This window comes from Actinoallomurus sp. NPDC052308 (assembly GCF_040679195.1).
Classification (GTDB): Bacteria; Actinomycetota; Actinomycetes; order Streptosporangiales; family Streptosporangiaceae; genus Actinoallomurus; species Actinoallomurus liliacearum.
The window spans coordinates 1-113,400 of record NZ_JBFAUM010000015.1; the positions used below are offsets into that span (position 1 = coordinate 1).

The window sequence follows — 113,400 nt, forward strand, 5'->3', positions numbered from 1 at the left end:
CTTACGGATCACATGCAACGCGGGCTGCGCCGACAACCCCCGCGCCTTCAAATCCGCGTACACGAGCTTTTGCAGCTTCTGCCGGGCGAACACGCCGCGTGCGAACGCGACCGCCGACACCTCATTCGCCGCGGTGTTGCACAGGGACAGGGTCGCCGCCAGCGCCGCCGCCTGCTCAGGCGTCGGCAGCAGTTTCACCTGCACCACCAGCTTCACGATCCGTTACCGTATCAATACGACTGGTTGATGTCACTGGGATGCGCCCTAGACCCGGGCGCTCGCCGGGTCCGGCGGGTACCAGAGCCCGTGCTCGGCGCAGGCCCTGCGCAGGTCGTCGTTGACGACACCGGGCTGTACGACCGCGATCCGCTCGTCCGGATCGATCCGGATGATCTCGTTCATCGCCTCGAACGACAGCACGACGCAGCCGTCGATCGCGTTGGCGCCGCCGGACAGACCCGTGCCGGCCCCGCGCGCGACCACCGGCACGCCGAGCCGCGCGCACCGGGCGACGACCTCCCGTACCTCCGCCGTCTCCCGTGGCCGTACGACCGCGACCGGCATGCCGTGCGGCGCCCACTCCGCCTCGTCGTGCGTGTAGGAGGCCAGCACGTCCGGGTCGCGGACCACCCTGCCGCCGGGGAGCGCCCGCTCCAGCTCGACCGCCAGGTCCGCCGAGATCGCCGTCATACGCCGCACCCTACGCCCGGCGTGATCTCCGCGAACGGCGACGGGCAGACTGGGCGGTGACCACAAACCCCGAAAAGGTGGTGCAATGCCCGCGGATCCCCTCACCGCGTACGAGCTGACCGACCTGCGCGAGCGGCACAGCGTCAAGTGGCGCGAGTACCCCTCCGATGTCCTGCCCATGTGGGTGGCGGAGATGGACACCCCGCTGGCCGAGCCCGTCGCCGAGGCGCTCACGAGGGCGATCGGCCGGGGGGACACCGGGTACGCGGCCGCGGGCCTGTTGCCGGAGGCGTTCGCGGACTTCGCCGCCGACCGCTACGGCTGGCGGACCGAGCCGGACGCGATGCGGCTGGTGCCCGACGTGATGTCCGGGATCAAGGAGGTCCTGGAGATCATCTCGGTGCCCGGCGACCAGGTGGTGGTCAACACCCCCGGCTATCCGCCGTTCTTCTACTGGCTGGAGCGGATCGGCCGCAAGGTCGTCCGCAACCCCCTGGCCTGCGGTCCGGACGGATACCGGATCGACCTGGACCTGCTCGAACGCGACTTCGCCGCGGGGGCGCGGGCCTACCTGCTGTGCAGCCCGCACAACCCCACCGGCAGGGTCTTCACCCGCGACGAGCTGCTGGCCGTCGCGGACCTCGCCGATCGGTACGACGTGCGGATCGTCGCCGACGAGATCCACGCGCCGCTGACCCATCCGGGCGCGCGGCACGTCCCGTTCGCCTCGCTGGACGCCCCGGCCGCCGCCCGCTCGATCGTGCTGGCCTCGGCGTCGAAGGCCTGGAACCTCGCCGGCCTCAAGGCCGCCCTGGCCGTCCCCGGGCCCGACGCCCGCGCCGACGTCGCGCTGATCCACGAGGAGGTGAGCGAGAGCGCGGGCCTGTTCGGGGTGATCGCCTCGGAGGCGGCCTTCACCCACGGCCGCCCGTGGCTCGCCGACCTGCTCGCCGGGCTCGACGCGAACCGCCGGCTCCTCGGCGACCTGCTCAAGGCGCACCTGCCCGGCGTCGGCCACCACCCGCCCCAGGCCACGTACCTGGCCTGGCTGGACTGCCGTGCGCTGGGGCTCGGGGACGACCCCGCCGAGACCTTCCTGCGACACGGCCGGGTGGCGCTCTCGCCCGGTCCGAATTTCGGCCCGGCCGGGCACGGTTTCGCCCGCCTGAACTTCGGCACGTCGCCGGACCGCGTCACCGAGGCCGTACGCCGCATGGCGGCCGCCCTGGAGGCGGCGGACCCGCGATGACGCGGCCGAGCGCCCCGGCCTGAGCCGGCGCGGCCGGAAGAACACCTTCACCGCTGGAACACGGACGATTACTCCACTACATTGGTCGGAAAACAATAGATCAAGGAGTTCCCGTGGGCCTCACTGAAGAAGGTGACTGTCGGCCGTCACGACGCACGATGCTCCGCATGTCGGCCGGCCTGGGCCTGGGCGCGGCGATGGCCGGTACGGCCGCCGGGGCGGCCCGCGCCGACGACGGCCCGATCGTCAAGCCGCTGCCGCCCGAGCTGTTCATCGTGTACGGCACGAACGCCGAGACCCGGTGGGAGGCGATGCGCGGGCAGGGGTACCTCACGCCGACCGACCGCTTCTTCGTCCGCAACCACACCCGCACTCCGCTGATCGACGTGCGCACCTGGCGACTCCGCCTGTTCGGCAGCGGCCTGCACGGCTCCCCCACCCTCGACCGGCCGGTCACGTTCTCCTACGAGGACCTGCTCGGGATGCCGGCCCGGACCATCGACGCGTTCATCGAGTGCACCGGGAACGGCCGGAACCTCTACACGACGCAGCAGCACCAGTCCGTCTCGGGCACGCCGTGGCTGCTGGGCGGGGTCGGCGTCGCCCACTGGCGCGGTGTCCCGCTGGCCCACGTCCTCGAACGCGCCGGACTGACCCACCGGGCCGTGGACGTCATGCCGCGCGGCCTCGACCCCGACTTCATCGACGGCGGACGGAACCTGGGGCGAGTGCGCCGGCCGCTGCCGGTCGCCAAGGCGCTCGACGACGTCCTGCTGGCCTATGAGATGAACGGCCGGCCGTTGCCCCCCGACCACGGATTCCCCGTACGCCTCGTGGTGCCCGGCTGGGTGGGGATCGCCTCGATCAAGTGGGTCGGCGACATCGAGGTCTCCGCCTCCCCGCTGTCCTCTCCCTGGAACACCACCTACTACCGGATGTTCGGCCCCGGCTACCCGCCGGAGGGCAGCGCTCCGCTCACGCGGCAGGTGACCAAGAGCGCGTTCGAGCTGCCGTGGAACGCGCGGCTCGAAGCCGGGCGGACCGTCTCGCTGCACGGCCGATCATGGTCCGGCGAAGGGGCCGTACGCCACGTCGAGGTCAGCACCGACGGCGGCCGGACCTGGCGGCGGGCCGCCACCCACGGACGTCGCGGCGCCCTCGGGTGGGTTCGCTGGGAGATCACCTGGCGCCCGCCGGGCCCGGGATCGTACGAGCTGCTGGCGCGCGCCACCGACGCCACCGGGACCGCGCAGCCGGACGTCGCGCCGTACAACACGCTCGGCTACCTGTTCGGGGCGGTGGTCCGCCACCCGGTCACAGTGGCCTGACGCCTCCGCGCGCCGTTCAAGACCGGCCCGCGCGCCGCCTGACGCCGGTCCGCGCGCCACCTGAGACCGGCCCGCGCGCCGGCCGGTCACGGCGGCCTGCGGGCCAGGGCCACACGGGCTCGTTACGAGGTCGTCCAGGCCGGGTTGGTGCGCATGCGGCTCGCGCTGCGGCGCGGCTTGCGGCGGGCGGCGCGTTTCTCGGCCGCCTCCGGCTCGGGAGCCCGGTGCGCCAGCGCGTCGCGGAGCTGCGCGCGGCCGCGGTGGATGCGGCTGCGGACCGTGCCCATCTTCACGCCGAGGGTCGCGGCGATCTCCTCGTAGGACAGACCCTCGATGTCGCACAGCACCACGGCGGCGCGGTACTCCGGCGGCAGCGCGTCCAGAGCCGTCTGAATGTCGTCGTCGAAGTGACGGTCCTCATACGCCTGGGCGGGGCTCGGCTCGCGGCCCTTCAGCCGCTCGGCCGCGTCGTCGGCGAGTCCCTCGAACCGGATGCGCTGCCGGCGGCGGACCATGTCGAGGAACAGGTTGGTGGTGATCCGGTGCAGCCACCCCTCGAACGTTCCCGGCGTGTAGTTCGACAGCGAACGGAACACGCGCACGAACACCTCTTGCGTGAGGTCCTCGGCGTCGTGCTGGTTCCCCGTCAGCCGGTAGGCGAGGCGGTAGACGCGCGCGGAGTGCTCACGCACGATCTCGTCCCAGCTGGGCGGCGTCCACGCCACCGTGTCACCCTTCACCCGTCACCCCCGATATCACTGTTCGCGGTCAAAGTCTGTCCCGTCGGGGGTAAGAGCGGTGTAAGGGAGACCCGTCATGGGACGACTCCTTCCCCTGCCGTTCGGCTGCCTTTCCTCCGACGTTGTCCAGCATGGCAGCCCGGCGCCCGGCCGACGTCGCCCGTCAGATGGGTGTACGCCCGCCCCGGCGTCGGTCGAGGGGCGGAGGCGGAGACGCCCGCCTCCTCCTCAAGGGGGAGGAACCGGCCCGGGAAAACCTTGATCATCCACACCGTAGTCGGCATCCTGGGCGCGGGGCGGCTACTCGCGCCGGACGCCCCCTGGAGCGGCGATGGAGATTCGCATCCTCGGCCCGTTCGAACTGCTCGACGGTGAACGACGGGTTCCGATCGACGCGCCCAAGCAGCGCGCCGTGCTCACCGCTTTAGTCCTGCGCGCGAACCGGGTGGTGCCGTCCGAAGAGCTCGCCGAACTCGTGTGGGGGGACGACCCGCCGTCGAGCGCGCGGCTCACCCTCCAGGGGTACGTCCTGCGGATCCGCCGTGCCCTGGCGGCCGTCCCCGACCTGACGATCCATACCGAACCCGCGGGATACCTGCTGCGCGTCGACCCCGACCGGATCGACGCGCACCGGTTCGCGCGCCTCATCGAGGACGCGGCACGGGCGGCCACGGGCGGCGACACCGCCGCCGAGGCTGACCTGCTGCGGGAGGCCCTCGCGCTGTGGCGGGGAGAGCCCCTCACGGACGTCGGCTCCGACACCCTCCGGCGTGAGGAGGCGGGCCGGCTGACCGAGATGCGGGCGAGCGCGATCGAGCGGCGCGTCGACGCGGACCTCCGCCTCGGACGGCACCTCGAACTGATCGGCGAGCTGACCGCGCTCGTGGCGGCCCACCCCTTCCGGGAGGAGTTCCGCGCCCAGCTGATGCTCGCCCTCTACCGCGCGGGACGCCGGGCGGACGCCCTCGAGGCGTACCGGGACGCGCGGGCCGTCCTCACGCGGGAGCTCGGGGTCGAGCCGGGCCCGCGGCTGCGGCGGCTGGAGCAGGCCGTGCTGACCGCCGACCCCGCGCTGGATCCGGCGCCCCGCGAGGAGCACAGCCCCTGCGTGCTGCCACCGGACGTGCCGCACTTCGTCGGCCGGCAGACCGAGCTGGCCCGGCTGCTCGCATCCCCGCGAACGGACGCCGGCCCGGCCGTGTGCGCCGTGGCGGGCATGGCCGGGGTGGGCAAGACGTCGCTCGTCGTGCACGCCGCCCACCGGCTGGCCGAGCGGTACCCCGACGGGCGGATCCACGTCGACCTCGGCGGCACCACCGGGCATCCGATGGATCCGGCGGTGGCCCTCGACCGGTTCCTGCGCCTGCTCGGCGTGTGGGGCGGCCGGATCAGAGGCGGCGTCGACGATCGCGCGGCGCTGCTGCGCGACCGGCTGGCGGGCCGCCGCGTGCTCCTCGTCCTCGACAACGCGGCCGACGAGGCGCAGGACCGCGCCCGCACCCTCGTCGCCCAGTGCGGCCACCTGCCGTTGGCCGTACGGATCGCGGCCGCGCGGCTGGCCGGGCGTCCCGAGTGGACCCTGGACCGGCTGGCCGGCCAGCTCGCGGACGAGCACCGGCGGCTCGACCGCCTGGCCGCCGGTGACCTGGAGGTACGGTCCAGCATCGCGCTGAGCCAGGACGCGCTGCCGGACGAGCACCGGCGGCCGTTCCACCTGATCGGGCTGCTCGACCTGCCCGAGATCACGCCCTGGATGGTGGCGGCGCTCCTCGACCGGCCGGTGGCCGAGGCCGAGGACGTCACCGACGCCCTCGTCGACGCGCGCCTGCTGGAACCCGGCCGCGCGGACGCCCGGGACGGCGCCCACTACCGCTGCCACGACCTGGTCACCAATCCCCGGCGGCAAGCGCCCCGGGCACGCTCGATGATGTCCATCACATCTGCCACCGCCAGGACGACGCCTACGCCTGACTCTTCATCAGGCGCCAGTGTGGAGACCCCGGCCGTCAGGCCGGGGAGGATAACGCCGTTCCCCCTCAGGTTGTCGGTGGTGGTGGTTAGGGTGCGGGCATGCGGTTCCGGCTTGCGCCCACGCCCGCTCAAGAGCAGGCACTGCTGGAGCACTGCGCACATGCCCGATATGTGTGGAATCTCGCGGTCGAGCAACACCAGCATTGGCAGCCGGGCCGCGCGAGCGCGCCGGGCTACGCCGAGCAGTCCCGCCAGCTGACCGAGGCAAGAAAGGCGTTCGCGTGGCTAGCAGTGGGTTCACAGACGGTGCAGCAGCAGGCGCTGCGTGACTTCGCCCAAGCCATGAGCAACTTCTTCGCCGGAACGCACGGGCGGCCGACCTGGCGTAAGGCGGGCGTGCATGAGGGATTCCGGATCGTCGGGCGTCGCGGCCTGCACTGGGACGCTCGGCGGCTGTCCCGCAAGGTCGGCGAGGTGTGGGTCGCGAAGGTCGGCTGGGTTCGTTTCCGCTGGTCCCGCCAAGTCCCCGATTCGGCCAGGTCCTTCCGGGTAAAGCGGGACCGGGCGGGCCGCTGGCACGTGTGCTTCGCCGTGATCCCGCCCCCGATCATCGGACCGGGAACGGGTGAGGTCGTCGGGGTTGATCGCGGTGTGGCCGTATCGGCCGCCCTGTCGACCGGTGAGCGATTGTCCGTGCCCGGCCTGCGCGGTACCGAAGCGAACCGGCTGCGGCGGTTGCAGCGCCAGTTGGCGCGCGCCAAGTTGGGGTCGAATCGCCGGGCGCGGGCCAAGATCGCGCTCGGCCGGTTGAGGGCGCGGGAGACCGATCGACGTAAGGATTGGGTGGAGAAGACCTCCACCGCCCTGGCCCGCCGCTACGACGTCATTCGCGTCGAGGATTTGAAGATCAAGAACATGGTGCGGTCCGCGCGCGGCACCCTCGACGCGCCGGGCACGAACGTGCGGGCCAAGGCCGGACTCAATCGATCCATCCACGCGGCTGGCTGGGGTCTGCTGGTGAAACGTTTGGAGCAGAAGGCGCCAGGCCGAGTGGAAAAGATCAACCCCGCGTACACCTCCCAAACCTGTCATGCCTGCGGGCACTGCGCCGCGGAGAGCCGTGAGAGCCAAGCGGTCTTTCGTTGTCGCGCCTGCGGGCATGCCGATCACGCGGATGTGAACGCGGCCAAGAACATCAGAGACATCGCGGCAGGACGTGCCGTGACAGCGCGAGGAGCCCTCCAGCCGCTGGGCGGGGCTATGAACCGCGAACCTCAACCCGTTCTCACCTCCGGGTAGAGCGAGTTGAAGCCCCTTGCTCTCAAGCAGGGGAGGACGTCAACCACTGCACCGCGCCGGCCGCCGGCACGAAGCAGCCCCACCTGCCCGGCCGAGGAGACGCTCGCCGGCGCCTTCGCGGTCACCGTACGGACGGGCGCCGCGTGCGCGGTCGCCGGGACGCCGGCGGCGACGAGGACCGCGGCGGGGACGAGTGCGGCTCCGGCACGCAGCCGGCGCCAGGAAGGACGACGCATCTGCCAACCTCCAGGGGTCGAGGGGGACATGCGCCGAGAAGCGTCGCAATCGCCGCTTGTACATCGCTTGTGCGATTGAGAACCGCCGGCCGCCGAAGACGCCCCTGGAGATGCGAATGGGCCGGGCTCACCGAGCCCGGCCCATTCGACTGGCTCCCCCGACTGGACTCGAACCAGTAACCTGCCGGTTAACAGCCGGACGCTCTGCCAATTGAGCTACGGGGGATCACACGAGAGGCCGCCCTGACCGCTGGCCGCCCCATCGCGCACAAGGTTAGCGCATTTCGCACGTGCTCGTTTCGCCGACTGGCCCGCCCTCTTCGGGGTATGTCCTACGGCGACTCAGCAGAGGAGTTGATCATGAAACACCGCGCTGTGTTCCTCGCCGGAGCGGCGACCGGGTACGTACTGGGAACGCGCGCCGGCAAGGAGCGCTACGAGCAGATCAAACGGATGTCCCGGCGTGTCGCCGAGCATCCCCGCGTGCAGGAGGCCGCCGGCGTGCTGCGCGCCCAGGCCGGCGAGATCGCCGAGTCGGCGCGGCACAGGTTCGGCGACAAGGTCCAGACGGTGAGCGGCATGGTCCAGGAGAAGGTCCCCGGCATGCGCCGGGCCGAGCCGTCCGCCCCCACGGACGCGACCGACCGGACCCGCCAGCCCGCCCATCCCGGCGACACACCCGCCGACGTCACCTGACCACGACCGCGAGCGGGCGCGCGCCATCCGCACCCGCGGGGCTTCGGGCGCCCGCTCGCGCACTCGTGCGGCTCCTGGGGCCTGCCTCGACGTCCCCGCCCGGACGGCGGGGCCTGGAGACAGGCCCTACCTACTACAGGCCCGTCTGGCGGCGGATCTCCTCCAGGGCCTGCTCGGCCTGGGCCAGCAGGCCCGGATCGGCGGGGTCGAGGCCGCGGTCGAAGACGAACGACCAGCGCACCTCGCCGTCCGCCCGTGGCGGCCGGCGGCCGACGATCCGTACGCCTCCCCCGGGCAGCTTGACGTGGGTGCTGACGACGACGGTGGCGGTGACGCGCTCCCGGACGGTCTCGGGCACCGAGCCCGGCTCCGTGAGCGGCACGGTGTGCCGACGGCCGCCGACCTCCCGTACGGCCAGGACACCGTCCTGCCAGGTGGCCTGCTCCACGCGCTCCCAGGGCAGCCGGGTGACCTCGTCCGTCCCGGGGAGGTAGAGGGCGGCATCGCTCGCGACCGTCTCACCACCGACCGCCAGGACCCGCTCGCCCCGCTGGAGGACCACGCCGTCCGGAACGTTCTTCCGCCACGTCAGTCGCATGACAGATCACGCTACAGCGCCCGGCCGGCGCTCCGGCGCGCGGCCAGCAGATCCAGCAGGAGCGCCGCCGACCAGCTGAAGTCGTGGCTGCCCTGTCCGCTGCCGTCGAACGGATCGTAGAACTCGCGGAAGCCGGACTGGCGCACCAGCCGGACGGTGGAACCGAACAGCAGGTCCGCGACCCCGCCCAGGTCGTGGGCGCAGGCGCCGGACCACAGGAGCCAGTTGGTGTTGACCCAGGTCGGCCCGCGCGAGTAGGTCCCGCGGTCGAACGCCGCCGACTGGACGTCACAGGTCGGGACCGGATAGCCGGCCGCGCCGGCGAAGCGCGCCGACAGCAGCAGGTCGGCCAGCGCGCGGACGATCTCCGCCGGCAGCTCCGGGTCGAGGAGGGGCGCGAAACCGGCCACGGTCGTCTCCGGGATCAGGCGCCCGGTCCGCAGGTCCCGTGGCCGGAAGCAGCCGGCCGATTCGTCCCACAGCCGGTCCAGGAGGGCGCCGTGGATGCGCTCCGCGGCCTCGCGGTGCGGCCGCGGATCGGCCCCGGTGAGGTCGGCCAGCTCGGCCAGCGCGTGCGTGGAGGCCAGGTAGACGGCGTTGAACAGCGGATCCTCGACGACGAAGGGATGATCGTCCCGGAGGTACTCCGCGCGGTATCCGGCGGCCCGCATCCCGGCCACGAGCGCGACGTACCGGTCCTGATCTCCTCCGTTGTAGGTCCGGCCCCGCGGGTCGACGGCGGCCAGCGGCGGGTCCCAGGCCGGGCTGTCGTCGATCCCCGACTCCCACGGGTGGCACAGGCTCACCAGCCCGCTGCCGCCGATGTCCCGCTCCCGCGCGAGGTAGGCGTGCTGGGCGACCAGGCACGGGTACAGCGGGACGAGGAACGCCCGGTCCGCGCCGTCGGACGCCTGCGTCATCCGCAGCGCCGTGAGGGCGTGCAGCGGTGGCTGGGCGAGCGCGGAGGTGAGCACACCGCGCGGCGCGGCGGGCTGCTCGACGCTGCGCCACAGCTCGGGCCCGGGGAAGTAGCCGTCCCGTGGTTCCGTGGAGCTGAAGACGATGTGCGGCAGCAGGCCCGTCGCCCACTGGCCACGGAACAACGACAGGAACTCGGTCCGGGCGCGGTCGGGCCGGTGGTGGGCCAGGCCCATGCCGACGAAGGCGGAGTCCCAGCTCCATTGATGCGGGTACAGGCCCGGCGACGGCACCGTGGCCGTGCCGGTCCAGTTCGCGTCCAGCACGCGGGCGGCGGCCACCCAGAGGGCCGTCTCGTCGCCGGTGAGCCGTGGCCCCATTGAGCCAGAGTACGGCTCCGCGGCGTTCCCGGCGATGCCCGGCCTCGGCCATCTCGAAACGCCGGAACCGGACCGGCCGCGACCCGGCCGGCTCCGAGCCGGCCGGCCGGGCGAGCTCCGACCGGTGACTCGAGGCGGCCGGCTCCGACCGGTGACTTCGAGGCGGCCGCCCCGACCGGCCGAGCCCTAGGAGAAGAGGGCGTCACCCCAGAAGCCGCCCTTGCGGACTCCGGGCGGGCAGGCCCAGATCCCCGACCCGACGTGCTGGATGTACTCGTTCATGTGGTCGGAGGCGGCGAGCTTGTTCTGCAGCACGACGAACTGCTTGCGCGGGTCCCGCTGGTAGGCGATGAAGAACAGGCCCGCGTCGAGGCGGCCGAGCCCGTCGGTGCCGTCCGTGAACGAGTAGCCGCGCCGCAGGATGCGAACGCCGCCGTTGCCGTCCGGGTGCGCGAGCCGGACGTGCGAGCCGGCGGGCAGCTTGTCGAGCGGCACCGGGTCGTGCTCGCGCTTGGCGCCGTACGCGTTGCCCTCCCCCTTCGTCCGGCCGAAGGTGTCCTGCTGTTCCTGGAGGGACGTACGGTCCCAGGTCTCGATGTGCATGCGGATGCGCCGCGCGACGAGGTAAGAGCCGCCGGCCATCCAGGGCGGCCCGTCGGCGCCGGCGGCCCAGACGTGCTGGTCCAGGGCCTTGGCGTCGGTGCCCGCGATGTTGCGGGTGCCGTCCTTGAAGCCGAACATGTTCCGCGGCGTCTGCCGGTCCGGCGTCGTCGAGGAGGTCTTGCCGAAACCGAGCTGGGACCAGCGCACGGAGACGACGCCGAAGCCGATGCGGGCGAGGTTGCGGATGGCGTGCACGGCGACCTGCGGGTCGTCGGCGCAGGCCTGGACGCAGATGTCGCCGCCGCTGCGGGCCGGGTCGAGGTTGTCGCCGGGGAAGTGCGGCAGGTCGATCAGGGCGGCCGGCCGTTTCGCCCGGAGACCGAACCGGTCCTTGCCGTCCTTCTCGAAGAGCGTCGGGCCGAACCCGATCGTCAGGGTCAGGCGCGCCGGTGGCAGGCCGAGCGCCTCGCCGGTGTCGTCGGGCGGCGCCTCCCCCAGGCCGCCGGCGGCGGAGCCGTACGGGTGGCCGCCGGTGAACGCCGCGGCGGCCGCGGTCCACTCCTTGAGCATCCGGATCAGGCGGGCGCGATCGTCGGTGACGACGTCGAACGCGGCGAAGTGCAGTCGGTCCTGGACGGGCGTGGCGATCCCGGCCTGGTGCGCGCCGTGGAACGGGACGGCCTCCTCGTCGGCGGACCGGTGGTCCTCACCGGCCTGGGCGACGCTGACCAGGCCCGCGCCGACGGCGGCGCCGGCCGCGAGCGTCGCGCCGGAGTAGCCGAACAGCCGGCGTCTGCTGAGGCCCGTCACTTGGCCACCACCGCCGCCAGCTTCGACAGCGGCTCGCCGAGCGCGTTCACCTCGTCGGACAGGTCCTTGCGGTCCTTCGCGCCCACCGTGTCGTAGGCGACGTAGCCGTCGCCCTTCTCGAACTTGGTGAGCAGCTTCTGCACCTTGGCGAACTCGTCGTCGAGCGTCGCCGCGAGGTCGGGGTTCCGCTCCTTGACGATCGCCTTGAGCAGCTCGTACACCTTCTGGGCGCCGTCGACGTTGCCCTTGAAATCGACCAGGTCGGTGTGGGAGAACGTCTCCTCCTCACCGGTGACCTTGCCGGTCGCCACCTCGTCGAGCAGTTCCTTGGCGCCGTTGGCCATCGAGGTGGGGGTGATGGACGCGGTGCCGACCTTCGCCTTGAGCGTCTGCAGGTCCTTGACGAGCTGGTCGGCGTAGGGGCCCTCGCCCTTGAGCGAGCCGGTCTTCCACAGCGCCTTCTCGATCTGGTGCCAGCCGGTCCACTTGTCACCCGGCTTGAGGTCCGCCTCGCGGAGGTCGACCTTCGGGTCGATGTCGCCGAAGGACTCGGCGACCGGCTCGATCCGCTCCCAGCCCACGCGGGACGGGGCGTACAGCGCCTTGGCCTGCCCGACGTCGCCCGCCTTCACCGCGGCGGCGAACTTCGTCGCCTTGGCCAGGGTGTCGTCGACCTGCTCGGCGACGTAGGTCCGGTACGCGGCGACGGCCTGGTCCAGGCGCGGGTCGACCACCTTGCCCTGGCCGGTGACGGTCAGCGGCTGGGAGGGGCCCTTGCCCGTCATGCCGGCACTGCACATGACCTTGTACGTGCCGGCGGAGAGCTGGACGGTGACCTCGGCACCGGTGCCGGGGCCAATGTTCTCGCGCTCCGTGACGATCTTGCCGTCCGGGGCGAGGATCTCCAGCTCGTTCACCTGCGAGCCCTTGTTGGTCACCTTGAACGTCACCGCTCCCGCCGACGCGGTCTTGGCGCCGAGGTCGCAGGAGGAGTCGGTGGCCGTCACCTCGATGGCGCCCGAGCCGCCCTTGGCGCCCGCGGCGTCGTCCTTCCCGCACGCCGACAGCGTGGACAGCGAGATGAGGGCGGCGCCCGCGGCGGCGAGCACGTGGACAGGACGCATGCGGTCTCCAACGGGGCGAAGGACGGTCAGGCGCCTGGACGAGGAGCGGGCACGCCTGTTTTAGGTCTACCTAACTTAGCTTTACCTAACCTGTCCTCGTCAAGCAGGAGCGGGGCCGGCGTGATGTGAACATCACCACGCCGGCCCCGCCCGGGACCGCTTGAACCGCCTTCTCAGGGGCGGCCGGGGAGCTAGTCGAGGTACTCCCGGAGCATCTGGGCACGCGTCGGATGCCGCAGCTTCGCCAGGGTCTTGGACTCGATCTGCCGGATGCGCTCCCGCGTCACGCCGAACTCCCGGCCGACCTCCTCGAGCGTCCGTGGATGGCCGTCCGTCAGGCCGAAGCGCAGCTGGATGATCCGCTGCTCCCGGTCCGACAGCGACCCCAGGATGCCGCCGAGCTGATCCTGCAGGAGGATGAACGCCGCCGCCTCCATGGGCACGACGGCGTCGGCGTCCTCGATGAAGTCGCCGAGGTCGGAGTCCTCCTCACCGATCGGCGACTGCAGGGACACCGGCTCCTGCGCGACCCGCTGGATCTCGACCACCCGGTCGGGCGGCAGCCCCATCTCCACCCCGATCTCCTCGGGAGTCGGCTCCCTGCCGAGATCCTGGTGGAGCTGGCGCTGCACGCGCACCAGCTTGTTGATGGTCTCCACCATGTGCACCGGGATCCGGATGGTCCGGGCCTGGTCGGCGATCGCCCGTGTGATCGCCTGGCGGATCCACCAGGTCGCATAGGTCGAGAACTTGTACCCCTTGGTGTAGTCGAATTTCTCGACCGCACGGATCAGCCCGAGATTTCCCTCCTGGATGAGATCGAGGAACAGCATTCCGCGGCCGACGTAACGCTTGGCGATGGACACCACCAGGCGCAGATTGGCCTCGATCAGTCGTTGCTTCGCCCGTACCCCGTCATGGGCGAGCAGTTCGAGGTCGGAGCGTTCGACGGGAGCGATGATGGCCGCCTTGGCCAGCTTCTCCTCGGCGAACAGTCCCGCCTCGATCGATTTGGCGAGTTCTACTTCTTCTTCTGCCGTGAGCAGCGGTACGCGTCCGATCTCGCGCAGGTAGATCCGGACCAGGTCGCTTGTCGGCGCCCGCCTTCCGAGGTCGTCCCCATCAGCTCGCGCTGAGTCCTCGTGTCCGCTCGGGGACTCGAGAACCTCCACCCCCTGCTCCGCGAGCATCCGGACGACCCGGTCGGCCGACTCCGCCGGCAGGTCGGAACGATCGATCGCGGCGGCGACGTCGTCCACCGTTATTCCACGTTCTCTGCCACGTGCGACGAGGTCCGCCACCTGGTCAACCGGCGGCGTCTCGCTAGGCAGCACCGAAGGGCCCACGGTGACAGTGTGCGGCAAGGGACCCTTATTCCGGGGGACCTATTTTTGCGTCCCAGGGGTCACAGAGAACTGATGGCTCGCTCACGCAACATCTTTCGCTGCAGCTCAAGGGCCATGAGGTCGCCGAAAAGGCGGTTGTGCTCTTCCCGGTGCTCGACCGGATTTAGCCGTCCGAGTTTGGACTGCAGTTTGGCGATCTCCCGCGTGACCTGGATCTCCTGCAATCTGGACAGCATTGCAGCGGCATATCGGTCATCCGGATCTCCGCTGGAGCGCAGCGGATCCACAGCGAGCGCGGTGACCAGCGCCCTGACCTCGTCGTTCGGCGCGGCGTCCCGCAGCCGGCCGGCCCATTCCGGTCCGCTCTGCGCCGTCACGACGCCGCCGAGCTCCGCGATCAGCGATCGCACCGCGGCGTGGCCCGGGACGAGCAGCGCGTCGGCGGGCATGGCGTCGAAGGCCGGACCGAGCAGCGCGGGCCGCTGCACCGCGAGCTTCAGCGTCTCGCGCTCGACCTGGACGACCGGGTCGTTCAGGTCATGCGCCGGGCGCTGCGGGGCCGGAGCCGGCTCGGGCCGCCGCCCGCGCGCGTCGCCGCGCCGGCCCTCACCCCGCCGGCCGTCGCCCGGACGGCCGGAGCCGTGCTCGCGCACCCGCCGGAGGACGAACTGCTCGTCGAGGAAGCCGGTCCACTTGTCCAGATCGATGGCGTAGCGCTCGCGCATGCCCCGGTCCCTGATGCCCGCGATGATCGGCGCGGCGGCGTCGATCGCGGCGAGCCGGCCCTCGGTGGTGTCGAGGTCGTACTTGGCGATCGTCGCCTGGATCGCGAACCGGAACAGCGGCACGCGGGAGGCGACCAGGTCGCGCACTGCCGCGTCACCGTGCTGGAGCCGCAGGTCGCACGGGTCGAGGCCGTCCGGCTGCACGGCGACGAACGTCTGGGCGGTGAACCGGTGCTCCGTCTCGAAGGCGCGCAGCGCGGCCTTCTGGCCGGCGGCGTCGCCGTCGAAGGTGAAGATCACCTCACCTCGAGCCTCGTCCTGATCCAGCAGCAGCCGGCGCAGGATCTTGATGTGCTCGTCGCCGAAGGAGGTGCCGCAGGTCGCGATCGCGGTGCCGACACCCGCCAGGTGGCAGGCCATGACGTCGGTGTAGCCCTCGACGATCACCGCCTGCCGCCGCTTGGCGATGTCCTTCTTCGCCAGGTCGGCGGCGTACAGCACCGAGCCCTTCTTGAACAGCGGCGTCTCGGGGGTGTTGAGGTACTTGGGACCGTCGTCCCGCTCCTCCAGCCGGCGCGCGCCGAACCCGATGACGTCGCCGGTGAGGTCGCGGATCGGCCAGATCAGCCGGCCGCGGAACCGGTCGATCGGCCCGCGCCGCCCCTGGCTGGCCAGCCCCCCGGTGACGAGCTCCTTGTCGGTGAAGCCCCGGCCGCGCAGGTGCCGGACGAGCGCCTCCCACTCGTTCGGCGCGTAGCCGACGCCGAACCGCTCCGCGTCCTCCCGGCCGAAACCCCGCTCGGCGAGGAAGCGGCGGCCGAGCTCGGCCGCCGGGGTGAGCAGCTGCTCGGTGAAGAACTCCGCGGCGGCCCGGTGCGCCTCGACCAGACGGGTGCGCTCGCCCTTCTGCCGATTGGGGACGTAGCCGCTGTCGGCGTAGCGGAGCTGCACGCCGGCCTTCGCCGCCAGCCGCTCGATCGCCTCGGCGAACGACAGGTGCTCCATCTTCTGGATGAAGCCGATCGCGTCGCCGCCCTCGCCGCAGCCGAAACAGAAGTACATTCCGTTCGAAACGTTGAAAGATGGCGATTTCTCGTCGTGGAAGGGGCAGAGACCCTTGAGCGCGCCGCCGCCCGCGTTACGGAGCTGGACGTACTCCCCCACGACCGCGTCGATCGGCGACCGCTCACGTACGAGGGCGATGTCTTCATCACGGATCCGGCCTGCCACGTCGGCAGTCTAGTCCTGACCTCGGACACCGCGGGCCGTACCGGACACCCTGGAGGGGGCCGCGTGACCTGATCAATCGGCGCGCCAACGGTCTGGACAAATCACGGAAAGGCGCGATGTACTTACTCAACTTCGGCGGCAATGGCGGATGCCGCCGTCACTCTGCATCGAGTGGTCCGGGGGCCGCGATGAACCCGCGCGAGCGACGGAGAGCCGCCATAGGTCGTCCCGGCGACGCAAGGTGGAACGATGACCGAAGTCGTCCTCGACGCGGTGAACAAGGTCTACCCGGACGGTTTCCACGCCGTGCGGAACGTGAGCCTGCGCGTGCCCGACGGCGAGCTGTTCGTGCTGCTCGGCCCGTCCGGCTGCGGGAAGTCGACGCTGCTGCGCATGGTCGCGGGCCTGGAGGAGATCACCTCCGGTGACCTGTGGCTCGGCGGCAGATACGCCAACGGCCTCCCGCCGCGCGACCGCGACCTGGCGATGGTGTTCCAGAGCGGCGCGCTCTACCCGCACCGCGACGTCCGGGGCAACATCGCGTTCCCGCTGGAGATCTCCAAGGACGTGTCGCCGGCCAACCAGGAACGCATCGTCGAGCTGTCGCGGGCGCTCGGCATCGAGGAGACCCTGAACCGCCTGCCCTCGACCCTGTCGGGCGGCCAGCGCCAGCGCGTCGCGATGGGGCGGGCGCTGATCCGCGAACCCGGCATCTTCCTGATGGACGAGCCCCTGTCCAACCTGGACGCGGGCCTGCGCACCGAGCTCCGCATGGAGATCAGCGCCCTGGTCCGCAGCCTCAAGGTCACCACGCTCTACGTGACCCACGACCAGACCGAGGCGCTCACGCTCGCGGACCGGGTGGGGATCATGCGGCAGGGCGTGCTGCAGGACGTCGGCACCCCTCAGCAGGTGTACGACGACCCCGCGACGATGTTCGTGGCGGCGTTCCTGAGCGCCCCGCCGATCAACCTCATCAGGACGGGCGTCTGGGCGGACCAGGAGGAGGGGATCATCCTCGGCCTCGGGAACCAGCGGCTGGTCCTGCCCTGGTCCGACCCCCGCGCGCCCACGCTGGTGTCGCACCACGGCAGGTACCTGACGGTCGGCTTCCGCGCCGACGCCCTGCGGCCCGCGGCGGACGGTCTGATCGCGGGCCGGGTACGGGCGCTGGAGTTCCACGGCTCCGAGTGGCTCGCCTACGCGGAGGCCGGCCTGCCGCACGTCGACCCGGAGGCCCCGTACGAGAACGACCCGCCCTGGGCGAGCCCGGAGCCGAGCTCAGGCGGGGGCGTGCTGCGCCGGATCCTGCGGTCCGCCGGGATCGTCGCCGAGGAGCCCATGCCCGAACCGGGCCGGCACGACGGCCATCACCGCCGGTCGGACGTGGTGTTCCGGCTCGAATCGCGGTCCGGCGTATCGGCGGGCGACGCCATCCGGCTGGCCATCGACACCGACCGCATGCTGCTGTTCGGCGAGGACGGCCGCCGCGTCGACCCCGTACGCCGCTGACCGCCGTGGACCCGGTGGCGCGCCGTCGCGCGGACGGCGCGCCGGTCTCGCGGGAACGCGTCAGTCCCGGTTCGGGGGCTGGGTGTGCATGGTCCCGGCGACGCGGTTCCACATGTTGATCTGCGCGACCTGGGCGACGAGAAACGCCGCCTCGTCCGGTTTGAACGCGTCGGTCACCGCGTTCCAGATCTCGTCGGAGACCTCCTCGGGTCCCCTGGTGGCGGCCTCGGTGTAGGCCAGCGCGGCCCGCTCCGCCTCGGTGTACAGCCGCGACTCCCGCCAGGCGGGCAGCTGAATGATCCGGTTCAGGTTCTCGCCGAGTTCGAGCGCCTCGTGCGTGTGCATGTCGATGCAGAAGAGGCAGCCGTTCAGCTGCGAGCCGCGGATCTTGACGAGCTCGCGGACGGTGGCGGTCAGCGGTCCCCTGCGGATCGCCTGCTCGGCCTGGAGGAACGCCTTGTAGACCTCGGGTGCCAGTTCGGCGACGTTCAAGCGCGACATCGCGTCAACCCTTCTCGGTGGTGGTTCTTCGCCAGGGAGACGAGACGGCACCGCCCGGTGTGACGGATTCCCGGCAGGAATTTCAGGATGCCACGCTGACGTGCGTCAGCTTCTCCGGATTGAGCACCCGCCGGATCGCCAGGATCCGGCCGTCGGCGGAGATGTCGAACGTGTCGATCACCGCGACCGCGCCGTCACGGAGGATCGCCAGGGCGGGCTCGCCGCCGATCTCACAGGGGACGGCATGGCCGAGCGCCCAGCGAGCGCGCATCCGCTGCAGCACCTCGGCCACCTTCCGGCCGCCGACGATGAGCTTGCGCGCCGCCGAGACCTTGCCGCCGCCGTCGGTGACGTAGACGACGTCGGGGTGCAGCAGCTTGACCAGACCCTCCAGGTCACCGGTCTGGTACGCCGCGCGAAAGGCCGTGAGCACGCGCTCCCGCTCGGGCCGGGCAACGCGCGGCCCCTCCTTGGCCGCGGCCACCCGGCGGCGCGCCCGGGAGGCGAGCTGCCGGCTGGCCGCGGGAGTGTTGCCCAGCACGCTCGCCACCTCGTCGAAGGGCACCTCGAAGACGTCGTGCAGGACGAACGCGACCCGCTCCGGCGGCGTCAGCTCCTCCATGACGAGGAGCATCGCGGTGCCGACCGACTCGTCGACCAGCACCGGCTCAGCGGCGTCCGGCCCGGTCAGCAGGGGTTCCGGCAGCCAGGGGCCGACGTAGGCCTCCCGGCGCACCCGCGCCGAGCGGAGGATGTCGTACGACCGGCGCGCCGAGACCGTCACCAGCCACGCGCGTACGTCCGCGACCTGGGACAGGTCGGCGGCCGCCGCGCGCAGCCATACGTCCTGCGCGACGTCCTCCGCGTCGGCGACGGTGCCGAGCAGCCGGTACGCCACCCCGAACACCGCCGGGCGGTGCTCCGCCCACTCCTCGTCGGTCACGGGCCGACGGTACCCGGCGCGCTCACATCGGCTCGGCGAGGGGTGCCGTCGGGCCCGCCGGGCGGAGCGCTCACACCAGGTCGGCGAGGGGTACCCCGGGGTCCGCCAGCCGCGCGGCGTCCACCGGACGGCCCGACCGGATCAGCGCCTGGATGTCCCCGGCGACGTCCCAGACGTTGACGTTCATCCCGCCGACGACCCTGCCGCCCGACAGCCAGAACGCGATGAACTCCAGCTCGTCGGTGTCGCCCGAGACGTACGCGGCCGGGTCGGTCCCGCGGTACACGACCTGGTCATAGCCGCCGACCCAGGCGCCGGACGCCTCCATGCCCAGTTCGTACTGGTCGGTGTAGAAGTAGGGGACGCGGTCGTACACGACCGGTCGTCCCAGCATCGCGCGCGCCGCCGCGGGGCCGCCGTTCAGGGCGTTCGCCCAGTGCTCGACCCGGATCCGCCGGCCCAGCAGCGGGTGGTCCGCCTTCGCGACGTCGCCGGCCGCGTAGACGTCCGGGTCGGAGGTGCGCAGCGACGCGTCGACCACGATGCCGTCGTCCACCTCCAGGCCCGCCTCCTCCGCGAGCGCGGTGTTGGGCACCGCGCCGACGCCGACGATCACGACGTCGGCGGGCGTCTCCGTGCCGTCGGTCGTGAGGACGGACGACTCGGTGATCTTCGCGACCTCACCCGTGACGAACTCCACGCCGTGCCTGCGGTGCAGGGCCGCGAAGACCTCCCCGAGCTCCGTGCCCAGGGAGCGGCGCAGCGGCGTGGACGGCGCGATGATCCGTACCTCGTTGCCGTACGCGCGGGCGGCGGCCGCCGCCTCCAGCCCGATCCAGCCGGCGCCGACGACCGCGACCCGCCGGTCCCCGGGCTCCAGCGCCGCGCGCAGCCGCTCCGAGTCGGACGCGTCCCGTACATAGTGGACGTGCTCGAGGTCGGCGCCGGGAACCGCCGGCCGCCGGGCGGACGCGCCGGTGGTGAGGAGCAGCTTGGTGTAGCCGACACGCTCTCCGTCCGCGAGCCGTACCTCGTGGGCGGCGCGGTCCAGCCCGCTCACCCGGACGCCGAGACGCAGCTCCACGTCGTTGTCGGCGTACCAGGAGTCCTCGTGGACGTACGCCTTGTCGAAGGGGTCCTTGCCGGCCAGGAATCCCTTCGTCAGCGGCGGCCGCTCGTACGGCCGCAGCGTCTCCTCGCCGATCAGGACGACGCGTCCGGTGAAACCCTCCTCCCGCAGCGTCTGCGCGGCCTTCGCGCCGGCCAGGCTCGCACCGACGATGACGTAGGTCTCAGGGACGGGCATGGGCTCCTCCACCTCTTGGATCAGAGTCAGCCCAGTATCCTCCGCGCGCCCCTCTCGGGAGGGCGCAGCGCGCGAAGCGTCAGCCGAGGAGTTCGCGATGCCAGGCGAGCGCCGACGTGTCGGTCAGCGAGGCGAGCTGGTCGACGACGACGCGCAGCCGCGCGCGGTCGTCGGCGGCCTCGGCGTAGAACCCGCGGAACACCGGGTCGAGGACCAGCGGCGCCTGCCGCGCGACCGCGTCGGCGAGTTCGGCGATGAGCTCCCGCTGCCGGGCCTGCAGCGCGCCGTGGTCCGCGCGCCCCATCACGTACCGCGCCGCGACGCCCTTGAGCACGGCGCACTCCAGCCGCCGCCCGCGCGGCACGACCAGGTCCGCCGCGTACCGCGTGAGCGGGCCGGTGCCGTACGCCTCGTGCGTGGCCCGCTCGGTGGCCCGGCAGAACCGGCCGATCAGCTCGCTCGTGAGGTTCTTCAGCGCGGCCGCGGCGCGCAGCGTGCCGTCGTAGGCGCGCGGCCAGTACGGCTCTGCGAGCAGCTCGGTGAACCGCTCCTCAAGTTCGGCGACCTCCGCCTCGCAGTAGAGCCGGGCGGTCAGCTCGCAGACGGCCCGGCGTTCGGCCGGGTCGGCCAGCCGCTCCAGCCGGATGTGCCCGGCGTGCAGCCCGTCCTCCAGATCGTGCACGGAGTAGGCGACGTCGTCGGCCCAGTCCATGACCTGCGCCTCGAAGCAGAGCCGCGCCCCGCCGGCGGGACTCGTATCGCTCGGCCGCTCACCCTCGGTGCCCACTCCGCTCGCCGCGTCGGGTTCGCTCCCTGGAGCGCCGTCCCGCAGCCAGGCGAAGACCCGCCGGTCGTCTTCGTAGACGCCGTACTTCGCGCCGTCACCGACCGGCGTCCTCCTCGGCCAGGGGTACTTCATCGCCGCGTCGAGCGCCGCCCGGGTGAGGTTCAGGCCGACGCTGCGCCCGTCCGGCGCGAACGACTTGGCCTCCAGCCGGGTCAGCAGGCGCAGGCTCTGCGCGTTGCCCTCGAACCCGCCGCACGCGGCCGCCACCTCGTCGAGCGCCGTCTCGCCGTTGTGGCCGAACGGCGGATGACCGAGGTCGTGCGACAGGCACGCGACCTCCACGAGGTCGGGGTCGCAGCCGAACGCCTTGCCGAGCTCCCGGCCGATCTGCGCGCACTCCAGAGAGTGGGTGAGGCGGGTCCGCGGGCTGTGCTGACCGCGCTGGTCGCCCGCCGCCGGCTCGACCACCTGGGTCTTGGCCGCCAGCCGGCGCAGCGCCGCGCTGTGCAGCACCCGCGCCCGGTCCCGTTCGAACGGCGTGCGCTCGCGCCGCTTCGGCGGCTCGGGCGCCCAGCGCGCCGTGTCCTGCTCTGTGTAACGGGTCATCGGAGTCCGAGCGTATCCATCTAGAGTGCGGGCATGCCCGATGGACCGTACCGACGCCGCAGCGCCCGCGTGCTCCTGATCGACGACGCCGATCGCGTCCTCCTGCTCCGCCTGCTCCATGACCACCGCCGCCGCGCGCGCGGTCACTACTGGCTGACGCCCGGAGGAGGCGTCGACGACGGCGAGGCGCTCCACGAGGCGGCGGCCCGGGAGCTGCGCGAGGAGATCGGCCTCATCGTCGCCCCGGAGGACCTCGGGACGCCGGTGGCGACGACCTCCGGGTACGCGGAGTTCAGCTGGGCGAAGGGAACGTTCCGCGACGACTTCTTCCTCCACCGGGTCACCGCGCACGAGGTCGACACCGGCGGCCTCCAGCCGTACGAGCTGAAGCACGTCAGCGGGCACCGGTGGTGGACCGTGGACGAGCTGGCCGCCACCACGGAGGCGGTCTACCCATTCGGGCTGGTCCCGCTGCTGCGCGATCTCCTCGCCGGCCGTCGCCCGGCCGAGCCCGTCCTGCTGCCCTGGCACCACTGAACCGGCCGTGCCAAACGTCACCGCGGCAGGTTAAGGTCCTCTTCACCTCCCTGTCCGCACGTCTCGAGGGCCGCCCATGCTCACCACGTTCCGCGCCGCGGTCGCCGTCGTACTGCTGGCCGGCTTCTACGTGCTCGTCGCCGCCATCACCACCGGAACGGTCTTCTTCGACTTCTACGCGGTGAAGTACGGCCACGCGGGCGGCTTCAAGGTCGCGGCGCTGGCCACCTTCGGCGTCCTGGCGATGCTGCGCGGCGTCTTCGTCGTCGGCCGCCGCAAGGACGAGGAGCAGCCCGGCGTCGCGGTGACGCCCCACGACGAGCCGGAGCTGTGGCGCACGGTCACCGAGCTCGCCCACCAGGTCCAGACCCGGGTGCCCGACGAGATCCGTCTCGTCCCCGACGTGAACGCCGCGGTCAGCGAGAACACCCGGCTCCTCGGCCTCATCCCTGGGCGACGGTACATGTACATCGGCATCCCGCTCATGCTCAGCCTCACCGCCGACGAGATGCGCGCGGTGCTCTGCCACGAACTCGGGCACTACAGCGGATCGCACACCCGCCTGGGCGGCATCACCTACCGGGGCCGTACGTCGCTGATCAGGACGATCGAGCGGCTCCGGGACCACGCCATCATCCGCACGGTCTTCCTGCTGTACGCCAAGCTGTACCTGCGGGTGTCGCAGGCGGTGTCCCGGCGGCAGGAGCTGGAGGCCGACGCCGCGGCGGTCGCCGTCTCCGGGCGGCGGCCGATGGGCGAAGCCCTCCGGAAGGTACGCGCGAGCGCGGCGGCCTGGAACTTCTATCTCGGTTCCTACTGTTCGCTGATCGGTCCCGCTCAGGGCCGTCCGGCGGACCTGTTCGCCGGGTTCTACACGCTGCTGCGCGAACCGAGTCGGCAGGAGGAGCTCGCCAAGGTCGTGAACGCGCCCGAGGAACGCTCGCCGTACGACTCCCACCCGAGCCTGGCCGAGCGCCTCGCCGCGATCGCGGCGCTGCCGGAACCGGCGGCGCGCCCCGACCCGCGGCCGGCCCTGGCGCTGCTCGCCGACCCTCAGCGCGCCGCGCTGGCGACGCAGGCCTCGATGCTGACCGACGAGGCCCTGCGCCTGCCGGTCCTGGAGTGGCCGCAGATCGTCGAACGCGGCCTCTACGCCGGAGCGAACGCCGAGGCGATGAAGGACGTGTTCACCGCCGCCGGCCAGGCGACGAACACCCCGCAGCCGACGGTCGACACGGTCCTGCGGATCCTCGCCGGCGGCGGCGCCGGCGACCTCGGCAACCGCCTCCGGATGGCCGGCTGGCAGGGTGATGACACCCGCGCGCTGGTGGCCCGCGTCGTCGCCCGCGCCTTCGAGGGCCTGCTCATCCAGGCGGGCCGCGTCCGCTACACCTTCTCCTGGTCCGACGTCGCCCGCCTGGTCGACGGCGGCGGCGCCGAGGTCGACCTGACCGACCTCGTCCGCAGGGCGGTCGATGACCCCGGTCAGGTCAACTCCCTGTACGAGCACCTGCTCCGCCTGGGCGTCACCCCGGCGTCCGCCCCCGCCGCCGCGCCCGCCCAAGGTGGTGCGGTCCCGGCTCCGGGCGGGTCGTACCCGGGTCCCGGCGGTGCGGTGGGTGCGGTCCCGCCGCCGGGTGGAATGGTGCCGAACCAGGGGGGCATGGGCCCGAATCCGGGTGGTGGCGCCTCGGGACACGGCCCGGTTCCGGGTCCGGGCGGTGCGGTCCCCGGTCAAGGCCCGGGTCCGGGCGGCGGGGCGTTCCCTCCCGGGCCGGGCTCCGGTCGGCCTCGCTGAGATCGCCGCGGATGTCCGCGGCGATCGTCGGCCGGGCGTCCGCGTGACCGGCGGCGAAGCTCGCGGGGTTCGACGGGACGATCTCGCTCAGACGGCGAACATCAGGGCGGCGCTGATGAGCATCGCCACGGCGGTGGCGAAGTGGATGCCGAACGCGACCGCCTTGGTGCCGCCGTGGCGCAGGACGATGAGGGTGTCACCGAGCGGCATGATCGCGACGACCGGCATGTACCAGCCGACGGTGTGCTGACCAGGTTCCTGCTGGTGCCGGGGCCGCACCGAATGCTCGGTGACCGCGCCTGCGGAGCCGGACAAAGGCCCTGAACCGTCGGCCTCGTCACGGCGTTCACCGAGCACCGCGATGAACCGCCGACGGCCGTTCCCGTCCGGGTGGCGGACGGGAACGGCCCGCGGCTCCCCCTCCAGGGGCCTGTCGGGGCGTCAGCCCGTGAAGCCCTTGAAGATGTTGGTGAACTCGTACGTGCTCTGGCTGATGCCGCTGCAGGTCGGCGAGACGGAGCCGTTCGGGCAGCCGCCGTTGTCGCGGCCGACCGACCAGAAGCCGATGTACCCGACGTGGTTGGTCTGGGCGTAGCTCAGCACCTGACCGGCGACGGCCTGTGTGGTGGTCGGGCCGGTGTCGTTCTTACCGATCATCGGGGTGAGGCCGAGCATGCCCTTGAGCTCGGCGTCGCTCTTGCCGGGCCAGACCTGCTTCATCTGCCCGAGCGTGGAGTTCGCCGCGGCGATCAGGGCGTCGCCCCAGGAGCCCGAGTACCCGAAGTCCATCAGCATCGGGTTGACGGTGACGTTCAGGCCGCGGGAGGCGGCGTCCTGCAGGATCTGCACCGAGAACGGGTCGACGCCGTAGTCCGAGGACTGCACCCGCAGCGTGTAGGTGACCGTGGTGCCGCGCGCGGCCTGCAACTGCTTCAGGGCGGTGTTGACCTGCGCGACCGGGATGGACGCCTCGACGTCGACGTCGAGGCGGTTGCTGCCGACCGCGTCGAGCGCCTTCTCGTAGGCGGCGAGCAGCGCGGACGAGCTGCCGCAGGTGTTCTCCAGGTACGGCCCGGTCGCGCCGCCGGTCGCCACCGTGACGTCGCCGCCGACGCTCTTCAGGTCATTGACCTCGCCGATGACGCGCGAGTCGTTCAGCGGGATGGTGCCGCCCCACGACGGGTTGCACCCGGTGCTGTCCGCGAGCGCGAAGGCCAGGGTGAAGTGCTTCTGGCCCGTCGCCGTGGCCACGTCCTTCAGCGTCGGGCTGGCCATCGTGATGTCGATGTAGGGCGAGAACCGGCCGCCGCCGGTGCCGCCGCCTCCACCGCCGCCGCTGTCGGTGGTGGCGCTGACCGTGGCGCTGAAGGCCGAGGCGTTCCCGGCGGCGTCCTTGGCCCGCACCTTGAAGGAGTACGAGGTCGACGCGGCCAGCCCCGACACCGTCGCGCTCGTCCCCGAGACCGTCGTGGCCAGGGACGATCCCTGGTACACCTCGTACCCCGTCACCCCGACGTTGTCCGTCGAGGCCGTCCAGGACAACGACACACTCGACGAGGTGTGCCCGGTCACCGTCAGCCCGGTGGGCGTGCTCGGCGGCTGCGTGTCCGAACCACCCCCACCGCCTCCGCCGCCGTCACAGGCGGCGCCGTTCAGCGTGCAACCGGTCGGCGTGCCGCTCCCCGACGCCACGAACCCGAACGACACTGACGCACCCGCGGCGATCGAGGCGTTGTAGTCCCGGTTCTTGAACGTGTAGTGCGAGCCCGACTGCGTCAGCAACGCGTCCCAGTACGTGCCCACCGACGACCCCGACGGCAGATCGAACGCCACCGTCCAGCCACTGATCGCCGACGAGCCGTTGTTCGTGACCGTGAACTGTGCCTGGTAACCGCTCCCCCAGTCCGACGTCTTGGCGAACGTCGCCGTGTTCGCCGCCGCGTACGCCGACACCGCGGTCAGCACGACGGCCAGGGGCAGTAGCAGCATCCCGACGAGCAGGGACGCGATCCTGGATCTCTTCAAGGCGGGGACCTCTCTCGTGGGGCGGGCTCTCGATGGGACCGGCTCCCGGCCGCGCCGGCGGGTGGAACGACCGGGAGCCGGGGCTCAACCGGTGAACTGACCGATGATCGTCGCGAAGTCGTACGGCTGCTGGGTGACGCCGCTGCACTTGCCGTCCGCCCAGCCGGTGGTTCCGGTGCACTGCCGGTCCCGGTTCAGCGACCAGAACGACAGCCGGCCGAGATGGTGCTGCTGCGCGTAGCCGAGCAGCGTGCGGAAGGTGTCCTGGGTGAACAGCTCGCTCGGCTGGTCGGTGTGGCCGTTCATCAGGATCAGGCCCGTACGGGCGTAGAGGTTCGCGTCGGACAGGTCGGGGCGCAGCGCGGTGAGCTGGGTGTGCGCGGCCTCCATCACCTTCTGGACGTCGGCGGCCATGGACGCCGCCGGGCCTCCGTAGTCGAAGGCCATGACCGCGTACAGGTCGATGTCGGCCCCGTTGTCCTTGGCCCGCTGGATCTCGGCCTTGTCCAGGTCGCTGAGGCCGACGGTCGTCACCGGCATGGTGAGGGAGACCTGGAGAGTGCGCCCGGCGGCGGCCGCGTTCTGTTTGAGGATCTTGATGGCCTGGAAGCGCCGCGTCTCCCCGGCGGCGTCGCCGAGGTCGTCGCCCTCGATGTCGAAGTCGACATGGGTGAGGGCGTACTTGTCGATCACCTGCTGGTACGCCTGGGCGAGGGACGCGGCGTCGGAGCAGGCGGCGCCGAGCTCCAGACCGTTGTAGCCGCCGAAGGAGACCGCGACGTCGCCGCCCGCCGCGCGTACCGCGTCGACCTGTGCCTTGACGGCGGTGTCCGAGGAGACCGGGTGCGCGGTGTCGCCGTCCCAGGTCGGGGTGCAGCCTCCGCCGTTCGGCGCGAGGACGAAGGCGAGGACCAGCGACTTCACGCCGCTGCCGGAGACGATCCCGGAGATCGGCTGCGGGTCGTTGTCGAGGGGCATGAAGTACGGCGCCGCGCGCAGGTCCCCGGACGGCGGCGGGGTCCCGCCGCCGCTGTCGGTGGTGGCGCTGACCGTGGCGCTGAAGGCCGAGGCGTTCCCGGCGGCGTCCTTGGCCCGCACCTTGAAGGAGTACGAGGTCGACGCGGCCAGCCCCGACACCGTCGCGCTCGTCCCCGAGACCGTCGTGGCCAGGGACGATCCCTGGTACACCTCGTACCCCGTCACCCCGACGTTGTCCGTCGAGGCGTTCCAGGACAGGGAAAGGCTCGAGGAGGTGTGCCCGGTGACGGCGAGTCCGGTGGGTGTGCTCGGCGGCTGGGTGTCCGAGCCACCACCCCCGCCGCCGTCACAAGCCGCGCCGTTCAGCGTGCAACCGGTCGGCGTCCCGCTCCCCGACACCACGAACCCGAACGACACCGAACCACCCGCCGGGACCGACGCGTTGTAGTCCCGGTTCTTGAACGTGTAATGCGAGCCCGACTGGGTCAACAGCGCGTCCCAGTACGTGCCCACCGACGACCCCGACGGCAGATCGAACGCCACCGTCCAGCCACTGACCGCCGAGGAGCCGCCGTTCTTGACGGTGAACTGGCCCTGGTAACCGCTCCCCCAGTCCGACGTCTTCGCGAACGTGGCGGTGAGCGGGCCGGCGGCGTGGGCGCGCCCGGCGGTCAGGACGCCGAGCGCGAGAAGGCAGGCGGTCAGGATGGTCAGGGCACGCGGGCGAACACGCACGGGTCCTCCTTGCGGGCACCCGCGCACAGGCGCGGGCGGGGTCGCGTCCGGCGGTCAGAACCCTGTCGCTGTCGTCGGGCGAGCCCCCGGAGGCTTCCGCCTGCGCCTTACCTGAAGCGGCAGTCGATCCGAGTAAGCCCGATGTGAACCGGAGCCGTCAATATTCTTAAGAAGCTTTCTTGTTAATTAGATCGCGACTCCGGCGGACCGCTCGTCAGTGCGTAGACCACACGTTGCCCGATTTGGCCGGAAAACCGGTTCGAGCGGTCCGAAATCCGCGTCCTCAGCCGACGTTCCGGGTGTTCAGCTCCGGGTGGTCCGGATCGATGTGCCAGCTGTTGACGCGCCGGGGGTGGATGCGGATCACCTCGTTGCTGAAGAAGCCCGGCGCCAACGGCGGCTTCTCGACGGCGAGGGTCTCGGCGCGGCCCCGGATCTCGACGCCGCGGCCCCAGCCGGGCCGGACCGCCCCCGGTTCGTCGGGGGTCATGTCGTCGACGACGAACGCCACCACGGGGTTGGCCTGGGCGTTGCGGTACTTCTGGCTGGCGCTCAGGTTCGGCCCGCCGATGTCGATCGTGTCGTCCTCGTTGAGGCGGAAGCCGACCGGCCGCACCTGGACCGCCCCGTCGGCGGCGACGGTCGCCAGGCGGCCGAGGTTCTGTCCGGCCAGATACGCGCGTTCCCTGTCAGTGAAGATCATGACTCCCGAGGCTACGACCTCGACCTAGGTTGAGGTCAATCAGGAGTCACCGCGCCAGCGGCCGATGAACACGTACCAGAGGTAGCCGCCCGTCTCGCGGACGATGTAGTGGAACTGCGTGTCCCGGGTGCCGACGGTGGGCCCGCTGCGGGTCGGCGAGGTGACCGCCTTGATCCCGTTGTCGTCGGCCATCGTGCGGGAGCGCAGCGCGTGCCAGGGGTCGGTCACGATGACGGCGGTATGCCACCCCTGCCGCTTGTACTCCCTGCCCACGTCGATCATGCTCTGCAGGGTGTCGCTGCCGCTGCGCACCGCCACGATCCGGCTGTTCGGCACGCCGTGCTCGTTCAGCCACGCCTTGCCGGTACCGGCCTCGGTGTAGTTGTCCCCGGGCCGGTTGCCGCCGACCGTGACGATGTGCGGGGCCACGCCCTCGCGGTACAGCTTCAGGGCGTGCGTCAGCCGCCACTCGAGCACGGCCGAGGGCTTGCCGTTGTACTGCGCCGCGCCGAGCACGATGATCGCGTCGGAGTGCCGGTGGTCGTCCTGCCGGGCGACGTACCAGACGCGGAACCCGGCGAACAGCGGCGTACCGATGATCAGGACGAGCAGCAGGTAGACCACCCGCCGCACCCACCGCCATCCAGAACGCCGGCGCGGCCGGGGTTCGGTCGCGCCGGCGTGCTCGTCCGCGTCCGGGCCACCGCCGTCGAAGTCGTCCGGGCCGCCGCCGTCCACGTCGTCTGCGGCGCGCCGGTCCGCGTACTCCCGTGGCGGCTCGAGCACGCTCGTCCGGTCGTCCTGGGGGTCCTCTTCGTCGCGTCCGCGACGGGGCAGGTCCTGCCGCGTGGGGTCGGGCCGCCACTGCGGCAGGTCGCTGCGGGTACGCGCCGGTTCGGCCGGGACACCCGAGGTGTCCCGGCCGAGCTCGACCGTGGGCTCGCCACGGTCAGGTCGTTCGGTGATCGCTCCTCCGTCTCGCACGACCCATTAGACGCGGTCGGCCGGGTCGGTGGTTCAGCGGCTGTCACTCTCTGATGACTGTATAGCCGCCCGGCCCGCCTCCAGGCGCGCGACCGGGACCCGGAACGGCGAGCAGGACACGTAGTCCAGGCCGACCTCGTGGAAGAAGTGCACCGAGTCCGGGTCGCCGCCGTGCTCGCCGCAGATGCCCAGTTTGAGGTCCGGGCGGGTCTTGCGGCCCTCCTCGGCGGCCACCCGGACGAGCCGTCCGACGCCGTCGACGTCGAGGGTCTCGAACGGGGACACGCCGAAGATGCCCAGCTCCAGGTAGCGGCTGAAGAACGCCGCCTCCACGTCGTCGCGGGAGAATCCCCACGTCGTCTGGGTCAGGTCGTTGGTGCCGAAGGAGAAGAACTCCGCCGCCTCGGCGATCTGCCCGGCCGTGAGCGCGGCGCGCGGCAACTCGATCATGGTGCCGATCGGCGCCTCGACACCGACCTCGCGCAGCACCTCCTCGGCCTGGTCACGGATGAGCTCGAGCTCCTGCACGGCGACGACCAGCGGAATCATGATCTCCGGGTGCGGGTCGCGGCCGGCGGCCTTCTGCTCCGCGGCCGCCTCGGCGATCGCGCTGACCTGCATGGCGAACAGGCCCGGGATGACGACGCCGAGCCGTACGCCCCGCAGGCCGAGCATCGGGTTCTCCTCGTGCAGCCGGCGTACGGCGTCCAGGAGGCGGCGCTCGTCGTCGGAGGCCTCGCCGGTGGCCACCTTGACCGACAGCTCGGTCAGGTCGGGCAGGAACTCGTGCAGCGGGGGGTCGATCAGCCGGATCGTCACCGGGCTGCCGTCCATCGCCTCGAAGATCTCGGCGAAGTCCTGCTTCTGCAGCGGCTTGAGCGCGTCGAGGGCGGCCTGCCGGTCCTTCTCCGTCTCGGCGAGGATGAGGTCCTCCACGAGCTGCCGCCGGTCGCCGAGGAACATGTGCTCGGTGCGGCACAACCCGATCCCCTTCGCGCCGAACCGCCGGGCCCGCGAGGCGTCGGCGGCCGTGTCGGCGTTGGCGCGTACGTCGAGGCGGCGGCGCGTGTCCGCGTGGGTCATGATCCGGTGCACGGACCCCACCAGCTCGTCGCCATCCTCCACGGACAGCGTCCCCTCGAAGTACTGGACGACCGGGGAGTCGACGACGGGGACCTCGCCGAGGTAGACCGCGCCGGAGGACCCGTCGATCGAGAGGACGTCGCCCTCGGAGATCGTCACGCCGCCGGGCCCGGTGACCTTCCCCGCCCGTACGTCGACCTCGAGCTCCTCGGCGCCGCAGACGCAGGTCTTGCCCATGCCGCGGGCGACGACGGCGGCGTGCGAGGTCTTGCCGCCGCGGGAGGTGAGGATGCCGCGCGCGGCGATCATGCCGTCGAGGTCGTCGGGGTTGGTCTCGCGGCGGATGAGGATGACGTCCTCGCCCTGCTCGGCGAGCTCGACGGCGCGGGCGGAGGTGAAGACGGCCTTGCCGACCGCCGCGCCGGGCGAGGCGTTCATGCCCTGGGCGATCTTCTCGGCCGTCGCGTCGTCGGCGAAGCGCGGGAACATCAGCTGGACGAGCTGGTCGCCGGTCACCCGGCTGACCGCCTCGTCCTCGTCGATGAGCCCCTGCTCGACGAGCTGGCAGGCGATGCGGAACGCCGCGGCGGCGGTCCGCTTGCCGACGCGGGTCTGCAGCATCCACAGCTTGCCGCGCTCGATGGTGAACTCGATGTCGCACAGGTCGCGGTAGTGGTTCTCCAGCGTCTCCATGATCTGCAGGAGCTCGTCGTAGGAGCGCTTGTCGATCTGCTCCAGCTCCGCCAGCGGCACGGTGTTGCGGATGCCGGCGACGACGTCCTCGCCCTGGGCGTTCTGCAGGTAGTCGCCGTAGATGCCCTGGTGGCCGCTCGCGGGGTCGCGGGTGAAGGCGACGCCGGTGCCGGAGTCCATGCCCAGGTTGCCGAAGACCATCGCGACGATGTTGACCGCGGTGCCCAGGTCGGCGGGGATGCGCTCCTGGCGGCGGTAGAGGATGGCGCGCGGGGCGTTCCAGGACTCGAACACCGCCTTGACCGCCAGGTCCATCTGCTCGCGCGGATCGGTGGGGAAGTCGCGGCCGGCCTGCTCGCGGACAATCCCCTTGAACGTCTTTACGAGGTCCTTGAAGTCGGCGGCGTCCAGGTCGAGGTCGTTGCCGACGCCTTTCGCGCGCTTGGCGTTCTCGAGTGCGTCCTCGAAGTGCTCGCCGTCGATTCCCAGGACCGTCTTGCCGAACATCTGGATGAGCCGCCGGTAGGAGTCCCAGGCGAACCGCTCGTCGCCGGCGTGCCCGGCGAGCCCGTGCACGGACTCGTCGTTCAGGCCCACGTTGAGGACGGTCTCCATCATGCCCGGCATCGAGAACTTGGCGCCGGAACGCACGCTGACCAGCAGCGGGTCGTCGGCCTGCCCCAGTCGCTTGCCCATCTGCCGTTCGAGCGCGTCGAGGTAACGGTCGATCTCCGCGTCGAGGCCGTCCGGAACGGCTCCGTGCTCGAGGTAGTGCCGGCAGGCCTCGGTCGTGATGGTGAATCCCGGCGGAACGGGGAGGCCGAGATTGGTCATCTCGGCCAGGTTCGCGCCTTTGCCCCCCAGCAGATCTTTCAGGTCCTTGTTGCCCTCGGTGAAGTCGTACACGTACTTCGGCATGGGAGACTCTTTTCCCTCCGGTCCACGCTGAATGCGGCGACTCTACCCAGCTCTCGGTGAAACGATCGTCACTGTCAGCGCTCATCGATCTTTGCGCAGGTCAGCACCGGTGTAGTGGTCTATTCCAATACCGACATTCCCCCCATTTCGCCCCAATAGCCCTCGACGCGGAGCGCGCAGGTGCAGACGCTGCCACGGCTGCGGGATGATGTGCGGATGAGGCCTGTGACCAATCCCGGGGCTGGTGAGGCGTTCGCGCCGATCGCCGATTACGGGTTCCTGTCCGACACCGAGACCACCGCGCTGGTGGCCCCGAGCGGCAATATCGAGTGGATGTGCCTGCCGCGCATGGACTCCCCGAGCGTGTTCGGCTCGCTACTCGACCGCGACGCCGGATACTTCCGCGTCGGGCCCGCGGGCATCGAGGTGCCCGCCGCCCGTCGCTATATCCCCGGCACGATGGTGCTGGAGACCACGTGGTGGACGCCGGGCGGCTGGCTCGTCGTCCTCGACGCCCTGCTCATGGGCCCGTGGCATCACGAGGACCAGCGGTCCCACACCCATCGCCGCACCCCGACCGACTATGACGCCGACCATGTGCTGCTGCGCGTCATCCGCTGTGAGAACGGCCAGGCGCAGGTGCGCCTGGACTGCATGCCGATCTTCGACTACGGCCGGAAGAGCGCCAAGTGGGAGCACACCGGCGTCGGCTACCACGAGGCCGTGGCCAAGGGGAACGGCATCGATCTGCGGCTCACCAGCGACCTGAACATCGGGTTCGAGGGCTCCCTCGCCACCGCCCGTACGCTCCTGAAAGAGGGCGAGAGCCGGTTCGTGGCGCTGTCGTGGAGCGAGCACCGGCCGCCGCAGTCGTGCGACGAGGCCCAGGAGCGGCTCACCTGGACCGTCCACCACTGGCAGCACTGGCTCGACCGGGGCCGCTTCCCCGACCACCCCTGGCGGGCGCACCTGCAGCGCAGCGCGCTCACGCTCAAGGGCCTGACGTACGCGCCAACGGGCGCGGTCGCGGCGGCGGCGACCACCTCCCTGCCGGAGGCGCCGGGCGGCGACCGCAACTGGGACTACCGCTACACCTGGATCCGCGACTCGACGATGGCCCTGTGGGCCTTCTACACGCTGGGCTTCGACTGGGAGGCCAACGACTTCTTCCACTTCATCACCGACGTCGCCGAGGCCGCGGGCGGCCACCTGCAGATCATGTACGGCATCGACGGCCGGGCCGAGCTGGAGGAGTCCACGCTCGACCACCTCCACGGGTACGACGGCGCGCGTCCCGTGCGCATCGGCAACGGCGCGTACGTCCAGCAGCAGCACGACGTCTGGGGCGCGATCATCGGCTCCATCTACCTGTACGTCCGCAAGCGCGACCGGCTCGACGACCGGCTCTGGACGATAATCGTGAAGCAGGTCGAGGCCGCGCTCGAGCACTGGCGCTTCCCCGACCGCGGCATGTGGGAGGTACGCGGCGAGCCGCAGCACTTCACCTCGTCCAAGCTCTTCTGCTGGCTCGCCGCCCACCGCGGCTCCCAGCTCGCCCAGATCCGCGGCGACCACGAGCGGGCGGAGCGCTGGCAGCGGGCCGCCGACGAGATCCACGCCGACATCCTCGAGAACGCCGTCGACGAGCGCGGCGTCTTCGTCCAGTACTACGGCACGAAGTCGCTCGACGCGTCGGTGCTGCTCATCCCCATGCTCGGCTTCCTGCCCCCGGACGACAAACGGGTCCGCGAGACGGTCTTCGCGATCGCCGACGAGCTGACCCAGGACGACCTCGTGCTGCGCTACCGGGCCACGGAGACGGACGACGGGTTCGACTCCGAGGAGGGCACGTTCACGATCTGCTCGTTCTGGCTGGTGTCCTCGCTGGTGCTGATCGGCGAGTTGGAGCGTGCCAAGGCCATGTGCGAGAAGCTGCTGTCCTACGCCAGCCCGCTTCAGCTGTACGCCGAGGAGATCGACGCGCACAGCGGCCGGCACCTGGGCAACTTCCCTCAGGCGTTCACCCACCTGGCGCTGATCAACGCGGTGATGCACGTCATCCGCGCGGAGGAGGAGCTGCGCGAGGTGCCGCGCATCTGACCGCCCAGAAAAGCCGAATCACCGAACATAACAGACACAGCAAATAACGAGAAAGGCCTGAGTTGCGGCCATAAGCGGGCATTGACCCGTGCGACGGTGAACCCTACCGTTCAGTAACGGCCCCGCCAGGCCCCAGCGGAACCCGGTGCCGGTTCCCCCCTCCCGGCACCGGGTGACGCCAAAGTCAGTCCGCCCTCTCCATGACGAGCGCGACCGGCGTCGCCGTGAACACGCTCGACCAGGTCCCGACGAGGATCCCGGCCAGCAGCGCCACCGCGAAGTCCGTCAGCGAGTCGCCCCCGAACAGGGCGAGCGCCGCCAGGATGAAGATCGCGCCCATGCCGGTGTTGACCGTACGCGGCACGGTCTGCAGCGCGGCGCGGTTCGCGACCCGGGCGAACGGGGCCTCCGGCTCCGCCGTCCGCAGCCCCCGGATCCGGTCGAAGACCACGACCGAGTCGTTCACCGAGTAGCCGATGATCGTGAGCAGCGCCGCGAGGAAGATCCCGTCGATGGGCCTGCCCGTCCAGGCGAACAGCCCGGTGACGATGACGACGTCGTGCAGCATCGCCAGCACCGCACCAGCCCCGAACGTCCACCGGAACCGGATCGCCAGGTAGACCAGTTGCCCGCCGAGCGCGGCGCCCAGCGCGATCACCGCCTTGTTCCGCAGCTCACTGCCCATGCTCGGCCCGACCTTCTCGTCGCGCTGCTTGGTCACGGTCCCGCCGTCGCGCCGGAGCGCCGCCTCGATCCGCCGTTCCTGCTGGTCGCTGAGGTTCTGCGTACGGATGGACACGCCGTCTTTGCCGGACGCCTGGACGACGGCGTGCGGGAACCCCGCGTCCGACACGACCCGGCGCGCGGCGTCCGCGCCGACCGGCCGGCTCGTGGAGTACTCGACCAGCCGGCCCCCGGTGAACTCCACCCCGAGGTTCAGTCCGCGTACGGTGATCCCGGTGACCGCCAGCAGCACCGCGACCGCCGAGACCGACAGCCAGAGACGGCGACGCCGCATCAGGTCCGGGTTCCGCCGCTCGATCCACCGCCGAACCCGCCCGGCGCCGGCCAGCCCCGTCAGCGACGGGCGCGCGGCGACGGCCCGCCGGCCGGTCACCCACTCGGCGAGCACCCGCGTGACCAGCAGCGCCGACACGAACGAGGCCAGCACGCCGATCGACAGCGTGACGCCGAACCCGCGGACCGACCCCGAGGCAAGGTAGAACAGCAGGCCGGCGGCGAGCAGGGTCGTCATGTTCGAATCCGCGATGGCCGACCAGGCGTTGCGGAACCCCCGGGTCAGCGCGGACCGCACTCCCCTGCGCGGCAGCGCGGCGTACTCCTCCCGGGCCCGCTCGAAGACCAGCACGTTCGCGTCGACCGCCATGCCGATGGCCAGCACGAACCCGGCCAGCCCCGGCAGCGTGAGGGTGGCGCCCATCGCGCTGAGCACGGCGTACGAGATCAGCGCGTACGAGGCGAGCGCCACCGTGGCGACCACGCCCGTCAGGCGGTACATCCAGATCACGAACAGCGCCGTGAGCAGGACCCCGATCACCGCGGCGCGGGCGCTCGCGTCGATCGCCTCCGCCCCGAGGGTCGGCCCGACCGTACGCTGCTCGACGACGCCGACCGGCACCGGCAGCGCCCCGCCCTGGATCAGCGCCGCGAGGTCCTTGGCCTCCTTCTCCCCGAACCGCCCGGTGATCTGCGTCGATCCACCGGTGATGCCGGTCCCGCAGCGTACGCCCGGGTCGACCTGCGGCGACGAGATGACCTTTTCGTCGAGGAGGATGGCGACCCGGCGCGCCGGATCACCCGGCGCGGCGCAGGCCGCCTTCGCGGTCAGCCGCTGCCACGCCGCGTCATGGCGAAAGCCGACCGAGACGAACCAACCGCGCAGGTCCTGTGGATCGAACCCGGCCTGCGCCCTGCCGACCTCCTCCCCGGTCAGCGCGACGGACCCGACCCGCAGCGGCCGCCCCATCTCGTCGGTCATGGCCTGGCCGCCGCTGGACACCACCGGCCGGAAGGACAACTGCGCGGTACGCCCGATGACCCCGATGGCCTGCCGGGCGTCCTGCACGCCGGGCAGTTCGACGATGATGCGCTGGTCGCCGGAGCGGGTCAGCGTCGGCTCCGACAGCCCAAGGGCGTCGATCCGCTTGCGCAGCACCTCCACGGCGCGGTCGGTGGACCCTCGATCGGCCTTCGCGTACGGGGAGTCGTGGGTCTGCAACACGATCTGCGTGCCTCCGCGCAGGTCCAGTCCGAGACGCGGAGACGTGGTGAGGGCGATGAGAACTGAGGCGGCGATGATGGCGAACGCCCAGAGCGCTCGCACCGCCGTGGCACGAGAAATGGAATGCCTCCATACGGGCCGGCCCGGATGACCGGGCCACGGGGGAACCCGCCACGCCCGTCGGGCGCGGCGGGATGAGGATCAGGAACCCGTGATGGAGGGCGGCCCGCGCCCGCGTGGAGTGAGCGGCGCCGTCCCGCCGGGCGCCCGCACCGCATCGACGACCGTCCCGACCAAGCGCCGGTCGGCCCCGGCCGCCACCCGCCCGGCGAGAACCACCGGACCGGCCGACGCGGTATGTGCCGGCGACGAGACACTCGTCGCGGCCCGAGCCCGGGGCGTACCGTTCTTGTCGGCGAGTACGACGCCGGTGGAAACGGTCGCCGCCGTGGCATACGCCGACCCGGACACGGCCGCGACCGTGACGGAGCCGGAGACACCGGCTCCGGAGACACCGGCCGGCCGCACATCGGCCACCGGCCGAGGAGAGGCCGCCCGTCGCGCATCGGCCGTTGCGGTGAAGATGCTGGAATCGGCCGCCGAGACTGAGACGGTCGCCGCCGGGATGGCCGCGGACGCGTGCGCGGCGATCGCGGGGTCGACGGCGAACCCCAGAATGCCGAAGAGAAGGAGCAGCATTCGGAGGCCGCGGGTCATGCGTTCGTTCACACCCGCCCCTCCGCTGCCGGTGATCTTCCCGCGCCCACCGTAACCGATGCAGCCCGTCTGCCTCAGTCGACCTCGTACAAGGTATCGAGGCCGATCAACGCGATGCTGTCCGAATTGTCCTGCAACCGTTCGTCGAAGCCGATCCCGCTGTAGCAGGCGAGGACGGTGTCGCGAACGTCGTACCCTCGGCCGCCCAGCAGGTCCCGGGCCCGGCGCAGACGGTCGACGTGCCGGACGCCCATCGCCTCACCCCACTTGCACTCGCCGAGGGACAGGACCCGGCGCGGCTCACCGGGGATCGCGGGTCCCAAGACGACGACGTCCACCTCGATTTGTTCACGTCCCCCGCTCACCACCCCGGCACCCACATCGCCGGGGAGATCGCCGAAGAAGCGGCTCGGCGCGAGCATTGCGAACTCGCGGCACATCTGCTCGAAATGCGGCCCTACGACCTGGGAAGAGAAGCGCGGCGCGGCGTCCGCCCAGATCGGCCCGGCTCGACCGCTCTCCAGCAGACCCCACCGTGGACGCATCACGACCTCATAGAACACGATCAGCGGTTCGGCGATGCGGTAGCGCGATCGTCCGCTCCGGAACAAATCCGCGTCCCGGCGAATCAGGCAACTGTCCTCCAGAACGTTGAGGTGGTGCCCGATGTCGGCGGCCTTTCGGCCGATGTAACCCGCGATCCCGCCCCTGGTGTTGTTACCGCTCGCGACGGCGGCAAGGATCGAGTGATAAAGGGCGGTGTCGCGGACGTCGGCCTCCTCCTCCAGGAGGTAGCGCGCTTCCCGGAACAGCGGCGTCCCGGGGTCCAGCACGGTTTCGAGGACCCAATCATCGAAATCATCGAGGCCGTCCGGACTCCGGTCATTGACGAATCTGCGATAGGCCGGGGTACCTCCCACGATCGCGTGCAGCAGCACCGCGAGCCGCGACCCGGCAACCCTCCAGAAGCGGGCTGCCAACGGGTACTCGAAGGGCCGTAGGACGAGTTCGAGATTTGCTCGGCCGCGCAGCGGTGCGCTTCCCCCGAGCAGCCCGCCCATCACCGACATCGCGGAGCCACAGAGCAGTATCGAGATCGGGGTCTGCCGCGACACACCACGATCCAGCTCTCGCTGCAGAATCGACGGCAGGGCGGGTGACGCCTTGCAGAGGTACGGGAATTCGTCGATGACCACCGGTCCGCGGAGGGAAGCGGCGATGGAGAAGAGATAGGTGACCGCTTCGTCCCACCCGGTGAACCGCAGGGGTACGGGCGCATCGAGATATTCGGACAGTGCGTTCGCGAAGAGCGCCAGCGATTCGGTCTCGGTCGCCTCTGTGGCGCCGAAGTAGAAGCCGTCGCACTCTCGTGTGAGGGCCTCCAGCAGGTAAGTCTTCCCCTGCCGCCGTCGACCGCTCACCACTCCGAGCTGCGGCCGATCCGGCTCCCGGGTGACGAAGGCCGCCAGGTGACGCCACTCGGAATCCCGATCGAACAGGTGGTCAGGCTTCGCGATCATTCTGCTCCAGAAGGGAGGTGTATGGTTCGTCGAAGTATACTTCGACGAACCATACTCCTCCCTCTCTACGGTCGGCGAGCCGGGAAGGATTCGTCACGTCCTGACGCCAGGCGGTGACGTCACCGCGTCGGCGGATGCGTCGCGGTCGCCGACGACGGCCCACACCGTCCTGCCGCCGTCGTCATGCAGCCGCCAGCCCCAGCCGTCCGAGCGGGTCTTGACGAGTGGAAGACTCCGGCCGTCCGTCCGCGCGGCCTGGCGATCTGGTGACGTCTCGCTGGTGTCCCACACCTCGATCAGCACGGCGCCGTCCTGACGTGACAGGGTGATGTCGACGGCCTCACTGGCCTCCATCGCGTTAGTGACGAGTTCGACGGCGATCAGCCGTACGTCGTCGCCCCTTACCGGTGCCTTCCAGGCATCGAGCGCCATCTCCACCAGCGGAGGCACCTGGTCGAGCGCCACCGGATGCGGCGGAAGCGGCAACCAGTACGCACGGTGCTCCGGCTGCTCGGCCGCGATCGGGTCCTGCCGGAGGGGAAGCCGACATGCGCCGTCCTCCGACGGCCGCAGCATCTCGTTGCCATCCTCTTCGATGCCCGATGTCGCCGACATTCCGCCGCCCTCCTCGCTCCGACCGTTCCGGAAAGTGACACGGCTTCCCGGGATTCCGCGACCAGACTCACATGCTCGGTTACGCTTTGCGACGAACCGCGGCACACCGCGGCACAACCTGACCACTCGACAGCCGGAACCTGGACACGGTCGACCCCCGGAGGCCCGCCATGGTGGCACGACGCGACCCGTACGAATCCCCAGCGATCCGCGCATTCGCTGCGGAGCTGGAAGCCTGGCGCCGCGGCGCCGGACTGTCCAAGGTCGAGCTCGCCGAGACGCTCGGCTACACGCCCCAACTGATCGGCCAGCTCGAAGCGGGCAAGAACATCCCCTCGAAGAAGTTCGCCGAGGACACCGACACGTACTTCAAAACCAACGGGCTGTACGTCCGCCTCTGGAAATTGATCAACGACACCCGCCACCTCGCCGCCCTACCACCGGGCTTCTCCGACTACGTCGCCCGCGAGGCCGAAGCGTCGAACATGTACGTCTTCGAGCAGAGCGTGGTTAAGGGGATCTTCCAGACGCCGGAGTACGCCGCCGAGGTGCTGAAGGCCGGCCGCACCGGAGACGAGACCGAGCTACTCGTCGCCAAGCGCATCACCCGTCAGGAGATTCTGACTCGCCCGCACCCGCCACGCATAGTCGCGGTGTTCGACGAGGGAGTCATCCGCCGCATGATCGGCGGCAGGCAGGTCATGCGGGGCCAGCTCGGCCGCCTCATCGAGGTCGCGGAGCAGCCGCACATCACCCTGCAGATCGTTCCGAGCAGCACGGGCACGTACGCCGGACTGATGGGAGCGTTCACGATCCTGGGGTTCGACGACGGCCCCGACCTCGTCTACACGGAAGGCCACCTGGGCGGTCAATTGACCGCCGACGGCCCCACGGTCCGGGAGTACGCTCGGATCTACGACCTGATCAGGGGCGCGGCGATGTCGGCCGACGAGTCCCTGAAACTGCTGCACGAGGTATTGGAGAGCCTATGAGCACACCAAACCCGTCGACCGCCCAATGGCGCAAGAGCAGCCACAGCACCGATACGGCAGGCGACTGCGTTGAGATCGCCCCCTGGCGGAAGAGTAGCCGTAGTGGCCCCACTGGCGGCGACTGCGTCGAGATCGCCCTACTGTCCGCTTCCGCCGCCCGCACGGCCGGGTGACCCCGAACTGATCTTCAGCCGTATGTGAAGAGCCTCTGCCCGTGATCACGGGCAGAGGCTCTTCACATACGATGCGGGCACCCGAGGCGCGTACCCGAACCGGCCGCGCCCAGAGCCTCCGCGGGTCAGCAGCCGAGCAGGCGGGTGGCGAGGAACGCCTCGACCTGGTCGAGGCCGATGCGCTCCTGGGCCATCGAGTCCCGCTCCCGGATGGTCACCGCGTTGTCCTCGAGGGTGTCGAAGTCGACGGTCACGCAGTACGGGGTGCCGATCTCGTCCTGGCGGCGGTAGCGACGGCCGATCGCGCCGGCGTCGTCGAACTCGACGTTCCAGTTGCGGCGCAGCTGCGCGGCGAGGTCCTTCGCCTTGGGCGACAGGTCGGCGTTGCGCGACAGCGGCAGCACCGCGACCTTGACCGGCGCGAGCCGGTGGTCCAGGCGCATGACCGTGCGCTTCTCCATCTTGCCCTTGGCGTTCGGCGCCTCGTCCTCGTTGTAGGCGTCCATCATGAACGTCAGCACGCACCGGTCGACACCGGCCGCCGGCTCGATGACGAACGGGACGTAGCGCTGCTCCTTGTCCTGGTCGTAGTACGACAGGTCCTGACCGGAGTGCTTGGCGTGCGTGGACAGGTCGTAGTTGGTGCGGTTCGCGATGCCCTCCAGCTCACCCCACTCGCTGCCCTGGAAGTTGAAGCGGTACTCCACGTCCACGGTCCGCTTCGAGTAGTGGGACAGCTTGTCCTTCGGGTGCTCGAAGAGCCGGAGGTTCTCCTTGGAGATGCCGAGGTCGACGTACCACTGGAGCCGGGTGTCGATCCAGTACTGGTGCCACTCCTCATCCGTGCCCGGCTCGACGAAGAACTCCATCTCCATCTGCTCGAACTCGCGCGTACGGAAGATGAAGTTGCCCGGCGTGATCTCATTCCGGAACGACTTGCCGATCTGGCCGATGCCGAACGGCGGCTTGCGCCGGGCCGCCTGCTGCACGGCGGCATAGTTGATGAAGATGCCCTGCGCGGTCTCCGGCCGCAGGTACGCCAGGCCGGACTCGTCCTCGACCGGGCCGAGGTAGGTCTTGAGCAGGCCGTTGAACATCCGCGGCTCGGTGAACGCGCCGCGCGTGCCGCAGTTGGGGCAGACGAGGCCGGCCAGGCCGTTCTCCGGCGCCTTGCCGTGCTTCTCCTCGTACGCCTCGATCAGGTGGTCGGCGCGGTACCGCTTGTGGCAGGACTGACATTCGGTCAGCGGGTCGACGAACTCCTTGATGTGGCCGCTGGCCTCCCACACCTCACGGGCGAGGATCACCGAGGAGTCGAGGCCGACGACGTCGTCGCGGCCCTGCACCATGGACTTCCACCACTGGCGCTTGACGTTGTTCTTCAGCTCGACGCCGAGCGGGCCGTAGTCCCAGGACGCGCGAAGTCCGCCGTAGATCTCGCTCGACGGAAAGACCAGGCCTCGGCGCTTGCTGAGGTTGACGATGGTCTCCATCAATTCGGAACGACGGGCCATGAGTGATCTCCATCCGGCTGGCGGTCGGCGGGTTCTCCGCGTATATGAGGTACGGCGCCTGCGGTCGACCTGCGAGTCTGACCACGGCGCCCGGGTATCAGCTTAGCGACAGGACGCCGAGCCCCGCGCTCCAATACGCCGCCACGCCCCGCCGCACCGTCTCCGAGCACCCGATACGGACCTCGCCGGGAGCGGGCGGCCCGCCGGTGTCCGGAATCACGCGTCCTCTGTCGTCACAGGTGATGCATCAGGTTCTCGGCGAGCAGCCGCGCGATCTCCGGACTGTTGACGTGCCGCCGCGCCGCCGGCCGGTTCCCCGAGTAGGAGATCCGCGCCACCACCTCGTACCGACGGACGAAGACCTCCATCCCCTGCGAGTCCTCCCGCCAGCACGCCAGCCCGTCGACGTTCTTGATCGGGGTGAACCTCGCATTTCCGGCCGCCGGCCGGGCCATCCCGTCGTACGTACGCCGTGCTGTACGAACGTCCTGGCGGTAATGCCGTGACTTGAAGACACGCAGATCAAGGGAGAGCGCGACTTGCTGGTCGGCATTCCACCGGCATCCCCAGGATCCGCCGCCTCCTGCGCCGCCCGTCCCCCCGCTCTCACCAGTCAGTTGCCTGACGAGTGACCGGTCGAGCAACTTACAGGGATCCGACACGGTCGTCCGCTCGTACTTGTCCCCACAGCCACCGAGAACGACGCCGATCGCCACGACCCCGAGGCCGAGCCCGGCAACGAACCTCCGTTCGGCCACAACACCACCCCGCGATCATCCCCTACCCCCGATACCACCGGATGATCTTGCATGGCAACCCAACCGTCAAGCGAATGACCGCCGCCGACGGCCATCGCCCGAATTAGGAGTGACGATCTTCAACCAACTGCCCTGCTATCCAGTTCAACGGAAGTGCACGGCTGCAAAGCAGCCCGAGCCCCATCAACCGCCGTACGTGCCGCTTGTACCCAGATCCCCTTCTTCTCAACGGCGTGGACCACAGCGGCGACGATGTTCCAAAGCGGTAACACCGCTCACCGAAGCAAAAGAGTCCGTAGAATGTCGATACAGAAAGGCGTTTCGGCGGGTAACCCGTACGGCCGCTAGGTCTGCGACTTCAGGGAAGGGATCGTCATGATGCGCCGGCGGGTCCGTATCATGTTGAGCGCCACACTTCTGATCGCGACCGGTGGGTGCGCGACCAGTTCCCACGGGGACACATCGCCGAGCGTCAGCTCAACCGCATCGGCTGGCTCCGCATCGTCGCCGTTTCCAGTCTTTCGGCCGGGCGAGATTCGGTCGGTCCCGGATCCTCGGACGCTGTTCAGCCCGGCCCTGCGCAAAGAGTTGCGGTTCGATGCCTACCACGGTTCGGAATGCAAGAAGGACAAGGCCAACGAGTACATTGACGGGTGGGCCTGCTACCTGTTCACCCCGCGTAAGCGCCTACAAGACACTGAGCTGCTGGCCGTGTACGTGGAAGTGCACCACCCGACTCCGACCCAGGACGCGACGGAGTTCACCACCAGGGATTTCACCTCGTACAGGCAGGTCTTGGGCAGTGAGTGGGCTCCTGCTCAACTGGGCGATGAAGCACTGCGAGCGGAAACCGCCGGTGCCAGCTGGATCCGACTGCGGATCCGCAACGTCATGATGGCAGTCAGCGCGGACATCCCCGACCCGGATCCGCGTTCCGTCTCGGAGGAAGACCGCCGAGCCTGGCGGGCCGCCACGGAATTGACTCGCTCGATCACCGGACTCGCACAGTAGGAGCCGCTCCGACATTCTGCCGCGCCCCTCGCGGAGAGAGCCATACATTTTCTCTGGATGGAACACTTGTATACTGCCGTGCACGATGATGAGAGTGTTGGGTCGTGAGTAACTACTCGAAGATTGTCTTCCAGCGCCCTAGATGGCGCTTTCGCGACGTTTTTCGGTCATACGTCATCGATGTGGACGGACGCCCGCAGGGCAAGTTGCGGCCAGGCGAAGAGTTTTCTCTTGATGTCCTGCCAGGCAGGCATGTGATACGGGCGCGCGTCGACTGGAGCGGTAGCCCTTCACAAGAAATAAACGTAGTCCGCGACTCGCTACTTTTTGTAAGCGTTGAGCCGTCCGGTAATGCTCTCCAAATGTGGAAAGTCTTCATGCCTACGGGCGCATTGAGACTGACCGTTGAAGAGCGTCACCTGACGCCCCTCAAAGGTTTTTCACCGCCCTAGGCGCGCAAGCACCCGCTTCCCGCAATCAGCTTCTGCCTCGCGTCCCACGCCTTCCAGTTAGAATGACGTATGACGGGAACGGTCGGAGCCTAATAACCCAGATCGACGATGCACTGCAGACCAGGGCAGCGCCTCTGACAACGTCCGACGAGAATTCCCCACGGTCACACCGATCAGATATCCGGCCTATGAGTCAGTCCTCTTGATTCTTTAGCAGCCTCGGCGTTCTTAACTTCCGTCCCGGCATACTTATCCGCAACCCGATATATCGCTTCCCTGAAGGAGATTAGACCATTCGTAGCGTCGTTCAACCTCGCCATGGCCTCTCTGCGATTGGCCTCATACCCCACTCGCGCCGATTCCCCTGCGATCCCTAGAGCATTCATAGGAAACCACGCATTGTCCAACTGCGATACCGCCTCACTCCACATGTTCACGACATCATTAATACGATCTCCACACCCCCTCAGAGAAGAAACTTGGAATTTCACCGTCTTGTCACTCATCGGACTCCTAAATGTTCAACTACCAGGCCCGGTAAATTAACTCAGCTTGGCAAGAATCTCCGCGGCAGCCCGACTTGCAACCATCGAAAGATTCTTGCTGGCCAGAGATGGCGAATCAGACGCGTCACAGGTGAGCCAAATAGTGCTGTAGTTCTTCTGCAGCACAACTCCAAGAGAGACGCCCGACTCCACATACCAGCATGTCTCAGACGCTTCTACAGGTATTGCATTACACTTTTTGCCGGCCGTGTAGCTTCGATAATGAATCTTGGCCCCTGAGTACGGATCCCCACCAACAACACGCATGAGATCTACGTGGGCGCTGAGATTGATAGTTCCTTGCTTTCTGTGCTCACCCTTCAGGCCACCATTATCCCATCGACACTCCACATCAGTTGACGCATCATTAGGTTCGGGAGTGTTCGTCTGACGGCCAACTTTTAGGCCGATTAGCTCCTCAGAAAGCGCCGGGCTGATCAGGCCGCAAGGATCAGGAATCTTCGCGTCAGTCCGAATAAAGTTCTTTGGAAGTTTAGAAGGATGATCTCCGCTATCGCCATGACCGGAACAGCCAGAAATCAGCAGACAAACACTCATCCCGGCCAGCAGGCACTTCTTTAGATGTGACATTATCTCTTCAGACTCCTGTCAGCGGGGACTGAATTTCCACTTCCGCTTATCAGTAACACCGGAAGGGACATCATCGGGGGCCTGTATTCGCAAGATCTGGCCGTGGAGTTGAACTATTTTACCCTGCTTAACAGAAAGATCGTTCTCTAGATTCTGTTTTCGCGTCTTCATATCGGCAATGAACGTTGTTAGTGTACGCAACACTTCCTCGTCCTGCTTGTCCGGGTCGAGTGGAGCCACTTTCTGAAGTGCCTCGCCGATTGCGAGCACCGCATCGTTGTAGCTTTGTGCTGCAGTGTTGTATAGATCGACGACGTTGTTTCCGATGTCGAATAGGACGTCGCTATTATGGGAAGCGACGTCCGTCACATCTCCCATCAAACTTGAAAAAGCGTCGAACGCATCACCATCCCAGTAGATATCCAGGCCTTTGTAAGCGCTGTTGAGCACCCTAGAGGATCCTCCGATGCGTTCAGAGGCCGCATACCACTTTTGCGCTACACCCAAGATTGCAGAACCGTTAGGCTTGAGCTTCCGGGCAAGTTCGGTTGCCTGCTTGACCTCGGTTGCTTGGGCAACCATTGCTCCGATATTTATAAGATCGCTCGCCGCACCCGCAGGAAAAGACTTTATTCCCTTCGCCGCAGCAGCCTTTGCCCCCGCACCCTTCGAGCCGCCCGACTTAGCTGACATCTACGGATTCCCCTTACCCGTACAGATGGTTGGACTCTGCAACTTCTGCGAATTTCTGCTCACGAACGCGTGAGATGCGAGATTGCGCAGCTCTTATCGCATCTAGGATGCGCTGACCCACAAGCGTGGGATCGGCGGCCTTCAAGGTGGCAGGATCCAATTGTATCTTCATTAGATCGCCATTGCCGTTCATTACGACGTAACCTAGATTTGGATTGATGCTCTGCTTGATCCCCAGCCGCCCAAAAGAATCCTTGAGCGACCGAAGCTGCTGAGCATACTGCTCGACGGCATCGACGGTCACTTGAGTCCGGCGCTCAGCCTCTTCTACCTCCGCCAAGCGCGCCTGCGCACCAGCGCTGAGAGGGACGTTCTCGTTACTGGGACTCGTCACCGAACTGCCCGCCTTCTGTTACTCCGGTTGATAAAAGCATATACCGCCATCGCCACCATGACCGCCACAATCCCAACGCTCACAAAGATCGTCGGCTTGGCGCTTCGCTTAGCGCTGTGAGCAGATTGCGGTGAACGTCCACTCTGCGACGTCGATACCGCAGGTGCTGTTGGCGTCGCGGTCGCTTTCGCTTTTTCCCAAGCACCGAACACTGGATTCGGCGCATCAGCTGGGACATTATCGACCAGAGCGTGATACGGGCGCACCAACCCATATCCTGTAGCGTCATCTCGACCGGATGGGCCGACGTCGCGAGCGCTTGCGATGATTCGTTGCACGAGCTCTCGCACGGGCATTCGAGGGAACTTTGCCCTTACCAACGCAACGACTCCCGATGTCAGTGCGGCCGCCTGGCTAGTCCCATTCCACTTTGGGACGAACCGACCCTCTCTATTGATCGATCCTGTTTGTACGCCTGGGGCCGCTACCGCGACATATGACTGTCGTTGTGTCTTGAACCATGGCTTGAAAAGGTAATCGACGGCACCTACAGCAAGGACACCCGGACACAGCGCCGGGTATTCCGGACTATTGAACTCGTGGCCATCATTACCAGCCGAAGCAACGACAACAACGTTTCGATCGAGAGCGTAGGTGACAGCTTTTTCGGTGATTACGTCACAACCGAGCCACTCGGGACTCGGGACCCCCTGAGAGATGTTGATTACCTTCGCACCATGATTGACTGCGTATTTGATGCCTTCTACGATTTCTGCGTTACCGCCCTGGGCCCGGATTGGAAGAATCTTCGCTTCAGGAGCTATCCCTACCATCCCCGTACCCGTTCCCCGGCCGGCGATCAGAGCTGCCATCGCAGTTCCGTGGCCGTTCTCCTCATCGTCGGAGTCGGTACGTGCGTCGCCCTTGCCAGCATCAATATCAGCACCCGGCAATACAGCATCGCGCAGATCGGGCAGCTTCGCACTGACCCCGCTGTCGAGCAGCGCCACCGTGACTCCTCGACCGGTACTGATCGGCCAGACCTTGTCCTGGATGTCCCAGGTACCGAACCACCACTCCTCCGCGCGTGGTCTAGGCGCGCTGTATGCCGAGGGTGCCGTCATCAGGACCGATGAGATCACCATCAAGATGGATGAAATCCTGCTCGCCCATATACGAGTTGAGATCGCCGACGGAATGAACCGTCGATGGCTGGCTGAACTCTCCACCGGTCTCCTTCGCCGGCTCGTCGACGAGATCGAATAGTTCCTGCAACTCGTCTACGGTCAACAACTCGTTCTCACTCTGTGCGCTCTGCCGCAGAAGGTTCGGTGCTTCACCGATTACACCAGGCACAGCATCGGCGCCGACGGTCCAGAGATCGCGGTCTTCGGCGAGCCAGGTCGTTCGCTCGCGTTCCTTCTCATCCGACCGTCCACCTCCAGATGGCGTGGGAGTGCCGATCTCATCGCCCCGGCCCACGCCGGTACTGGGTCGACCGCTTGCGCTCCGGCTGGAACCGAGCGCCTCTGCTTCACCGGGGGTGCCCAGTTTCCCCATACCTGGCCTGAATTTGCCAGATCCGAAAGTTCCGCTGACTCCGCCGAGTCCGATGTCACCGGCCCCCGACGGTCCTGGGCCCGAAGCCGGGCCACCAGGGATTCCGGAAGATAGTGAGTTACTGCCGGGGCCGAGTCCGCTGCCGAGGGAACCGGATGGCGGAGGCGCCCCTCCCGCGAGGTCTGCACCACCGGCCTCCGGAAGCGTTGAAGGGCCTCCGGGAGGCTTCGACGATCCATAGTGAGTTTTACCCGTGTGGGGCAGCGACACGTGTCCGTGCGGTACTCGGACGCTTCCCGCGTCTCCGTGTCCGCCTCCGCCCCCACCACCAGGATTCCCGGATGGAGTGTCGCCGCTCGGTTGATCTCCTCGCTCCGATAGCTGCGGGAGGTTCTTCTCGATCTGAGGAGGCATGCCGTCCCAGGTCTGAGCGATGCGCTCGTTGAGGTTCCGCATCACCTGGTCCGCTGCGGCGATCGCGGCCGGGGAGTCGATGTTCTTCTTCGGCCAGTTGATGCTTCTGTACATCGGAAGGATCGAGCCGCCGTACCACTGAAGAGTCTTGGCAGTCTCGTTGCTACGGACGACAAGCTCTCCTGCTGTCCCGTACAAACGACGCAGCACCAACTGGGCGGCATCGGCCGCCGGGCCGCTCCAGTAGTCGGCAAGGACCTTGGCTGCGTCCCAAAGTGCGTTCTGCGCTTCGATGATTGCGTTGCCTATGGCATCGTATGCCTGGGCCGCATCAGTGATGCTGCCCGGATGAGTACCGGCGATCAGTTCTTTGATGTCGTCCGGACTCCCATAGGAGCCGGCGCCTTGCGGCCGTCCGCCGCTCTTGATGACGTAGGTGTGGTGGTCAACTCCCATGATGAGTCCCGCGTTAGTCGGCAGAGGGCACGTTAGGCCAGGTCGGATTGTCTGTGGGTATCTGCTGCCGCCCCTGAGCACCGATCTGTCGAGCATGGTTGGTCAGGCCTTGTTCAGTGCCTGTGTAGTGGGCGGCCATCTTGCGCAACATCTGAGCGGCTGCGGTGTATTCAGTGATGAACCGCTCAGCGACATAAGTGATGTTGTCGTACGCCTTCTGAGCTGTACCGGCCAGGGCTCGTCCCGCGTCCCAGTCTCCGAGATCGGCTGCAGTGACGGGCCCCTGAGTCTGGAGCTTGTCGAGGGCGCCGGTGCTCGCTAGCGTCCGCAGCGCCTCCTCGAGGATCGAGGCGGCGTGATTGATCTTCGACGGCTTCCACTCGATGTCGGGGGAACCACCCCCGACCCAGACCTTGGGGTACTGCGACCCCGGCTGTGCGCCCCCTTCGTTCAGCGGCGGCATGCGGCCGTCCCCCTTCTTGACTTGTGCACCCCCGTGCCCTGCTCAAGGCTTGTCAAGCTACAGAATCACTGGCTGTCATGTCGAGGGCCGAATAACCGAAAGATTCCGTCGTGTCGGATATGCCATCACAGGTTCGCAGGTGGGTCTCGCATCACCAGGTCTGGCCAGGTTTCGGTCGGTCAGGTTGACTGTTTCGGTCAGCGTACGTAGCCGTCGACGGCGTCGTTGTCGATGTTCAGCGTGTAGCCCCCGTGGGTCTCTCGGTGGTCGCCGCGGTACTGCTTGATGCGGCGGTGGCCGGGCCACCAACCGCGTGGCACGTACCGGTCCTCCCACGGGTCGGGTTTCTTGTCCCAATGGGCGAACCAGACGGCGGTGGGCTTCGTGATCCCCCTGGCATCGGCCACGTCGCGGATGCCCGAGGTGACGCTGCTGTAGTAGCCCGGGACGTACCCGAGCGCACGGACCCGCCTGGTCCACGCGTCGACGAAGTCGAGGACCGCGTGGCGGCAGACGGGGTCGTGCCGGTGGTACGCCTCCATGTCGTAGTAGATCGGCGTGTGCCGGCGCAGTCCGAGGAGGCGGGCGCGGCCGACGGCGTCCTTGGCCGCGGCCCGCGCGTCGTCGAGGGCACTGTCGGGAGTGAAGTTGACGCGGTGCGGGCCGCAGGGCGCCTGCGGGCCGACGTAGGTCGGGATCAGGCGCCAGCCCATGGCCCGTACGGCGGCGATCCAGTCGTGCGACAGCCTGCCGTCGGGACAGGCGCGGGAGACACCGCCGATGTAGACGTTCGCGGCGACGAAATGCCTGCGCCAGGCCTGCATGGCGTCGAGGGACGGCGCGTGGCAGGTGTCGAAGCCGTCGCCTCTCACCCAGCTGCGGCGGTGGGCGACACCGCTGTGGCGTTCGGCGGAGCCTTCGGCCGGGGGCGGATCGACGGTGATGTGGGTCAGGACGCGTTCGAGGTCCTGGGCGCTCGGGCCGTACGAGCCGGTGATGAACGCGCCGGCCTGCGGCACCGCGATCCGGATCTCGTGGGCGGCCGGGTCGCGTACCCAGAGGCCCGGCGGGTGTCCGGTCTCGGCTCGCCCCGCGAGGAGGCCGGTGACGAGGGCGTTGGTCTGTGGGGTGAGGGGTTCGACGTGGATCGCCGTGGTGCGGCCGACGGCGTGGGCGGGGCAGAGCTGGTGTTCCCCGGCAGGGCCCAGGTAGAGGGCGTGCCGGTCGAAGCGGAGGCACTCCGTGGAGCGGGGGCCGAGGCGGTGGACCTCCCATCCGGCGGGCACCGGGATGCGGAGTCCCTGGTAGTGGACGTCGGTGTCCGCCTGGGCGGGGCTCGGGAACAACGTTCCGAGGATTCCGGCGAGCAGCATGGCACGGCGCATGGCGCCTCCCCCCGATCGTCGTCCGTACGACGATGATCCGGGGGGCGGGCGGGACGGTCGTGGGGCGCGCGCGGGGGCTGAGGAGGTCTTCGACGCCAGGAAGGCCGCTCTTTACTCAGGGATCGACGATCTCGTACGCGCCCGGCTCGTCGATGGCGAGCGTCGAGAGCGGGATCAGGGCCAGCCGGACGTCGTACGCGCCGAGCGCGCGGCGGTAGAAGCCGGCGCCGTCCCAGTAGGTCACCATCGCCCACAGATCGGGCTCGTCTACGGAGCGGGCGAGGCCGCCGGAGCGGTGGCCGGGGCTGCCGGCGAGGGAGCGGAGCACCTCGTGCGCCGTCTTGACGAACGTCTCGGTCTCGGTCTCGGGGACCCGGTATCGGGTGATGGCCAGCACCCGTCCATCATGCCGGTACGCGAGGCGATCTCCCCGCGCGGGACGCCGATGCGCGACGATGGGAGCGTGGCTTCCAAACTCCAGCGGCGCAGCGCCGTGTTCTTCGTCTATCTCCATCAGCTTCCCCGCTGGGTTCCGCTGGTGGTCCTGCCCGCGCTGCTGATCGCGGGGCTGGCGGTGCCGGGGGTGGCCGGCGGCGTGCTGCTGGTGGTGCTGGCCGTGCTTCTGTGGTTCGCGTTCCTGGCCGCGCCGGTGCGCAGCGCCTCCCATCGCCTGGTCAGGTTCGTGGTGCCGGTGGTCATCCTCGTGGCGGCGGTCGGGAAGCTGGTGGGCTGACCAGCTATCGGACATGTACGGTTTTGACAATCATTTTCATATTCATCCATACTTGGACCGTGCGATACCGACGACTTCTGCCCTTCGTGCTCGGCGCCGCGCTGCTGGTGACCGCCTGCGGGGCGCGGACCGGCGGCCACGGTGACCCGAAGATCGTCGCGGCCTTCTATCCGCTGGCGTGGCTCGCCGAGCAGGTCGCCGGTCCCGACGGCTCCGTGCAGAACCTCACCAAGCCCGGCGCCGAACCCCACGACCTGGAACTGACGCCACGCCAGGTGATCGACGTGGGCGAGTCGAAGCTGGCCTTCTACATCAAGGGCGTGCAGCCGGCCGTCGACAAGGCCGTGCGCGAACACGCCAAGCATCACTCCCTCGACGCGTCCTCGCTGGTGAAGACGCTACCCGCCCCGCAGGACGAGGCCGACCACGGCGCCGAGGACCCGCACCTGTGGCTGGACCCGAGCAGGTTCGCGACCGTCGCGACGGCCCTCGGGGAACGTCTCGCCGCGATCGACCCCGGGCACGCGGCGGGGTACCGATCGCGCGCCGCGCAGGTCGTCACAAAGCTGACCGCCCTGGACGGGGAGTTCCGTACGGGCCTGCGCGACTGTGCCCGCAAGGAGATCGTCACGGGCCACTCGGCGTTCGGCTACCTGGCCGAGCGGTACGGCCTGACCCAGGTCGGCGTGACCGGCCTGGACCCCGAGGCCGAGCCGTCACCCGGCCGCCTGGCGAGTCTGACCCAGCTCGTCCGGCGTACGCGGGCCACCACTGTCTTCACCGAGACACTCGCCAGCCCGAAGACCGCCGCCACGCTCGCGAACGAGGCGGGCGTGCGCACCGAGGTCCTGGACCCCGTCGAAGGTGTGAAGCGGGGGACCTCCGACGACTACTTCTCGATCATGCGCCGTGATCTCGCGACGCTGCGACCAGCCCTAGGATGCCGATGACCGTTCCGTTCCGCATGACAGGCGGCGAGGTGCGGCTGGACCGCCGCCCGGTGCTGCGCGGCGTCGACCTGACCGTCGAGCCGGGCGAGGTGCTCGCCGTGATGGGGCCGAACGGCTCCGGCAAGTCCACGTTGATCCGCTCGCTGCTGGGCCTGATCCCGCTGTCGGCCGGGCGGGTGGAGCTGTACGGCGTGCCGCCGGCCCGGTTCAAGGACTGGAAGCGCGTCGGGTACGTCCCGCAGCGGCTGTCGGTCGGCGGCGGCGTGCCCGCCACCGTGCGCGAGGTCGTGTCGTCGGGCCGGATCGCCCGGCAGTCGCGGTTCCGGCCGTTCTCGGCCGCCGACCGGCACGCGGTGGACCGGGCCCTGGAGGCCGTCGGCATGGCCGACCGCGCCCGGGACTCCGCGCAGGAGCTGTCCGGCGGCCAGCAGCAGCGCGTACTGATCGCCCGCGCCCTCGCCGGTGAGCCGGACGTCTTCGTCATGGACGAGCCGACGGCGGGCGTCGACGCCGCGAGCCAGGAGACCCTCGCCCGTACGCTCCGCGGCCAGGTCGCGGAGGGCCGTACGGTCGTGCTGGTCGCCCACGAGCTCGGGCCGATGGAGCCGTTGATCACCCGTTCCGTGGTCCTGGAGAACGGCCTGATCACGCACGAGGGCACTCCCCCGAAGCCCCAGGGCGAATGCGCCCGGCCCGGCCACGCCCACGTCCACCCGCACGTCCCGGCCGAGGAGCCACACCTGCTGTCATGATCGAACTCCTGTCCTACGACTTCCTGCGCCGCGCGCTGATCGCCGCCGTTCTCGTGGGCGTCGCGGCCCCGGCGGTCGGCACGTTCATCGTCCAGCGGCGGCTGGCCCTGCTCGGCGACGGCATCGGCCACATCGCCCTGACCGGTGTGGGTCTCGGCCTGCTGACCAGCACCTCCCCCACCATCCTCGCGCTCGTGGTGTCCGCGCTGGGCGCGGTCGCGATCGAGCTGCTGCGGGTGCGGACGCGCACCGGCGGCGACGTCGCCCTCGCCCTGCTGTTCTACGGCGGGCTCGCCGGCGGCGTGCTGTTCGCGAACCTGTCCGGCGGCAGCGCGAACCTCTCCAGTTACCTGTTCGGCTCGATCAGCAGTGTCGGCACCGGCGACCTGTACATCGTCGCCGGCCTCGCCGTCGCGGTCATCGTCATCCTGGCGTTGTTCGGGCGGGAGCTGTTCGTCCTGTGCCAGGACGAGGAGGTCGCCCGCGCCAGCGGCCTGCCGGTCCGGTTCCTGTCGCTGCTGATCGCCATCGTCGCGGCGCTGACCGTGGTGGTGGCGATGCGCGCGGTGGGCCTGCTGCTGGTCAGCGCGCTGATGGTGGTGCCGGTCGCGGCGGCGCAGCAGCTCACTCGCGGGTTCAAGGCGACGATCGGGCTCGCCGTCGTGGTGGGGGTCGTGGCCTCCGTCGGCGGTCTGTGGGTCTCGGTGGACGCCGACTTCGCCCCCGGCCCGACGATCGTTCTTCTGGCGATGGCCGTCTTCCTGGCCGCGGTCGGAACGGGGAGACTGGTGCGTATGCGCCGAACGGACGTGACGTGAGCGGGCGACGGGAGGACGTGCGCCGGGCACTCTCGGGCTGTGAGAGTTTCCGCAGCGCCCAGGACATCTACGCCGACCTGCGGGCCGCCGGCTCGCGGATCGGCCTGACCACCGTGTACCGCGCCCTGCAGTCGCTGAGCGAGGCCGGCGAGGTCGACGTGCTGCGCACCGACGAGGGCGAGGCCATCTACCGAGCGTGCCGGACCGACGAGCACCACCATCACCTGGTCTGCCGCGTGTGCGGCCGTACGGTCGAGGTCGAGGGCCCGGCGGTGGAGAGGTGGGCCGCGGCGGTCGGCGCGGAGCACGGCTTCCGGGACGTCACCCACACGGTCGAGGTCTTCGGCACCTGCGCCGAGCACTGACCTCACCCACACGTCGCCCGCGCCGAGCGGTTCGGGTCAGGGCCGGTCGACGACGTCGGCGACCGTCTCGCGGATGACGCGGCGCAGCCACGCGTGCGCCGCGTCCGCGTCGTACCGGCGGTGCCAGGCCAGGTCGATGCGCGGGGACGGCACCTCCACGGGCAGGTCGAAGGCGACCAGCCCGAACCGTTCGATCGTCGACGCGTGCAGCCGCCGGGCCGCCCGGCCGACGAGGTCGGTGACGGTCAGCATGACCAGGGCCGAGGAGAACGTGGGCGCCGAGGCCACCACCCGGCGGCGCAGGCCCCGCTCGGCGAGCCGCGCGTCGATCGGCCCTTCGAACCTGCCCCGCCGGGACACCGTCAGGTGCTCGGCCGCGGCGAACCGCTCGGCGGTCGGCTCGCCGTCGAGGAGTGGATGCCCGGCCCGGACCACGCCGACCGGCTGGTCCCGGATGAGCGGCTCGACCCGGATCTCGGGCGGCGCACCGTCGATGACGCCGATCTCCAGATCGATCCGCCCGTCGCGCAGGCCGCGGGTCTCCTCTGGGCCCTCGGCGAGGAACCGCAGCGCCACTCCCGGCGCCTCCCGGCGGAGCCGGTCGAGCAGCGGGGCCCCCATCACCGTGACGATCGAGTCGTCGGCCTGCAGCGTGAACGTCCGCTCGAGGGTCCGCAGGTCGAGCTCGCTCGGCGCGAACAGGGTGGCCGTGCGTTCGACCAGCTCGTGGACTTCGGCACGGATGGCCAGCGCCCGTGGGGTGGGGATCATCGCCTGCCCCGAACGGACCAGCACGGGATCGCCGAGGGCCTTGCGGATGCGCGCGAGCGTGCGGCTCATCGCGGGCGCCGACAGGTGCAGGCGCAGGGCCGCGCCGCCGACGCTCTCCTCTTCGAGGAGGGCGTCCAGGGCGACGAGAAGGTTCAGGTCGAGCGTCGATTGCGTCGGATGCACTTATTACCTGCAGAAGTTGCATTTGAGGGCAAGTAGTCCGGCAGCTTAGCGTGTTCCTCGTTCGAGGCCTCGAACCTCCCGTCCTTCACCGACTCGAGGTTCGTCTTATGACCGTTCAGACCCCCGTGTCCGCGCCGCCGGACCAGGGCCACCCGCGCCGTACCCTCATCCTGGCCCTGATGGCCGCCTGCGCCACGATGACCGTCGCGCTGGTGGCCGCCATCAACCTGGCCATCCCGAAACTGTCCGCGAGTTCCCTGCGTCCTTCGTCCGCGCAGCTGCTCTGGATCGTCGACGCGTACGTGATCGTGTTCGCCTGCCTGCTGATCCCGGCCGGCGCGTTCGGCGACCGGTACGGCCGCCGGGGTGCGCTGCTCGGCGGCCTCGCCGTCTTCGCGGCCGGCTGCGTCGCGTCCGCACTCGCCCCGAACGTCGGCGCGCTGATCGCCGGACGGGCCGTCACCGGACTCGGCGCCGCCCTCATCATGCCCGCGACGCTGTCGCTGACCGTCCAGGCCTTCCCGCCCCGACTCAAGGCGCAGGCGATCGCCACGTGGACGGCCGCGACCGGCATCGCCGGGATCGTCGGGAACGTCGGCGGCGGCCTCATCCTGCAGTACCTCCCCTGGCAGGGGCTGTTCTGGGCGGTCGCGCCGGTCATGCTCGTCCTGCTGGCGCTGTCCGCGCGGATCGCACCCCGGTCCGAGCGGCATCCCGCCGACCTCGACCTCATCGGCTGTGCCCTGCTGATCCTGGCGTTCGTCGCCCTGCTGTACGGCATCATCGAAGGCCCGGAACGCGGCTGGTCCTCCGGGCCGGTGCTCGGCGCGTTCGCCGCCTCGGCGCTGGTGTTCGGCCTCTTCACCGCGTACGCGCTGCGCGCCCCGCACCCGCTCGTGGATCCCCGGATCTTCCGAGTCGCGCGGCTGCGCTCCGGGGTCGTCGGCATCACGGTCACGTTCTTCGGACTGTTCGCGCTCTTTTTCGTCAACGCCCAGTACCTGCAGTACGTGAAGGGCTTCTCGCCGTTGCTGACCGGCGTGGCCATCGGCCCGCTCGCCCTCGGCATGATGGTCGTCTCGCGGCGCAGCGTCGCGCTGGCGGCCCGGTTCGGCGGCCGGCGCGTCGTGCTGACCGGGATGCTGGCCATCGCCGGCGGTCTGGGCCTGCTGTCGACCGCCGGTCCCCACACTCCGTACGCGCTGTACGCCGCCTACCTCGTGCTGATGTCGGTCGGCATGGGGCTGAGCACTCCGGCGCTGTCCACCTCCGTGATTGGCGCCCTCCCACCGTCGCGCGCCGGTCTCGGGTCCGGCCTGAACGGGGCCGCGCGCGAGGTGGGCAGCGCCCTCGGGGTGGCCGTGCTGGGCACGATCCTCAGCACCCGGTTCGCCGCGGGACTCCCGGCGGGCGGGCACGCGCGCACGATCGGGCAGGCGCTCGCCGGCACCGGCCCGGACGCGCACGCGCGGGTGATGTCGGCCTTCACCGACGCCATGGCCGCCGGATACCGGGTGATCGCGCTCGTCGTGCTGGTCGCCTCGTTCGTGGTGGCGTTCTGGCACCGCCCGGCCGAGACGTGACCTACGCGCCACGACGTACTCACCGGACCGTTCTGGGCTCAGGGCAGGAAAGGTCCGGAATAACGAGACACCGACCGACGACCTGACGCCGTGGTTGCCCGGTCAGCCGTGTACCGCACAGTCCTCACCAACTCGGTCATGGGACCGAGCCGTCCGCGCAGAGGGGCCGCTTTTCTGTCGATCCGGCAAGAACTGCCTGCCGGAGTAACCGATTAGTCGCCGAATGTGTGAAGTCGCGGTTGCCGAACGCCGCCGGTTCCCAACAGTACGTGTCAACTCGGTCAAGAGAGCCGAGCCGTCCCGCTGACGCGGGGCACAGCACAGCCCAGAGAAGGTTCTCATGAAGAATCAGACCAAGGAGAACGCGAAGCAGGCCACGGGGGCTGCGGCCAACGCGGCCACCACGATCAGCGTGTACCGGAGCACCGGTGACGCGGGCGCCGCGGTGGTGCTCGGCGCCGCCGCGGGCATCACGACGAAGAAGGTCATCGAGCGCGTCGACACGGCCGTGCAGGAGCGCAGGAACAACCGGTAAGGCAGACGCCTCACCGGAACGGAGCGGCCCTGACGCCTCACCGCAACGGAGCGGCCCCTCGCGGAGGGGCCGCTTCTCGGTGGATGTGTGGTGTGCCGGGTCTCTCGCCGAGGGTGACCGGACGGCTTCGCCGCGGGGAGCGAGGAGGCGCCGCCGGAATGCTCAGCGGATGGAGGCGGGTTCCTCGTCGTCGGCGCCGATCTCGGCCTCTGTGACCTCGTTCGGGATCGCGCCGCCGAAGCGGCGGTCGCGGCGGGCGTACTGTTCGCAGGCCTGCCAGAAGTGGCGGCGGTCGAAGTCCGGCCACAGCACGTCCTGGTAGACGAACTCGGCGTACGCCGCCTGCCACACCAGGAAGTTGGAGCTGCGCTGCTCGCCCGACGGGCGCAGGAAGAGGTCGACGTCCGGGATCTCCGGCCGGTACAGGTACCGCGCGAAGACCTTCTCGTTGATCTTCTCGGGGCGCAGCCTGCCGGCCTGGACGTCACGGGCGATGGCCGCGGCGGCGTCCGCGATCTCGGCACGGCCGCCGTAGTTCACGCAGAACTGCAGGGTGAGGACGCTGTTCCGCTCGGTCATCCGCTCGGCGTCCTCAAGCTCCTTGATGACGCTGCGCCACAGCTTCGGGCGACGGCCGGCCCAGCGTACGCGGACGCCCATGGCGTTCAACTGGTCGCGGCGGCGGCGGATGACGTCACGGTTGAAGCCCATGAGGAAGCGCACCTCCTCCGGCGACCGCCGCCAGTTCTCCGTCGAGAACGCGTACGCCGACAGGTACGGCACGCCGAGCTCGATCGCCCCCATGATCACGTCGAAGAGGGAGTACTCCCCCATCTTGTGGCCCTCGGTGCGCGGCAGGCCGCGTTCCTTCGCCCACCGCCCGTTGCCGTCCATGACGACGGCGACGTGCCGGGGAATGAGATCCTTGGGGATCGCGGGCGGCCGTGCGCCGCTCTTGTGCGGGTCCGGCGGCTGTACGCCCCTCATGGTCCGGTGTTCTCCTCACTCATTGGTCGTGTTCGGCATCGTGCCGTGGAACAACGCCGCCCGCTCGTCCGGCACCTCGCGCTCGTGCGCGATGGTCGCACCCGGCCTCTCACGCTCCACGTGCTTGAGGGAGCGGATCCCGTGCTCCAGATGCCACTGGAGGTAGGCCGCGACGAGGCCGCTGCACTCCACCCGATGCCTCGGCTCGCTGCCGTCCGCGCGCTCCCAGTCGCCGCGCAGCAGAGCGATCATCAGGCCGACCGTCGCCTCGGCGGGACTGGCGGACCCGGGCGGACGGCAGGATCCGCACACCATACCGCCGGCCGCGATCGCGAACGCCCGGCCGGTGCGCTCGCCGCAGCGCGCGCACTCCTCCAGCGCCGGCGCGTAGCCCGCGATGGCCAGCGAGCGCAGGAAATAGGCGTCGAGGACGAGACGGGGATCGTGGCCGCCCTCCACGAGGGTCCGCAGCCCGCCGATGACGAGCAGGAACTGCCGTAGTGCCGGTTCCTTCTCGATCGGGGTCAGCTTCTCGGCGGTCTCCAGCATCGCCGTGCCGGCCGTGTAGCGCGGGTAGTCGAAGACGAGGCGCTCGCCGTACGGGCGCAGCGTCTCGGCCTGCGTGATGAGATCGAGGGAGCGGCGCTCGTACAACTGCAGGTCCACGTGCGTGAACGGCTCCAGGCGGGCGCCGAACCGCGACTTGGTCTTGCGGATGCCCTTGGCGGCGGCGCGTACCCGTCCGCTCCGACGGGTAAGGATCGTCACGATGCGGTCCGCCTCGCCCAGTTTCTGGGTGCGGAGGACGACGCCTTCGTCACGATAGAGACTCACCCGTCCATTGTCCCGCAGGCGCCGGGTGGAACCGGCAGGAACCCGCTACCGTCCAAGGTCGTTGACCTGACGATCCGATCATCACCCTCGTACTAGCCGACGTCTCAGGAGAAAACGTTGACCTGTTTCTTCGACGCCTCACACGGCATGGCCACCCAGGAGATCACCTGGACGCCGCAGTGGGGGGCGCCGCGCCCCGTACGCTGCTGTGCGGCGTGCGCGCAGCGCTGGATCGAGTTCCTTCAGGCGCAGAGCGGCTATCCGCAACCGGGATACCAGCACGGGTACCCGCAGCAGGGTTACCAGCAGCCGGGTTACTACCCGGACTACCAGCACGAGCACCACCATGGGCGGCAGTTCGGTATCGGCAGTGTCGCCGCCGCGGGCGCGGCCGGGTTCGTCGGCGGCATGGTCGTCAACGAGTTGCTCGACGATGACGAGCACGAGCACGTCGAGGTCATCGAGCACGTCGTCCACGAGGACGTCGTCGACTACGACGGTGACTACGGGGGCGATTGGTGAGGAAGCGCCGATAGTTCCACTGCGGAATCGGCCTTTGACGGTCCGTGACCGGATGCGGCCCGGGTAATGCGTGGTGGGGAGGGCAGTCGCGTGGGAGCGTGGCTCCATGAGATGCGCAATCGTCCCCCCACACGTCCTGGACCACATCGCCGAGAACCACCGTGACGAGCGGCTGCGCGAGTCCGCGCAGCGGACGCTCGTCATCGACAGCGGGGAGCGTGACGCGCGCGCGGCCGCGCAGCTGATCGCCTCCGCCGAGCCGACGACCGGACCCGCGGTCGCGAAGCGGACGATCCACGACGCCGGGCACCACGACCGGCTGCCCGGCAGGACGGTCCGCTCCGAGGGCGCCCCGGCGACCGGCGACCGATCCGCCGACGAGATCTACGACTGGCTCGGCGTCACCTTCGACTTCTACCGCAGCGCGTACGGCCGCGACTCGATCGACGGCGCCGGGCTGCCGCTCGTCGCGAGCGTGCACTACGCCGTCGACTACGACAACGCCTTCTGGGACGGCTCCCAGATGGTCTACGGCGACGGCGACCGGCGGATCTTCACAACCTTCACCGGACCGCTCGACGTCACCGGGCACGAGCTCACCCACGGCGTCACGCAGTACTCCGGCGGCCTGGACTACACGGGGCAGAGCGGCGCCCTGAACGAGTCGCTGTCGGACGTCTTCGGCTCGCTCGTGAAGCAGTACCACCTCGGCCAGACCACCGACCAGGCCGACTGGCTGATCGGCCAGGGCATGTTCGCCGCCGGGGTGCACGGCGTCGCGCTGCGCTCGATGAAGGCCCCCGGCACCGCGTACGACGACCCGAACCTCGGCAAGGACCCGCAGCCCGCCGATATGGCGCACTTCGTGCAGACGACCCGCGACAACGGCGGCGTGCACATCAACTCCGGGATCCCCAACCGCGCGTTCTACCTCGCCGCGGCCGCGATCGGCGGTCACGCCTGGGAGAAGGCCGGGCGGATCTGGTACGAGACGCTCACCGGTGGTCACCTGCCGAAGGACGCGGATTTCGCGACGTTCGCCCGCATGACGGCCGAATGCGCGGGCAGGCTCTTCGGCGTGAAGGGCGCGGAGAGCGACGCCGTACGTCAGGCGTGGACGACCGTGGGCGTGGAGATCGCGTGAAGGTGGCCGTCACCCGCAGCGGAGGATTCGCCGGAATGGTCCGCCGTGCCGAGATCGACTCGGCGGACCATCCGACGGTGGCCAGGCTGGTCGACGAGATCGACCTCGATGACGTGCCGGAGCCCACCCCGGCCGCCGACCGGTTCGTGTACGAGGTCGAGGTGGACGACCACTGCGTACCGATCGCGGAGACGGACCTGTGCGGACCGCTCCGGGAACTCGTCGACTACGTCCTGGCCCACGGCCGTTGATCGCCCTTTGTGAGGGCGCGACTCGGCCGGGCCGCTCGGCCCCCAGGGTTCGAGGGGCCGAACGGCACGTCTTTCTACAGAGAGGTCAGCGACCCGCGCGGTTGACGGCGGACAGCACCGCCTTGAGCGAGGCGGTCACCGTGTTGCCGTCGATCCCGACGCCCCACAGCACCTCGTCGCCGACCTGGCACTCGACGTACGCCGCCGCCTTCGCGTCGCTGCCGGCCGACAGGGCGTGCTCGGTGTAGTCAAGCACCCGCGCCTGGACGCCGACCGCGGCGAGCGCGTCGATGAACGCGGAGATCGGGCCGTTGCCGATGCCCTCGATCTCGCGGATCTCACCGTTGATGCGCAGGTCGACGTTGAGGACGTCCTTCTCGTCGACGCGGGAACTGGCACGGTGGGCCAGCAGGCCGACCCGCGGGCCGTTCGTCAGGAACTCCCCCTCGAAGATCTCCCACATCTGCTCGGGCGTCACCTCGCCGCCCTCGCCGTCGGTGTGCTCCTGGACGACACGGGAGAAGTCGATCTGCAGCTTGCGCGGCAGGTCGAGGGAGTGCTCGGTCTTCATGATGTAGGCCACGCCGCCCTTGCCGGACTGGCTGTTGACCCTGATGACCGCTTCGTACGACCGGCCGACGTCCTTCGGGTCGATCGGGAGGTACGGCAGCGCCCAGCGGAACTCGTCCACCGGAACACCGGCGGCCGCCGCGTCGCGCTGTAGGGCGTCGAAGCCCTTCTTGATCGCGTCCTGGTGGGAGCCGGAGAAGGAGGTGTAGACGAGGTCGCCGGCGTACGGGTGACGCTCGTGTACGGGGATCTGGTTGCAGTACTCGACGGTACGGCGGATCTCGTCGATGTCGGAGAAGTCGATCTGCGGGTCGACGCCCTGGGAGAAGAGGTTCATGCCCAGCGTCACCAGGCAGACGTTGCCCGTACGCTCGCCGTTGCCGAACAGGCAGCCCTCGACGCGGTCGGCACCGGCCAGCATCGCCAGCTCGGCGGAGGCCACGCCGGTGCCGCGGTCGTTGTGCGGGTGCACCGACAGCGCGATGTGCTCGCGGCGGGACAGGTTGCGGCTCATCCACTCGATCTGGTCGGCGTAGACGTTCGGCGTGGACCGCTCGATCGTGGACGGCAGGTTCAGGATGATCTCGCGGTCGGGCCCCGGCTCCCAGACGTCCATGACCGCTTCGCAGACCTCGAGCGCGAACTCCAGCTCGGTGTCGATGAAGATCTCCGGGCTGTACTCGTAGCCGAAGTCGCAGTCGCCGAGGTACTTCTCGGCGTACTTCATCACGTGCTGGGTGCCCTGTACGGCCAGCGCCTTGCAGTCGTCCCGGTCGATGCCGAAGACCACGCGCCGGAACAGCGGCGCGGTCGCGTTGTACAGGTGGATCGTCGCGCGGGGCGAACCGGCCAGCGCCTGGGCCGTACGCTCGATCAGCTCCTCGCGCGCCTGGGTGAGGACGGAGATCTGCACGTCGGCGGGGATCCGGTCCTCTTCGATCAGCTGGCGGACGAAGTCGAAGTCCGTCTGGCTGGCCGACGGGAAGCCGACCTCGATCTCCTTGTAGCCCATACGGACCAGCAGCTCGAACATGGCCAGCTTGCGCGCGGGGCTCATCGGGTCGATGAGCGCCTGGTTCCCGTCACGCAGGTCGGTGGACAGCCACCGTGGGGCCTTCGTGATCGTCTTGCTCGGCCAGGTGCGGTCCGGCAGATCGACCGGTTCGAATGGGGCGTACCGGCCGAAGGGCATGGGACTGGGCTGTTGCTTGATACGAGGATTCATGGAAAGGGATGCTCCCGAGACAGGTGCCTGCGGCCGACGGTCACGTCGAAGCCCCGCGGCGAGGGAGCCGACCTGTTACAGGCCCCCGCCGCGGCCGCTAAGGAGGAGCAGCTCGCACAGCACGTCGAACAAGGTAACAGATCGCATCCGCATCGTCCCAATCGGTCCCATTCAGTGAGACGACCGAGGTGTTTCCCCGTCGACACGTCGGTCCACGGCCGTGGACCCGCGGCCGGGCGGCGGAAGTCCGCCGCGGTGGTCGCCTCCGGTCAGGGGACGAGGACGGACAGGCAGGTGACGCAGCCCTCCATCTTCTCGAACTCGCTGATGTCCACGACGGAGACCTCGTACCCCTCGTCCCGTAGCTGGTCCGCCGTACGCGGCGCGGACGCGGCGATGAGGACCCGCTTCTCCCCCAGGACGACCACGTGCGCGCCTGAGGGCTCCGGCGCCACGCGAAGGCCGGGCAGGACCGAGGTGTCCACCCACTCGGGGTTCCCGATGAGCGTGCCGTCCGGCAGGGCCGTCATCGCCGTCTTCAGGTGCAGACAGCCCTCCACCTGGACCGGGACGACATGCCGGCCACGGGCGCCGAGGATCCGGGCCGCCAGGCAGATGGCGTCCTCGTTGGTACGGCCCGAGCGGCCCACGTAGACGGTCGTCCCGACCTGCAGCACGTCACCGCCGTCCAGCGTGGCCTCGCCGTCGATCCGGGCGACCTCGAGCCCCAGCTCCGTGACCACCCGCTCCACGGAGGCCACCTCCGCGCGGCGCTCCGCCGCTCCGGGCCGGGCGAGCAGGGCGAGGCCGTCGCAGACGACGACGGCGTCCTCGACGAACACGGCGTCCGGGAGGTCGTCGGCCGCCGGAAGCTCGCGCACCTGCCAGCCCGCCGCCCGCAGGGCCTCGACGTACGCCTCGTGCTGCCGCGCCGCCAACCCGGCGTCCACCGGGGTCCGGTCGATGTGGGTCACGAGCCCGTCGGCCAGGCGCGGGCTCGGCCGCCGAACCAGGGCGGTGCGCTTCTCGGGTTCCACGGACGGCTCCTGCCATGTCACGGCGATCCCCGTGTCGGAGACGCCTTTCCGGTCACTGCGCTGTCGCGGCCGCGCCGACGCGCGCGGTCCCTCGGTCGGACAGACCGCGCTCACGCGCACACGGCCCCACGATCCTGCCGGTCGGGCCGCGCTCACTCGCGCGCGGCCCCCTCCGTGGTGGCGATCACGCCGAACGCGTGCGCCGGCGTGAGACCCAACCGGCCGGCGACCAGGCGGAGCGCCTGGCGCTCGATGTCGCTGAGCGCCCCGTCGGCCAGGGCGATGCGGACCGCCTGCGCCAGGAACCACTCCCGGGCCTCGGCGGTGAGCTGCGCCCCGGCGGTGGCGATCACCTCTTCCGCGTCGCTCGGCGGCTCGTCGATGGCGGCCTGGAGCGCGTCGTCGTCGAAGTCGGCCGCGCCGTATCCGCGGACCGCCTCGACCGCGCGGCTCCGCGCGTCCGTGTCGTAACGGTCGCCGGCGGACAGGACCAGCACCGCGGCGGCGCGCATGGCCAGGGGCAGGACCGCCTCCATCTGCTGAGCCGTCGGCAGGCGGAGGGCGCCGAGGCCGAAGCGGCCCCGGCAGGCGGTGCACTCGACGACCTCACCGGCCTTGGTCAGCGGGATCACCGGCAGGAAGAACAGCGTGAACCACCGACGGGCCACCCGGCGCCGGTAGCGCCGATCGCCTCCACAGCGCGGGCAGTGAAAGTCACCATGACCCACCGTCCGGAAGAAAACGGCGAACCCGAAGATCAGCAACACGGGCGGCCTCCTCCTGTATCAACCTGATATCGGAGAATATCCAGCCCGTCGTCCCCTCCGGCAGAGCGGCCGGGGCTGACTTCCCTCCCCACGGACGGCGAAGTTGCCCGAATTCCCGGCCCGCCCGGCCTCCGGACGTTAGGCTGCCGCGGCATGACGACCCCGCCTGGTGACGATCCCCTGCCCGACGGCGGCGCCGTCCCGCCGCCGCGATCCGAGGCCGAAAGGGTGCGTGCCGCCGCCCCGGACCCCACCTCGGCTCCCGACGGCACGACCCTCCCGAGACCGCCCCAGGCCTGGTTCACACCGCCTCAGGTCCCGCCCACGCCCGAGTCTCCGGAAGCCGCGCCCCACAGGAGCCTCGGCGAGTACCTCGGCGCGCTGGTGATCGGGGCGGCCGCGCTGCTGCTCCTGTCGGTCTTCCTGCCGTGGACGACCTGGCGCACTCCCGACCTCGGACGGGCCATCTTCGTGGGGGTGTCGGAATCCCAGGGACACACCACGTACGGACTGGCGGCACCGTACGGGGACATCATCGTGCTGGCCGGCACGGTCGCGCTCGGCCTGGCCCTCGCCGGCCGCGCCGTGCACGAGCGGTTCGTCCCCTACGCGGCGATCCCGGGGGCGCTGAGCCTGCTGGCGTTGTTCCATCGCGGGATGACCCTCGGGGACGGATCCGTGACGGAGTCGATCACCTGGGGATTCTGGGTCGCCGTCCTCGCCTCGGTGGCGGTGCTGGCCCTCGGCCTGGCCGCGCTCGCACGCGGCACTCAGCCGGCCCGCTCGTAACGGCCGGCCGCCCCGTCGCGCGCAGGCGGGGGTCTCAGCGGCTGCCTCGTCGCCCGGAGACCGGTCGTAGCGGCCGCGGTGCCGCGCTGAGGCCGGTTCCGACGGCCGCACTCTCGTACGGAGCCCGGTCGTCGCGGCCGAGACGGCGCGCCGCGATCAGTCGTAGAAGCCGAGACGGCGGAGCTGTTTCGGATCACGCTGCCAGTCCTTCGCCACCTTGATCCGCAGGTCGAGGTAGACCCGCGTGCCGAGGAGCGCCTCGATCTGCTTGCGGGCGCGGGTGCCGACCTCCTTGAGGCGAGCGCCCTTCGGCCCGATGACGATGCCCTTCTGGCTGGGGCGTTCGACGTAGAGCCAGGCCTGCACGTCGATCAGGTCGTCGCGGTCCTCGCGCGGTCGGATCTCCTCGACGACCACGGCGATCGAGTGCGGGAGCTCCTCGCGTACGCCCTCCAGCGCCGCCTCCCGGATGAGCTCCGCGACGAGGATCTGCTCCGGCTCGTCGGTCAACTCGCCTTCGGGATACAGCGGCGGCCCCTCGGGCAGCCGGGCGGCGAGAAGGTCGCTGACCACGTCGAGCTGGTAGCCCGACTCGGCCGAACACGGCACGACGTCGGCCCACTCGCCCAGGCGGGAGACCTTCAGCAGTTGCTCGGCGACCTGGCTCCGGTCGGCGAGGTCGGTCTTGGTCACGATCGCGACGACCGGGGTCCGCTTCACCTGGGCGAGCTCCGCCGCGATGAACCGGTCGCCCGGCCCGACCGGTTCGTTCGCCGGGATGCAGAAGCCGATGACGTCGACCTCGCTCAACGTGGAGCGGACCAGGCTGTCCAGCCGCTCGCCGAGCAGCGTACGGGGCTTGTGCAACCCAGGCGTGTCGACGATGACGAGCTGGGCGTCGGGCCGGTGCACGATGCCGCGGATCGCCCGGCGCGTCGTCTGCGGCTTGTTGCTGGTGATCGCCACTTTCGTTCCCACGAGGGCGTTCATCAGCGTTGACTTGCCCACGTTGGGACGCCCGATGAAGCAGGCGAACCCTGATTTAAAGCGCGTGCCGGTCGGCGTCTGGGGCGAGGTCACACCGTCGATTGTCCCGTATCCCGCGACGCGCTCCGACAGCACGTACGGCGATCAGTCCGTCAGGACCGCTCGTACGGCGCCGTCCAGGCCCGCGACGAGCACCGGCGCCTTGGCGGCGAGGTCACGGACGGCCGTGACGTCGGGGGTGCCATCCTCGGTGACGACCGCGGCCGCCTCCAGGCTCTCCGCCCCGCTGGACACGGCCATCGCCACGGCCACCTGCAGGGCCGTCAGCTTCAGCGAGGGCAGTTCCACCGTCGCGGCGGCGTACGTACGGCCGGTCTCGTCCCGGACGGCGGCGCCCTCCGCCGAGCCCGCACGGGCCCGCGTGGACCGGGCCAAAGTGATGATCTTCGCGTCTTCCGGATCGAGCTCGCTCACGCGCCCCAGCGTACTTGCCGCCGCCCGCCCGCCGAGGCTCGGGCGTGTCCGGTGGATCACGTGCTGGTCGATCTGTGACGGCGAGGGATGCGTGCGGCACCGGCCGGGGTGACGAACCCGCCGCTATCGGGCAGTGATCAGCCTGGTTCCCGTACTGCCGCAAGGTCCACCGGACAGGCTCTAGGCCTCGGCGTTCTCGCGCTCCTCCTCGGCGGCGGGATCCTTGGTCGGGATCCGCTCCACCAGGACCGTGCCGATGCGGTTGCGCCGGCCCGCCAGGCTCTCGGCGGTCAGCCGCAGCCCCGCCACCGTCGCCTGCGACCCGGCGATCGGCACCCGGCCGAGCGCGTGCGCCAGCAGACCGCCGACGGTCTCGACCTCGTCGACCTCGATCTCCACGTCGAACAGGTCCGCGAGGTCCTCCACCGGAAGCCGCGCGGTCACCCGCGCGGAGCCGTCCGGCAGCTCCTCGACCCGGGGCAGCTCCTGGTCGTACTCGTCGGTTATCTCCCCGACGATCTCCTCGAGGATGTCCTCGATCGTGACCAGCCCGGCCGTCCCGCCGTACTCGTCGATGACGATGGCGCAGTGGATCTGCCGGGCCTGCATCTCGCGGAGCAGCTCGTCGATCGGCTTGCTGTCCGGGACGTACGTCGCCGGCCGCATGATCGACTCGACCTTCTCCACCGACTCGCCCTCGCGGAACTCGTGGCTGCGGCGGACGATGTCCTTCAGATAGGCGATGCCGACCACGTCGTCCTCGTTCTCGCCGACCACCGGGATCCGGGAGAACCCGCTGCGCAGTGCGAGCGACAGCGCCTGCCGCAGCGTCTTGTCGTGCTCGATGAAGACGATGTCGGTCCGCGGCACCATCACCTCGCGCACGAGCGTGTCACCCAGCTCGAACACCGAGTGGATCATCTGCCGCTCGTCCGGCTCGATGAGCTGCCGCTGCTCGGCGAGGTCGACCAGATCCCGCAGCTCGGCCTCGGACGCGAACGGCCCCTCGCGGAAGCCGCGCCCGGGAGTCAGCGCGTTGCCCAGCAGGATCAGCAGCCGCGGCAGCGGCCCCAGCACGCGCGCCAGCGGATGGATCACCGCCGCGCCGACCAGCGCGACCTGGTCGACGTGCTGACGGCCGAGCGTCCGCGGCGTGACGCCGATCGCGATGTAGCTGACGACGATCATCACGGCCGCGGCGGTGAGATACGCGCGCCAGTTCGCCTCCAGCCAGGTGATGCACAGGTCCGCGACGAGGACCGTCGCGGCCAGCTCACAGCTCACCCGCAGCAACAGCAGGAGATTGAGGTAGCGCGGCGGGTCGGCGACGACCTCGGCGAGCTGCCGGCTGCCCCGCCGCTCCTCGCGTCCCAGCTCTTCCACCCGGATCCGGGAGATCCGGGCGAGCGCCGTCTCGGCGCCCGCGAACAGACCGGCCACCGCCACCAGCACGACGGCACCGACGATCAGCCAACCCTGAACGGCGGTCATGATGAGGGCCGGGCACGCGCCGCACGCCATGAGGCGAGCAGCTCGGCCTGCAGGCCGAACATCTCCTTGTGCTCTTCGGGCTCGGCGTGGTCGTAGCCGAGCAGGTGCAGAATGCCGTGGGTGCACAGCAGGTGCAGTTCGTCCTCGGCGCTGTGACCGGCCTTCTTGGCCTGTCGTACCGCCACGGTCGGGCACAGCACGACGTCGCCGAGCAGGGCGGGGTCCGGCGGCGCGTCCTCCGTGCCCCCGGACACGTGGCCCGGCCGCAGCTCGTCCATCGGGAAGGACAGCACGTCGGTCGGGCCCGGTTCGCCCATCCACTTCTTGTGCAGCTCGCTCATCGCGTCCTCGTCGACGAGGACGATCGACAGCTCGGCGAGCGGATGGACCCGCAGTTTCTCCAGCACGTGCGCGGCCAGTGCCGACAGCGCCGTCTCGTCGGCCTCCGAGCCGGACTCGTTCAGAACCTCGATGCTCACCGGTCTAGCGCCCCCGTTGCTTGCGCGGGCCGCGACCGGACGCGCCCTGCTTGATCTGGTCAGGCTGTGCGTCGTACCGGCTGTACGCGTCGACGATGGCGCTCACCAGCTTGTGCCGTACGACGTCCTTGCTGGTCAACGTGCAGAAGCTGATGTCGTCGAGCCCCTCGAGGATGTCCTGGACGACCCGCAGTCCGCTCTGCTGCCCGGAGGGCAGGTCGACCTGGGTGACGTCGCCGGTGACGACGACCTTCGACCCGAACCCGAGCCGGGTCAGGAACATCTTCATCTGCTCCGGCGAGGTGTTCTGCGCCTCGTCGAGGATGATGAAAGAGTCATTAAGGGTTCTTCCGCGCATATAGGCCAAAGGGGCGACCTCGATGGTGCCGGCGGCCATGAGGCGGGGGATGGAGTCGGGATCGACCATGTCGTGCAGCGCGTCGTACAGCGGGCGCAGGTACGGGTCGATCTTCTCGTAGAGGGTGCCCGGCAGGAAGCCCAGCCGCTCGCCGGCCTCGACGGCCGGGCGGGTCAGGATGATGCGGTTGACCTGCTTGGCCTGGAGTGCCTTCACGGCCTTGGCCATGGCCAGGTAGGTCTTGCCGGTGCCCGCCGGCCCGATGCCGAACACGATCGTGTGCTTGTCGATCGCGTCGACGTAGTGCTTCTGGTTCAGCGTCTTGGGCCGGATGGTGCGACCCCGCGACGACAGGATGTCGAGGGTGAGGACCTCGGCCGGTCGCTCGGACGTCTCGGCGCGCAGCATGGCGATGCTGCGTTCGATCGCGTCGGGCGTGATGGGGGTACCGGTCCGGAGCAGGTCGAGCAGTTCCTCGAAGAGCTTGGCGGCGAGGTCGGTCTCTTCCGGCCGACCGGTGATCGTGATCTCGTTGCCGCGGACGTGGACGTCGCTGTCGAAGGCTCGCTCCACGACCTCCAGGAGTTCGTCGCGGGAGCCGAGGAGGGCGACCATCGAGTGATCGTCGGGGATCACGATCTTGATCTGCGTGGGTGCGCCGTCGGGCGCAGCCCCGGTATGAGTTGATTCGGCCATAGCGCGGCCTTGCGGCCTTTTCGCCCCTACCTTCCGGTCACGTCGGGTCTTCGGCTGCGTATCACCCATGGTACCGGCCCAGGCCACTCAATTTCCGACCGCGCGGGGACGCCCGCTCATCCCGGCGGCCAGCCCAGACCACGGCCGCCGAGCACGTGCGCATGCACGTGGAACACGGTCTGTCCCGCCCCGGGGCCGGTGTTGAACACCACGCGGTACCCGGTCTCCTCGATGCCTTCGGCGACCGCGACCTCGTGCGCCGCGCGGACGACCTCCGCGAGAAGGTCCCCGTCCTCGGCGGCGAGCGCCGCCGCGGTCGGATGGTGGTCGCGCGGGATGACGAGCACATGCGTCGGCGCCTGCGGATTGATGTCCCGGAACGCGATCGTCCGATCCGTCTCCCGAACGACGTCCGCGGGCACCTCCCCGGACACGATCTTGCAGAACAAACAGTCCTGTTCCGTCAATGCACTCTCCTTCGCCAAGGATCAGCGCATGTTATCGCGCCACGGGGCGTCACGGCCGTCCGCGAATCGTTACGACCTCCGGCGTGTAACTATGGCCAAGGCACTCCCTTGTCTGGTTATCGTTACCTTCACGCGAACCCCCAGCGCCGGATCCTTCGGTAAATCCGAGGCCGGGTGACGTTCGCACGAACCTGCCGAGTCAAGGCGTTCGTCCAATCGAGACGACAGCCGACGACGGCACTGACGGGCGGATAAGGCGAGACGAGGAATGCCCTTTCGTAAACCTCCCGGCGAGGGCACGCGTCCTACTGATGTGACCGAGACCCTCGTGGCCAGAGGAACGACGGGCGCTGTGACCGTCGCGTGGGACGCCGACCAGGCGGTTACCGCGCTTTACAGCGCTCATTACCGTTCCCTCGTACGCCTCAGCGCACTCCTCGTGCGCGACCTGGCGACGGCGGAGGAAGTGGTGCAGGACGCGTTCGTCGCCATGCACGGGGCCTGGCGGCGGCTGCGCGATCCGGAGAAAGCCCTCTCCTACCTCCGGCAGTCGGTGGTCAACCGGTCACGATCCGTACTGCGGCACCGGGCGGTCGTCGAGAAGTATGCTCCCAAGGGCCTGCCGGACGCGCCGAGCGCTGAGAACGGCGCGATCGTCGAGCTCGAGCGTTCGGCCGTGGTCAAGGCCCTGGGGGGGCTGCCGACCCGGCAACGCGAGGCCCTGGTGCTGCGCTACTACGGTGATCTGTCAGAGGCGGAGATCGCCAACACCATGGGGATCAGCCGGGGAGCCGTCAAGAGCCACACCGCGCGCGGGATGGCCGCGCTACGCAGCGTTCTGGAGCAGCTTTAATGACCGAACCCTTCGACGAGTACGGCGAGCGTCTGCGCCGTGTCTTGCACGCGGAAGCGGAAGCGGTCACGCCCTCTCCAGAGGGGCTTGAGCAGATCCGCGGCAAGATAGCGAAGAAGCAGGAGCGACGCTTCGGCGCGTGGTTCACGATCCCGTGGCTGCGGCCGCTGGCGGCCGTGGCCGCCGCGGTCGTGATCACCGGGGTCGCCGTGTCGACGACGCCGGCGCTGAAGACGTTCGTGCAGACGGGACACTTCAGCCCCGCGGACCGGCGCGACGACGGCACGTCGGCGGCCGGGGGGCAGAAGGTGGTGACCGCCTGGCCGCCGGTGAATCCGTCCCGTCCGGACGTGGGCGCGCTGCCGCACCCGTCGCCGTCCAGGACCGGCCCGTCCGGCGCTCACGTCATCCCGGGGCACAAGTGCCCGCCGGGCGAGGACCCGATCAGGCCGCCGGCCGGTTCGGCCGACGACCAGACGGCGAGCCCGGCTCCTTCCCCGCATGTCACATGCGGCCCGGACACGGCCACGTCCGCGCCGCCGACCCAGGCGGCGTCTCCGCCGCCTCCGGCGACGCCGACGCAGGTGCCGACGACCGACACGCCGACCAACGGCGCGCAGCAGCCGTCGGCCCAGTCGTCCCCGTGAGCTGAGGATTACCAGCGGCCGCCGCGGCTGAGGAGCACGGCGGCCGCGGCCACCCCCGCGGTGGAGGTGCGCAGGACGGTGGGGCCGAGGAGCGTCGTGACGCCGCCCGCGGCCTCGAACGCGGCGACCTCATCGTCGGCGAGGCCGCCCTCCGGGCCCACGACGACGACGATGTCGCCGGTGGCCGGGACGTCGACGCGACTGAGCGGCCGGTCGGCCTCCTCGTGCAGGATGACGGCGAGCGCGGCGCCGCGGACGCGCTCGGCGGCCGTCGCCGTGTCGGCCGGTTCGGTCACCTCGGGCAGCCAGGCGCGCCGGCTCTGCTTGGCCGCCTCGCGCGCGGCGCCGCGCCACCGGGCGAGCGCCTTGGCGCGACGTTCGCCGCGCCACTGGGTGACACAGCGGGCGGCCGTCCAGGGCACGATGACGTCGACGCCCACCTCGGTCATCGTCTCGACCGCCAGCTCGCCCCGGTCGCCCTTGGGCAGGGCCTGCACCACCACGATCCGGGGATCCGGGCGGGGGACGCGCCGGCGTGCGCGGGCCTCGAGGTGCAGGCTGTCCCGCTCGGCGGAGGTGACGACGCACTCGACGAGACCGCCCACGCCGTCGGCGAGGTCGACCCGCTCCCCCGGCCGCAGCCGGCGTACGGCCGCCGCGTGGCGTCCCTCGGGCCCGTCGAGGAGGATCCGGTCGGACTCGAGGCGTGCGGGGTCGCTGAGGAAGAGGGGCGGGCTCATGCCTCCGATCGTAGGCGTGCGGCGGGGCCGAGCGATCCCGCGGCCTTGATGGTGTGGAGGATCGGGGCGGTCTCGAGCATGTGGATCCCGTCGAGGGCGCCGAGTCGCCGCGTGAGGTAGTGGTGCAGCTCGGCGGGGTCCGCGCAGAGCGCCTGCGCGAGCAGGTTGGTGGGGCCGGTCGTGGCGGCGACCACGGCGAGTTCCCGGTGGCCGGCGAGGATCGTCGCGACGTGGTCCAGGCGCGCCGGCGCGACGGCCATCCACAGCAGGGCCTGGGTCGTCGCGCCCAGGAGCACGGGATCGATTTCGACGTCGAAGAAGATCACCCCCCGGGAGCGGAGGTCGGTGAGGCGGCGCGCCACGGTGGCCTGGGACCAGCCTGTCGCCCCGGCCAGGTCGCCGTACGAGGCGCGGCCGTCGTGCCGCAGCGCGTCCAGGAGGGCCTGGTCGGCGCGTGCCCATGAGCGGCGCCCGGCCGAGACGGCCGGCGAGCGGCGTGGAGCGGGAAGGGGCTCCCCGGCCTGCGCGGAGGGCGAGGCGGTGTCGGGCGCTCCAGTCGGGCGGGCGGCGCCGGGGACGGCGGCGTCCGGGTGGAGCAGGGCCTGCTGCCGGTCGCTGAGCGCCTGGGTGGTGCCGCGCCATGCGGTGGGGCCGCCCAGGTAGCTGTGCAGCAGGCAGTGCGCGGAGACGGCGGTGATGCCGGCCCGCCGGGGGATGTCGCGCAGCAGCAGCGCGCGGGAGACCTCCACGCCGTGCGGCGCGTGCACGATCGTGAAGATCTCCGTCCCGCCCGAGACGAGCTTGACCCACGAGGTGTCCGGCCGCCGGGCGAGGGAACGCGCGAGGGCCTGGGTGGTGGACGGCGTGGTGGTGAGCCGGACCATCCACTGGGTCTGCCCGGCCTGGCCCGGCTCCGCCAGGCCGACGACCCGCAGTCCCGCCTCCGCGCGCAGCCGCCGGTAGCGGCGCGCGACGGTCTGGGTGGACACGCCGAGGACGTCGGCGATCCGGCTGAACGGCGCCCGCCCGTCGATGTGCAGGGCGTGGATGACACTGCGGTCGAGGTCGTCGAGCATGGTCGAATCCTGCACCCAGGCGCACGTTGATGGAAATTAGTCGCCGATTTCAGACCGTGGATGGAACGACTCACGTCCTTCGCCGCACGCTGGCCCGCGGCATCGGGTCGACTGAAGGGAAAGAAGCGATGGAGTCACGTGACGGGGTGGCCGCGGGGCCGGCGTACCGGTGGCGATGGGCCGCACTGGTCGCCCTGCTCACCGCCGAGGCGATGAATCTGCTGGACGCCACGATCGTGCAGGTCGCCGCGCCGGTCATCCACGCCGACCTGGGCGGTGCCGATTCCGACATCCAGTGGTTCAGCGCCGCGTACACGCTGCCGTTCGCGGTGCTGCTGATCACGGGCGGCCGGCTGGGTGACATGGCCGGGCGCAGACGCGTGTTCGCGGTCGGGGTGGCGGCTTTCACGCTGGCGTCCCTGTGCTGCGCGCTGGTGCCCGGCGCCGCCGCGCTGATCGCCGCGCGGGCGGTCCAGGGGGCGGCCGCGGCGTTGATCATCCCGCAGACGATCGGACTGATCCGCGCCATGTTCGACGGCGCCGAACTGGCCAGGGCGATGGGGAGCATCGGGCCGGTCATGGGGCTGGCGGCGATCTGCGGGCCGGTGCTGGGCGCGGTGCTCACGCACGCCGACCTGTTCGGCTCCTCGTGGCGCGCGGTGTTCCTCGTGAACGTCCCGCTCGCGGTGGCGGTGCTCGCGATGGTTCCTCTGCTGCGTGCGGACAGGGCGGCGGCGTCACCGCGTCTCGACCTGCCCGGCACCGTGCTGGCGATCGCCGGCGCCGGGCTGATCGTCTACCCGCTGATCCAGGGCGGCACCGGGGGTCTGCCGGCCGGCGGCCGGCTCGCCCTGGCGGCCGGCGTCGTGGTCCTGGTGCTGTTCGGGTTCCAGCAGTGGTACGGCGCTCGGCGCGGCCGCCGGCCGCTGGTCGAGCCGAGCCTCTTTCGCGACCGGGGCTTTCCCGCGGCGCTCGTGACGTCGACGTTGTTCTTCGCGGTGATGAACGGGCTGATGCTGATCGTCGTAGTCCAGGTGCAGGTCGGCCTGGGCGAGGACGTCCTCACCGCCGGGCTCACGCTGCTGCCGTGGTCCTGCGGCATGGCGGTCTCCTCCTGGGTGTCGGGGACGCGCCTGGTGCCCCGGTTCGGGGCGCGCATGATGTTCGTCGGGCTGGCCGTCATGCTCGCCGGGCTCGTGTCGGCCATCGGCGCCTACGCCGCCGCGCGGTCCGGGGCGTACCCGACGTTCCTGCCGGGGGCGCTCGCGCTCTGCGGCGTCGGGAACGGGCTGTTCACGGTCCCGTTCTTCACCGCCGCCCTCACGCGGGTACGCCCGCACGAGATCGGGTCGGCCGCCGGTCTGCTCAACGCCGTGCAGCAGTTCGGCGGCACCCTCGGTATCGCGCTCCTCGGCACCGTCTTCTTCCGCTCCCTGGCGACCGGCGCCCGAGCGGGCGGTGCGTCCGGCGCCGCGTCGCTGCACGCCGCGTCGCTGCACGCCGCGGGGCTCGCGTTCGGGCTCGCGGCCGGGCTGGTCGTCGCGGCGGGCGGTGGCGCGGCGCTCATGCGCGCCCCGGCGGAGCGGGCCGAGCCGACGGAGCAGGCCGAGCCAGCAGAACAGGCGGAGCCCTCGGAGCAGGTAGAGCCCGTGGAGCAGATGGAGCTCGCAGAACAGGTGGAGCCCGTGGAGCAGGTGACGCCTGCGGTACGGGTCGAGCCGGCGGACAGGTGAGCGAAGGCCCCCGCTCTCGGTATCGGGAGCGGGGGCCTCGGAGAAGGGTCAGCGGCCGTTGAAGGCGTCGCGGAGACGGGAGAAGAAGCCCTGCTGGCCCGGGGCGAACTTGCCCGGCGGACGCTCCTCGCCGCGCAGGCTCGCCAGCTTGCGCAGCAGCTCCTCCTGCTCTTCGTCGAGCTTGGTGGGCGTCTCGATGTTCACGTGGATCATCAGGTCGCCGCGACCGCTCTCGTTGAGGTGCTTGACGCCCCGGCCGTACATCGGGATGACCTGGCCGGACTGGGTGCCGGGCCGGATGTCGATCTCCTCGGGGCCGTCCAGGGTCTCGACGGTCAGCGACGTGCCGAGCGCGGCCGCCGTCATCGGCACCTGGACGGTGCAGTGCAGGTCGTCGCCCTCCCGCTCGAAGATCGGGTGCGGGAGCTCCACGATCTCGAGGAACAGGTCGCCGGCCGGGCCGCCGCCGGGGCCGACCTCGCCCTCGCCGGCGAGCTGGATGTGGGTGCCGTTCTCGACGCCGGCGGGAATGCGGACCTTGATCGTGCGGCGGGTGCGGACCCGTCCGTCACCGGAGCACTCCGTGCAGGGCGTACGGATCGTGGTGCCGTAGCCGCCGCACTGCGGGCAGGCGCGGGAGGTCATCACCTGGCCGAGGAACGACCGGGTGACCTGCTGGACCTCGCCGCGGCCGTGGCACATGTCGCACGTCTCGGGGTGCGTGCCGGGGGCCGTGCCGGAGCCCGAGCAGGTGTCGCAGACCACCGCGGTGTCGACCGTCAGCTCGCGTGTGGTGCCGAACGCCGTCTCGGACAGGTCGAGCTCCACCCGGACGGTGCCGTTGCGGCCCCGCCGGGCCCGGCTGCGCGGCCCGCGCTGGGTCGCGGTGCCGAAGAAGGCGTCCATGATGTCGCTGAACGGGAACCCGGCGCCGAAGCCGCCCGCTCCCGCCCCGGCGCCGCTGGCGAACGGATCGGCGCCCAGGTCGTACATCTCGCGCTTCTTCGGGTCGGAGAGCACCTCGTACGCCTGGGTGATCTCCTTGAACCGCTCCTGGGTGGCAGGGTCGGGGTTGACGTCCGGATGCAGCTCACGGGCGAGTCTGCGGTACGCCTTCTTGATCTCGTCCGCGCTGGCGTCACGGCGCACCCCGAGGGTCGCGTAGTAGTCGTTCGCCACTTACGACCCCGCCAGAATCTGACCGACGTAACGTGCCACTGCGCGTACTGCTCCCATCGTCCCGGGGTAGTCCATCCGCGTCGGACCGAGCACGCCGAGCCGGGCCACGGCCTGGTCGCCGGCGCCGTACCCGGTGGCCACCACCGAGGTCGTGCGCAGGCTCTCGTGCGGGTTCTCGGTGCCGATCCGCACGGTGAGGCTGGAGGGATCCCCCACCTCGCCGAGCAGCCGCATCAGGACGACCTGTTCTTCCAGCGCCTCCAGCACGTCACGGAGGCTCTGGGACAAGTCGGCGCGCGCGAGGTTCGCCGCGCCGCCGATGATTATCTTCTCTTCGTGCTTCTCCACGAGGCTCTCGAGGAGGACCGACAGCACCGTCGTCGCCAGCGCCCGCTCGCCGGCCGACACCTGCTCGGGCAGGTCGGCGAGGGTGTCGGGGACGTCGGTCAGCCAGCACCCGTCCAAGCGCGCGTTGAGCAGCGCCCGCAGGTGCGCGATGGCCTCGTCGGACACGGGCTCATGCGTCTCGATCGCCCGCTGCTCGACCCGGCCGGTGTTCGTGATCACGACGAGCAGCAGCCGCTCGGAGGCGATCGGCACCAGCTCGACGTGCCGCACCGACGACCGCGTGAGCGAGGGGTACTGCACGACCGCGACCTGCCGCGTCAACTGCGCCAGCAACCGCACGGTGCGGCCGACGACGTCGTCGAGGTCGTAGGCGTTCGCGAGGAACGTCTCGATCGCGCGTCGCTCGGCCGCGGACAGCGGCTTGATCGTGGACAGCCGGTCGACGAACAGCCGGTATCCCTTGTCGGTCGGCACGCGCCCCGCGCTGGTGTGGGGCTGGGCGATGTATCCCTGCTCCTCCAGCACGGCCATGTCGTTGCGGATCGTGGCCGGCGAGACGCCGAGGTTGTGCCGATCGACCAGCGTCTTCGAGCCCACCGGTTCGTGGGTGGACACGTAATCTTCGACGATGGCCCGCAGCACAGCGAGCTTCCGGTCGTCGAGCACGCACTCACCTCCCGTGTCCACAGCCCTTCAATCTGGCACTCTTCTCCTCTGAGTGCCAAGTGTACGGCTCGGGGGCACGCAGGAGGAGACGCCGGTGGATCACGTTCTCGCGTCGAGCGTGGCAGAGTCACTCCTGTGACCTGGCACGAAATTGCGGAACGCTGTTTCCAGCGCCGTTATTCCGACTTCGACGTGACCGTGGGGGTCATCGTCGGGTCCGCGGACGCCGTCGTCGTCGACACCCGCGCGAGTGTGGCACAGGGCGTACGGCTGCGCGACGACCTTCGGGAGCTCGGCGTGCAGAACCCCATCGTCGTCAACACCCACGGCCACTTCGACCACTGCTTCGGCAACGCGGCCTTCACCGGCGGGGCGCGCTGGGGGCACGCGTCGCTGCCCGCCTACCTGGCCGAGACCGCGCGGCCCATGCTGGCGCGCGAGTTCCCCGGCTGGGCGGAGAAGGTCGAGACCGATCTCCTGCTCGCACCGGACCGGCTCGTCACCGACCGCGCCGAGCTCGACCTCGGCGACCGCGTCGTCGAGCTGCGGCACTTCGGCCCGGGGCACACCGACGGCGACGTGGTCGTCTGGGCGCCCGACGCGCGGTGCGCGTTCACCGGTGACCTGATCGAACAGTCCGGTCCGCCGGCGTACGGCGCCGACTCCTTCCCGCTGGAGTGGCCGGCCACCCTCGCCGCCCTGCTGCGGACCGTCGACGGCGTGCTCGTGCCGGGTCACGGCGCGCCGGTGGATCAGGAGTTCGCGGTCCGGCAGCGGGAGGAGATCGACATGGTGGCCCGCCGGGTGCGGGAGACGCACGCCGCCGGGCTGGGCGTCGAGGAGGCCCTCACCGCGGGCGGCTGGCCCTACCCCGTCGAGACGCTCCGGGAAGCCGTCCGGCGTGGCCACGACCACCTGGGCCGCCGATCCGGGTCCGGATAGCCGCCGCCCTGCCTCCGCGCCCCCGGCGCCGCACCCGAGCCGCCGCCCGTACGCGTGGCCGTCTCGACGCGGGGTGAACCGGCCGCCCCGGCCGGTACGCGTCCGCACGGGCGCGCCGGGGCGGCTGCCCCGCCCGCCGCCGGACCGGTACGGTGCGACGCGTGCGGAGCAAAGACTATGGACGCGACGTTCTGTCCGGCGACTGGCGCCGGCCGCGGAAGGGTCAGATCCCCGAGGTCGCCGCCGAGCCGGGCCTGGTCGCCGAGGATCCGGCGAGCGGGTTCTGCGGTGCGGTCGTCGCCTGCGAGAAGGACGCCGTGACCCTCGAGGACCGGTTCGGCAAGCGCCGGGTCTTCCCGCTGGCGAAGGCCGGGTTCCTCATCGACGGCAAGCCCGTGACGCTCGTCCGTCCCGTACGGGCGTCGGGTCCGGCCCGGTCGGCGTCCGGTTCGATCGCCGTGCCGAACCTGCGGGCGCGGGTGGCGCGGGAGAGCCGGATCTACGTCGAGGGCCGCCACGACGCGGAGCTCGTCGAGAAGATCTGGGGGCACGACCTGCGAGTCGAGGGCGTCGTCGTGGAGTACCTCGAGGGCGTCGACCACCTCCCCGACATCGTCGCGGAGTTCGGCCCGGGGCCGGAAAGCCGGCTGGGCGTGCTCGTCGACCATCTCGTGGCCGGATCCAAGGAGAGCCGGATCGCCGACCAGGTCTCCTCCCCGTACGTCCTGGTCACCGGCCACCCCTTCATCGACATCTGGGAGGCCGTCAAGCCCTCGGTCCTGGGCATCCCCGCGTGGCCGCGGGTTCCGCGCGGGATCCCCTGGAAGGAAGGCGTGATCGCCGCGCTCGGGTGGAAGGGCGAGCCGGGCGAGGTGTGGCAGGCGATCCTCGGCCGGGTCCGCGCGTACACCGATCTCGAGCCCGCGCTGCTCGGGCGGGTCGAGGAGCTCATCGACTTCGTCACCGTGCCGCAATCGGGCTGAGGTCCGCGAAACCATCCGGCGTCGGCGCGCGTCTCATAAACTGCGCGTTCGCCGCGAAATTCGCACGTTCCGCCGGAAGGGGCAGCACGCACATGACCTATGGGCAACCGGGCCACAGGCGTCCCGGCTCCGGACCTGGCCATCACGCCGGTCCCGGGGCCCAGGCGTACGGTCCCGGGCACGGAGGCCATGGGCACGCGCCGTACCCGCAGCCGGGGTACCCACAGGCCGGCTACGGCCAAGGAGGGTACGGTCAGGGCGGTTACCAGGGCGGTTACTCTCCACAGCCGCACGGCGCGCCGCAGCGGCATCCGGGGCATGGCGCCGGCCACGCCCCGCCGAAGCCGGCGAAGCGGCGCCGCGAGCCGATGACCCCCGGCGGGCCGGTCACCGACGAGGACGAGAGGTGGGCCGTTCCCGCCTATGTCGGGATGTTCGTCGTCGGCTTCGTCGCCCCGGTCATCGTCTACCTGGCCAGGGGCCGATCCTCGCGGTTCGCGCGGTTCCACGCCGTCCAAGCGCTGAACCTGTCGATCGCGATGGTCGTCTGCAACCTCCTCGCGTTCTCGACGCTGTACCTCATCGGCATGACCGGGCTGCTGATCATGCTGGCGGTCCTGGCCGTCGAGTTCTTCTGCGTCGTCAAGGCCGCGATCGGCGCCAACCGCTGTGAGTGGTACCGCCTGCCGTCGATCGCCGCCTGGCCGATCTTTCGCTAGGGACCCCCGTGACCGAGCCGCAGGACCCGCGACTGCCCGCGCCCCGAGACTCCGAACCGTCCGAACAGTCTGAACCTCAGGACCCGCGCCCGCCCGAGCCGCAGGACTCCCGGCCGTCCTTCGAGCCGCCGGATCCGCTCATGAGCGGACCGGCGTATCCGGACGGCCCGCCATCCGGTGGACCCTGGTTCGGACCGCCGCAGCCGGGTCCCGGTTCCGGGCCACAGCCGGGTCCGTACGGGCCGCAGCCGGGTCCCCACCCCGGCCCGTACAGCGGACCGATCGGGCCGCAGCCGGGTCCCGGCTCCAGCCCGTACGACGCGACCGGGCCGCAATCGGAACCGCACACCGGCCCGTACGGCCCGCCGGCCGGGCCGCAGCCGGGCCCCGACGCGCAGCCGTACGGCGGACCGCCCGGACCGTCGCCCTACGGCGCGCCGCCGCATCGGCCCGGGCCCCCGTACCCCGGGCCGCCGGTCCCGTACGGCTACGGGCCGCCGCGCCAGGGCTTCGCGGCGGTCGACGAGAACACGTGGGCGCTGCTCGCCTACATCGGGCAGTTCGCGGTCGGCTTCGTCGCGCCGCTCGTCGTTTATCTGGCGCGGAAGGACGGCTCGCCCTACCTGCGCTTTCACGGCGCGCAGGCGCTGAACCTCGCCGTGACCAGCTTCCTCGTGATCCTCGCGGGCTTCGTCGTCTCCCTGGCGACGCTCGGGATCGGCGCGATCGTCGCCATCCCGGCGATGCTGGCGTACGGCGTCGCGCACGTGGTCTTCCTCGTCATCGCCGCGCTGCGGGCGAACAAGGGCGAGCCGTACGTCATCCCGAAGTGGCTCTGCTGGCCCATCGTCCGGTGACGGTCCGCCTCACGGGGTCAGGTCGCGGACGACCGCGTCGGCCAGCAGCCGTCCGCGCAGCGTGAGCACCGCGCGGCCCGCGTCGTACGCCTCGGGGACGAGGAGTTCGTCGGCGACCGCGCGGCGGACGGCGGTGTCGTCGAGCAGGTCGAGCGGGCATCCCTCGGCCAGCCGCAGCTCCAGCATGACGCGCTCGAACCGCCGGTCGGCGGTCTCCAGGACCTCGCGGGCGTGCGCGGGGGTGACGCCGGACGCGAGACGGTCGGCGTACGCGGCGGGATGCTTGACGTTCCACCAGCGGGTGCCGCCGACGTGGCTGTGCGCGCCCGGACCGATCCCCCACCAGTCGCCGCCGGTCCAGTACAGGAGGTTGTGGCGGCACCGGGCGTCCTCGTCCGCCGCCCAGTTGGAGATCTCGTACCAGTGCAGGCCGTGGGCGCTCAGGCTCCGTTCGGTGGCGAGGTAGCGGTCGGCCATGGCGTCGTCGTCCGGCGCGGCCACCTGTCCCCGGCGGACCTGCGCGGCCAGCCGGGTGCCCTCCTCGACGATCAGCGCGTAGGCCGAGACGTGGTCGGGACCGGCCTCCAGGGCGGCGTCCAGGCTGGCCTGCCAGTCCGCGTCGCTCTCCCCTGGCGCGCCGTAGATGAGGTCGAGGTTGACGTGCTCGAAGCCGGCCTCCCGGGCCCACCGGACGCACTGCTGGGGCCTGCCGGGCGTGTGCGTACGGTCGAGGACGGCCAGCACGTGCTCACGCGCGCTCTGCATCCCGAACGACATCCGCGTGAAGCCGGTTTGGCGGAGGCGTGCGAGGTAGCCGGGATCGACCGTCTCCGGATTGGCCTCGGTCGTCACCTCGGCGGCCGCCGCCAGGCCGAACTCCTTGTCGATCGCGTCGAGGATCCGGCCGAGGTCGTCGGCGGGCAGCAGGGTGGGCGTGCCGCCTCCCACGAACACCGTCTGTACGGGAAGCTCGACGTCGCCGAGCACGCGGCGGGCCAGCCGGATCTCCGCGATGGCCGTGTCGGCGTACGCCTCCCGGGAGGCGCCGCGCAGTTCGGTCGCGGTGTAGGTGTTGAAATCGCAGTAGCCGCAGCGGGTCACGCAGAACGGCACGTGCACGTAGAAGCCGAACGGGCGGTCACCGAGGCCGGCGAGGGCACTGGCGGGCAACGCGCCGTCGTTCGGGACCGGGTCTCCGTCGGGCAGGGTTGAGGGCACGTCTCAAGTCTGCCGTCAGCGCGGGGGTGCCACTGACGGCGCCCCGGCCTCGACCGGCGCCGAGCGGGCCGGGGATCCTCGTTGCCTCACGAACTCCGTCGGAGGCGGTCCGTCAGTACGAGAACTCCGCCCAGACCGTCGTACGGTCGGCGCTCCGCGTCACGCCCCACCGGTCCGCGACCGTGTCGATGAGGATCAGCCCCCGGCCGTGCTCGGCGTCCACCGCCGGCCGGTTCTCGAGCCGTGGCTCCGAGCCGGTGGCCCCGTCGTTGGTCACCTCGGCGCGGACGGCATTGCCGGCGGCGGCGAGGCTGATGGTGATCTGGCCGCCCGTACCGCTCGCGGTGTGCTTGACCGCGTTGGTGGCGAGTTCGCTGACACTGAGCTTCACCGCGTCGGCCGCGGGATGCCGTCCACCGAGCGCCTCCCGGACGAACCGGCGCCCGTCGGCGACCGAACGCTCCGTACCCGGAAGGGTGATCGCCCCGATGATGGTCATTTCGGCCGGTCCGCCGCGGTCGGGCCCCAGCGGGTCGCCGTCGCACGTCTCCGGCCCTGCTATGGCCGCGTCCACTGATCCTCCCTAGGTCATCGCGGACACGACCCATTCCCCTTATCGGATGACGCAACCCGAACATCCACAATCCTGAGATTCCGGACAGCGGCTTCGGACGGCCCGGAACCCGCCGCGACCACGGGCTCAGCGCAGGTCGAGCGCGGTGGCGAGCTCGCGCCACTGCGCCCGGGGCAGCCCGCTTCGATCGTCGGTCAGGACCTGGAGGGCGGCGTGGTCCGCGCCCGCGTCCCGGTGGGCGTCGACGCGCCGCCGTACCGCCTCGACGTCGCCCCACGCGACGACCGCGTCGACGAGCCGGTCACTGCCGCCGTCGGCGAAGTCGTCCTCGGTGAAGCCGAGCCGCAGCAGGTTGTTGGTGTAGTTGGGCAGCTTTATGTAGAAGCCCAGGTGCTGCCGGGCCGTGGCGCGTGCCCGTTCGGGATCGGTGTCGAGCACCACCTTGACCTCCGGGGCGAGGAGGCGATCCGGACTGAGGACCTGACGTGCCCGCGCCGTGTGCTCCGCTGTCACGAGGTAGGGGTGGGCGCCCGCCGTACGGTCGCGGGCCAGCTCCAGCATGCGCGGGCCGAGCGCGGCCAGGACCCGCTCCGCGGACGGCGCGCCGGCGGCGTCGAGGCCGTCGAGGTACCGCGTCATCGCGGAGTACGGCTTGTCGTAGGCCTTGACCAGACCGGGATGGCTCGCGCCCAGGCCGAGCAGGAATCGGCCCGGGTACGCGGCGGACACGGCCTTCTGCCGGTCCGCGACGTCGGCCGCGTCGTACTCCCAGATGTTGAGGATCCCGGTCGCCACCACGATCCGGGAGGTCGCCTCCAGAAGCGGCACGGCGTGGTGCACGCCGGGGCTGCCGCCCAGCCAGATCGCGCCGTACCCGAGCTCCTCCAGCTCGGCCGCCGCGTCGCGGATCTCGTTCGCGGCGCTCGGATCGTCGTTCCGGAACCCGATGCTCCAGATCCCCACCCGGCCGACGTCCATCATCGTCTCCTCCAAGATTCTCGGCTGACTCAGAACCAGCCTGCCCCGGAGGAGACGATCCGAGACGTGGTTACTTCTTCTTCTCCGCGGCGGCCGTGCCGGTCGACAACGCGGCGACGAAGGCCTCCTGCGGGACGTCGACCCGGCCGATCGTCTTCATCCGCTTCTTGCCTTCCTTCTGCTTCTCCAGCAGCTTGCGCTTGCGGGAGATGTCACCGCCGTAGCACTTGGCCAGGACGTCCTTGCGGATCGCCCGGATGTTCTCCCGGGCGATGACCCGCGAGCCGATCGCCGCCTGGATCGGGACCTCGAACTGCTGGCGCGGGATGAGCTCCTTGAGCTTGGCCGTCATCATCAGGCCGTACTCGCGGGCCTTGTCCTTGTGCACGATCTGGCTGAAGGCGTCGACCGACTCGCCCTGCAGCAGGATGTCGACCTTGACCAGGTCCGACTCCTGCTCCCCGCTCGTTTCGTAGTCGAGCGAGGCGTATCCGCGCGTCCGCGACTTCAGCTGGTCGAAGAAGTCGAAGATGATCTCGGCCAGCGGCAGGGTGTAGCGGATCTCGACGCGGTCCTCGGAGAGGTAGTCCATGCCGAGCATGACGCCGCGGCGGCTCTGGCACAGCTCCATGATCGCGCCGATGTGGTCGCTCGGAGACAGGATGGTCGCCTTGACGATCGGCTCGTACACCTCGCCGATCTTGCCTTCGGGGAACTCGCTCGGGTTGGTGACCCGATGCTCGTCGCCGTTCTCCATGACCACGCGGTACACGACGTTCGGCGCGGTGGAGATGAGCGACAGGTCGAACTCCCGCTCCAGCCGCTCGCGCACGATCTCCATGTGGAGCAGGCCGAGGAAGCCGCAGCGGAACCCGAAGCCCAGCGCGAGGGAGGTCTCCGGCTCGTAGATCAGCGCGGCGTCGTTCAGGCGCAGCTTGTCGAGGGCGTCGCGCAGCTCGGGGTAGTCGTCGCCGTCCACCGGATACAGGCCCGAGAACACCATCGGCTTCGGATCCTGGTAACCGCCGAGCGGCTGCGCGGCGGGCGCGGACGCGATCGTCACGGTGTCGCCCACCCGGGCCTGGCGGACGTCCTTGACCCCGGTGATCAGGTAACCGACCTCGCCGACGCCGAGGCCGGTGACCGGCTTGGGCTCCGGCGAGATCACGCCCACCTCGAGGGTGTCGTGCGCCGCCTTGGTGGACATCATCAGGCTCTTCTCGCGTCGCGAGAGGTGCCCGTCGATCACCCGGACATAGGTGACGACACCGCGGTAGGTGTCGTAGACCGAGTCGAAGATCAACGCGCGGGCCGGGCCGTCGGAGTCGCCCACGGGCGCCGGAACGGTCGCGACGATGTTGTCGAGCAGCTCGACGACGCCCTCGCCGGTCTTGCCCGACACGCGCAGCACCTCGGCGGGGTCGCAGCCGATGATGCCGGCCAGCTCCTCGGCGTACTTGTCCGGCTGCGCGGCGGGCAGGTCGATCTTGTTGAGCACCGGAATGATGTGCAGGTCCGCCTCGAGCGCGAGGTAGAGGTTCGCCAGCGTCTGCGCCTCGATGCCCTGCGCGGCGTCGACCAGCAGCACGGCCCCCTCGCACGCGGCCAGCGACCGCGACACCTCGTACGAGAAGTCGACGTGCCCCGGCGTGTCGATCAGGTTGAGGACGTGGTCCCTCCACGGCAGGCGCACGGCCTGACTCTTGATCGTGATGCCGCGCTCGCGCTCGATGTCCATCCGGTCGAGATACTGGGCGCGCATCTGACGCTCTTCGACCACGCCGGTGAGCTGCAGCATGCGGTCGGCGAGGGTCGACTTGCCGTGGTCGATATGCGCGATGATGCAGAAGTTGCGAATCACCGCGGGATCGGTCTGGTTCGGTACGGGCGGCACCGGGTTCCTCATGACGTGACGGATTCAGCGTCTTCCATGGTCCCATGCCCCGTGCCATGCTCTCGCCGTACGGCCCGGGGCTCCGGCACGGGCGGCACCAGGCCTCCGTGTTGGGGCCGCTGAGAAACCTTGGTAAGCTGTTCCACTGCGTGTGGGCGCGACAGGTCCCGCGCCCCCAATCCATCGACTTAAGACCTGAGGCTTCTTTCGTGGCGAACATCAAGTCCCAGATCAAGCGGAACAAGCAGAACGAGAAGGCTCGCCTGCGTAACAAGGCGGTCAAGTCCGAGCTTAAGACCGCGATCCGCAAGTTCCGTGAGGCCGCCGAGTCCGGCGACGCCGAGGCCACCCTCGCCGAGCTGCGCAACGCTTCGCGCAAGCTCGATAAGGCCGTGGGCAAGGGCGTCATCCACAAGAACCAGGCGGCCAACCGCAAGTCGGCGATCGCCAAGCGCGCCGCCGAGCTGCAGGCCAAGTAAGGCCGACCGACGCGTCAGCGACGCCGTGTCCCCTCGTCGGGGCACGGCGTCGTCGTGCTTTCCTCCCGTCGGGCGGGCTCGACCGGCCACCGCATCGGCCGTCGCCGCCCGCGTACCGGCATGGGAAGCCGCCGGGATCAGCCGCATTCGTCGATCATCGCCTCCACGTCCGCCCAGGTCGGGGCGTGCCGCACCCAGCCGGGCGGCTCGACCGGCTGCGGACCGAAGAGGATGAGGTGCGGCACGATGCCGCGCAACGCGACGTGCACGCCCAGCCGGTCGTCGATCATGTGGGTGATGCCGAGTTCCGTGCAGTGCCCGGCCTTGTCCGCGCGGCGGCGGCAGAAGCGGACGTTGCCGCGCGCGATGCCGGTGCGCCGATAGAAGTCATGGTGGTCGAGCCACTGCAGCGTCCGCCGCTGCACGCCTTCGCCGCACTTGGAGATCACCCACGCCCGTCCGCCGAAGCGGGCGACGAGCCGGGGCAGCACCTCGAACGTCCCCGACGTGGCCGGCGTGCGCATCGCCTGTTCCAGGCCGCCGCCGAGGAAGGTCGTGTCCTCCTCCCCCGCTTCCGTGACGCCTCCCTGGATCACCCGACCGAAGTCGACGCCGAGGCGCGGTTCCTTGATCTTGTTCATGGAGCAAGCGTGGGACATCGGCGAATACGATCAAAACCGATTTATCCCCCCGGGGGGAAGACCGGCCGGTAGAGCGTCCCGGCCGGTAGCAGCGTCAGCGTCCGGCGCGGGCGGCGACGATCTGCGCGATCGCCTTCTCCAGCGCGTACGCCGGATCCGCGCCACCGCCCTTGACCTGGGCGTCGGTCTCGGCCACGACCTGCAGCGCCCGCGCGACCCCGGCCGGCTCCCAGCCGCGCAGCTGCGCGCGTACCCGATCGATCTTCCAGGGCGGCATTCCGAGCTCCTTGGCCAGCCCGGCGCCGCGCAGGCCGCGTGGCGCGCCACCGACCTTGGCGAGCGACCGTACGCCCTGAGCCAGCGCACTCGTGATGAGGACCGGCGCGACGCCCGTCGCCAGCGCCCAGCGGAGCTGTTCCAACGCCTCGGCGAGCTTTCCCTCGACCGCCCGGTCGGCGACGGTGAACCCGCTGACCTCCGCGCGTCCCCGGTGGTACCGGGCGACCGCCTCGTCGGTGATCTTCCCGCCGGTGTCGGCGACGAGCTGACTGCACGCGCTGGCCAGCTCCCGCAGGTCGGTGCCGACCGCGTCGAGGAGGGTACGGGCCGCGTCCTCCCCGATGCTCCCACCCGCCCGGCGGATCTCCGCGCGGACGAACCCGACCCGGTCGCCCGGCCGCGTGATCTTCTGGCAGGTGACCTTGCGGGCACCCGCCTTGGTCAGCGCGTCGAGCAGCGCCTTGCCCTTGGCACCGCCCGCGTGTACGACGACGAAGTCGATGTCGTCGGCGGGGTTCGCGGCATACCGGCCGATCTCCGCGGCCAGGTCCTTGCCGAAGTCCTGGGCGGAACGCAGGACGACCACCCGCCCACCGCCGAACAGCGACGGCGAGGTCAGCTCCGCCAGGGCACCCGGCGCGAGGGAGGCGGGGGTCAGCTCATGGACCTCGACGTCGGCCTCGCGAGCGCGGGCCGCGGCGACGACGTCGCCGATCGCCCGATCGACGAGCAGCTCCTCGTCACCGACGACCAGGGTGAGACGTTCGGAAGACACGCATGCAGCATGCCACGCCCGGAGCCCCGGCATCGCCCATCCGCCGTCGTCCGGTCCGCCGCCCCCGTGCCTCGCACCATCGCCGTTCGGTCCGGGCGGCAGGCCCGCCGCCCCGGCTGCGAGACCGAAGGCGGGCCGGGTTGACTCAGTGCGGCCGATGCCCGCCGCTCGGGCGGAAGGCGACGGCGCGCAGATCACCGATGTCGTCGTTCTTGGGATCCTCCGGCAGGCCCATCAGCCGCGCGAGGGTACGCCAGGCCAGTGGGTGGGCCTCCTTGTAGTCGACGAGTACGGCACGGCGCTCCTCGTCGGGAAGGAAGCGGTGCTCCGGCTCCAGCAGCCGAAGATGCCCGATCCGGAGCTCCAGCGCCCGGCCCGCCCGGAGGTTCTTCACCCAGTCGGCACGGTTGCCCCAGCCGGAGAAGACGATGACCTCGCCGGCCTCATGGTCGAGCTTCACCACCTCCAGGACGGTCTCGCGGCGCAGCCCGCTGAGTCGTCCCTGATGGGCGAGGTAGAGGAAACGCTTGCCGAGCAGGAAGCCGAGGTTCCGGTGATAGATCCAAAGAGGGGCGCGAACCACACGGCGCAGGAACCCGTGCGGTCGGGGGGCACTGGAGATTCCTCGGGGCATTGTCCAATGATGCCGCCGATCAGCACGTCCCCGCACACCGGACGGCTCGCCCGATCGGGATCGGCCGGTCCCCCGTGTGATCCGGGCCGCAGCGGGAATCCCTCCTTTCCGCCGCGGGTTGTTCGAAGGTGCCCGAACTTCAAGAACTGCCGCTTTCCGTGCTCGATCTCGTCCCTGTGAGCTCGGATACGACCCCCGGGGCCGCGCTGCGCGCCAGCATCGACCTGGCGCGGGCCGTCGAACGCCTGGGCTACCACCGGCTGTGGGTCGCGGAGCACCACAACATGCCCGGGATCGCCAGCTCCTCACCCCCGGTACTGATCGCGCATCTGGCGGAGGCGACGTCGACCCTGCGGATCGGCTCCGGCGGGGTGATGCTGCCCAACCACGCGCCATTGGTCGTCGCCGAGCAGTTCGGCATGCTGGAGGCCCTGCACCCCGGTCGGATCGACCTCGGCATCGGCCGGGCACCCGGTACGGACCAGGCGACCGCGTACGCGCTGCGGCGGAGCGCCGACCTGAACGTCGAGGACTTCCCGCGCCACCTCGCCGAGCTACGGGCGTTCCTCGGTGGATCATCGTTCGGGATCAGGGCGGTGCCCGCGGCCGAGAACCCGCCGGAGGTCTGGCTGCTGGGTTCCAGCGGCTACAGCGCACAGCTCGCGGGCGCGCTCGGTCTGCCGTTCGCGTTCGCCCACCACTTCAGCGCGCGGTTCACGGAGCCCGCCCTGGAGCTGTACCGCTCGACCTTCCAGCCGTCGGAGACCCTGTCCCGGCCGCACGCCATGGTGACCGCCGCCGTGGTCTGCGCCGACACCGACGAGGAGGCGGAACGGCTCGCCGCACCCATGGGCCTGTCCATGCTGCGGCTGCGCGGCGGAATGCCCGGGTTGCTGCCGACGCCGGAGGAGGCGGCCGCGTATCCCTACACGCCTCAGGAACGCGAGGCCATCGGCACGATCACCGAGTCGCACGTGATCGGCGGCCCGGAGACCGTGCGCAAGGGTCTTCTCGACCTGATCGACCGCACCCAGCCGGAAGAGCTGATGATCTCGACCAACGTCGGTGACCCCGCCGCCCGTCTGCATTCGCACGAACTCGTCAAGGAGGTCCTGCGCGCCGGGTGACCACGGCGGGGCCGTTGCCGGAGCGGACGACCGCGACGTCGCCGTCGCGATCGGTGCGGTAGCCGCGTAGGCGCAGGAGGGTGAGCAGGGCCATCGTGGACGGCGCCGGGTGTCCGTAGTCGTTGTGCGCGCCGACCGAGGTCACCGCGATCCGCGCGTGCACGGCGGCCAGGAAGTCCGGGTCCTGGTGCGAGGAGCCATGGTGCGGGACCTTGAGGACGTCCGCGTGCGGCAGTCCGGCGGCGAGCAGCGTCCGCTGGGCCTCGACCTCGACGTCCCCGCCGAGGAGCACCGTCAGCCCCGGCCACTGGGCGAACAGCACCACGCTGGCGTTGTTCACCTCGGTTCCGGGGTCGCGGGTCGACACGGGAAGCGTGGTGAGCGGGCCGAGCACACGCAGGGTCAGCGGTCCCGCGGACCAGACATCGCCGATCCCCGCGGGGACCACACGTCTTCCGATGAGCAGATGCCGCTCCTCTCCTTCGCTGTCGGGGCTGATCAAGACGGTCCCGACGGCGCGGCCACGCAGGACGCCCGGCACCCCGCCGACATGGTCCGCGTGCGGGTGGGTCAGCACGAGCAACGGCACGGCGCGGACCCGCAGGGCGCGCAGGCAACGGTCGATCGAGTGAGGGTCGGGACCGGTGTCGACGACCACGGCCCGGCCGGGCCCGGCGGCGAGTGCCAGCCCGTCGCCCTGGCCGACGTCGCAGGTCACGAACAGCCAGCCGTGCGGCGGCCACCCCGGCGCGCAGGAGTGAACGCCGATCGCCACCACCGTCGTGCCGGCGACGGCGGCCGCGGCGACGCGGCGCGCGCCCGGTCGGCGCAGGACGAACGCGCCGACGAGCAGAGCGGTCGTCAGCAGCGCCGCGCCGGCCACCCCGGCCGGCCAGCCGATCGCGGCGTAGGGCGCACGGGCGCACAGTCGCGCGACGCCGCTGATCCAGCCGACCGCCAGCCCGGCCGGTAGGACGATCACTCGGGCGAGCGGCAGTGACACCGGCGCGACCGCTGCGGCCAGTACTCCGAGCAGTGTCGCGGGTCCCACCGCGGGGGCGGCGAGGAGGTTGGCGGGCACGGCCACGAGGCTCACCTCGCCGTCGAGCAGGACGAGGACCGGAGCGCACGCGACGTGGGCCGCGGTCGACACCGCGAGCGGCTCGGCCAGCGCGCCGGCCATGCGGCGGAGCAGCCGCCCGCGCACGCTCCGGGGCAGCCATCGCGTCAGACACCGTCGCCAGGGCGGCCCGAGCACGAGGATGCCGGCGGTCGCGAGCGCCGACAGCGCGAAACCGTAGGAACGGGCGAGCCCCGGGTCGAGGAGGACCAGCACGAGGACGGCGGCACACAGGGCGGGAACGCCCCGGCGCTCCCGCCCGGTGACGACCGCGAGCAGTGCGACGGAGCCCATGACGGCGGCGCGCAGGACGCTCGGCGACGGACGCGCCACGAGCACGAAGCCGAACACCGTGAGCCCGGCGAGCAAGGGCACCGCGCGACGGCCGAGGCCCGTGAAACGGCCGGCCATCAGGACCGCGCCGATCAGCAGGGAGAGGTTCTCGCCGCTGACCGCCATCAGGTGCGTCAGTCCCGCCGCCTCGAACGCGTCGGCGAGCTCCGGGTCGAGCAGCGACGTGTCGCCGTCGACCAGGCCGGGCAGCACGCCGCGCTGGTCCGCCGGCAACCGGGACGCCGCCGCCCGCAGCCGGGACCGGATGGTGCTCGCCCACCGTTGCGGGAGCGACGGCCGGCCCACGAGCGCGGGCGGCCCACGGACCAGGCCGACCGCCGCGAGCAGTTCCCCATGCCGCGGCGTGACGAGCCGCGCTGTAAGCCGAACCCGCTGGCTCGGCACCAGGGGTCGCCACGCCGCGTCGTCCGCGAGCAGGAGCACCGGAACCCGCACCCGCCGTCGTTCCGTGCCGGGACCGGGCTGCACCTCCTGTACCCGTGCGGGTACCAGGACGGTGTCGTGCCGACGCGTCTGCCCGGTCTTCAGCACCGCCGGGTCCCCGGTGACCACCGCGCCGAGCCGCACCGTGGCACCCCGGACCGCGAGCGCGCGCACCGGCCCCGACCCGACCGCGGTGAGCCGAAGCCCGACGCCCATGGCCGAAGCCGCGACACACGCCAACATCCCCGCCAGCACTCGCCGCGCCACCAGCCGTTCTCCAGCACCGAGCCCTTCGGCCGGACGCTCGGGAGCGGCGGTGGGGTCGGCATGGTCGATCATCCGCTCTCGGAGCGCGTGGGCCGTCAGAAAGACGGCTCCGATGGCCGACACGGCGGCGGTCACGTACGCCGCCTCCGCGCCAAGACCGAGTAACACCAGCGCGGCGGACCAGGCGCCCACCGCGGGTGCCGCCAACCGCAGGTCGTGCCCGCCGCCCGCCGAAAGGTCGTGTTCGGCCGCACCGCCCAACGGCCCATCCCCGGAGGCCTCGCCCGACAGCACATCCGCAGACACCTCCTCAGTCAGCCGGTCTCCAGAGACCGCACCCCTCGGTCGCCCGTCCGCCGAAACCTCGCCGGTCGGGCCGGCCGTGGTGGTCTCGCTCGTCGGTTCGTCATCGGTGCTCACGCTCGTGGATCCCTTGGACAGGCCGCCCGAAGCGCTGCTCTCACGCCGCGGCCGGTCGCTGCCGCTTCCGCGCTCACACCGTCACCAGGCCTTTGAGATCGCCGAACTTGGCGGCTCCGATGCCGGACACCTGCCGCAACTCTTCGACGGACCGGAAGGCACCGTGCTGGGTGCGGTAGTCGACGATGCGCTGGGCCAGCACTGGGCCGACGCCCGGAAGTTGATCGAGCTGGGTGACGCTGGCGGTGTTCAGGTCGAGCGGCGCTCCGGAGGGCGTCGCTGCGCCTGGAGGCGCGCCCGACGGGACGGCGGGCGCAGGCGTCGCGTCGACTCCGACGAGGATCTGCTCGCCGTCCACGACCCGGCGTGCCAGGTTGAGAGCGCCGGTCCGGGCACCGGGCCGGACGCCTCCGGCCGCCTTGATCGCGTCGATAACCCGCGCGCCGGACGGCAGGCTCACCACGCCGGGACGTCGCACCTTCCCGGCGACGTCGACCAGCACCGGCGACGAGGACACCGCGGGCGTGGCCGGTGCCGTGGGCGCGCCACGGTCGGGCGACAAGGTGCCCAGCGAAGCGGCCGGATGCGCCGCGGAGCGTACGACGGCTGCGGGCGCGGGCTGCGGCTCAGGGCGAGACCACCAGAGGTAGGCGGCCGCGACGAGCGCCGCGAGGAGACCGATCGCCGCCAGCACCCGGAGACCGGGGATGCCCGGATCGAGCCGCACCTGTCTGCCCGGATCGCGAGGCGCTGAGCGTAACGCCGCGCCCGGCGGCTCATCGCCCGCGTCATCGCCGGGCCCGAACGACTGCGGTGGCCGGAAGACGTCGCGGAGCCGGTCGAATGCGGTGGGATCGAGGCTGGACATGCCGCCGACGCTAACGGACCGGTCACATTCGGCGACGGGCCCAGCGCGGATTGTGGATAACTCACGGCTCCCGGCGGGAGACCGCGACACCGAGCATCCCGGGGCCCACATGCGCGCCGATGACCGGCCCCACCTCACCGACGTACAGGTCATGCAGGTCCGGGACACGTTCCCGCAGGTGGCCGGCCAGAGCGGCGGCCCGTACGGGAGCCGCCAAGTGCTGGACGGCGATGTCCACGGATCGGTCGCCGGCCAGCTCGACGGCCAGCTCCTCCAGCCTGGCGAGGGCGCGGGAGGTCGTGCGGACCTTCTCCAGGGGCGCGATGCGGCCGTCGACGATGCGCAGCAACGGTTTGATCATCAGAGCCGATCCCAGCAACGTCGCCGCCGCTCCGATCCGCCCGCCCCGGCGCAGGTGCTCCAGCGTGTCGACGTAGAAGAGGGAGCGGGTCGCGCGGATGCGCCGGACGGCCGCATCGGCCACGGCGTCGAGATCGCCGCCGCCGACCGCGGCCCGGGCGGCGGCCAGCACCGAGAAGCCGAGCCCCATGCCGAGGGAACGGCTGTCCACCACCCGGACCGGGATGGACGCCTCTTCGGCGGCGAGCCGGGCGGACTCGACGGTTCCCGACATCTCCGCGGACAGATGGATGGACGCCACCCCAATGGCCCCCGACTCGGCCGCCCGCCGGTACGCGACGGCGAAGCTCTCCGGCGATGGCCGGGACGTCGTGACCGGACGCCAGTCCCGGAAACCCTGACCCGCCTCCGCAGCGGTACGCCCCGAGCCCTCCTCGAAGGTCTGCCCGCCGACCCCGACCTGCAGAGGCACCACCACGACGCCGTGTGCCACGACCAATTCGTCGGGGAGATAGGCGGTGGAATCAGTGACGACCGCGACGGGTGCTGTCATACCGGGAGTTTAGGACGACACGTCATATCAGCCGCGCAACCCGGCCTCAGCGCGTCGCTCCCCGTCACGGCCGCTCCGGCGGCGGACCGCAGCTCTCGGAAAAGGTCGTCGCCTCGGCCCCTTCCTCCGCGTCCGCTTCCCCGGAGCCGGTGGCCGACGCCGATGCGGGGCGCTGTACGCGGGCGGCCGGGGACCGACGGCCCACGACGAAGTAAATGATGATCGCGGCGTTGAGCACCAGAGAGCCGATCGGGCTGACGAACGCGACCAGTCCGGACAGGAGATAGCTCACCGGGCCCACCAACGACCGGCGGCGCGCCTCACGCGCCACCTCCCGGCCTCCCGGATGCAACAGGTGCGGCCGGGCACAGAGGTGGTTCCACAGCAGTGTGAACCAGACCGCCGTCACCAGGACCGACGCCGAGTAGAAGACGGCGGCCGGGACGGCGTCGTCGCCGGTGAGGTGGTTGCCGAGCGTGGCGGTCGGCAACGGCAGGTACGCCAGGGTCGCCAGCATGCCGAGGTTCAGGAGGAGCAGGCCGCGATCGACGCGTCGAACCTGGTGGAACAGGTTGTGATGGTGGATCCACGCGATGCCGATCACCAGGAAGCTGACGGCGTACGCCGCGAGGGCCGGCCACTCGTGGCGCAGCGCGGGCCACACCTCTTCATCGGCGGCCGGGGCCTTCACTTCGAGGATGAGCAGCGTCGCCGCGATCGCGATCACACCATCGCTGAACGCCGCCAGCCGGCTTGGGGCGACCGCGGTCGCCGCCTCCTCGGTTTCACCAACACGCTCGGACACGGCAGACGACTCCAAATGATCAGCACGGTGGAGCCGCATCGTACGCGGACTCGGCCGGACAGGATGCCCGGTGAAGGCCGGACCCGGAAGATGACTTGCGGCGTTCGTCCGCTTTGGTCACCCCGGTCACCGAGCCTTCGGTATGCGCCGACGCACGGCGCACGACGCCGACCGCCCCATGGCCGCCGCGCCGACTTCACCGACGCACCAGACGCATCGCGCGCTGAGGCCGCCCGTCCACGGCCCAGTTCCATGCGTAGGGAGCTTGAGGCGGCCCGCCCGACGGCACAGGGCCGTGCGTAGGAGCCTGAAGCCGCCCGCGCGACGCCGCAGAGCCACACGTAGGAGCCTGAAATCGCCCGCCCGACGGCGCAGGGCCACGCGTAGAGGGCCTGGCCCCGCCCGCCCGACGGGGCGGTGGTATGTCAGGGCGCGGGCGAGGCGGGCCGTCTTGCAGTCGCGTCGAGGGGTCGCAGGGGCATGCCGACAGCGTGCCGAGGCGTCGCTGGGCGGCGGCGCATCATGCGTACGGCGTGCCGGGCTGCCGTCTTACGGCTGGACGGGGACGCCGCCGCGCCAGACGCGGAGCGCGCGGAGGCCGAAGGCCCAGGCGAACGCGCCCTCGTGGTCGGCGTCCCACAGGACCATGTCCGCGTACATGCCCGGAACGAGCGCGCCACGGTCGGACACGCGGAGGGCGGCCGCGCCACCGAGCGTGGCCGCGCGGAGCGCCTCGTTCACGCTGAGGCCGAACATCGCGACCGACAGCCCGATCACCAGCGGCATCGAGGTGATGCCGCACTGGCCGGGGTTGTGGTCGGTGCCGAGCGCGAGCGTGACGCCGCGGTCGAGCATGGCCCGGACCGGCGGGGTGCGGCCGTTGTGCAGGGCGCTGCCGGGGCAGACCGTCGCGGCGACGCCGCCGTGGTGCAGCGCCTTGATGTCGTCGTCGTTGGCCTCGGTGAGCAGGTCGGCCGAGGCGCAGCCGACCTCCGCCGCGACCTGGGCGGCACCGACCCGCTCGTTGGCGCAGGCGTGCAGGCGCGCCTTCAGGCCGACGCGCTGGCCGGTCATGAGCAGGACGCGGGCCTCGTCCGGCGTGAAGTGACCCTCGTCGCAGTAGACGTCGATGCTGTCGGCGCCCGCGGCCGCCGCGTCACCGGCCCACAGGCGGACCGCCTCGATGTAGTCGCGGCGGCGGCCGAAGTACTCCGGCGGCAGCATGTGCGCGGCGAGGAACGTCGCGTGGATGCGCGGCATCGAGGGCTCTTCCTCGAGCGAGCGCAGCATCCGGACGTCGGCCAGCTCGCCGTCACGGGTGAGGTGGTATCCGGTCTTCGCCTCTACCGTGGTCGTGCCGGCGCAGATCCACTGCCGGAGCCGTTCACGGACGTTGTTGCACAGGGTCCAGGGGTCGGTGCCGCGGGTCACGGTGACCGTGGAGGCGACGCCGCCGCCCGCGGCGACGATCTCGTTGTTGGTCGACCCGCTCGTGCGCATGGCCAGCTCGGCCCAGCGGTTCCCGGCGTAGACCGGGTGCGAGTGCGCGTCGATGAGGCCGGGCGTGACGAGGCCGCCACCGAGGTTCTCGACGTGGTCGACATCGACGATGTCGTCGATGACACCGGGGACGCTCTGCGGAAGGTCCGAGGCGGGACCGGCCCATACGATCCGGTCGTCGTGCACGAGAATGGCCGCGTTGCTGCACACATCGGTGCCGGTCCACAGCCGACCGATGTTCGTCAGCAAACGCACGGTCATCGCGTCACCGCCCCGTTCTGCGGGCGCGCGCCGGTGAAGGGTGTCCGGACGCCATGCAGCGGGTCACCTGCTCTCGCTCGATTACGCCGGCGGCATTGCCGACGGACCCAAGTCGGAAGAATTAGGGGTGATCAGCCGACCACCTGGAGCAACGAGCCCGGGAATATCGGTTTCGTCACGGTAGTGCACGGAAGGCCACGCTGTACAGCCTCACGCGACATACCGCTCCCAAACCGCCCCAGCGGCCGACTGCTACAGGTGCATCGAAGATACCTCACCCGGAACGCCCCGCCGTACCGAACGACGGAATGACCGGATCGTCGGTTCCGTACCACGAACTCGGTTCCGCCCCGGAAGCGGCGACGGCCGAAACGGCCGCCGCCGACTCGTGAAATGGACGATTATGCCGGGCAGTGCCGTACGGCGGAATCCGCATCCGGACCCATCCGTACGGTCTTATCGCTCAGGCGTGTGCGGTGATGTACGGCTCCAGTTCGCCGGCCACCCGTGCCGGCACCCGGGCGTGCAGCGCCGTGCCGTCGGGGGTGTGCTCCTGGGAGAGCACCTCACCGAGGTCGTGCACTCGGGCGACCAGGTCGCCGCGCTCGTACGGCACCAGGGCGTGGACCTCGTGGTCGCCGCGCGGGAGGTTCTCCTCGATCGCTTCGAGGAGCCCTGTCAGACCCTCGCCGGTGCGCGCCGAGACGACGACGCTGTGCGGCTCACGGCGGCGGAGCCGGGCCAGGGAGAGGGCGTCGGCCACGTCGGCCTTGTTGATCACGATGAGCTCGGGCACGTCCTCCGCGCCGAGCTCGCGCAGCACCTCGCGGACCGCGGCGATCTGCGCCTCCGGGGCCGCGTCGGAGCCGTCGACGACGTGCAGGATCAGGTCCGCGTCGGCGACCTCCTCCAGCGTCGAGCGGAACGCCTCGACGAGCTGATGCGGCAGGTGGCGCACGAAACCGACCGTGTCGGCGATCGTGAACGCCCGGCCGTTCGGCGTGCTGGCCCGCCGGACCGTGGGGTCCAGGGTGGCGAACAGCGCGTCCTCGACGAGGACGCCGGCGCCGGTCACGCGGTTGAGCAGGCTGGACTTGCCGGCGTTGGTGTAGCCGGCGATCGCAACCGAGGGGACCTGGCGGGTGCGCCGCCGGGACCGCTTCGTGTCACGCGCCTTGCCCATCTCGTCGATCTGGCGGCGCAGCCGGGCCATGCGGGACCGGATCCGGCGCCGGTCCAGCTCGATCTTCGTCTCACCGGGGCCGCGGCCGCCGATGCCGACGCCGCCGGCGGCGCGACCGCCGACCTGCCGGGACAGGTTGCCACCCCAGCCGCGGAGGCGGGGCATGAGGTACTCGAGCTGGGCCAGCTCGACCTGCGCCTTGCCCTCGCGGCTGCTGGCGTGCTGGGCGAAGATGTCGAGGATGAGGGCCGTCCGGTCGATCACCTTGACCTGGATGATCTCCTCGAGCTGACGGAGCTGGCTCGGAGTCAGCTCGCCGTCGCAGATCACGGTGTCGGCGCCGGTGGAGATGACGACGTCGCGCAGCTCCGCCGCCTTGCCGGACCCGATGTAGGTCGCCGGGTCGGGCTTGGAACGCCGCTGGACCATGCCCTCGAGAACGTCGGATCCGGCGGTCTCGGCGAGGAGCGCGAGCTCGCGCAGGGAGTTCTCGGCCTGAGCCTCGTCGCCGTCGGTCCAGACACCGATGAGGACGACGCGCTCGAGGCGCAGCGCGCGGTATTCGACCTCGGTGACGTCGCTGAGCTCCGTGGACAGGCCGGCCACACGCCGCAGCGCCTGCCGGTCCTCCAGGTCGAGCTCACCGGTCAGCGGGGTCTGCTCTGGGTCTTCGAAAGAAAAGTTCGTCATGTTCCCCCATGTCAACGCCGGAACGTCGCCGGATCTTCCCCGATGCTCCCATGCCGACGCCGGGAGCACACCTACTTATTCCGGACCGGCCGGCGCCGTCCCGAGTGTGGGCTTCCCCGAGAGGGGAGGAGTACTCCGGCCCCGTTGACCGAGCTGCGGCGATCTTAATATCGTTTCCATCAAGCAGAAGAATAATTTCACTGTGCGAAAGGATGGCGCCGATGTCCGAACCCCAAGGCGTGGAGCTGACCGGCCCGGTCCGCGAGCGTCACGACGAGATCCTCACGCCCGAGGCGCTCGGCTTCCTCGCCGCCCTGCAGCGTGAGTTCGGCGGCCGCCGGGACGAGCTGCTGCGCGAACGCGCCGAGCGGCAGGAGGAGCTGACCCGGGGCGGCACGCTGGACTTCCTGCCGGACACGGCGAGCGTCCGCCATGACGACTCCTGGCGGGTCGCCAAGCCCGCGCCCGGCCTGGAGGACCGCCGCGTGGAGATCACCGGTCCGACCGACCGGAAGATGACCATCAACGCCCTGAACTCCGGCGCCAAGGTGTGGCTCGCCGACTTCGAGGACGCGAACACGCCGCTGTGGGAGAACATGGTCGGCGGCCAGCTCAACCTCCGCGACGCCCTGGACCGCACGATCGACTTCGAGACCGGAGGCAAGTCCTACCGGCTGAAGCCGGACGAGGAGCTCGCGACGATCGTCGTCCGTCCGCGCGGCTGGCACCTCGACGAGAAGCACGTCCTCGTCGACGGCGCGCGGATGTCCGGCTCGCTGTTCGACTTCGGCCTGTACTTCTTCCACTGCGCGCGGCGGCAGCTCGACAAGGGCAAGGGACCGTACTTCTACCTGCCGAAGATGGAGAGCCACCTGGAGGCGCGCCTCTGGAACGATGTCTTCAATCTCGCCCAGGACCTCCTGGAGATCCCGCGCGGCACGATCCGGGCCACGGTCCTGATCGAGACCATCCCGGCGGCGTTCGAGATGGAGGAGATCCTGTACGAGCTGCGGGACCACTCCGCGGGGCTGAACGCGGGCCGCTGGGACTACCTGTTCTCCGTCATCAAGAAGTTCCGTGCCCGTGGGCGGCAGTTCCTGCTGCCGGAGCGCAACGCGATCACGATGACGGCGCCGTTCATGCGCGCGTACACCGAACTGCTCGTGCGCACGTGCCACAAGCGCGGCGCGCACGCGATCGGCGGCATGGCCGCGTTCATCCCGTCGCGCCGCGACGAGGCGGTCAACACGGCCGCGTTCGAGAAGGTGCGGGCGGACAAGACCCGCGAGAGCAACGACGGCTTCGATGGCTCCTGGGTCGCCCACCCCGACCTGGTGCCGGTCTGCCGCGAGATCTTCGACGGGGTCCTCGGCGAGAAGCCGAACCAGCTCGACCGGCTCCGCGAGGAGGTCTCCGTCTCCGCCTCGGACCTGCTGTCCGTGGACAAGACGCCGGGCGAGATCACCGAGGCGGGGCTGCGCAACAACATCAGCGTCGGCCTGCAGTACATCGCCACCTGGCTCGGCGGCAACGGCGCCGTCGCCATCTTCAACCTGATGGAGGACGCCGCGACCGCCGAGATCTCCCGCTCCCAGATCTGGCAGTGGCTGCACAACGACGTGAGCCTGGCCGACGGCCCGAAGGTCACGAAGGAGCTGGTGGAGCGGATCATCGAGGAGGAGCTCGGCAAGATCCGCGAGTCGTACGGCGACGCGTTCGACGAGCAGCGGTTCGCCGACGCGGCGTCGCTCTTCACGGAGGTGGCGCTCGCCGACGACTACGCCGATTTCCTTACCCTCCCGGCGTACGAGCGGATGCCCTGACCCTCGCCGATCAACGAAAAAAGGGCGAGGATATCTGGTATGGCACTGCTGGACGCGCTCGTGGAACGGCTCAGGGAGATCGTCGGCGCGGAGAGTGTCATCAGCGATCCGGCGGAGCTGGCCACGTACGACTGCGACGGGCTGACCTATCACCGTGCCACGCCCGGGGTGGTCGTGCTGCCGGACACCGCCGAGCAGATCGCGGCGATCGTCCGCGCCTGCGCGGACGCGGGCGTGCCGTACGTCGCACGCGGGTCGGGCACCGGCCTGTCCGGCGGCGCCCTCCCCCGTACGGACGGCGTGCTGATCGTGACCTCCAGGATGCGCCGCGTCCTGGAGGTCGACGCCGCCAACCAGCGCGCGGTCGTCGAGCCCGGCGTCATCAACCTCGACGTCACCCGGGCGGCGCGGCCGTACGGCTACTACTTCGCGCCCGACCCGTCGAGCCAGCAGGTCTGCTCGATCGGCGGCAACGTCGCGGAGAACTCCGGCGGCGCGCACTGCCTGAAGTACGGCTTCACCGTGAACCACGTCCTGGCCTGCGAGGTGGTCACGCCGGACGGGGAGATCGTCGAGCTGACCGAGGGGCCCGGCTACGACCTGCTGGGCGCGTTCGTCGGCTCGGAGGGCACGCTCGGCATCACGACCAAGGTCACCGTACGGCTGACGCGCCTGCCGGAGACCGTGCGCACGCTGCTGGCCGGGTTCGACTCGATGGAGCGGGCCGGCGCGGCCGTGTCGGCCATCATCGCCGACGGGGTGGTGCCCGCCGCGATCGAGATGATGGACGCCCTGTCCATCGAGGCGGCGGAGGCCGCGGTGAGCTGCGGCTACCCGCCCGGCGCGGGCGCCGTACTGATCGTCGAGCTGGACGGTCCCGCGTCGGAGGTGGACGCGCAGTTCGAGCGGGTGAAGGAGCTGTGCGCAGAGGCGTTCGAGCTCCGGGTCGCCGCCGACGACACCGAGCGCGGGCTGATCTGGCGGGGGCGCAAGTCGGCGTTCGCCGCGGTCGGGCGGATCAGCCCGGACTACATCGTGCAGGACGGCGTCATTCCCCGGACGATGCTGCCGCAGGTCCTCGCGCGCATCGACGCGATCTCGCGGGAGCGCGGCGTGCGCGTCGCGAACGTCTTCCACGCCGGCGACGGCAACCTCCACCCGCTGGTGCTGTTCGACGGTTCGGAGGCGGGTGCGGGCGAACGCGCCGAGGAGGTCTCCGGGCGGATCATCGACCTGTGCATCGAGCACGGCGGGTCGATCACCGGCGAGCACGGCGTCGGCATCGACAAGGCAAAGCACATGCCCCGGATGTTCACCGGCGAGGACCTGGACACGATGCAGATGGTTCGGTGCGCGTTCGACCCGGCCGGACTCTGCAACCCGGGCAAGGTGTACCCCACGCCCCGGCTCTGCGGCGAGGTCCCCGGACGGCGCAAGGGCGTGCATCCGCTGGTGGAGAGCGGAAAGGCGGACCTGTTCTGATGACGCCTGTTCTGGTGGCGGACTCACTGCCGGCGGTTCTTCGATGACGGCCCTCGACGATCTCGCGAAGGCGTGCGAGGTCCGCCCGGGCGAGGCGGGCGACGCCGTACAAGGCCTGACACCGTCGTACGTCGCCGCGCCCGCGACGGTCGCGGAGGCCGCCGACCTGATGCGGGCCGCCGCCGGGCACGGGCTCACGGTCGTGCCGCGCGGCACGGGCACCAAGACGCACTGGGGCGCGCCGCCGGACGGCTGCGACCTGCTCGTGGACACCCGCCGCCTCGGCCGGATCGTCGAGCACGCGGCCGGGGACCTCGTCGTCAAGACCGAGGCGGGGCTGGCCCTGGACGACCTGCGCGCGGTGCTCGCGGGCGCGCGGCAGCAGCTCGCCCTCGACCCGCTGCCGCCGGGCGGCACCGTGGGCGGGGTCCTGGCGACCGGGACCGCCGGGCCGCGGCGCCTGCTGTACGGCTCGGCGCGTGACCTGCTGATCGGCATCACGGTCGTCCGCGCCGACGGGGTCGTCGCGCACGCGGGCGGCAAGGTCGTGAAGAACGTCGCCGGGTACGACCTCGGCAAGCTGTTCACCGGGTCGTACGGGACGCTGGGCCTGATCGTCGAGGCGGCGTTCCGGCTGCATCCGGTGCCGCGCGCGGCGGCGTACGTCTCGGCCACGGCCGCCGACGCCGCGCAGGCCCTCGACATGGCCCAGGCCCTGCTGCACTCGGCGCTGGTACCGGCCGCGATCGAGGTGGACGGCCCCGGCCCGATCATCGTCGCGGCGCTGTTCGAAGGCGTGCCGGACGGCGTTCCGCCCCGGGCGGAGGCGGCGCGGAGCCTCATCGGCGGCCGGGTCGGCGCCGGCCCGCCGGGCTGGTGGGGCCGGCTCCCCGACGGCGAGGTCCTGGTCGAGGTACGGGCCCTGCCCACCGCCCTCGCGGACCTGCTGACCGAGCTCGAGGGCCTGCCGACCGGGCTCGAGGGCGCGGCGCGGATCCGCGGGTCGGCCGGGCGCGGCGTGTGGCATGTCGCGCTGCCCGCCGACGGCGCGGACGAGGCCCTGCGGCGGCTGCGCCGCCACGGCACGGCCGTCGCGCTCACGGCACCGGCGGGCGTACGGCTCGACCGGTGGGGGCCGATTCCGGCGCTGCCGCTGATGCGGCGGGTCAAGGACCAGTTCGACCCCGAGCACCGGCTGGCGCCGGGCCGCTTCGCCGGAGGTATCTGATGGAGGAGGAGTTCCGGAGGCTGCTCGACGACTGTGTGCACTGCGGGTTCTGCCTGCCGACCTGCCCGACGTACGTCCTGTGGGGCGAGGAGATGGACTCGCCGCGCGGCCGCATCCACCTCATGGACCAGCTGGAGCGCGGCGGGTCGCTGACCGCGTCGACCGTCGAGCACGTCGACCGCTGCCTCGGCTGCATGGCGTGCGTGACCGCCTGCCCGTCCGGGGTCCGCTACGACCGGCTCATCGAGCTGACGCGGGAGCGGGTCGAGGACGACCATCCCCGGTCGCGCGGGGAGCGGCTGCTGCGCGAGCTGATCTTCGCGGTCTTCCCGTACCCGCGGCGGCTGCGGGCGCTGCGCGGGCCGCTGCGCGCGTACCGCCGGCTGCACCTCGACCTCGGGCCGCTCCTGGAGCGGGTCTCCCCCACCCTGGCGGCGATGGAACGCCTGGCGCCGCCGCCCGCCCGGCACGTGCGCCTGCCGGAGCGCGTCGCCGCCCGCGGTGAGCGCCGCGCCGTCGTCGGGATGCTGACCGGGTGCGTGCAGCGGGAGTTCTTCCCCGGCGTGAACGCCGCCACGGCCCGCGTCCTGGCCATGGAGGGCTGCGACGTCGTCGTCCCGAAGGGTCAGGGCTGCTGTGGCGCGCTCTCGCTGCACAGCGGGCGGGCCGAGGAGGCGAAGGCGTTCGCCCGCGCGGTGATCGAGGCGTTCGCGGACGTGGACGTCATCGTGGTCAACGCGGCCGGGTGCGGGTCGGCGATGAAGGACTACGGCGCGGTGCTGGCCGACGACCCGGAGTGGGCCGAGCGGGCGGCGGCGCTGTCCGCCAGGACCCGCGACCTCGCGGAGTTCCTGGCCGAGCTCGGGCCGCGCGCCACCCGGCACCCGCTCGAGCTGACGGTCGCCTACCACGACGCGTGCCACCTCGGGCACGCCCAGGGGGTCCGCGCGCAGCCCCGGTCGCTGCTCGGCGGCATCCCCGGCCTGCGGATCCGGGAGGTCGCCGACCCGGAGATCTGCTGCGGATCGGCCGGGGTCTACAACCTGCTGCAGCCGGAGGCGGCGAGCGAACTCGGTGACCGCAAGGCGCGGAACGTCGCGGCCACCGGCGCGGACCTGCTCGTCGCGGCGAATCCCGGCTGCACCCTGCAGATCACCACCGCGCTGCGCCGCCAGGGACAGGAGCTCCCGGTGGCCCACACGGCGGAGGTCCTGGACGCGTCCATTCGGGGGATCGGCAAGGAGTCGTTTCTCTCCCGGAGGTGAGCGTGTTCCGCCAAGTGCTGGATCCCGTCGCACATTCCCTCGCCTGGAGTTCGCTGGTCGCCGCGCTGCCGCTGCTGACGCTGTTCGTGCTGCTCGGCGTCGTACGGATGCGGGCGTGGACCGCCTCCCTGACAGCCCTCGCCGTCGCGCTGCTCGTGGCGGTCTGGACGTACGGCATGCCGGTCGGCCAGGCGGTCCTGGCCGGGACCGAAGGGGCGGCGTTCGGGTTCTTCCCGATCCTGTGGATCGTGATCAACGCGATCTGGGTCTACACGATGACCGTGCAGACCGGTCACTTCGACGTGCTGCGGCGGTCGTTCGCGCGGGTCAGCGACGACCAGCGGATCCAGGCGATCATCATCGCGTTCTCCTTCGGCGCGCTGCTGGAGGCCCTCGCGGGGTTCGGCACGCCGGTGGCGGTCACCTCGGTCATGCTGATCGCGCTCGGGTTCCGGCCGCTGAAGGCGGCGGTGCTGGCGCTGACCGCGAACACCGCGCCGGTCGCCTTCGGGGCGATGGCCACCCCGATCCTCACGCTCGGGAAGGTGACGTCACAGTCGAGTGACACGCTCGGCGCGATGGTCGGGCGGCAGACGCCGATCCTCGCGCTGTTCGTGCCGCTCGTGCTGGTGAGCATCGTCGACGGGCGCCGCGGCCTGCGGCAGACCTGGCCGGTCGCGCTGGTCTGCGGGGTGGCGTTCGCGGTCGCGCAGTACGCCACGTCGAACTTCGTGTCGGTTCCGCTGGCGGACGTGGTGGCCTCGCTGGTGTCCGTGGCGGCGGTGGTCGCGATGGTACGGCCGCGGCTGCGCCCGAGCGGCCCGGCGGTCGTGGCGGGCGGCGCGGCGGACGAGCCGACGCCGGAGTTCGCCGAGCGGGTGGCCCGCCCGGACGACCGCCGGGAGGTCCTGCGCGCCTACCTGCCGTACGCGACGATCATCGTGGTGTTCGTCGTCTGTCAGATCACGGCGGTCAAGAACGCCCTCGGGGAGGCGACTCAGACGGTGCGGTGGCCCGGTCTGCACCTGAAGAGCGCGGCGGGTGGAACGCTTTCCCTGCCGACCTTCACGCTGAACTACCTGACGTCTCCGGGCACCCAGATGCTGGCCGCCGGACTGCTCACCATGATCGTTTTGCGGATGTCGGTCCGCGGCGCGCTGCGCGCGTATCGCGACACCCTGGTGCAGCTGCGGTGGGCGATTCTCACCGTCATGCTCGTCCTGGCGCTGGCGTTCGTGATGAACGCCTCGGGACAGACGATCACCTTGGGCACCTGGATGGCGGGTGCCGGGGGATTCTTCGCGTTCCTGTCCCCCATCCTCGGCTGGCTCGGGACCGCGGTGACCGGCTCCGACACCTCCTCGAACTCCCTGTTCGGCGCCCTGCAGGTGGCCGCCGCGGGCCGGGCCGACCTGTCTCCGGTGCTCCTGGCGGCCGCCAACAGCTCCGGCGGCGTGCTCGGCAAAATGGTCTCCCCGCAGAACCTGGCGATCGCCGCGGCGGCGGTCGGGCTGGACGGCCGGGAGGGCGACATCTTCCGCCGAGTGATCATTTGGAGTTTGATCTTTCTCGCCGGTATGTGCGTGCTGGTCCTTTTGCAGGCCGGCGCCATTCTGTCGTGGATGGTGCCCTGACGAATGGTCATCGCCGCGGTAATTCTCGGTCCCGACCTGCTTTGCTATCTTTTGTCCCCTGCAAACGATCGACGCGAGGCCGCGACTCGCCCGCGTACAGGCACCGAACCGGGATGATCAATGCCAGCGAGCCACCGCTCCCATCGACGGAAGAAGGCCGGGAACACCGCCCGTCTCGGCATCGCGGGCGGTGTCACGGGCGTCGTCGGAGTGGCCGCCGTGGCCGGATTGATCTTCGCCGTCCGGTCGCACGAGAACCACGCCCAGCACGGTCCGGGCACCGTGGCGGCGGCCAGGACCGACGCCGCCGCGGCGGGGACCTCGCGCGGCCGGACCCTGGCCCAGCTCAAGCCCGGCCCGAAGCTCGACCTCACCACCCCGGACGGCTACACCTACTCGATCGCCGCGGTGGAGTCCGGCACCGGCGACAAGCCGCTCGCCGGGAACAGGACACCGCCGCCGGACGGCGCGACGCTCGCCTACGTCGACTACGTCATCACCAACACCGGCACCCGGCCCGCTCTGCTCGACTTCCCGGCCGACCTGTTCGTCAAGCGCTCGGTCCTGCCGGCGAGCGTCGCGAGCACGGGCCGGTGCATGCCCCAGCCCGGCGCTCCGGCGGACATGTGCACGCTGCCCGACACGACGCAGGTCGTCGACACCCTCGGGTTCCCGGCGCCCCGGTCCCAGGACGGCGACCAGTTCATCCCCGCGGGCGCGAGCTACCTGGTCAGGGTCGCCACCGATCTGGGCGTGGACAAGGGCGCCCAGCGGGACGACCTCGGGCTGTACGTCTGGAACCCGCGCTTCGTGACCGACCGGCAGGCCGTGAAGGTGGAGTTCCCGCCGGCCGCCGGGTCCTGAGAAGCCTCGCCTCGCCGCCTCGTCACAGGCGGTCGGGGTGCGGGGTGCCCGCGCCGCGGAGCAGGGTGTCCACGACGAGCGTGGCGAGGGCGTCGGTGTCCTTTCCGTCCGGGTCCTGTGCGGCCTGGTGGATGAGGGCGTAGTAGACGCGGCGGGTCCGGATGTCGACGTCCGCGCGCATGACGCCCGCCTCCCGTGCCCGGCGGAACAACCGCTCGCACGTGTCCCGCACCTCGCCGTGGAGGCGCGCCACCTCTGGGCTGGCCGAGGAGGCCTGGCTCATCGCGAATCCCCAGCCGGCCTTGACGCCGAGGACGTTCGCGGTCGTCTGGTAGAGGGCGACCAGCGGCGGCGCCGTGTCCGGGTGCGCGGCGTCCACCGCCGCGGCGAACCGCTGGGTGGCCCACACGGCCAGGGCGTCGATGAGCGCCTCGCGGGTGGCGAAACGCCGGTGCACGGTGGTGCGGGCGACGCCGGCGGCCTCGGCGATCTGCTCCATCGTGGCCGCGGGATCGCGGCTGAGGGTCCGTTCGGCGGCCTCCAGGATCGCCGTCATCGTCCGCTCGGTGTCCCGGCTCGTCCTCGGCACGATGAACTTCGGATCCCGAACCTCCGAAGAGGACAGCCACGCGATCATGGACCGGGCGCACGAGCACGGCATCAACTTCTTCGACACCGCCGACTCTTACGGCGAATGCGCCACCGAACAGATCCTGGGCCGGTGGTTCGCCCAGGGCGGCGGCCGGCGCGACAGGACCGTTCTCGCCACGAAGGTCTACCTCCCGACGGGAGACCGGCCCAACGAGGGCGGCCTGTCCGCGCTGCACATCCGGCGCGCCGTCGAGGCGTCGCTCAAGCGCCTACGGACCGACCACATCGACCTGTACCAGATGCACCACATCGACCGCAGCACTCCGTAGGACGAGATCAGGGAGGCGTTCGGCGTCCTTCGTCAGCAGGGAAAAGTGCTGTATTTCGGCTCCTCCAACTTCGCCGGCTGGCACATCGCGCATGCGCAGGAGGCCGCGCGGTCCGGGACTCCGTCGAGGCGTACGAGAAGCTGTGCGCCGACCTCGGCGAGGACCCGGCCCACGTCGGACTCGCCTGGTTGCTCGCGCAGGACGGCGTGACCGGGCCCATCATCGGCCCGCGAACGGCCGAACAGCTCGACGGCTCACTGCGCGCACTGCGGATCACACTCGACGACGACACGCTCGCCAAGCTGGACGAACTCTTCCCGCCGCCCGCCCCCAACGGCGCCAAGCCCGCGCCCGAGGCGTACGCCTGGTGAGGACGGCGCGCTGGTCGCCGAGCCCCGGCGACCAGCGCCGGGCGTGTCTCACCCGCCGGGCCCACGGCCACTCGGGTCCGGCGGACCGCTCCGGATCTTCGCATGGGCTGAGAGTTACATGAGAAAGCGCCCCGTGACCGTCCGCCCGGGTTCGCGCAGGTCCGAGCGCCGGTACCGTCGGATCGTGCGCATTCTGGTCGTGGACGATGAACCCGCCGTCCGAGAGTCGCTCGCCAGCAGCCTCGCGTTCGAGGACTACGAGGTCGAGACCGCCGTGGACGGGCTGGACGCCCTGGAGAGGCTCGACGCCGTCAAGCCCGATCTGGTCCTGCTCGACATCCTCATGCCCCGCCTCGACGGCCTGACCACCTGCCGCCGGCTGCGCGGCCGCGGGGAGACCGTACCGGTCCTCATGCTCACCGCACGGGACACCATCGGCGACCGGGTCACCGGTCTGGACGCCGGGGCCGACGACTACCTCGTCAAGCCGTTCGAACTGGACGAGCTGCTGGCCCGGGTCCGCGCGCTGCTGCGGCGCAGCGCGCTCACCACCCGGCCGGCGGAGGAGCCCGGGGACGTCCTGGAGTACGCCGGCGTGCGGATGAACACGCTGACACGAGAGGTCACCCGGGACGACCAGTCCCTCGGCCTGACCCGTACGGAGTACACCCTGCTGGAGATGTTCCTGTCGCACCCGCGTCAGGTGCTCACCCGCGAGCAGATCCTCGAGACGGTCTGGGGCTTCGACTTCGAGCCCGCCTCGAACTCCCTCGACGTCTACGTGATGTACCTGCGGCGCAAGATGGGCGAGCCCCGGCTCATCCACACCGTGCGCGGCGTCGGGTACGTCCTGCGCGAAGCATGATCTCCCGGTTGTCGCTGCGGGCGCGGCTGGCCGTGCTGACGAGCCTCGCGGTGGCGGTGGCGGTCGCGGCCTGCGCCATCGGCTGCTGGTTCATCGTCCGCCGGCAGCTCGTCGAGCAGCTCGACCAGTCCCTGTCCAGCCCCAGGTCCGGGTTCGGCGGCGGGCCGCCGGGCGCGCAGGGCGGCCCGCCGCGACGGGACATCGGCTCTGTCACGGACATCTGCGCGCAGCCGGCGCGGGGCAGCAACAACAACGACCGGTTCCGCGACTTCCTGCCCACCATCCAGGTCGTACGGGCGGACGGCACCTCATGCAACCCGCAGGACACCACCGACCCGCTCGTGCCGACGAGCAGTGACGTGGACGTCGCGCAGGGCCGGACGAACCTGGTCCGCCGCGACGGCCGAACCCAGAGCGGCACCCCGATGCGGGTCTTCACCCGGCGCGACCCGAACAGCGAGGCCGCGCTGTCCATCGCCAAGCCCCTCGACCCGATCAACGAGAAGCTCGACAGCCTCGCCGTGCTCCTGGTCATCGTCTCCGCCGTCGGGGTCGTCGGCGCCGCCACCGCCGGCCTGCTCATCGCCCGCGCCGGGCTGCGCCCCGTCGACCGGCTCACCGCCGCCGTCGAGCACATCGCCCGCACGGAGGACCTGGCCACCACGATCCCGGCCGACGGCCACGACGAGATCGCGCGGCTGAGCCGGTCGTTCAACAGCATGACCCGCGCGCTCGCCAGCGCGCGCGAACGCCAGCAGCAGCTCATCGTCGACGCCGGACACGAGTTGCGCACGCCGCTGACCAGCCTGCGCACCACCGTCGACCTGATGCTGCGCAGCGAGACGACCGGCCGGCCGCTGCCCACCGCGGACAAGCAGAAGCTCCTCGGCAACGTCAAGGCACAACTGGTCGAGCTCACCCACCTCGTCGGCGACCTGCTCGACCTGTCCCGGCCCGAGTCGGCCGCCGACGCCCGCGTCGTGGAGGACGTCGCCCTGCACGAGGCCGTCGACAGCGCCGTACGCCGGGCGCGGCTGCGCGGCCCCGGCCTGCACATCGAGGCGGACGTCTCTCCCTGGTACGTCCGCGGGCACGCCGCCTCCCTCGAACGGGCGGTGGTGAACCTTCTCGACAACGCCGTGAAGTTCAGCCCACCGGACGGCACCGTCGCCGTGCTGCTGAACGGCGGCGAGCTGACCGTACGCGACCAGGGGCCGGGCATCCCGCCCGAGGACCTGCCGTACGTCTTCGACCGTTTCTGGCGCTCCCCGTCCGCCCGCGGACTGCCCGGGTCAGGGCTGGGCCTGGCGATCGTCGCCCGCGCCGTCGCGGAGGCGGGGGGCGAGGTCCGGCTGGGGCCCGCGGAGGGCGGCGGAACCCTGGTGTGGCTCCGCCTGCCGGGGTCAGCGACGTCGCCAGAGCGCCCGGAGCTGAGCCGCGACGAGCCGCGGGTCGGCGTCGGCGAGGCAGGCGGCCGCACCGGCGGCGAAGACGCTGGTGGCCGCGGCTAGACGAGTAGTTCCGAAGGCGTGCCGGTGTGCGGGCACGAAGAGAGGGCGTTCAAGATCATGTTGTGACGCAAGACCTGAACACCCTCCTGACAGCACTGTACGTGAAGATCGACGACGAGTTGGAAGGAGTCCGATGGCTGGGCAGACCACCGAAGCTGACCGACTCCGAACTCATCTGCCCGGCCGTCGCCCAAGTACTGCTGGGCTTTCATTCCGAAGCCCGCTGGCTGCGTTTCGCCCGCGAGCATCTGGCCGGGATGTTCCCGTACCTGCCCAAGCGGCCCGGCTACAACAAACGCCTGCGGGCGGCGTTGCCGCTGGTCAAACAGGCGATCCAGGCTTTGGCGGCCGATACCGCCTTCTGGTTCGACGACGTGTGGATCACCGATTCCACTCCGGTGGAGTGCGGCCGCTCGCGTCCAACGGTGATGCGCTCGAACCTGGCCGGGTGGGCCGGCTACGGCTACTGCCGCTCACACTCGCGGTTCTACTAGGGCCTGCGCCTGTTCCTGGTCTGCACCCCGGCCGGGATGCCGATCACCTGGGCACTGGCCAGCCCGAAGATCGACGAACGCGACGTGCTGGCCGCGATACTGGACCGCGACCCGCACCTGGCCACCGACCGGCCGGGTCTGCTGCTGATCGCCGACAAGGGTTTCGCCTCCCGCAGGTTCGAGGCCGACCTGGCGACGCGCGGGATCACGCTGCTGCGCCCGTCGTTCAAACGCGAAAGACCCCGCCCGGGCAAACCACTGCTCAAATCGGTCCGGCAGCTGATCGAGTCGGTCAACGACACCCTCAAAGGCCAGCTCGGCCTGGAACAACACGGCGGTCGGACCTTCGAGGGCGTCGCCGTCCGCGTCGCTCAGCGCATCCTGGCGATGGCCGCGGCGATCTGGCACAACCACCACACCGGCGCACCGGTCACCAGATCACTGATCGCCTTCGATCACTGACCACATCGGAACTACTCGTCTAGCCAACTGTGTCGTCTTCCACCTCAGATCGGCGAGCATCCGTGGACGGGTGTCATGCCGGTGTCGTTCCGCCACGCCTCTGAATTGTCCAGCGCCGCACGGCGGGCGGTCGTGGCGATCGCGGACGGTACGGACTCCCGCTGCCAGGATTCGAGTGTGGCCGCTGCACCACAGACGAACCGTCGGCCTAGTGCGGTCAGCGCATCGGACTCGATGAGCTGGAGCATCGCCAACGTCGTCAGTTCTCGCCAGAGCGCGAACTGGAAGTGGGCGGCTGTCGGCTCATGCGCGACCGTGCGATGCACCCGCCAGAAGTCGACCACCCCGAGGTGCGCGTACACGCCGTGAAGCAGGGCCCCGAGTGGACGTGGATCCCTGCGCCAGGGAGCGTGATATAGCCCGTCATGGTTCGGGTCGTAGAGTTCGACCATGTCCAGTAGAGCGGCCAGCTTGACGTGCTGGAACTCATGCACCATCAGCAGTGCGGTCCATATCGGGTCATCGCGAGTGGAAAGACTGACCGCCCCGTGGGCCTGCGAGGTGGACGAGCTGCGCGGATGGTTGTCGGAGCTCGCGGCGAGCGGAACCACCGTGTGCAGCCCGGCTGCGAGCTCATCAACGTAATCGGGAGGATGGTCGGACGCCAGCAGGTGCCACGCACCAGCGATCGTGTCGGTCCAGCGGGGAACATCATCGGCTGGGAGACGACCAGCCACGGCATCATCCAGCACGTGACGGTACGGATCGAGATCGTCGAGTTGCACGCGCAGCTCACGCCCGCCCGCAGTGACGCAGATGGTGCGCACCGGCTGCCAGTCCGCGGTCTCGGCGGTGAGATCGGCGGGCAGCGCGCCTGCGGCGAGTTCCGGTCCGGCGATGCGTGCGCGGCCAAGGGACGGCAGCAGTGCCCAACCGTCGACGGCCGGGACGCAAGCTGCGGTCTCAACGCCAGCGCGGATCGCGGCAGAGACGGCCAGGCCTCGCAGGTATCCGATGTCGGCGTCCATGTCGTTCCGTGCCCTTTTCACGGCCAGACCAGCCCAGCGGCCGACGAAGGGATGCAGTAGGGCCTCAGCCACAACGTCGGGCGCGCGATCTTGCACCTCGGTCAGCAACGCGAATGCCTCAGCGAAACCGGACTTCTCCGCCGGCTCTGGCTCAAGGGTGTTCAGCAGTGCCTGTAGCAGGTGCAGACGCTTACTCAACTGTCCACCACGCAGTGTGGCCACTGTGGCCGCGCCACCGTAACCGGCCGCGAGCGCGTCGAATTGTTCCCCGGAGATCTCGTGGGTCGTAGTCATTGAGTGCTTTCGGCAAGTCGTGCCAGGTCCTCCCGGACACGCTGACGAACATGGATAATCAAGGCGGCGAGGTCGGCGCAGTACACCGAGGGATTGTCGAATCCCGTTTCGGCGTGGTACCGGTGCGCGTAGTGTCCACCGCCGCAGACGTCGACGACCGGGCATGCCCGGCAGGTGGCGGACAAGCCGTCGAGGCCAGACTGGTTGGCGCGTACAGCCGGGACTTCCAGCACGGCATCGAACGGCTGGTCGGCGAGGGTGAGCCCGGTGGCGGCGGCGCCCTCGTACGCGGCCTTGAGCGCATCCTGTAGTTCCAAGGTCCCGTCGGTCTCGACAACCAGGAAGTTGATCGGAGAAAGACCGATCTTCTCGGTGACCGCCTGGCCGCCGAGGAGTTGGACGATCAGCTCCTCGAAAAACCGGATCTGAACATGCTGCGCGGGACCGGCATACCAATGGTCGAACAAGGCGTTCAACCAGTCCGCGTACGGGGTACTCCCTGGAGTGCTGATACCCGCCGGTGGAGGGTTTTCCCAGGTCGCGTGGGGCAGTAGCAGGTCGATCGCGGGCGGGCTCAGACGGGCGAGTTCGTCGAATG

106 protein-coding genes, 1 tRNA gene and 3 pseudogenes (1 of these 110 only partly in view) are annotated in these 113,400 nt (G+C 70.5%); 43 read left to right on the forward strand and 67 right to left on the reverse strand.

From position 1 onward, the window contains the following. Nucleotides 1-216 (reverse strand): annotated as a pseudogene (locus AB0L00_RS28735) (RNA-guided endonuclease TnpB family protein); the annotation flags it as partial. A gap of 57 nt (nt 217-273) precedes the next feature. Further along, nucleotides 274-690, reverse strand: a pseudogene (locus tag AB0L00_RS28740) (FAD-binding oxidoreductase); the annotation flags it as partial. An 85-nt stretch (nt 691-775) separates the two neighbouring features. Between AB0L00_RS28740 and AB0L00_RS28745 the strand changes: the two are divergent. Both AB0L00_RS28745 and AB0L00_RS28750 read left to right on the forward strand, forming a co-directional pair. Next, nucleotides 776-1,939 carry a MalY/PatB family protein gene (locus tag AB0L00_RS28745; protein WP_364440211.1) on the forward strand — a complete coding sequence of 388 codons (1,164 nt, stop codon included), beginning with the start codon at nt 776-778 and terminating at the stop codon, nt 1,937-1,939. A gap of 167 nt (nt 1,940-2,106) precedes the next feature. Further along, a complete protein-coding gene (locus AB0L00_RS28750; RefSeq protein WP_364440212.1) occupies nt 2,107-3,267 on the forward strand; it encodes a sulfite oxidase in 1,161 nt (386 codons plus the stop codon). Nucleotides 3,268-3,389: 122 nt separating this feature from the next. Here AB0L00_RS28750 and sigE read toward each other — a convergent pair whose 3' ends face one another. After that, the gene (gene sigE / locus AB0L00_RS28755; RefSeq protein WP_345362425.1) at nt 3,390-4,007 is read right to left on the reverse strand and encodes an RNA polymerase sigma factor SigE; all 618 of its coding nucleotides are present in this window, start codon (nt 4,005-4,007) and stop codon (nt 3,390-3,392) included. 331 nt (nt 4,008-4,338) lie between these two features. Between sigE and AB0L00_RS28760 the strand changes: the two genes are divergently transcribed. Both AB0L00_RS28760 and AB0L00_RS28765 read left to right on the forward strand, forming a co-directional pair. Further along, nucleotides 4,339-6,237: a BTAD domain-containing putative transcriptional regulator gene (locus AB0L00_RS28760; protein WP_364440213.1), complete on the forward strand. Its 1,899-nt coding sequence runs from the start codon at nt 4,339-4,341 to the stop codon at nt 6,235-6,237. Continuing rightward, complete coding sequence (locus tag AB0L00_RS28765) at nt 6,123-7,277, forward strand: transposase (RefSeq protein WP_364440378.1); 1,155 nt, start codon at nt 6,123-6,125, stop codon at nt 7,275-7,277. Before AB0L00_RS28760 ends, AB0L00_RS28765 begins: the two co-directional genes overlap by 115 nt. Before the next feature lie 386 nt (nt 7,278-7,663). On the opposite strand, the gene AB0L00_RS28770 is transcribed toward AB0L00_RS28765, so the two are convergent. Continuing rightward, nucleotides 7,664-7,739: transfer RNA gene (locus AB0L00_RS28770), tRNA-Asn, on the reverse strand. 134 nt (nt 7,740-7,873) lie between these two features. On the opposite strand from AB0L00_RS28770, the gene AB0L00_RS28775 reads away from it, so the two are divergent. Further along, nucleotides 7,874-8,209 (forward strand): YtxH domain-containing protein, encoded by a 336-nt coding sequence (locus AB0L00_RS28775; protein WP_364440214.1) that lies wholly within the window; start codon nt 7,874-7,876, stop codon nt 8,207-8,209. A gap of 133 nt (nt 8,210-8,342) precedes the next feature. Here AB0L00_RS28775 and AB0L00_RS28780 read toward each other — a convergent pair whose 3' ends face one another. The 6 genes from AB0L00_RS28780 to dnaG all read right to left on the reverse strand — a co-directional run bounded on the left by AB0L00_RS28780 (nt 8,343) and on the right by dnaG (nt 15,943). Then, nucleotides 8,343-8,807 (reverse strand): hypothetical protein, encoded by a 465-nt coding sequence (locus AB0L00_RS28780; RefSeq protein ID WP_364440215.1) that lies wholly within the window; start codon nt 8,805-8,807, stop codon nt 8,343-8,345. Nucleotides 8,808-8,818: 11 nt separating this feature from the next. Then, nucleotides 8,819-10,105 carry a hypothetical protein gene (locus AB0L00_RS28785; RefSeq protein ID WP_364440216.1) on the reverse strand — a complete coding sequence of 429 codons (1,287 nt, stop codon included), beginning with the start codon at nt 10,103-10,105 and terminating at the stop codon, nt 8,819-8,821. Nucleotides 10,106-10,291: 186 nt separating this feature from the next. Beyond that, a complete protein-coding gene (efeB, locus tag AB0L00_RS28790) occupies nt 10,292-11,518 on the reverse strand; it encodes an iron uptake transporter deferrochelatase/peroxidase subunit (RefSeq protein WP_364440217.1) in 1,227 nt (408 codons plus the stop codon). Next, a complete protein-coding gene (gene efeO, locus AB0L00_RS28795; RefSeq protein WP_364440218.1) occupies nt 11,515-12,642 on the reverse strand; it encodes an iron uptake system protein EfeO in 1,128 nt (375 codons plus the stop codon). Before efeO ends, efeB begins: the two co-directional genes overlap by 4 nt. Nucleotides 12,643-12,833: 191 nt before the next feature. Then, a complete protein-coding gene (rpoD, locus tag AB0L00_RS28800; protein WP_345362512.1) occupies nt 12,834-13,976 on the reverse strand; it encodes an RNA polymerase sigma factor RpoD in 1,143 nt (380 codons plus the stop codon). Nucleotides 13,977-14,047: 71 nt separating this feature from the next. Further along, nucleotides 14,048-15,943, reverse strand: a complete 1,896-nt coding sequence (gene dnaG, locus AB0L00_RS28805; RefSeq protein ID WP_364440219.1) for a DNA primase — start codon at nt 15,941-15,943, stop codon at nt 14,048-14,050. 249 nt (nt 15,944-16,192) lie between these two features. Between dnaG and AB0L00_RS28810 the strand changes: the two genes are divergently transcribed. Beyond that, the gene (locus tag AB0L00_RS28810) at nt 16,193-17,455 is read left to right on the forward strand and encodes an ABC transporter ATP-binding protein (RefSeq protein WP_364440220.1); all 1,263 of its coding nucleotides are present in this window, start codon (nt 16,193-16,195) and stop codon (nt 17,453-17,455) included. Nucleotides 17,456-17,515: 60 nt separating this feature from the next. On the opposite strand, the gene AB0L00_RS28815 is transcribed toward AB0L00_RS28810, so the two are convergent. The 4 genes from AB0L00_RS28815 to AB0L00_RS28830 all read right to left on the reverse strand — a co-directional run bounded on the left by AB0L00_RS28815 (nt 17,516) and on the right by AB0L00_RS28830 (nt 21,598). After that, entirely contained in the window at nt 17,516-17,956 is a 441-nt protein-coding gene (locus tag AB0L00_RS28815) for a carboxymuconolactone decarboxylase family protein (protein WP_364440221.1), read from the reverse strand. Between the two features lie 82 nt (nt 17,957-18,038). Next, on the reverse strand, nt 18,039-18,899 hold the full coding sequence (gene sigJ / locus AB0L00_RS28820) for an RNA polymerase sigma factor SigJ (protein WP_364440222.1): 861 nt from the start codon (nt 18,897-18,899) through the stop codon (nt 18,039-18,041). A gap of 70 nt (nt 18,900-18,969) precedes the next feature. After that, a complete protein-coding gene (locus tag AB0L00_RS28825) occupies nt 18,970-20,205 on the reverse strand; it encodes an FAD-dependent oxidoreductase (protein WP_364440223.1) in 1,236 nt (411 codons plus the stop codon). 79 nt (nt 20,206-20,284) lie between these two features. Next, nucleotides 20,285-21,598 (reverse strand): deoxyguanosinetriphosphate triphosphohydrolase family protein, encoded by a 1,314-nt coding sequence (locus AB0L00_RS28830; RefSeq protein ID WP_364440224.1) that lies wholly within the window; start codon nt 21,596-21,598, stop codon nt 20,285-20,287. Nucleotides 21,599-21,631: 33 nt separating this feature from the next. On the opposite strand from AB0L00_RS28830, the gene AB0L00_RS28835 reads away from it, so the two are divergent. Continuing rightward, nucleotides 21,632-22,135 (forward strand): NUDIX domain-containing protein, encoded by a 504-nt coding sequence (locus AB0L00_RS28835; protein WP_364440225.1) that lies wholly within the window; start codon nt 21,632-21,634, stop codon nt 22,133-22,135. Nucleotides 22,136-22,211: 76 nt separating this feature from the next. Continuing rightward, nucleotides 22,212-23,933, forward strand: coding sequence for a M48 family metalloprotease (locus tag AB0L00_RS28840; protein WP_364440226.1), 1,722 nt, complete (start codon nt 22,212-22,214; stop codon nt 23,931-23,933). 87 nt (nt 23,934-24,020) lie between these two features. Here AB0L00_RS28840 and AB0L00_RS28845 read toward each other — a convergent pair whose 3' ends face one another. From AB0L00_RS28845 to ppdK, 6 genes are all read right to left on the reverse strand, one after another. Next, the gene (locus AB0L00_RS28845; RefSeq protein ID WP_364440227.1) at nt 24,021-24,248 is read right to left on the reverse strand and encodes a DUF4267 domain-containing protein; all 228 of its coding nucleotides are present in this window, start codon (nt 24,246-24,248) and stop codon (nt 24,021-24,023) included. Between the two features lie 126 nt (nt 24,249-24,374). Then, nucleotides 24,375-25,958 carry a cellulose binding domain-containing protein gene (locus tag AB0L00_RS28850; RefSeq protein WP_364440228.1) on the reverse strand — a complete coding sequence of 528 codons (1,584 nt, stop codon included), beginning with the start codon at nt 25,956-25,958 and terminating at the stop codon, nt 24,375-24,377. 84 nt (nt 25,959-26,042) lie between these two features. Then, complete coding sequence (locus AB0L00_RS28855) at nt 26,043-27,671, reverse strand: cellulose binding domain-containing protein (RefSeq protein WP_364440229.1); 1,629 nt, start codon at nt 27,669-27,671, stop codon at nt 26,043-26,045. Nucleotides 27,672-27,954: 283 nt separating this feature from the next. After that, the gene (locus AB0L00_RS28860; RefSeq protein WP_364440230.1) at nt 27,955-28,374 is read right to left on the reverse strand and encodes a PPOX class F420-dependent oxidoreductase; all 420 of its coding nucleotides are present in this window, start codon (nt 28,372-28,374) and stop codon (nt 27,955-27,957) included. Between the two features lie 39 nt (nt 28,375-28,413). Continuing rightward, the gene (locus AB0L00_RS28865) at nt 28,414-29,358 is read right to left on the reverse strand and encodes a YdcF family protein (RefSeq protein ID WP_364440231.1); all 945 of its coding nucleotides are present in this window, start codon (nt 29,356-29,358) and stop codon (nt 28,414-28,416) included. Nucleotides 29,359-29,391: 33 nt separating this feature from the next. Next, nucleotides 29,392-32,052: a pyruvate, phosphate dikinase gene (ppdK, locus tag AB0L00_RS28870; RefSeq protein WP_364440232.1), complete on the reverse strand. Its 2,661-nt coding sequence runs from the start codon at nt 32,050-32,052 to the stop codon at nt 29,392-29,394. A 216-nt stretch (nt 32,053-32,268) separates the two neighbouring features. Between ppdK and AB0L00_RS28875 the strand changes: the two genes are divergently transcribed. Continuing rightward, entirely contained in the window at nt 32,269-34,152 is a 1,884-nt protein-coding gene (locus AB0L00_RS28875; RefSeq protein WP_345362359.1) for a glycoside hydrolase family 15 protein, read from the forward strand. Nucleotides 34,153-34,336: 184 nt separating this feature from the next. Here the strand turns inward: AB0L00_RS28875 and secD are convergent, their stop codons facing one another. The 4 genes from secD to AB0L00_RS28895 all read right to left on the reverse strand — a co-directional run bounded on the left by secD (nt 34,337) and on the right by AB0L00_RS28895 (nt 39,246). Then, nucleotides 34,337-36,496 (reverse strand): protein translocase subunit SecD, encoded by a 2,160-nt coding sequence (gene secD, locus AB0L00_RS28880; protein ID WP_364440233.1) that lies wholly within the window; start codon nt 36,494-36,496, stop codon nt 34,337-34,339. Nucleotides 36,497-36,595: 99 nt separating this feature from the next. Beyond that, entirely contained in the window at nt 36,596-37,123 is a 528-nt protein-coding gene (locus tag AB0L00_RS28885; RefSeq protein WP_364440234.1) for a hypothetical protein, read from the reverse strand. A gap of 62 nt (nt 37,124-37,185) precedes the next feature. Next, on the reverse strand, nt 37,186-38,631 hold the full coding sequence (locus AB0L00_RS28890; RefSeq protein WP_364440235.1) for an ATP-binding protein: 1,446 nt from the start codon (nt 38,629-38,631) through the stop codon (nt 37,186-37,188). A gap of 93 nt (nt 38,632-38,724) precedes the next feature. Then, nucleotides 38,725-39,246: an ATP-binding protein gene (locus AB0L00_RS28895; protein ID WP_364440236.1), complete on the reverse strand. Its 522-nt coding sequence runs from the start codon at nt 39,244-39,246 to the stop codon at nt 38,725-38,727. A gap of 170 nt (nt 39,247-39,416) precedes the next feature. Here AB0L00_RS28895 and AB0L00_RS28900 point away from each other — a divergent pair, with 170 nt between their 5' ends. Further along, the gene (locus AB0L00_RS28900; RefSeq protein WP_364440237.1) at nt 39,417-40,238 is read left to right on the forward strand and encodes a helix-turn-helix transcriptional regulator; all 822 of its coding nucleotides are present in this window, start codon (nt 39,417-39,419) and stop codon (nt 40,236-40,238) included. Then, nucleotides 40,235-40,411: a DUF397 domain-containing protein gene (locus AB0L00_RS28905; RefSeq protein WP_364440238.1), complete on the forward strand. Its 177-nt coding sequence runs from the start codon at nt 40,235-40,237 to the stop codon at nt 40,409-40,411. The genes AB0L00_RS28900 and AB0L00_RS28905 overlap by 4 nt, the downstream gene beginning before the upstream one ends. A 125-nt stretch (nt 40,412-40,536) precedes the next feature. Here the strand turns inward: AB0L00_RS28905 and AB0L00_RS28910 are convergent, their stop codons facing one another. Both AB0L00_RS28910 and AB0L00_RS28915 read right to left on the reverse strand, forming a co-directional pair. Further along, nucleotides 40,537-41,925 carry a glycine--tRNA ligase gene (locus AB0L00_RS28910; RefSeq protein ID WP_345362326.1) on the reverse strand — a complete coding sequence of 463 codons (1,389 nt, stop codon included), beginning with the start codon at nt 41,923-41,925 and terminating at the stop codon, nt 40,537-40,539. Nucleotides 41,926-42,158: 233 nt separating this feature from the next. Then, nucleotides 42,159-42,380: a hypothetical protein gene (locus tag AB0L00_RS28915; RefSeq protein WP_364440239.1), complete on the reverse strand. Its 222-nt coding sequence runs from the start codon at nt 42,378-42,380 to the stop codon at nt 42,159-42,161. 678 nt (nt 42,381-43,058) lie between these two features. Here AB0L00_RS28915 and AB0L00_RS28920 point away from each other — a divergent pair. Next, the gene (locus AB0L00_RS28920) at nt 43,059-43,694 is read left to right on the forward strand and encodes a hypothetical protein (RefSeq protein WP_364440240.1); all 636 of its coding nucleotides are present in this window, start codon (nt 43,059-43,061) and stop codon (nt 43,692-43,694) included. Nucleotides 43,695-44,319: 625 nt separating this feature from the next. On the opposite strand, the gene AB0L00_RS28925 is transcribed toward AB0L00_RS28920, so the two are convergent. The 9 genes from AB0L00_RS28925 to AB0L00_RS28965 form a co-directional block, all read right to left on the reverse strand. Beyond that, nucleotides 44,320-44,652, reverse strand: a complete 333-nt coding sequence (locus AB0L00_RS28925) for a hypothetical protein (RefSeq protein WP_364440241.1) — start codon at nt 44,650-44,652, stop codon at nt 44,320-44,322. A 36-nt stretch (nt 44,653-44,688) separates the two neighbouring features. Continuing rightward, nucleotides 44,689-45,282 (reverse strand): hypothetical protein, encoded by a 594-nt coding sequence (locus AB0L00_RS28930; RefSeq protein WP_364440242.1) that lies wholly within the window; start codon nt 45,280-45,282, stop codon nt 44,689-44,691. A gap of 18 nt (nt 45,283-45,300) precedes the next feature. After that, a complete protein-coding gene (locus tag AB0L00_RS28935; RefSeq protein WP_364440243.1) occupies nt 45,301-45,975 on the reverse strand; it encodes a hypothetical protein in 675 nt (224 codons plus the stop codon). Between the two features lie 13 nt (nt 45,976-45,988). Beyond that, complete coding sequence (locus AB0L00_RS28940; RefSeq protein ID WP_364440244.1) at nt 45,989-46,369, reverse strand: YbaB/EbfC family nucleoid-associated protein; 381 nt, start codon at nt 46,367-46,369, stop codon at nt 45,989-45,991. Continuing rightward, nucleotides 46,366-47,514 (reverse strand): S8 family serine peptidase, encoded by a 1,149-nt coding sequence (locus tag AB0L00_RS28945; RefSeq protein ID WP_364440245.1) that lies wholly within the window; start codon nt 47,512-47,514, stop codon nt 46,366-46,368. Before AB0L00_RS28945 ends, AB0L00_RS28940 begins: the two co-directional genes overlap by 4 nt. Further along, nucleotides 47,462-48,799, reverse strand: a complete 1,338-nt coding sequence (locus tag AB0L00_RS28950; protein ID WP_364440246.1) for a WXG100 family type VII secretion target — start codon at nt 48,797-48,799, stop codon at nt 47,462-47,464. Before AB0L00_RS28950 ends, AB0L00_RS28945 begins: the two co-directional genes overlap by 53 nt. Nucleotides 48,800-48,812: 13 nt before the next feature. Continuing rightward, nucleotides 48,813-49,262 (reverse strand): hypothetical protein, encoded by a 450-nt coding sequence (locus AB0L00_RS28955; protein ID WP_364440247.1) that lies wholly within the window; start codon nt 49,260-49,262, stop codon nt 48,813-48,815. 197 nt (nt 49,263-49,459) lie between these two features. Further along, nucleotides 49,460-50,647 (reverse strand): glycoside hydrolase domain-containing protein, encoded by a 1,188-nt coding sequence (locus tag AB0L00_RS28960; protein ID WP_364440248.1) that lies wholly within the window; start codon nt 50,645-50,647, stop codon nt 49,460-49,462. A 115-nt stretch (nt 50,648-50,762) separates the two neighbouring features. Continuing rightward, nucleotides 50,763-51,044: an antibiotic biosynthesis monooxygenase gene (locus AB0L00_RS28965; RefSeq protein ID WP_345362298.1), complete on the reverse strand. Its 282-nt coding sequence runs from the start codon at nt 51,042-51,044 to the stop codon at nt 50,763-50,765. Between the two features lie 9 nt (nt 51,045-51,053). Between AB0L00_RS28965 and AB0L00_RS28970 the strand changes: the two genes are divergently transcribed. The 5 genes from AB0L00_RS28970 to AB0L00_RS28990 are packed head-to-tail and all read left to right on the forward strand — an operon-like array spanning nt 51,054 to nt 54,265. After that, nucleotides 51,054-51,380 (forward strand): DUF6703 family protein, encoded by a 327-nt coding sequence (locus AB0L00_RS28970; RefSeq protein WP_364440249.1) that lies wholly within the window; start codon nt 51,054-51,056, stop codon nt 51,378-51,380. 59 nt (nt 51,381-51,439) lie between these two features. Further along, nucleotides 51,440-52,330: a metal ABC transporter substrate-binding protein gene (locus tag AB0L00_RS28975; protein ID WP_364440250.1), complete on the forward strand. Its 891-nt coding sequence runs from the start codon at nt 51,440-51,442 to the stop codon at nt 52,328-52,330. Continuing rightward, the gene (locus AB0L00_RS28980; RefSeq protein ID WP_364440251.1) at nt 52,327-53,082 is read left to right on the forward strand and encodes an ABC transporter ATP-binding protein; all 756 of its coding nucleotides are present in this window, start codon (nt 52,327-52,329) and stop codon (nt 53,080-53,082) included. Before AB0L00_RS28975 ends, AB0L00_RS28980 begins: the two co-directional genes overlap by 4 nt. Then, complete coding sequence (locus AB0L00_RS28985) at nt 53,079-53,900, forward strand: metal ABC transporter permease (protein ID WP_345362286.1); 822 nt, start codon at nt 53,079-53,081, stop codon at nt 53,898-53,900. Before AB0L00_RS28980 ends, AB0L00_RS28985 begins: the two co-directional genes overlap by 4 nt. Beyond that, nucleotides 53,897-54,265 (forward strand): transcriptional repressor, encoded by a 369-nt coding sequence (locus tag AB0L00_RS28990; protein WP_364440252.1) that lies wholly within the window; start codon nt 53,897-53,899, stop codon nt 54,263-54,265. The genes AB0L00_RS28985 and AB0L00_RS28990 overlap by 4 nt, the downstream gene beginning before the upstream one ends. A gap of 36 nt (nt 54,266-54,301) precedes the next feature. Here the strand turns inward: AB0L00_RS28990 and AB0L00_RS28995 are convergent, their stop codons facing one another. Further along, a complete protein-coding gene (locus AB0L00_RS28995) occupies nt 54,302-55,219 on the reverse strand; it encodes a LysR family transcriptional regulator (protein WP_364440253.1) in 918 nt (305 codons plus the stop codon). 107 nt (nt 55,220-55,326) lie between these two features. Between AB0L00_RS28995 and AB0L00_RS29000 the strand changes: the two genes are divergently transcribed. Continuing rightward, nucleotides 55,327-56,802, forward strand: coding sequence for an MFS transporter (locus tag AB0L00_RS29000; RefSeq protein WP_364440254.1), 1,476 nt, complete (start codon nt 55,327-55,329; stop codon nt 56,800-56,802). A 340-nt stretch (nt 56,803-57,142) separates the two neighbouring features. Then, nucleotides 57,143-57,337 (forward strand): hypothetical protein, encoded by a 195-nt coding sequence (locus AB0L00_RS29005; protein WP_364440255.1) that lies wholly within the window; start codon nt 57,143-57,145, stop codon nt 57,335-57,337. A gap of 162 nt (nt 57,338-57,499) precedes the next feature. Here the strand turns inward: AB0L00_RS29005 and AB0L00_RS29010 are convergent, their stop codons facing one another. After that, the gene (locus AB0L00_RS29010; protein WP_364440256.1) at nt 57,500-58,324 is read right to left on the reverse strand and encodes an isoprenyl transferase; all 825 of its coding nucleotides are present in this window, start codon (nt 58,322-58,324) and stop codon (nt 57,500-57,502) included. A gap of 15 nt (nt 58,325-58,339) precedes the next feature. Then, a complete protein-coding gene (gene recO / locus AB0L00_RS29015; RefSeq protein WP_364440257.1) occupies nt 58,340-59,158 on the reverse strand; it encodes a DNA repair protein RecO in 819 nt (272 codons plus the stop codon). 117 nt (nt 59,159-59,275) lie between these two features. Between recO and AB0L00_RS29020 the strand changes: the two genes are divergently transcribed. From AB0L00_RS29020 to AB0L00_RS29030, 3 genes are all read left to right on the forward strand, one after another. Further along, entirely contained in the window at nt 59,276-59,680 is a 405-nt protein-coding gene (locus tag AB0L00_RS29020; protein WP_364440258.1) for a hypothetical protein, read from the forward strand. A gap of 106 nt (nt 59,681-59,786) precedes the next feature. Next, a complete protein-coding gene (locus AB0L00_RS29025) occupies nt 59,787-60,824 on the forward strand; it encodes a M4 family metallopeptidase (RefSeq protein ID WP_364440259.1) in 1,038 nt (345 codons plus the stop codon). Next, nucleotides 60,821-61,075 carry a protealysin inhibitor emfourin gene (locus AB0L00_RS29030; RefSeq protein WP_364440260.1) on the forward strand — a complete coding sequence of 85 codons (255 nt, stop codon included), beginning with the start codon at nt 60,821-60,823 and terminating at the stop codon, nt 61,073-61,075. Before AB0L00_RS29025 ends, AB0L00_RS29030 begins: the two co-directional genes overlap by 4 nt. Nucleotides 61,076-61,160: 85 nt before the next feature. On the opposite strand, the gene leuA is transcribed toward AB0L00_RS29030, so the two are convergent. The 3 genes from leuA to AB0L00_RS29045 all read right to left on the reverse strand — a co-directional run bounded on the left by leuA (nt 61,161) and on the right by AB0L00_RS29045 (nt 64,674). Then, nucleotides 61,161-62,870, reverse strand: a complete 1,710-nt coding sequence (gene leuA, locus AB0L00_RS29035; protein WP_364440261.1) for a 2-isopropylmalate synthase — start codon at nt 62,868-62,870, stop codon at nt 61,161-61,163. Nucleotides 62,871-63,139: 269 nt separating this feature from the next. Then, nucleotides 63,140-63,907 carry a dimethylargininase gene (gene ddaH, locus AB0L00_RS29040; protein WP_364440262.1) on the reverse strand — a complete coding sequence of 256 codons (768 nt, stop codon included), beginning with the start codon at nt 63,905-63,907 and terminating at the stop codon, nt 63,140-63,142. A 152-nt stretch (nt 63,908-64,059) separates the two neighbouring features. Beyond that, nucleotides 64,060-64,674: a zinc-ribbon domain-containing protein gene (locus AB0L00_RS29045; protein WP_364440263.1), complete on the reverse strand. Its 615-nt coding sequence runs from the start codon at nt 64,672-64,674 to the stop codon at nt 64,060-64,062. A gap of 153 nt (nt 64,675-64,827) precedes the next feature. On the opposite strand from AB0L00_RS29045, the gene AB0L00_RS29050 reads away from it, so the two are divergent. Further along, nucleotides 64,828-65,463, forward strand: coding sequence for a hypothetical protein (locus tag AB0L00_RS29050; RefSeq protein ID WP_364440264.1), 636 nt, complete (start codon nt 64,828-64,830; stop codon nt 65,461-65,463). Between the two features lie 156 nt (nt 65,464-65,619). Here the strand turns inward: AB0L00_RS29050 and era are convergent, their stop codons facing one another. From era to AB0L00_RS29080, 6 genes are all read right to left on the reverse strand, one after another. Beyond that, a complete protein-coding gene (gene era / locus AB0L00_RS29055) occupies nt 65,620-66,552 on the reverse strand; it encodes a GTPase Era (protein WP_364440379.1) in 933 nt (310 codons plus the stop codon). Between the two features lie 42 nt (nt 66,553-66,594). Beyond that, entirely contained in the window at nt 66,595-66,924 is a 330-nt protein-coding gene (locus AB0L00_RS29060) for a cytidine deaminase (protein WP_364440265.1), read from the reverse strand. 180 nt (nt 66,925-67,104) lie between these two features. Next, nucleotides 67,105-68,415 (reverse strand): hemolysin family protein, encoded by a 1,311-nt coding sequence (locus AB0L00_RS29065; protein ID WP_364440266.1) that lies wholly within the window; start codon nt 68,413-68,415, stop codon nt 67,105-67,107. Further along, entirely contained in the window at nt 68,412-68,894 is a 483-nt protein-coding gene (gene ybeY / locus AB0L00_RS29070) for an rRNA maturation RNase YbeY (RefSeq protein WP_364440267.1), read from the reverse strand. Before ybeY ends, AB0L00_RS29065 begins: the two co-directional genes overlap by 4 nt. 4 nt (nt 68,895-68,898) lie before the next feature. Beyond that, nucleotides 68,899-69,948 carry a PhoH family protein gene (locus AB0L00_RS29075; RefSeq protein ID WP_364440268.1) on the reverse strand — a complete coding sequence of 350 codons (1,050 nt, stop codon included), beginning with the start codon at nt 69,946-69,948 and terminating at the stop codon, nt 68,899-68,901. Nucleotides 69,949-70,064: 116 nt separating this feature from the next. Next, nucleotides 70,065-70,415 (reverse strand): histidine triad nucleotide-binding protein, encoded by a 351-nt coding sequence (locus tag AB0L00_RS29080; RefSeq protein WP_345362238.1) that lies wholly within the window; start codon nt 70,413-70,415, stop codon nt 70,065-70,067. A 313-nt stretch (nt 70,416-70,728) separates the two neighbouring features. Between AB0L00_RS29080 and AB0L00_RS29085 the strand changes: the two genes are divergently transcribed. Together AB0L00_RS29085 and AB0L00_RS29090 are read left to right on the forward strand one after the other, a co-directional pair. Continuing rightward, nucleotides 70,729-71,268, forward strand: coding sequence for a SigE family RNA polymerase sigma factor (locus AB0L00_RS29085; RefSeq protein WP_345362235.1), 540 nt, complete (start codon nt 70,729-70,731; stop codon nt 71,266-71,268). Continuing rightward, a complete protein-coding gene (locus AB0L00_RS29090; protein ID WP_364440269.1) occupies nt 71,268-71,915 on the forward strand; it encodes a hypothetical protein in 648 nt (215 codons plus the stop codon). The genes AB0L00_RS29085 and AB0L00_RS29090 overlap by 1 nt, the downstream gene beginning before the upstream one ends. An 8-nt stretch (nt 71,916-71,923) precedes the next feature. Here AB0L00_RS29090 and AB0L00_RS29095 read toward each other — a convergent pair whose 3' ends face one another. Both AB0L00_RS29095 and AB0L00_RS29100 read right to left on the reverse strand, forming a co-directional pair. Next, complete coding sequence (locus AB0L00_RS29095; protein WP_364440270.1) at nt 71,924-72,655, reverse strand: 16S rRNA (uracil(1498)-N(3))-methyltransferase; 732 nt, start codon at nt 72,653-72,655, stop codon at nt 71,924-71,926. After that, entirely contained in the window at nt 72,652-73,731 is a 1,080-nt protein-coding gene (locus AB0L00_RS29100) for an Lrp/AsnC family transcriptional regulator (protein WP_364440271.1), read from the reverse strand. The genes AB0L00_RS29095 and AB0L00_RS29100 overlap by 4 nt, the downstream gene beginning before the upstream one ends. A gap of 128 nt (nt 73,732-73,859) precedes the next feature. Between AB0L00_RS29100 and AB0L00_RS29105 the strand changes: the two genes are divergently transcribed. Continuing rightward, nucleotides 73,860-75,464, forward strand: coding sequence for an MFS transporter (locus AB0L00_RS29105; protein ID WP_364440272.1), 1,605 nt, complete (start codon nt 73,860-73,862; stop codon nt 75,462-75,464). 48 nt (nt 75,465-75,512) lie between these two features. On the opposite strand, the gene dnaJ is transcribed toward AB0L00_RS29105, so the two are convergent. Both dnaJ and hrcA read right to left on the reverse strand, forming a co-directional pair. After that, a complete protein-coding gene (dnaJ, locus tag AB0L00_RS29110) occupies nt 75,513-76,643 on the reverse strand; it encodes a molecular chaperone DnaJ (RefSeq protein WP_364440273.1) in 1,131 nt (376 codons plus the stop codon). Then, the gene (gene hrcA, locus AB0L00_RS29115) at nt 76,644-77,657 is read right to left on the reverse strand and encodes a heat-inducible transcriptional repressor HrcA (RefSeq protein ID WP_364440274.1); all 1,014 of its coding nucleotides are present in this window, start codon (nt 77,655-77,657) and stop codon (nt 76,644-76,646) included. 135 nt (nt 77,658-77,792) lie between these two features. Here hrcA and AB0L00_RS29120 point away from each other — a divergent pair, with 135 nt between their 5' ends. The 4 genes from AB0L00_RS29120 to AB0L00_RS29135 all read left to right on the forward strand — a co-directional run bounded on the left by AB0L00_RS29120 (nt 77,793) and on the right by AB0L00_RS29135 (nt 81,158). Then, nucleotides 77,793-78,599 (forward strand): MBL fold metallo-hydrolase, encoded by an 807-nt coding sequence (locus AB0L00_RS29120; RefSeq protein ID WP_364440275.1) that lies wholly within the window; start codon nt 77,793-77,795, stop codon nt 78,597-78,599. 161 nt (nt 78,600-78,760) lie between these two features. Next, nucleotides 78,761-79,582: a DUF3097 domain-containing protein gene (locus AB0L00_RS29125; RefSeq protein ID WP_364440276.1), complete on the forward strand. Its 822-nt coding sequence runs from the start codon at nt 78,761-78,763 to the stop codon at nt 79,580-79,582. A gap of 92 nt (nt 79,583-79,674) precedes the next feature. After that, nucleotides 79,675-80,301, forward strand: coding sequence for a DUF4870 domain-containing protein (locus AB0L00_RS29130; protein WP_364440277.1), 627 nt, complete (start codon nt 79,675-79,677; stop codon nt 80,299-80,301). Nucleotides 80,302-80,441: 140 nt separating this feature from the next. Then, nucleotides 80,442-81,158: a DUF4870 domain-containing protein gene (locus AB0L00_RS29135; RefSeq protein ID WP_364440278.1), complete on the forward strand. Its 717-nt coding sequence runs from the start codon at nt 80,442-80,444 to the stop codon at nt 81,156-81,158. 9 nt (nt 81,159-81,167) lie between these two features. On the opposite strand, the gene hemW is transcribed toward AB0L00_RS29135, so the two are convergent. From hemW to lepA, 4 genes are all read right to left on the reverse strand, one after another. Beyond that, the gene (hemW, locus tag AB0L00_RS29140) at nt 81,168-82,376 is read right to left on the reverse strand and encodes a radical SAM family heme chaperone HemW (protein WP_364440279.1); all 1,209 of its coding nucleotides are present in this window, start codon (nt 82,374-82,376) and stop codon (nt 81,168-81,170) included. Between the two features lie 112 nt (nt 82,377-82,488). Next, nucleotides 82,489-82,950 (reverse strand): ATP-binding protein, encoded by a 462-nt coding sequence (locus AB0L00_RS29145; protein ID WP_364440280.1) that lies wholly within the window; start codon nt 82,948-82,950, stop codon nt 82,489-82,491. Nucleotides 82,951-83,076: 126 nt separating this feature from the next. Continuing rightward, nucleotides 83,077-83,928: an LLM class F420-dependent oxidoreductase gene (locus AB0L00_RS29150; protein ID WP_364440281.1), complete on the reverse strand. Its 852-nt coding sequence runs from the start codon at nt 83,926-83,928 to the stop codon at nt 83,077-83,079. Between the two features lie 70 nt (nt 83,929-83,998). Further along, nucleotides 83,999-85,822: a translation elongation factor 4 gene (gene lepA / locus AB0L00_RS29155; protein WP_364440282.1), complete on the reverse strand. Its 1,824-nt coding sequence runs from the start codon at nt 85,820-85,822 to the stop codon at nt 83,999-84,001. A gap of 209 nt (nt 85,823-86,031) precedes the next feature. Between lepA and rpsT the strand changes: the two genes are divergently transcribed. Beyond that, nucleotides 86,032-86,301 (forward strand): 30S ribosomal protein S20, encoded by a 270-nt coding sequence (rpsT, locus tag AB0L00_RS29160; RefSeq protein WP_345362184.1) that lies wholly within the window; start codon nt 86,032-86,034, stop codon nt 86,299-86,301. 137 nt (nt 86,302-86,438) lie between these two features. Here the strand turns inward: rpsT and AB0L00_RS29165 are convergent, their stop codons facing one another. The 3 genes from AB0L00_RS29165 to AB0L00_RS29175 form a co-directional block, all read right to left on the reverse strand. Further along, nucleotides 86,439-86,942: a hypothetical protein gene (locus tag AB0L00_RS29165; RefSeq protein WP_364440283.1), complete on the reverse strand. Its 504-nt coding sequence runs from the start codon at nt 86,940-86,942 to the stop codon at nt 86,439-86,441. A gap of 94 nt (nt 86,943-87,036) precedes the next feature. Further along, nucleotides 87,037-87,996: a DNA polymerase III subunit delta gene (holA, locus tag AB0L00_RS29170; RefSeq protein WP_364440284.1), complete on the reverse strand. Its 960-nt coding sequence runs from the start codon at nt 87,994-87,996 to the stop codon at nt 87,037-87,039. Nucleotides 87,997-88,141: 145 nt separating this feature from the next. Next, the gene (locus AB0L00_RS29175; protein WP_364440285.1) at nt 88,142-88,630 is read right to left on the reverse strand and encodes a nitroreductase family deazaflavin-dependent oxidoreductase; all 489 of its coding nucleotides are present in this window, start codon (nt 88,628-88,630) and stop codon (nt 88,142-88,144) included. 176 nt (nt 88,631-88,806) lie between these two features. Here AB0L00_RS29175 and AB0L00_RS29180 point away from each other — a divergent pair, with 176 nt between their 5' ends. Further along, complete coding sequence (locus tag AB0L00_RS29180; RefSeq protein WP_364440286.1) at nt 88,807-89,757, forward strand: LLM class flavin-dependent oxidoreductase; 951 nt, start codon at nt 88,807-88,809, stop codon at nt 89,755-89,757. On the opposite strand, the gene AB0L00_RS29185 is transcribed toward AB0L00_RS29180, so the two are convergent. The 6 genes from AB0L00_RS29185 to hflX all read right to left on the reverse strand — a co-directional run bounded on the left by AB0L00_RS29185 (nt 89,732) and on the right by hflX (nt 98,561). Continuing rightward, nucleotides 89,732-92,227: a ComEC/Rec2 family competence protein gene (locus AB0L00_RS29185; protein WP_364440287.1), complete on the reverse strand. Its 2,496-nt coding sequence runs from the start codon at nt 92,225-92,227 to the stop codon at nt 89,732-89,734. The genes AB0L00_RS29180 and AB0L00_RS29185 overlap by 26 nt on opposite strands. 187 nt (nt 92,228-92,414) lie before the next feature. Further along, on the reverse strand, nt 92,415-93,209 hold the full coding sequence (locus tag AB0L00_RS29190; RefSeq protein WP_364440288.1) for a ComEA family DNA-binding protein: 795 nt from the start codon (nt 93,207-93,209) through the stop codon (nt 92,415-92,417). Nucleotides 93,210-93,270: 61 nt separating this feature from the next. Continuing rightward, nucleotides 93,271-94,122: a DegV family protein gene (locus tag AB0L00_RS29195; RefSeq protein WP_364440289.1), complete on the reverse strand. Its 852-nt coding sequence runs from the start codon at nt 94,120-94,122 to the stop codon at nt 93,271-93,273. A 64-nt stretch (nt 94,123-94,186) separates the two neighbouring features. Beyond that, nucleotides 94,187-94,927: a TMEM175 family protein gene (locus AB0L00_RS29200; RefSeq protein ID WP_364440290.1), complete on the reverse strand. Its 741-nt coding sequence runs from the start codon at nt 94,925-94,927 to the stop codon at nt 94,187-94,189. A gap of 549 nt (nt 94,928-95,476) precedes the next feature. Then, on the reverse strand, nt 95,477-96,688 hold the full coding sequence (hutI, locus tag AB0L00_RS29205; RefSeq protein ID WP_345362160.1) for an imidazolonepropionase: 1,212 nt from the start codon (nt 96,686-96,688) through the stop codon (nt 95,477-95,479). A gap of 463 nt (nt 96,689-97,151) precedes the next feature. Then, nucleotides 97,152-98,561, reverse strand: a complete 1,410-nt coding sequence (gene hflX, locus AB0L00_RS29210) for a GTPase HflX (RefSeq protein WP_364440291.1) — start codon at nt 98,559-98,561, stop codon at nt 97,152-97,154. 221 nt (nt 98,562-98,782) lie between these two features. Here hflX and aceB point away from each other — a divergent pair, with 221 nt between their 5' ends. The 6 genes from aceB to AB0L00_RS29240 all read left to right on the forward strand — a co-directional run bounded on the left by aceB (nt 98,783) and on the right by AB0L00_RS29240 (nt 106,857). Further along, nucleotides 98,783-100,384 (forward strand): malate synthase A, encoded by a 1,602-nt coding sequence (gene aceB, locus AB0L00_RS29215; protein WP_364440292.1) that lies wholly within the window; start codon nt 98,783-98,785, stop codon nt 100,382-100,384. 39 nt (nt 100,385-100,423) lie between these two features. After that, on the forward strand, nt 100,424-101,866 hold the full coding sequence (locus AB0L00_RS29220) for an FAD-linked oxidase C-terminal domain-containing protein (RefSeq protein ID WP_364440293.1): 1,443 nt from the start codon (nt 100,424-100,426) through the stop codon (nt 101,864-101,866). Between the two features lie 43 nt (nt 101,867-101,909). Then, nucleotides 101,910-103,094, forward strand: a complete 1,185-nt coding sequence (locus AB0L00_RS29225) for an FAD-binding oxidoreductase (RefSeq protein ID WP_364440294.1) — start codon at nt 101,910-101,912, stop codon at nt 103,092-103,094. Further along, nucleotides 103,094-104,359, forward strand: coding sequence for a glycolate oxidase subunit GlcF (gene glcF, locus AB0L00_RS29230; RefSeq protein WP_364440295.1), 1,266 nt, complete (start codon nt 103,094-103,096; stop codon nt 104,357-104,359). Before AB0L00_RS29225 ends, glcF begins: the two co-directional genes overlap by 1 nt. Nucleotides 104,360-104,361: 2 nt before the next feature. Then, nucleotides 104,362-105,993 (forward strand): L-lactate permease, encoded by a 1,632-nt coding sequence (locus AB0L00_RS29235; RefSeq protein WP_364440296.1) that lies wholly within the window; start codon nt 104,362-104,364, stop codon nt 105,991-105,993. A gap of 120 nt (nt 105,994-106,113) precedes the next feature. Then, entirely contained in the window at nt 106,114-106,857 is a 744-nt protein-coding gene (locus tag AB0L00_RS29240) for a hypothetical protein (RefSeq protein ID WP_364440297.1), read from the forward strand. A 22-nt stretch (nt 106,858-106,879) separates the two neighbouring features. Here AB0L00_RS29240 and AB0L00_RS29245 read toward each other — a convergent pair whose 3' ends face one another. Further along, nucleotides 106,880-107,413: a helix-turn-helix domain-containing protein gene (locus AB0L00_RS29245; RefSeq protein ID WP_364440298.1), complete on the reverse strand. Its 534-nt coding sequence runs from the start codon at nt 107,411-107,413 to the stop codon at nt 106,880-106,882. A 10-nt stretch (nt 107,414-107,423) separates the two neighbouring features. Between AB0L00_RS29245 and AB0L00_RS29250 the strand changes: the two genes are divergently transcribed. The 5 genes and pseudogenes from AB0L00_RS29250 to AB0L00_RS29270 all read left to right on the forward strand — a co-directional run bounded on the left by AB0L00_RS29250 (nt 107,424) and on the right by AB0L00_RS29270 (nt 111,480). Beyond that, nucleotides 107,424-107,777 (forward strand): aldo/keto reductase, encoded by a 354-nt coding sequence (locus AB0L00_RS29250; protein WP_364440299.1) that lies wholly within the window; start codon nt 107,424-107,426, stop codon nt 107,775-107,777. Between the two features lie 140 nt (nt 107,778-107,917). Next, entirely contained in the window at nt 107,918-108,148 is a 231-nt protein-coding gene (locus AB0L00_RS29255; protein ID WP_364440380.1) for an aldo/keto reductase, read from the forward strand. A gap of 184 nt (nt 108,149-108,332) precedes the next feature. Continuing rightward, nucleotides 108,333-109,013 carry a response regulator transcription factor gene (locus AB0L00_RS29260; protein WP_364440300.1) on the forward strand — a complete coding sequence of 227 codons (681 nt, stop codon included), beginning with the start codon at nt 108,333-108,335 and terminating at the stop codon, nt 109,011-109,013. Then, nucleotides 109,010-110,524, forward strand: a complete 1,515-nt coding sequence (locus AB0L00_RS29265; protein ID WP_364440301.1) for a HAMP domain-containing sensor histidine kinase — start codon at nt 109,010-109,012, stop codon at nt 110,522-110,524. Before AB0L00_RS29260 ends, AB0L00_RS29265 begins: the two co-directional genes overlap by 4 nt. 62 nt (nt 110,525-110,586) lie before the next feature. Continuing rightward, a pseudogene (locus tag AB0L00_RS29270) lies at nt 110,587-111,480 on the forward strand (IS982 family transposase). Between the two features lie 44 nt (nt 111,481-111,524). On the opposite strand, the gene AB0L00_RS29275 reads toward AB0L00_RS29270, so the two are convergent. Together AB0L00_RS29275 and AB0L00_RS29280 are read right to left on the reverse strand one after the other, a co-directional pair. Next, nucleotides 111,525-112,802: an HEXXH motif domain-containing protein gene (locus tag AB0L00_RS29275; RefSeq protein WP_364440302.1), complete on the reverse strand. Its 1,278-nt coding sequence runs from the start codon at nt 112,800-112,802 to the stop codon at nt 111,525-111,527. Beyond that, a protein-coding gene (locus tag AB0L00_RS29280) for an FxsB family cyclophane-forming radical SAM/SPASM peptide maturase (protein ID WP_364440303.1) crosses the window boundary here: on the reverse strand, nt 112,799-113,400 show its 3' portion. 649 nt of this gene lie beyond the right edge of the window; only the last 602 of its 1,251 coding nucleotides appear in the window; its start codon lies off the right edge, out of view — the gene reads right to left on this strand; it ends in the stop codon at nt 112,799-112,801. The genes AB0L00_RS29275 and AB0L00_RS29280 overlap by 4 nt, the downstream gene beginning before the upstream one ends.

Coding starts and splice junctions, on each gene's coding strand:
- AB0L00_RS28745 (WP_364440211.1), top strand. CDS start 776: ATGCCCGCGGATCCCCTCACCGCGTACGAGCTGACCGACCTGCGCGAG.
- AB0L00_RS28750 (WP_364440212.1), top strand. CDS start 2,107: ATGTCGGCCGGCCTGGGCCTGGGCGCGGCGATGGCCGGTACGGCCGCC.
- AB0L00_RS28760 (WP_364440213.1), top strand. CDS start 4,339: ATGGAGATTCGCATCCTCGGCCCGTTCGAACTGCTCGACGGTGAACGA.
- AB0L00_RS28775 (WP_364440214.1), top strand. CDS start 7,874: ATGAAACACCGCGCTGTGTTCCTCGCCGGAGCGGCGACCGGGTACGTA.
- AB0L00_RS28780 (WP_364440215.1), bottom strand. CDS start 8,807: ATGCGACTGACGTGGCGGAAGAACGTTCCGGACGGCGTGGTCCTCCAG.
- AB0L00_RS28785 (WP_364440216.1), bottom strand. CDS start 10,105: ATGGGGCCACGGCTCACCGGCGACGAGACGGCCCTCTGGGTGGCCGCC.
- efeO (WP_364440218.1), bottom strand. CDS start 12,642: ATGCGTCCTGTCCACGTGCTCGCCGCCGCGGGCGCCGCCCTCATCTCG.
- AB0L00_RS28810 (WP_364440220.1), top strand. CDS start 16,193: ATGACCGAAGTCGTCCTCGACGCGGTGAACAAGGTCTACCCGGACGGT.
- AB0L00_RS28815 (WP_364440221.1), bottom strand. CDS start 17,956: ATGTCGCGCTTGAACGTCGCCGAACTGGCACCCGAGGTCTACAAGGCG.
- AB0L00_RS28825 (WP_364440223.1), bottom strand. CDS start 20,205: ATGCCCGTCCCTGAGACCTACGTCATCGTCGGTGCGAGCCTGGCCGGC.
- AB0L00_RS28830 (WP_364440224.1), bottom strand. CDS start 21,598: ATGACCCGTTACACAGAGCAGGACACGGCGCGCTGGGCGCCCGAGCCG.
- AB0L00_RS28835 (WP_364440225.1), top strand. CDS start 21,632: ATGCCCGATGGACCGTACCGACGCCGCAGCGCCCGCGTGCTCCTGATC.
- AB0L00_RS28840 (WP_364440226.1), top strand. CDS start 22,212: ATGCTCACCACGTTCCGCGCCGCGGTCGCCGTCGTACTGCTGGCCGGC.
- AB0L00_RS28860 (WP_364440230.1), bottom strand. CDS start 28,374: ATGATCTTCACTGACAGGGAACGCGCGTATCTGGCCGGACAGAACCTC.
- ppdK (WP_364440232.1), bottom strand. CDS start 32,052: ATGCCGAAGTACGTGTACGACTTCACCGAGGGCAACAAGGACCTGAAA.
- AB0L00_RS28875 (WP_345362359.1), top strand. CDS start 32,269: ATGAGGCCTGTGACCAATCCCGGGGCTGGTGAGGCGTTCGCGCCGATC.
- AB0L00_RS28890 (WP_364440235.1), bottom strand. CDS start 38,631: ATGATCGCGAAGCCTGACCACCTGTTCGATCGGGATTCCGAGTGGCGT.
- AB0L00_RS28895 (WP_364440236.1), bottom strand. CDS start 39,246: ATGTCGGCGACATCGGGCATCGAAGAGGATGGCAACGAGATGCTGCGG.
- AB0L00_RS28900 (WP_364440237.1), top strand. CDS start 39,417: ATGGTGGCACGACGCGACCCGTACGAATCCCCAGCGATCCGCGCATTC.
- AB0L00_RS28905 (WP_364440238.1), top strand. CDS start 40,235: ATGAGCACACCAAACCCGTCGACCGCCCAATGGCGCAAGAGCAGCCAC.
- AB0L00_RS28910 (WP_345362326.1), bottom strand. CDS start 41,925: ATGGCCCGTCGTTCCGAATTGATGGAGACCATCGTCAACCTCAGCAAG.
- AB0L00_RS28915 (WP_364440239.1), bottom strand. CDS start 42,380: ATGGCCCGGCCGGCGGCCGGAAATGCGAGGTTCACCCCGATCAAGAAC.
- AB0L00_RS28920 (WP_364440240.1), top strand. CDS start 43,059: ATGATGCGCCGGCGGGTCCGTATCATGTTGAGCGCCACACTTCTGATC.
- AB0L00_RS28925 (WP_364440241.1), bottom strand. CDS start 44,652: ATGAGTGACAAGACGGTGAAATTCCAAGTTTCTTCTCTGAGGGGGTGT.
- AB0L00_RS28930 (WP_364440242.1), bottom strand. CDS start 45,282: ATGTCACATCTAAAGAAGTGCCTGCTGGCCGGGATGAGTGTTTGTCTG.
- AB0L00_RS28935 (WP_364440243.1), bottom strand. CDS start 45,975: ATGTCAGCTAAGTCGGGCGGCTCGAAGGGTGCGGGGGCAAAGGCTGCT.
- AB0L00_RS28945 (WP_364440245.1), bottom strand. CDS start 47,514: ATGGTGATCTCATCGGTCCTGATGACGGCACCCTCGGCATACAGCGCG.
- AB0L00_RS28950 (WP_364440246.1), bottom strand. CDS start 48,799: ATGGGAGTTGACCACCACACCTACGTCATCAAGAGCGGCGGACGGCCG.
- AB0L00_RS28955 (WP_364440247.1), bottom strand. CDS start 49,262: ATGCCGCCGCTGAACGAAGGGGGCGCACAGCCGGGGTCGCAGTACCCC.
- AB0L00_RS28960 (WP_364440248.1), bottom strand. CDS start 50,647: ATGCGCCGTGCCATGCTGCTCGCCGGAATCCTCGGAACGTTGTTCCCG.
- AB0L00_RS28970 (WP_364440249.1), top strand. CDS start 51,054: ATGCCGGTACGCGAGGCGATCTCCCCGCGCGGGACGCCGATGCGCGAC.
- AB0L00_RS28980 (WP_364440251.1), top strand. CDS start 52,327: ATGACCGTTCCGTTCCGCATGACAGGCGGCGAGGTGCGGCTGGACCGC.
- AB0L00_RS28985 (WP_345362286.1), top strand. CDS start 53,079: ATGATCGAACTCCTGTCCTACGACTTCCTGCGCCGCGCGCTGATCGCC.
- AB0L00_RS29000 (WP_364440254.1), top strand. CDS start 55,327: ATGACCGTTCAGACCCCCGTGTCCGCGCCGCCGGACCAGGGCCACCCG.
- AB0L00_RS29005 (WP_364440255.1), top strand. CDS start 57,143: ATGAAGAATCAGACCAAGGAGAACGCGAAGCAGGCCACGGGGGCTGCG.
- AB0L00_RS29010 (WP_364440256.1), bottom strand. CDS start 58,324: ATGAGGGGCGTACAGCCGCCGGACCCGCACAAGAGCGGCGCACGGCCG.
- AB0L00_RS29025 (WP_364440259.1), top strand. CDS start 59,787: ATGAGATGCGCAATCGTCCCCCCACACGTCCTGGACCACATCGCCGAG.
- leuA (WP_364440261.1), bottom strand. CDS start 62,870: ATGAATCCTCGTATCAAGCAACAGCCCAGTCCCATGCCCTTCGGCCGG.
- AB0L00_RS29050 (WP_364440264.1), top strand. CDS start 64,828: ATGACGACCCCGCCTGGTGACGATCCCCTGCCCGACGGCGGCGCCGTC.
- AB0L00_RS29065 (WP_364440266.1), bottom strand. CDS start 68,415: ATGACCGCCGTTCAGGGTTGGCTGATCGTCGGTGCCGTCGTGCTGGTG.
- AB0L00_RS29075 (WP_364440268.1), bottom strand. CDS start 69,948: ATGGCCGAATCAACTCATACCGGGGCTGCGCCCGACGGCGCACCCACG.
- AB0L00_RS29090 (WP_364440269.1), top strand. CDS start 71,268: ATGACCGAACCCTTCGACGAGTACGGCGAGCGTCTGCGCCGTGTCTTG.
- AB0L00_RS29095 (WP_364440270.1), bottom strand. CDS start 72,655: ATGAGCCCGCCCCTCTTCCTCAGCGACCCCGCACGCCTCGAGTCCGAC.
- AB0L00_RS29100 (WP_364440271.1), bottom strand. CDS start 73,731: ATGCTCGACGACCTCGACCGCAGTGTCATCCACGCCCTGCACATCGAC.
- AB0L00_RS29105 (WP_364440272.1), top strand. CDS start 73,860: ATGGAGTCACGTGACGGGGTGGCCGCGGGGCCGGCGTACCGGTGGCGA.
- AB0L00_RS29130 (WP_364440277.1), top strand. CDS start 79,675: ATGACCTATGGGCAACCGGGCCACAGGCGTCCCGGCTCCGGACCTGGC.
- AB0L00_RS29135 (WP_364440278.1), top strand. CDS start 80,442: ATGAGCGGACCGGCGTATCCGGACGGCCCGCCATCCGGTGGACCCTGG.
- AB0L00_RS29150 (WP_364440281.1), bottom strand. CDS start 83,928: ATGGACGTCGGCCGGGTGGGGATCTGGAGCATCGGGTTCCGGAACGAC.
- AB0L00_RS29165 (WP_364440283.1), bottom strand. CDS start 86,942: ATGAACAAGATCAAGGAACCGCGCCTCGGCGTCGACTTCGGTCGGGTG.
- AB0L00_RS29175 (WP_364440285.1), bottom strand. CDS start 88,630: ATGCCCCGAGGAATCTCCAGTGCCCCCCGACCGCACGGGTTCCTGCGC.
- AB0L00_RS29190 (WP_364440288.1), bottom strand. CDS start 93,209: ATGTCCAGCCTCGATCCCACCGCATTCGACCGGCTCCGCGACGTCTTC.
- AB0L00_RS29195 (WP_364440289.1), bottom strand. CDS start 94,122: ATGACAGCACCCGTCGCGGTCGTCACTGATTCCACCGCCTATCTCCCC.
- hutI (WP_345362160.1), bottom strand. CDS start 96,688: ATGACCGTGCGTTTGCTGACGAACATCGGTCGGCTGTGGACCGGCACC.
- hflX (WP_364440291.1), bottom strand. CDS start 98,561: ATGACGAACTTTTCTTTCGAAGACCCAGAGCAGACCCCGCTGACCGGT.
- aceB (WP_364440292.1), top strand. CDS start 98,783: ATGTCCGAACCCCAAGGCGTGGAGCTGACCGGCCCGGTCCGCGAGCGT.
- AB0L00_RS29220 (WP_364440293.1), top strand. CDS start 100,424: ATGGCACTGCTGGACGCGCTCGTGGAACGGCTCAGGGAGATCGTCGGC.
- AB0L00_RS29225 (WP_364440294.1), top strand. CDS start 101,910: ATGACGGCCCTCGACGATCTCGCGAAGGCGTGCGAGGTCCGCCCGGGC.
- glcF (WP_364440295.1), top strand. CDS start 103,094: ATGGAGGAGGAGTTCCGGAGGCTGCTCGACGACTGTGTGCACTGCGGG.
- AB0L00_RS29240 (WP_364440297.1), top strand. CDS start 106,114: ATGCCAGCGAGCCACCGCTCCCATCGACGGAAGAAGGCCGGGAACACC.
- AB0L00_RS29245 (WP_364440298.1), bottom strand. CDS start 107,413: ATGACGGCGATCCTGGAGGCCGCCGAACGGACCCTCAGCCGCGATCCC.
- AB0L00_RS29265 (WP_364440301.1), top strand. CDS start 109,010: ATGATCTCCCGGTTGTCGCTGCGGGCGCGGCTGGCCGTGCTGACGAGC.
- AB0L00_RS29275 (WP_364440302.1), bottom strand. CDS start 112,802: ATGACTACGACCCACGAGATCTCCGGGGAACAATTCGACGCGCTCGCG.